Annotated in this window: 119 protein-coding genes, 2 tRNA genes and 1 pseudogene (2 of these 122 cut by a window edge); 67 read left to right on the top strand and 55 right to left on the bottom strand. The window is 65.7% G+C overall.

From position 1 onward, the window contains the following. Positions 1-140, top strand: the end of a protein-coding gene (locus PRN20_RS22525) for an esterase-like activity of phytase family protein (protein ID WP_273959915.1). The gene continues 892 nt to the left of window position 1, outside the view; 140 of the gene's 1,032 nt are visible here — the last part of the coding sequence; its start codon lies off the left edge, out of view; it ends in the stop codon at positions 138-140. Between the two features lie 8 nt (positions 141-148). Then, complete coding sequence (locus tag PRN20_RS22520) at positions 149-520, top strand: YybH family protein (protein ID WP_273959914.1); 372 nt, start codon at positions 149-151, stop codon at positions 518-520. On the opposite strand, the gene PRN20_RS22515 is transcribed toward PRN20_RS22520, so the two are convergent. Further along, on the bottom strand, positions 517-1,203 hold the full coding sequence (locus PRN20_RS22515) for a queuosine precursor transporter (protein ID WP_273959913.1): 687 nt from the start codon (positions 1,201-1,203) through the stop codon (positions 517-519). The genes PRN20_RS22520 and PRN20_RS22515 overlap by 4 nt on opposite strands. A 165-nt stretch (positions 1,204-1,368) precedes the next feature. Further along, positions 1,369-1,656: a 50S ribosomal protein L28 gene (rpmB, locus tag PRN20_RS22510; RefSeq protein ID WP_273959912.1), complete on the bottom strand. Its 288-nt coding sequence runs from the start codon at positions 1,654-1,656 to the stop codon at positions 1,369-1,371. Between the two features lie 217 nt (positions 1,657-1,873). On the opposite strand from rpmB, the gene PRN20_RS22505 reads away from it, so the two are divergent. The 8 genes from PRN20_RS22505 to PRN20_RS22470 all read left to right on the top strand — a co-directional run bounded on the left by PRN20_RS22505 (position 1,874) and on the right by PRN20_RS22470 (position 10,584). Next, positions 1,874-2,668 (top strand): DUF3108 domain-containing protein, encoded by a 795-nt coding sequence (locus PRN20_RS22505; protein ID WP_273959911.1) that lies wholly within the window; start codon positions 1,874-1,876, stop codon positions 2,666-2,668. A 109-nt stretch (positions 2,669-2,777) separates the two neighbouring features. After that, positions 2,778-3,182, top strand: coding sequence for a hypothetical protein (locus PRN20_RS22500; RefSeq protein WP_273959910.1), 405 nt, complete (start codon positions 2,778-2,780; stop codon positions 3,180-3,182). 546 nt (positions 3,183-3,728) lie between these two features. Next, entirely contained in the window at positions 3,729-6,758 is a 3,030-nt protein-coding gene (locus tag PRN20_RS22495; RefSeq protein ID WP_273959909.1) for a helicase-related protein, read from the top strand. Positions 6,759-6,764: 6 nt separating this feature from the next. Continuing rightward, positions 6,765-7,151: an RNA-binding S4 domain-containing protein gene (locus PRN20_RS22490; protein WP_443112606.1), complete on the top strand. Its 387-nt coding sequence runs from the start codon at positions 6,765-6,767 to the stop codon at positions 7,149-7,151. A 1,082-nt stretch (positions 7,152-8,233) separates the two neighbouring features. Beyond that, positions 8,234-8,572 (top strand): ferredoxin FdxA, encoded by a 339-nt coding sequence (gene fdxA, locus PRN20_RS22485; protein WP_273959908.1) that lies wholly within the window; start codon positions 8,234-8,236, stop codon positions 8,570-8,572. Between the two features lie 330 nt (positions 8,573-8,902). Further along, positions 8,903-9,466, top strand: a complete 564-nt coding sequence (locus PRN20_RS22480; RefSeq protein ID WP_273959907.1) for a CarD family transcriptional regulator — start codon at positions 8,903-8,905, stop codon at positions 9,464-9,466. Between the two features lie 138 nt (positions 9,467-9,604). Next, positions 9,605-10,402 carry a class I SAM-dependent methyltransferase gene (locus PRN20_RS22475; RefSeq protein ID WP_273959906.1) on the top strand — a complete coding sequence of 266 codons (798 nt, stop codon included), beginning with the start codon at positions 9,605-9,607 and terminating at the stop codon, positions 10,400-10,402. A gap of 59 nt (positions 10,403-10,461) precedes the next feature. Beyond that, positions 10,462-10,584, top strand: a complete 123-nt coding sequence (locus PRN20_RS22470; RefSeq protein ID WP_273959905.1) for a hypothetical protein — start codon at positions 10,462-10,464, stop codon at positions 10,582-10,584. A gap of 3 nt (positions 10,585-10,587) precedes the next feature. Here the strand turns inward: PRN20_RS22470 and PRN20_RS22465 are convergent, their stop codons facing one another. Next, positions 10,588-12,060, bottom strand: coding sequence for a M48 family metalloprotease (locus tag PRN20_RS22465; RefSeq protein WP_273959904.1), 1,473 nt, complete (start codon positions 12,058-12,060; stop codon positions 10,588-10,590). Beyond that, positions 12,057-12,863, bottom strand: a complete 807-nt coding sequence (locus PRN20_RS22460; RefSeq protein WP_273959903.1) for a thermonuclease family protein — start codon at positions 12,861-12,863, stop codon at positions 12,057-12,059. The genes PRN20_RS22465 and PRN20_RS22460 overlap by 4 nt, the downstream gene beginning before the upstream one ends. Positions 12,864-13,009: 146 nt before the next feature. Here PRN20_RS22460 and PRN20_RS22455 point away from each other — a divergent pair, with 146 nt between their 5' ends. Next, the gene (locus tag PRN20_RS22455; protein ID WP_273959902.1) at positions 13,010-13,726 is read left to right on the top strand and encodes a hypothetical protein; all 717 of its coding nucleotides are present in this window, start codon (positions 13,010-13,012) and stop codon (positions 13,724-13,726) included. A 164-nt stretch (positions 13,727-13,890) separates the two neighbouring features. Here the strand turns inward: PRN20_RS22455 and PRN20_RS22450 are convergent, their stop codons facing one another. Next, positions 13,891-14,316 (bottom strand): OsmC family protein, encoded by a 426-nt coding sequence (locus PRN20_RS22450; protein ID WP_273959901.1) that lies wholly within the window; start codon positions 14,314-14,316, stop codon positions 13,891-13,893. A gap of 208 nt (positions 14,317-14,524) precedes the next feature. Here PRN20_RS22450 and PRN20_RS22445 point away from each other — a divergent pair, with 208 nt between their 5' ends. From PRN20_RS22445 to PRN20_RS22425, 5 genes are read left to right on the top strand one after another with little or no spacing between them, the layout of a single operon-like run. Then, the gene (locus PRN20_RS22445; protein ID WP_273959900.1) at positions 14,525-15,568 is read left to right on the top strand and encodes an iron chelate uptake ABC transporter family permease subunit; all 1,044 of its coding nucleotides are present in this window, start codon (positions 14,525-14,527) and stop codon (positions 15,566-15,568) included. Beyond that, on the top strand, positions 15,565-16,629 hold the full coding sequence (locus PRN20_RS22440) for a FecCD family ABC transporter permease (protein WP_273959899.1): 1,065 nt from the start codon (positions 15,565-15,567) through the stop codon (positions 16,627-16,629). Before PRN20_RS22445 ends, PRN20_RS22440 begins: the two co-directional genes overlap by 4 nt. 10 nt (positions 16,630-16,639) lie before the next feature. Next, entirely contained in the window at positions 16,640-17,479 is an 840-nt protein-coding gene (locus PRN20_RS22435; RefSeq protein ID WP_273959898.1) for an ABC transporter ATP-binding protein, read from the top strand. 55 nt (positions 17,480-17,534) lie between these two features. Beyond that, positions 17,535-18,512: an iron-siderophore ABC transporter substrate-binding protein gene (locus PRN20_RS22430; protein WP_273959897.1), complete on the top strand. Its 978-nt coding sequence runs from the start codon at positions 17,535-17,537 to the stop codon at positions 18,510-18,512. A gap of 39 nt (positions 18,513-18,551) precedes the next feature. Next, positions 18,552-20,285 carry an ABC transporter ATP-binding protein gene (locus PRN20_RS22425; protein WP_273959896.1) on the top strand — a complete coding sequence of 578 codons (1,734 nt, stop codon included), beginning with the start codon at positions 18,552-18,554 and terminating at the stop codon, positions 20,283-20,285. A gap of 13 nt (positions 20,286-20,298) precedes the next feature. Here the strand turns inward: PRN20_RS22425 and PRN20_RS22420 are convergent, their stop codons facing one another. Next, complete coding sequence (locus tag PRN20_RS22420; RefSeq protein WP_273959895.1) at positions 20,299-20,568, bottom strand: glutaredoxin family protein; 270 nt, start codon at positions 20,566-20,568, stop codon at positions 20,299-20,301. A 105-nt stretch (positions 20,569-20,673) separates the two neighbouring features. Between PRN20_RS22420 and PRN20_RS22415 the strand changes: the two genes are divergently transcribed. From PRN20_RS22415 to PRN20_RS22405, 3 genes are all read left to right on the top strand, one after another. Further along, positions 20,674-20,781, top strand: a complete 108-nt coding sequence (locus PRN20_RS22415; RefSeq protein WP_273959963.1) for a multicopper oxidase domain-containing protein — start codon at positions 20,674-20,676, stop codon at positions 20,779-20,781. Then, a complete protein-coding gene (locus PRN20_RS22410) occupies positions 20,778-21,395 on the top strand; it encodes an MFS transporter (RefSeq protein ID WP_273959962.1) in 618 nt (205 codons plus the stop codon). The genes PRN20_RS22415 and PRN20_RS22410 overlap by 4 nt, the downstream gene beginning before the upstream one ends. A gap of 606 nt (positions 21,396-22,001) precedes the next feature. After that, positions 22,002-22,136, top strand: coding sequence for a hypothetical protein (locus PRN20_RS22405; RefSeq protein WP_273959967.1), 135 nt, complete (start codon positions 22,002-22,004; stop codon positions 22,134-22,136). Between the two features lie 12 nt (positions 22,137-22,148). On the opposite strand, the gene PRN20_RS22400 is transcribed toward PRN20_RS22405, so the two are convergent. Together PRN20_RS22400 and PRN20_RS22395 are read right to left on the bottom strand one after the other, a co-directional pair. Continuing rightward, positions 22,149-22,274, bottom strand: a complete 126-nt coding sequence (locus PRN20_RS22400; RefSeq protein ID WP_273959966.1) for a c-type cytochrome — start codon at positions 22,272-22,274, stop codon at positions 22,149-22,151. Positions 22,275-22,372: 98 nt separating this feature from the next. Further along, positions 22,373-22,579 (bottom strand): annotated as a pseudogene (locus PRN20_RS22395) (c-type cytochrome); the annotation flags it as partial. A gap of 235 nt (positions 22,580-22,814) precedes the next feature. Between PRN20_RS22395 and PRN20_RS22390 the strand changes: the two are divergent. From PRN20_RS22390 to PRN20_RS22380, 3 genes are all read left to right on the top strand, one after another. Continuing rightward, a tRNA-Arg gene (locus PRN20_RS22390) sits at positions 22,815-22,891 on the top strand. A 52-nt stretch (positions 22,892-22,943) separates the two neighbouring features. After that, complete coding sequence (locus tag PRN20_RS22385) at positions 22,944-23,411, top strand: CAP domain-containing protein (RefSeq protein ID WP_273959894.1); 468 nt, start codon at positions 22,944-22,946, stop codon at positions 23,409-23,411. After that, positions 23,401-23,631, top strand: a complete 231-nt coding sequence (locus PRN20_RS22380; protein ID WP_273959893.1) for a sulfurtransferase TusA family protein — start codon at positions 23,401-23,403, stop codon at positions 23,629-23,631. The genes PRN20_RS22385 and PRN20_RS22380 overlap by 11 nt, the downstream gene beginning before the upstream one ends. Positions 23,632-23,643: 12 nt before the next feature. Here PRN20_RS22380 and PRN20_RS22375 read toward each other — a convergent pair whose 3' ends face one another. Beyond that, positions 23,644-24,720 (bottom strand): D-alanyl-D-alanine carboxypeptidase family protein, encoded by a 1,077-nt coding sequence (locus PRN20_RS22375; protein WP_273959892.1) that lies wholly within the window; start codon positions 24,718-24,720, stop codon positions 23,644-23,646. A gap of 112 nt (positions 24,721-24,832) precedes the next feature. Then, positions 24,833-25,525 carry a helix-turn-helix transcriptional regulator gene (locus PRN20_RS22370; RefSeq protein WP_273959891.1) on the bottom strand — a complete coding sequence of 231 codons (693 nt, stop codon included), beginning with the start codon at positions 25,523-25,525 and terminating at the stop codon, positions 24,833-24,835. Between the two features lie 77 nt (positions 25,526-25,602). On the opposite strand from PRN20_RS22370, the gene PRN20_RS22365 reads away from it, so the two are divergent. Then, the gene (locus tag PRN20_RS22365) at positions 25,603-26,175 is read left to right on the top strand and encodes a DJ-1/PfpI family protein (protein ID WP_273959890.1); all 573 of its coding nucleotides are present in this window, start codon (positions 25,603-25,605) and stop codon (positions 26,173-26,175) included. 6 nt (positions 26,176-26,181) lie between these two features. On the opposite strand, the gene PRN20_RS22360 is transcribed toward PRN20_RS22365, so the two are convergent. Beyond that, positions 26,182-28,641 carry a beta-glucosidase family protein gene (locus PRN20_RS22360; protein WP_273959889.1) on the bottom strand — a complete coding sequence of 820 codons (2,460 nt, stop codon included), beginning with the start codon at positions 28,639-28,641 and terminating at the stop codon, positions 26,182-26,184. A gap of 110 nt (positions 28,642-28,751) precedes the next feature. Here PRN20_RS22360 and PRN20_RS22355 point away from each other — a divergent pair, with 110 nt between their 5' ends. Next, positions 28,752-29,171, top strand: a complete 420-nt coding sequence (locus tag PRN20_RS22355; protein ID WP_273959888.1) for a winged helix-turn-helix transcriptional regulator — start codon at positions 28,752-28,754, stop codon at positions 29,169-29,171. Positions 29,172-29,174: 3 nt separating this feature from the next. Beyond that, positions 29,175-29,972 (top strand): aminoglycoside 3-N-acetyltransferase, encoded by a 798-nt coding sequence (aac(3), locus tag PRN20_RS22350; RefSeq protein ID WP_273959887.1) that lies wholly within the window; start codon positions 29,175-29,177, stop codon positions 29,970-29,972. Here aac(3) and PRN20_RS22345 read toward each other — a convergent pair. Further along, the gene (locus PRN20_RS22345) at positions 29,969-31,321 is read right to left on the bottom strand and encodes an MATE family efflux transporter (protein WP_273959886.1); all 1,353 of its coding nucleotides are present in this window, start codon (positions 31,319-31,321) and stop codon (positions 29,969-29,971) included. The genes aac(3) and PRN20_RS22345 overlap by 4 nt on opposite strands. 284 nt (positions 31,322-31,605) lie before the next feature. Between PRN20_RS22345 and PRN20_RS22340 the strand changes: the two genes are divergently transcribed. From PRN20_RS22340 to PRN20_RS22310, 7 genes are all read left to right on the top strand, one after another. Beyond that, positions 31,606-32,325 carry an AzlC family ABC transporter permease gene (locus PRN20_RS22340; RefSeq protein WP_273959885.1) on the top strand — a complete coding sequence of 240 codons (720 nt, stop codon included), beginning with the start codon at positions 31,606-31,608 and terminating at the stop codon, positions 32,323-32,325. Next, entirely contained in the window at positions 32,315-32,617 is a 303-nt protein-coding gene (locus tag PRN20_RS22335) for an AzlD family protein (RefSeq protein WP_273959884.1), read from the top strand. Before PRN20_RS22340 ends, PRN20_RS22335 begins: the two co-directional genes overlap by 11 nt. A gap of 52 nt (positions 32,618-32,669) precedes the next feature. Then, positions 32,670-33,257 carry a hypothetical protein gene (locus PRN20_RS22330; RefSeq protein ID WP_273959883.1) on the top strand — a complete coding sequence of 196 codons (588 nt, stop codon included), beginning with the start codon at positions 32,670-32,672 and terminating at the stop codon, positions 33,255-33,257. A gap of 56 nt (positions 33,258-33,313) precedes the next feature. After that, positions 33,314-33,398: transfer RNA gene (locus PRN20_RS22325), tRNA-Leu, on the top strand. Between the two features lie 140 nt (positions 33,399-33,538). Continuing rightward, complete coding sequence (locus tag PRN20_RS22320; protein ID WP_273959882.1) at positions 33,539-33,970, top strand: hypothetical protein; 432 nt, start codon at positions 33,539-33,541, stop codon at positions 33,968-33,970. Then, a complete protein-coding gene (locus PRN20_RS22315) occupies positions 33,963-34,409 on the top strand; it encodes a hypothetical protein (RefSeq protein WP_273959881.1) in 447 nt (148 codons plus the stop codon). Before PRN20_RS22320 ends, PRN20_RS22315 begins: the two co-directional genes overlap by 8 nt. Further along, positions 34,369-34,698 (top strand): hypothetical protein, encoded by a 330-nt coding sequence (locus tag PRN20_RS22310; RefSeq protein ID WP_273959880.1) that lies wholly within the window; start codon positions 34,369-34,371, stop codon positions 34,696-34,698. Before PRN20_RS22315 ends, PRN20_RS22310 begins: the two co-directional genes overlap by 41 nt. A gap of 20 nt (positions 34,699-34,718) precedes the next feature. On the opposite strand, the gene PRN20_RS22305 is transcribed toward PRN20_RS22310, so the two are convergent. Continuing rightward, a complete protein-coding gene (locus PRN20_RS22305; RefSeq protein ID WP_273959879.1) occupies positions 34,719-35,633 on the bottom strand; it encodes a DUF6625 family protein in 915 nt (304 codons plus the stop codon). 235 nt (positions 35,634-35,868) lie between these two features. On the opposite strand from PRN20_RS22305, the gene PRN20_RS22300 reads away from it, so the two are divergent. Further along, positions 35,869-36,315, top strand: coding sequence for a hypothetical protein (locus tag PRN20_RS22300; RefSeq protein ID WP_273959878.1), 447 nt, complete (start codon positions 35,869-35,871; stop codon positions 36,313-36,315). 12 nt (positions 36,316-36,327) lie between these two features. Continuing rightward, complete coding sequence (locus PRN20_RS22295; RefSeq protein WP_273959877.1) at positions 36,328-37,563, top strand: HlyD family secretion protein; 1,236 nt, start codon at positions 36,328-36,330, stop codon at positions 37,561-37,563. Positions 37,564-37,676: 113 nt separating this feature from the next. Here the strand turns inward: PRN20_RS22295 and PRN20_RS22290 are convergent, their stop codons facing one another. Then, positions 37,677-39,302 (bottom strand): bifunctional aspartate transaminase/aspartate 4-decarboxylase, encoded by a 1,626-nt coding sequence (locus tag PRN20_RS22290; protein ID WP_273959876.1) that lies wholly within the window; start codon positions 39,300-39,302, stop codon positions 37,677-37,679. 118 nt (positions 39,303-39,420) lie between these two features. Continuing rightward, positions 39,421-40,617: a porin gene (locus tag PRN20_RS22285; protein WP_273959875.1), complete on the bottom strand. Its 1,197-nt coding sequence runs from the start codon at positions 40,615-40,617 to the stop codon at positions 39,421-39,423. A gap of 364 nt (positions 40,618-40,981) precedes the next feature. On the opposite strand from PRN20_RS22285, the gene aspT reads away from it, so the two are divergent. The 4 genes from aspT to glsA all read left to right on the top strand — a co-directional run bounded on the left by aspT (position 40,982) and on the right by glsA (position 47,772). Further along, positions 40,982-42,673: an aspartate-alanine antiporter gene (gene aspT, locus PRN20_RS22280; protein ID WP_273959874.1), complete on the top strand. Its 1,692-nt coding sequence runs from the start codon at positions 40,982-40,984 to the stop codon at positions 42,671-42,673. Positions 42,674-42,746: 73 nt separating this feature from the next. Further along, on the top strand, positions 42,747-45,611 hold the full coding sequence (locus PRN20_RS22275; protein ID WP_273959873.1) for a decarboxylase: 2,865 nt from the start codon (positions 42,747-42,749) through the stop codon (positions 45,609-45,611). Positions 45,612-45,664: 53 nt separating this feature from the next. Further along, positions 45,665-46,759: a calcium/proton exchanger gene (gene cax / locus PRN20_RS22270; RefSeq protein ID WP_273959872.1), complete on the top strand. Its 1,095-nt coding sequence runs from the start codon at positions 45,665-45,667 to the stop codon at positions 46,757-46,759. Between the two features lie 20 nt (positions 46,760-46,779). Beyond that, on the top strand, positions 46,780-47,772 hold the full coding sequence (gene glsA / locus PRN20_RS22265; RefSeq protein ID WP_273959871.1) for a glutaminase A: 993 nt from the start codon (positions 46,780-46,782) through the stop codon (positions 47,770-47,772). Here the strand turns inward: glsA and PRN20_RS22260 are convergent. From PRN20_RS22260 to PRN20_RS22245, 4 genes are all read right to left on the bottom strand, one after another. Then, entirely contained in the window at positions 47,749-48,198 is a 450-nt protein-coding gene (locus PRN20_RS22260) for a potassium channel family protein (protein WP_273959870.1), read from the bottom strand. The genes glsA and PRN20_RS22260 overlap by 24 nt on opposite strands. Before the next feature lie 42 nt (positions 48,199-48,240). Then, positions 48,241-48,804: a hypothetical protein gene (locus tag PRN20_RS22255; protein ID WP_273959869.1), complete on the bottom strand. Its 564-nt coding sequence runs from the start codon at positions 48,802-48,804 to the stop codon at positions 48,241-48,243. Further along, positions 48,801-49,643 (bottom strand): DUF2092 domain-containing protein, encoded by an 843-nt coding sequence (locus PRN20_RS22250; RefSeq protein ID WP_273959868.1) that lies wholly within the window; start codon positions 49,641-49,643, stop codon positions 48,801-48,803. The genes PRN20_RS22255 and PRN20_RS22250 overlap by 4 nt, the downstream gene beginning before the upstream one ends. A gap of 183 nt (positions 49,644-49,826) precedes the next feature. Continuing rightward, complete coding sequence (locus PRN20_RS22245) at positions 49,827-50,159, bottom strand: hypothetical protein (RefSeq protein ID WP_273959867.1); 333 nt, start codon at positions 50,157-50,159, stop codon at positions 49,827-49,829. A 612-nt stretch (positions 50,160-50,771) separates the two neighbouring features. Between PRN20_RS22245 and PRN20_RS22240 the strand changes: the two genes are divergently transcribed. From PRN20_RS22240 to PRN20_RS22230, 3 genes are all read left to right on the top strand, one after another. Beyond that, a complete protein-coding gene (locus tag PRN20_RS22240) occupies positions 50,772-50,924 on the top strand; it encodes a hypothetical protein (RefSeq protein WP_273959866.1) in 153 nt (50 codons plus the stop codon). A 127-nt stretch (positions 50,925-51,051) separates the two neighbouring features. Continuing rightward, positions 51,052-51,921: a DUF72 domain-containing protein gene (locus PRN20_RS22235; protein WP_273959865.1), complete on the top strand. Its 870-nt coding sequence runs from the start codon at positions 51,052-51,054 to the stop codon at positions 51,919-51,921. Between the two features lie 78 nt (positions 51,922-51,999). Further along, positions 52,000-52,503 (top strand): disulfide bond formation protein B, encoded by a 504-nt coding sequence (locus tag PRN20_RS22230; RefSeq protein ID WP_273959864.1) that lies wholly within the window; start codon positions 52,000-52,002, stop codon positions 52,501-52,503. On the opposite strand, the gene PRN20_RS22225 is transcribed toward PRN20_RS22230, so the two are convergent. The 3 genes from PRN20_RS22225 to PRN20_RS22215 all read right to left on the bottom strand — a co-directional run bounded on the left by PRN20_RS22225 (position 52,500) and on the right by PRN20_RS22215 (position 54,441). After that, complete coding sequence (locus PRN20_RS22225; protein WP_273959863.1) at positions 52,500-53,057, bottom strand: HNH endonuclease; 558 nt, start codon at positions 53,055-53,057, stop codon at positions 52,500-52,502. The genes PRN20_RS22230 and PRN20_RS22225 overlap by 4 nt on opposite strands. 95 nt (positions 53,058-53,152) lie before the next feature. Further along, positions 53,153-53,797: an alpha/beta hydrolase gene (locus PRN20_RS22220; protein WP_273959862.1), complete on the bottom strand. Its 645-nt coding sequence runs from the start codon at positions 53,795-53,797 to the stop codon at positions 53,153-53,155. Continuing rightward, positions 53,797-54,441 (bottom strand): DNA-3-methyladenine glycosylase family protein, encoded by a 645-nt coding sequence (locus tag PRN20_RS22215; protein ID WP_273959861.1) that lies wholly within the window; start codon positions 54,439-54,441, stop codon positions 53,797-53,799. Before PRN20_RS22215 ends, PRN20_RS22220 begins: the two co-directional genes overlap by 1 nt. Positions 54,442-54,474: 33 nt before the next feature. Here PRN20_RS22215 and gluQRS point away from each other — a divergent pair, with 33 nt between their 5' ends. Next, positions 54,475-55,320, top strand: coding sequence for a tRNA glutamyl-Q(34) synthetase GluQRS (gluQRS, locus tag PRN20_RS22210; protein WP_273959860.1), 846 nt, complete (start codon positions 54,475-54,477; stop codon positions 55,318-55,320). Here the strand turns inward: gluQRS and PRN20_RS22205 are convergent. Next, positions 55,317-56,267, bottom strand: a complete 951-nt coding sequence (locus PRN20_RS22205; protein ID WP_273959858.1) for an NAD-dependent epimerase/dehydratase family protein — start codon at positions 56,265-56,267, stop codon at positions 55,317-55,319. The genes gluQRS and PRN20_RS22205 overlap by 4 nt on opposite strands. A 107-nt stretch (positions 56,268-56,374) precedes the next feature. Between PRN20_RS22205 and PRN20_RS22200 the strand changes: the two genes are divergently transcribed. The 7 genes from PRN20_RS22200 (at position 56,375) to PRN20_RS22170 (ending at position 60,033) form a co-directional block, all read left to right on the top strand. Next, the gene (locus PRN20_RS22200; RefSeq protein WP_273959857.1) at positions 56,375-57,271 is read left to right on the top strand and encodes a LysR family transcriptional regulator; all 897 of its coding nucleotides are present in this window, start codon (positions 56,375-56,377) and stop codon (positions 57,269-57,271) included. Further along, positions 57,268-57,459 carry a twin transmembrane helix small protein gene (locus PRN20_RS22195; protein WP_273959856.1) on the top strand — a complete coding sequence of 64 codons (192 nt, stop codon included), beginning with the start codon at positions 57,268-57,270 and terminating at the stop codon, positions 57,457-57,459. The genes PRN20_RS22200 and PRN20_RS22195 overlap by 4 nt, the downstream gene beginning before the upstream one ends. Before the next feature lie 57 nt (positions 57,460-57,516). Further along, on the top strand, positions 57,517-58,101 hold the full coding sequence (locus PRN20_RS22190; protein ID WP_273959855.1) for a cob(I)yrinic acid a,c-diamide adenosyltransferase: 585 nt from the start codon (positions 57,517-57,519) through the stop codon (positions 58,099-58,101). Then, positions 58,101-58,790 (top strand): rhomboid family intramembrane serine protease, encoded by a 690-nt coding sequence (locus PRN20_RS22185; protein WP_273959854.1) that lies wholly within the window; start codon positions 58,101-58,103, stop codon positions 58,788-58,790. The genes PRN20_RS22190 and PRN20_RS22185 overlap by 1 nt, the downstream gene beginning before the upstream one ends. A gap of 60 nt (positions 58,791-58,850) precedes the next feature. Further along, the gene (locus tag PRN20_RS22180; protein ID WP_273959853.1) at positions 58,851-59,033 is read left to right on the top strand and encodes a hypothetical protein; all 183 of its coding nucleotides are present in this window, start codon (positions 58,851-58,853) and stop codon (positions 59,031-59,033) included. 13 nt (positions 59,034-59,046) lie between these two features. Next, positions 59,047-59,274, top strand: a complete 228-nt coding sequence (locus PRN20_RS22175; protein ID WP_273959852.1) for a hypothetical protein — start codon at positions 59,047-59,049, stop codon at positions 59,272-59,274. Between the two features lie 138 nt (positions 59,275-59,412). Further along, on the top strand, positions 59,413-60,033 hold the full coding sequence (locus tag PRN20_RS22170; RefSeq protein WP_273959851.1) for a sugar O-acetyltransferase: 621 nt from the start codon (positions 59,413-59,415) through the stop codon (positions 60,031-60,033). Between the two features lie 4 nt (positions 60,034-60,037). Here the strand turns inward: PRN20_RS22170 and PRN20_RS22165 are convergent, their stop codons facing one another. Beyond that, positions 60,038-60,925, bottom strand: a complete 888-nt coding sequence (locus tag PRN20_RS22165; RefSeq protein ID WP_273959850.1) for a PfkB family carbohydrate kinase — start codon at positions 60,923-60,925, stop codon at positions 60,038-60,040. Positions 60,926-60,927: 2 nt separating this feature from the next. Then, the gene (locus PRN20_RS22160; protein ID WP_273959849.1) at positions 60,928-61,581 is read right to left on the bottom strand and encodes a TlpA disulfide reductase family protein; all 654 of its coding nucleotides are present in this window, start codon (positions 61,579-61,581) and stop codon (positions 60,928-60,930) included. Between the two features lie 21 nt (positions 61,582-61,602). Here PRN20_RS22160 and argH point away from each other — a divergent pair, with 21 nt between their 5' ends. The 4 genes from argH (at position 61,603) to PRN20_RS22140 (ending at position 66,446) form a co-directional block, all read left to right on the top strand. After that, complete coding sequence (gene argH / locus PRN20_RS22155) at positions 61,603-63,045, top strand: argininosuccinate lyase (RefSeq protein WP_273959848.1); 1,443 nt, start codon at positions 61,603-61,605, stop codon at positions 63,043-63,045. A gap of 147 nt (positions 63,046-63,192) precedes the next feature. After that, positions 63,193-63,921 carry a gamma-glutamylcyclotransferase gene (locus PRN20_RS22150; protein ID WP_273959847.1) on the top strand — a complete coding sequence of 243 codons (729 nt, stop codon included), beginning with the start codon at positions 63,193-63,195 and terminating at the stop codon, positions 63,919-63,921. 86 nt (positions 63,922-64,007) lie between these two features. Then, positions 64,008-65,264, top strand: a complete 1,257-nt coding sequence (gene lysA, locus PRN20_RS22145; protein ID WP_273959961.1) for a diaminopimelate decarboxylase — start codon at positions 64,008-64,010, stop codon at positions 65,262-65,264. A 75-nt stretch (positions 65,265-65,339) separates the two neighbouring features. Next, positions 65,340-66,446 (top strand): winged helix DNA-binding domain-containing protein, encoded by a 1,107-nt coding sequence (locus tag PRN20_RS22140; RefSeq protein WP_273959845.1) that lies wholly within the window; start codon positions 65,340-65,342, stop codon positions 66,444-66,446. Here the strand turns inward: PRN20_RS22140 and PRN20_RS22135 are convergent. Further along, entirely contained in the window at positions 66,443-66,853 is a 411-nt protein-coding gene (locus PRN20_RS22135; protein WP_273959844.1) for a response regulator, read from the bottom strand. The genes PRN20_RS22140 and PRN20_RS22135 overlap by 4 nt on opposite strands. Further along, positions 66,853-67,803, bottom strand: a complete 951-nt coding sequence (locus PRN20_RS22130) for a zinc-ribbon domain-containing protein (protein WP_273959843.1) — start codon at positions 67,801-67,803, stop codon at positions 66,853-66,855. Before PRN20_RS22130 ends, PRN20_RS22135 begins: the two co-directional genes overlap by 1 nt. A 161-nt stretch (positions 67,804-67,964) precedes the next feature. On the opposite strand from PRN20_RS22130, the gene ftsE reads away from it, so the two are divergent. From ftsE to PRN20_RS22110, 4 genes are all read left to right on the top strand, one after another. Next, positions 67,965-68,624, top strand: a complete 660-nt coding sequence (gene ftsE / locus PRN20_RS22125; protein ID WP_273959842.1) for a cell division ATP-binding protein FtsE — start codon at positions 67,965-67,967, stop codon at positions 68,622-68,624. Further along, positions 68,617-69,555: a cell division protein FtsX gene (locus tag PRN20_RS22120; RefSeq protein WP_273959841.1), complete on the top strand. Its 939-nt coding sequence runs from the start codon at positions 68,617-68,619 to the stop codon at positions 69,553-69,555. Before ftsE ends, PRN20_RS22120 begins: the two co-directional genes overlap by 8 nt. Before the next feature lie 62 nt (positions 69,556-69,617). Continuing rightward, complete coding sequence (locus tag PRN20_RS22115) at positions 69,618-70,442, top strand: lysophospholipid acyltransferase family protein (RefSeq protein ID WP_273959840.1); 825 nt, start codon at positions 69,618-69,620, stop codon at positions 70,440-70,442. A 115-nt stretch (positions 70,443-70,557) separates the two neighbouring features. Further along, on the top strand, positions 70,558-70,902 hold the full coding sequence (locus PRN20_RS22110) for a hypothetical protein (RefSeq protein WP_273959839.1): 345 nt from the start codon (positions 70,558-70,560) through the stop codon (positions 70,900-70,902). Here the strand turns inward: PRN20_RS22110 and PRN20_RS22105 are convergent. Beyond that, on the bottom strand, positions 70,899-71,450 hold the full coding sequence (locus tag PRN20_RS22105; protein ID WP_273959838.1) for a gamma-glutamylcyclotransferase: 552 nt from the start codon (positions 71,448-71,450) through the stop codon (positions 70,899-70,901). The genes PRN20_RS22110 and PRN20_RS22105 overlap by 4 nt on opposite strands. 86 nt (positions 71,451-71,536) lie before the next feature. Between PRN20_RS22105 and PRN20_RS22100 the strand changes: the two genes are divergently transcribed. Further along, positions 71,537-72,544, top strand: a complete 1,008-nt coding sequence (locus PRN20_RS22100; RefSeq protein WP_273959837.1) for a DUF2125 domain-containing protein — start codon at positions 71,537-71,539, stop codon at positions 72,542-72,544. Here PRN20_RS22100 and PRN20_RS22095 read toward each other — a convergent pair. Both PRN20_RS22095 and hisC read right to left on the bottom strand, forming a co-directional pair. Then, positions 72,541-73,524, bottom strand: a complete 984-nt coding sequence (locus tag PRN20_RS22095; protein WP_273959836.1) for a prephenate/arogenate dehydrogenase family protein — start codon at positions 73,522-73,524, stop codon at positions 72,541-72,543. The genes PRN20_RS22100 and PRN20_RS22095 overlap by 4 nt on opposite strands. Further along, positions 73,525-74,628, bottom strand: coding sequence for a histidinol-phosphate transaminase (hisC, locus tag PRN20_RS22090; RefSeq protein ID WP_273959835.1), 1,104 nt, complete (start codon positions 74,626-74,628; stop codon positions 73,525-73,527). Positions 74,629-74,760: 132 nt separating this feature from the next. Here hisC and PRN20_RS22085 point away from each other — a divergent pair, with 132 nt between their 5' ends. After that, entirely contained in the window at positions 74,761-75,087 is a 327-nt protein-coding gene (locus tag PRN20_RS22085) for a putative quinol monooxygenase (protein ID WP_273959834.1), read from the top strand. Position 75,088: 1 nt separating this feature from the next. Here the strand turns inward: PRN20_RS22085 and PRN20_RS22080 are convergent, their stop codons facing one another. Continuing rightward, a complete protein-coding gene (locus PRN20_RS22080) occupies positions 75,089-75,829 on the bottom strand; it encodes a class I SAM-dependent methyltransferase (RefSeq protein ID WP_273959833.1) in 741 nt (246 codons plus the stop codon). An 83-nt stretch (positions 75,830-75,912) separates the two neighbouring features. Here PRN20_RS22080 and gloB point away from each other — a divergent pair, with 83 nt between their 5' ends. Continuing rightward, the gene (gloB, locus tag PRN20_RS22075) at positions 75,913-76,689 is read left to right on the top strand and encodes a hydroxyacylglutathione hydrolase (protein ID WP_273959960.1); all 777 of its coding nucleotides are present in this window, start codon (positions 75,913-75,915) and stop codon (positions 76,687-76,689) included. Between the two features lie 154 nt (positions 76,690-76,843). Next, complete coding sequence (locus PRN20_RS22070) at positions 76,844-77,113, top strand: hypothetical protein (protein ID WP_273959832.1); 270 nt, start codon at positions 76,844-76,846, stop codon at positions 77,111-77,113. An 88-nt stretch (positions 77,114-77,201) separates the two neighbouring features. Here PRN20_RS22070 and PRN20_RS22065 read toward each other — a convergent pair whose 3' ends face one another. From PRN20_RS22065 to rpmF, 3 genes are all read right to left on the bottom strand, one after another. After that, positions 77,202-77,654 carry a hypothetical protein gene (locus PRN20_RS22065; RefSeq protein WP_273959831.1) on the bottom strand — a complete coding sequence of 151 codons (453 nt, stop codon included), beginning with the start codon at positions 77,652-77,654 and terminating at the stop codon, positions 77,202-77,204. A gap of 103 nt (positions 77,655-77,757) precedes the next feature. Further along, entirely contained in the window at positions 77,758-79,152 is a 1,395-nt protein-coding gene (gene fumC, locus PRN20_RS22060; protein WP_273959829.1) for a class II fumarate hydratase, read from the bottom strand. Between the two features lie 105 nt (positions 79,153-79,257). Beyond that, a complete protein-coding gene (gene rpmF / locus PRN20_RS22055; protein WP_055886755.1) occupies positions 79,258-79,440 on the bottom strand; it encodes a 50S ribosomal protein L32 in 183 nt (60 codons plus the stop codon). 203 nt (positions 79,441-79,643) lie between these two features. On the opposite strand from rpmF, the gene PRN20_RS22050 reads away from it, so the two are divergent. Further along, positions 79,644-80,549, top strand: coding sequence for a polyprenyl synthetase family protein (locus tag PRN20_RS22050; RefSeq protein ID WP_273959828.1), 906 nt, complete (start codon positions 79,644-79,646; stop codon positions 80,547-80,549). Positions 80,550-80,576: 27 nt separating this feature from the next. Beyond that, positions 80,577-81,050 carry a YbaK/EbsC family protein gene (locus tag PRN20_RS22045; RefSeq protein WP_273959827.1) on the top strand — a complete coding sequence of 158 codons (474 nt, stop codon included), beginning with the start codon at positions 80,577-80,579 and terminating at the stop codon, positions 81,048-81,050. Here PRN20_RS22045 and PRN20_RS22040 read toward each other — a convergent pair. Both PRN20_RS22040 and ispG read right to left on the bottom strand, forming a co-directional pair. Further along, positions 81,037-81,159 (bottom strand): hypothetical protein, encoded by a 123-nt coding sequence (locus PRN20_RS22040; RefSeq protein ID WP_273959826.1) that lies wholly within the window; start codon positions 81,157-81,159, stop codon positions 81,037-81,039. The genes PRN20_RS22045 and PRN20_RS22040 overlap by 14 nt on opposite strands. Beyond that, on the bottom strand, positions 81,156-82,394 hold the full coding sequence (gene ispG, locus PRN20_RS22035; RefSeq protein WP_273959825.1) for a flavodoxin-dependent (E)-4-hydroxy-3-methylbut-2-enyl-diphosphate synthase: 1,239 nt from the start codon (positions 82,392-82,394) through the stop codon (positions 81,156-81,158). The genes PRN20_RS22040 and ispG overlap by 4 nt, the downstream gene beginning before the upstream one ends. Before the next feature lie 88 nt (positions 82,395-82,482). Between ispG and PRN20_RS22030 the strand changes: the two genes are divergently transcribed. After that, a complete protein-coding gene (locus PRN20_RS22030; RefSeq protein ID WP_273959824.1) occupies positions 82,483-82,692 on the top strand; it encodes a DUF4287 domain-containing protein in 210 nt (69 codons plus the stop codon). Positions 82,693-82,737: 45 nt separating this feature from the next. Further along, positions 82,738-83,040 carry a YkvA family protein gene (locus tag PRN20_RS22025; protein WP_273959823.1) on the top strand — a complete coding sequence of 101 codons (303 nt, stop codon included), beginning with the start codon at positions 82,738-82,740 and terminating at the stop codon, positions 83,038-83,040. A 110-nt stretch (positions 83,041-83,150) separates the two neighbouring features. On the opposite strand, the gene pyc is transcribed toward PRN20_RS22025, so the two are convergent. The 3 genes from pyc to PRN20_RS22010 form a co-directional block, all read right to left on the bottom strand. Then, positions 83,151-86,591 (bottom strand): pyruvate carboxylase, encoded by a 3,441-nt coding sequence (gene pyc, locus PRN20_RS22020; protein WP_273959822.1) that lies wholly within the window; start codon positions 86,589-86,591, stop codon positions 83,151-83,153. Positions 86,592-86,691: 100 nt separating this feature from the next. Then, positions 86,692-87,102, bottom strand: coding sequence for a TIGR01244 family sulfur transferase (locus PRN20_RS22015; protein WP_273959821.1), 411 nt, complete (start codon positions 87,100-87,102; stop codon positions 86,692-86,694). A gap of 216 nt (positions 87,103-87,318) precedes the next feature. Continuing rightward, the gene (locus tag PRN20_RS22010) at positions 87,319-88,389 is read right to left on the bottom strand and encodes a glycine betaine ABC transporter substrate-binding protein (protein WP_273959820.1); all 1,071 of its coding nucleotides are present in this window, start codon (positions 88,387-88,389) and stop codon (positions 87,319-87,321) included. Between the two features lie 230 nt (positions 88,390-88,619). Between PRN20_RS22010 and PRN20_RS22005 the strand changes: the two genes are divergently transcribed. Next, on the top strand, positions 88,620-89,828 hold the full coding sequence (locus PRN20_RS22005; protein ID WP_273959819.1) for an ABC transporter substrate-binding protein: 1,209 nt from the start codon (positions 88,620-88,622) through the stop codon (positions 89,826-89,828). Positions 89,829-89,894: 66 nt separating this feature from the next. On the opposite strand, the gene PRN20_RS22000 is transcribed toward PRN20_RS22005, so the two are convergent. From PRN20_RS22000 to PRN20_RS21965, 8 genes are all read right to left on the bottom strand, one after another. Continuing rightward, a complete protein-coding gene (locus PRN20_RS22000) occupies positions 89,895-90,548 on the bottom strand; it encodes an RES family NAD+ phosphorylase (RefSeq protein ID WP_273959959.1) in 654 nt (217 codons plus the stop codon). Further along, the gene (locus tag PRN20_RS21995) at positions 90,545-91,081 is read right to left on the bottom strand and encodes an MbcA/ParS/Xre antitoxin family protein (protein ID WP_273959818.1); all 537 of its coding nucleotides are present in this window, start codon (positions 91,079-91,081) and stop codon (positions 90,545-90,547) included. Before PRN20_RS21995 ends, PRN20_RS22000 begins: the two co-directional genes overlap by 4 nt. A 75-nt stretch (positions 91,082-91,156) precedes the next feature. Then, the gene (locus PRN20_RS21990; protein ID WP_273959817.1) at positions 91,157-92,449 is read right to left on the bottom strand and encodes a branched-chain amino acid ABC transporter permease; all 1,293 of its coding nucleotides are present in this window, start codon (positions 92,447-92,449) and stop codon (positions 91,157-91,159) included. Next, positions 92,446-93,447, bottom strand: coding sequence for a branched-chain amino acid ABC transporter permease (locus PRN20_RS21985; protein WP_273959816.1), 1,002 nt, complete (start codon positions 93,445-93,447; stop codon positions 92,446-92,448). Before PRN20_RS21985 ends, PRN20_RS21990 begins: the two co-directional genes overlap by 4 nt. A gap of 7 nt (positions 93,448-93,454) precedes the next feature. Beyond that, positions 93,455-94,159 (bottom strand): ABC transporter ATP-binding protein, encoded by a 705-nt coding sequence (locus PRN20_RS21980; RefSeq protein WP_273959815.1) that lies wholly within the window; start codon positions 94,157-94,159, stop codon positions 93,455-93,457. Beyond that, positions 94,159-94,941: an ABC transporter ATP-binding protein gene (locus PRN20_RS21975; RefSeq protein WP_273959813.1), complete on the bottom strand. Its 783-nt coding sequence runs from the start codon at positions 94,939-94,941 to the stop codon at positions 94,159-94,161. The genes PRN20_RS21980 and PRN20_RS21975 overlap by 1 nt, the downstream gene beginning before the upstream one ends. Before the next feature lie 141 nt (positions 94,942-95,082). Further along, positions 95,083-95,445, bottom strand: coding sequence for a methylglyoxal synthase (locus PRN20_RS21970; RefSeq protein WP_273959812.1), 363 nt, complete (start codon positions 95,443-95,445; stop codon positions 95,083-95,085). 81 nt (positions 95,446-95,526) lie between these two features. Then, complete coding sequence (locus tag PRN20_RS21965; protein WP_273959810.1) at positions 95,527-95,901, bottom strand: hypothetical protein; 375 nt, start codon at positions 95,899-95,901, stop codon at positions 95,527-95,529. Positions 95,902-96,012: 111 nt separating this feature from the next. Here PRN20_RS21965 and PRN20_RS21960 point away from each other — a divergent pair, with 111 nt between their 5' ends. Next, positions 96,013-96,891 (top strand): LysR family transcriptional regulator, encoded by an 879-nt coding sequence (locus PRN20_RS21960; RefSeq protein WP_273959809.1) that lies wholly within the window; start codon positions 96,013-96,015, stop codon positions 96,889-96,891. Here the strand turns inward: PRN20_RS21960 and PRN20_RS21955 are convergent. The 8 genes from PRN20_RS21955 to PRN20_RS21920 all read right to left on the bottom strand — a co-directional run. Continuing rightward, positions 96,881-97,228, bottom strand: a complete 348-nt coding sequence (locus PRN20_RS21955) for a DUF1801 domain-containing protein (protein WP_273959808.1) — start codon at positions 97,226-97,228, stop codon at positions 96,881-96,883. The two genes, PRN20_RS21960 and PRN20_RS21955, sit on opposite strands and share 11 nt — an antisense overlap. Before the next feature lies 1 nt (position 97,229). Next, positions 97,230-97,529, bottom strand: a complete 300-nt coding sequence (locus PRN20_RS21950; protein ID WP_273959807.1) for an antibiotic biosynthesis monooxygenase family protein — start codon at positions 97,527-97,529, stop codon at positions 97,230-97,232. Between the two features lie 83 nt (positions 97,530-97,612). Beyond that, positions 97,613-100,039 (bottom strand): methyl-accepting chemotaxis protein, encoded by a 2,427-nt coding sequence (locus PRN20_RS21945; protein WP_273959805.1) that lies wholly within the window; start codon positions 100,037-100,039, stop codon positions 97,613-97,615. A gap of 151 nt (positions 100,040-100,190) precedes the next feature. Then, positions 100,191-103,091 (bottom strand): methyl-accepting chemotaxis protein, encoded by a 2,901-nt coding sequence (locus PRN20_RS21940; protein ID WP_273959804.1) that lies wholly within the window; start codon positions 103,089-103,091, stop codon positions 100,191-100,193. A 57-nt stretch (positions 103,092-103,148) separates the two neighbouring features. Beyond that, positions 103,149-105,674, bottom strand: coding sequence for a methyl-accepting chemotaxis protein (locus tag PRN20_RS21935; RefSeq protein WP_273959803.1), 2,526 nt, complete (start codon positions 105,672-105,674; stop codon positions 103,149-103,151). A gap of 254 nt (positions 105,675-105,928) precedes the next feature. Next, entirely contained in the window at positions 105,929-108,427 is a 2,499-nt protein-coding gene (locus tag PRN20_RS21930; RefSeq protein WP_273959802.1) for a methyl-accepting chemotaxis protein, read from the bottom strand. Positions 108,428-108,703: 276 nt separating this feature from the next. Beyond that, positions 108,704-109,093, bottom strand: coding sequence for a response regulator (locus PRN20_RS21925; protein ID WP_273959801.1), 390 nt, complete (start codon positions 109,091-109,093; stop codon positions 108,704-108,706). Between the two features lie 98 nt (positions 109,094-109,191). After that, on the bottom strand, positions 109,192-110,000 hold the 3' portion of the coding sequence (locus PRN20_RS21920; protein ID WP_273959800.1) for a protein-glutamate methylesterase/protein-glutamine glutaminase. It continues 238 nt past the right edge of the window; 809 of the gene's 1,047 nt are visible here — the last part of the coding sequence; the start codon falls outside the window, past its right edge; the stop codon is at positions 109,192-109,194.

The following is a 110,000-nucleotide window of genomic DNA, read 5'->3' as shown; positions in this document are numbered from 1 at the left end:
CCGGTGGCGACATCGACAACATGGAAGCCCTCGCCGTCCACACGGCGCCCGACGGCTCGACCCGCATCACGATCGTATCGGACAACAACTTCAACGACTGGGAGCGCAACCTGCTCCTCGAGTTCAGCCTGCCGGAGTGAGCTGCGCGATGTCGGCGAGGGACGTGCTTCAGGCCTACACCGACCGCATCAACCGGCAGGACTTCGACCTCCTGACCGACCTCATCGCCCCCGATGCGACGTTCTGGTTCACGAGCGGGACACATCGCGGCATCGACGCCATCCGCGCGGCGTTCGAGGCGACGTGGCAGACGATGGGGCCCAGCGAGCGCTACTGGCTCGACCAGCTCGAATGGATCGCCGAGGGCGACAGCGCCGCCGCCTGCATTTACCGCTTCAACTGGGAGGCCGTTGCCGACGGCAAGCCGATCTCGGGCTCGGGCCGCGGCACCACAGTACTGAGGCGCGTGGACGACCGCTGGTGGATCGTCCACGAACACCTGAGCCGGCTGCCTGGCTAGGCGGCGGCCTTGAGCGGCGGCAGCGGCATGATCCTGCCCATCAGCATCCGGTAGGGCGCGAGCAGCAGCAGCGCCGCAAGGAACTTCACGAGGAAATCGCCGGCCGCCAGCGAGAACCACAGCGGCACCTCGGGCCCGAGGCTGAGGAAGGGCGCCGGGAAGCCGAGCGAACCATCCTCGCGGCCATAGATGCCGTCGACAAAGGCGAAGGCCGGCGCGAAGGCGATCGAAAAGAAGATCGCGGTATCGAGGAGCGAGCCCGCCAGCGACCCGACCAGCGGCGGCAGGAACCAGTTCTTGCTGGCCCTGAGCCGCGAGAACACCGAGATATCGAGCAACTGCCCGATGAGGAATGCCGTCACCGAGGCCGTGGCAATACGCGCCGTCGTGGCCGGTGCCCCACCAACGTTCCACGGCAGCGGATTGAAGCTCAGGTAGAACGAGAGAGCGACCGCCGCGACGAAGCCGACCACCACCACCTGCCGGGCGCGCGCCGCGCCGTCATAGCGGTTGGTGAGATCGGTGACGAGGAAGGCGAAGGGGTAGGTGAAGGCACCCCAGGTCAGAAGGTCCGCCAGGTTGATCGGGCCGAGCGTGGCCTGAACCGGGTAGAGCACGAGAATGTTGGACGCGGTGACGACCACGACCATGGCCGCGATGGCCGCGGCAAAGCGAGCGAGCATATCCTGCACCTCTATCTAGCCCGCTGGCCGGCATCAGACCGGGGCGGAACGCGGAGCATCTGCTCCGATGGGGTCTTCTAGCCTTGATGCGGACGGCCAGCAACCGCCCCAAAGCAAACCGCGCGCCCCTTGCGGAACGCGCGGTCGAAACTATGCGGAAGTGGCTCAGGCAGTCGCGAGCGACGCGCGCACTTCCTTCTTCACGGCGAGCGCGACGGGCGACAGCTCGGCGTCGTCTGCCTTGAGCAGGAACGCATCGAGGCCACCGCGGTGCTCGACGGTGCGCAGCGCGTTCGCCGAGATGCGCAGCTTGACCGTACGGCCGAGCGTATCGGACAGAAGCGAAACGTTGAGGAGGTTCGGGAGGAAGCGGCGACGGGTACGGTTGAGCGCGTGGCTCACCTTGTTACCGGTCATGACGCCCTTACCGGTGAGTTCGCAGCGGCGAGCCATGTCAAATCCTGTCAAAAGTCCCTGGGCGCAGGACGATCCCGCGCAACGGGCTGTAGTCTGTTCTTGATTGTGGGCGGGTCCATAGAGAAAGAAGCCCTCCTCGTCAAGCTTGTGAACGCCGTTTGCCTTGCCAGCAAGGCCTCCCGGCGGCAACTTGGCCACACATACTGATTCGCCGTTTCCCGCGTCCGAGGACGCCGCCAGAGGTTCCACTTTCGTGTCGAGCGCCGGTTTCCGCCAAGCCTTTCGCGTCGCGGCCCTCGCCCTGGCGTTGGTCGGCCTGCCTGCCATGGCGCAGGAAACCCGCACCCGCGCGGAATACACCGTGACCATGGGCGGCACCCATATCGCCAACGTCACCATCACTCTCACCGACAATTCCCGCCAGTATGCGCTGGCGCTCGATGCCAAGATCGCCGGGCTCGCCCAGCTCGTCGCCCACGGCAGCGCCCGGGCCAACTCGACCGGGATATCCGCCGCCGACGGCCTCCGCTCGGCGAAGTTCGATCTCCTGACGCGCGCCCAGGGCGAGGAGTTCACCTCCAGCATCACCTATGCGGACGGCAGCGTCGCGACGTTCCAGGTCGCGCCGCCCATCGTCAACAACATCGACCGGGTGGCGATCGAGCGGAAGCACCTCGCGAGCGCCACCGACATGATGGCGCCGTTCGTGCTCAAGGGCGCCGCCCTCGACCGCAGCCTGTGCGACAAGCAGATGCCCATCTTCACCGGTGTCGAGCGCTTCAACCTGTCGCTCAAGTACGTCAAGGACGACACGGCGACGAGCAAGCGCACCGGCTACCAGGGGCCGCTGGTCCTGTGCAGCGTGCACTACACGCCGATCTCGGGCCATTACCTGAACAACGAGATCACCAGCTACCTCGCCCGCAACGAGCGCATCCTCGTCTGGTTCGCGCCGCTCAAGAAGCCCGGCTATTTCATCCCCTATCGCTCGCTCATCACCACCGAGGCGGGCGACCTGTCGGTCGTGCTCACCGAACTCACCGAGTAGCCACTCGCGGCCTCGGGGCCGATGAACGCCGGCTAAATCCTTGCCTCAGCACGCGTTCAAGCGGTGCGACGCATCTTCCTGCCAATGGCTTGCGCCAAAGGAGGAAGACATGACGATCACGAAAGCCGCACTCGCCGCTCTCGCCACCACCGTCGCGCTCGTCGGCGCGGCCACTGCCCTCGAGCTCAAGGCCGGCAACTCCGGCAAGCTCGTCCCCACCAAGATCCAGCTCGGCATCGTCTCACCCCAGGACAATGCCTGTCCCGGCAACGGCAAGCTGACGGCCTGGGTCCAGACCAACAAGCCCGGCAAGCTCGACATCATGCTGGTGCGCAAGGGCGGCAACGTCGCCGGCCCCTACCAGGTCACCACTACCAAGGGCGCCAACGGCGTGATCATGGGCAGCTACACCCAGAACCTGATGGTCGCCCAGCCGATCGACGCCGAGTACCGCGTCGTCGTTGCCGGCACGCCCGTCGTCAGCAACTGGGCCCCGCTCGTCGCCGAGTGCTGAAGCCTTGCGCCGCCGCCCCGGACCGCCGGCAACAGACTGGCGGCCCCTCGTGCCGGCAGACCTCCAAAAGGGGGCTGCCCGCCGGGCGGCGGAAAATTATGGTTAACGAAGTCCTACCAAAAACGCTGTCCCGTTCCGGGACGGTCAATGGCTTTATTGCCAACGCCGCGGCCGGAAAGGCCCGCGTTGCGGCACTGCCTCTGTCAATGCCGAAAGAATCTTCACGGGCACGTGCTTTACCTCCCGTTCACACTTCGCTGATTCCGGTTCGAAATCAGCCGAAATCAACCACTTGGCAACCTTGCTGAACGCCGCGGACGATGAAATCCCGCCGCCGTCGTACCATTGCCGTCTGCTTGGGGCAGTATCGAAAACCGACCACAACATGCAGTGGTGAACAAACCCGGATTCCCGAGTCGCAGCCGATTCCTTTCCGGTTTGTTCCTGCTTCGTACCAGTGGTTAATTTCGGTCATGGAAAGCAGTGCCGATATGTTCCGCAACGAGACACTCGTTTGTTGGCCGGCGATCACCTAAATAGGGGCCAATGACTGGTTACGCCTCCTCGCTCAAGGCGATTCTTGGGCCCACCAACACCGGTAAGACGTTCTTCGCCATCGAGCGCATGCTGGCGCATCGCTCGGGCATGATCGGCCTTCCGTTGCGCCTGCTGGCCCGCGAGGTCTACCACAAGGTGGTCGACCGCATCGGGGCCCAGCATGTCGCCCTCGTCACCGGCGAGGAGCGGATCGTCCCGGCCAAGCCGCGCTACTGGGTCTGCACCGTCGAGGCCATGCCGCTCGACGTGCCGGTCGAATGTCTCGCCGTCGACGAGATCCAGGTCGCGACCGATTTCGACCGCGGTCACATCTTCACCAACCGGCTGCTCCACGCCCGCGGGCTCAGTGAAACACTGCTGCTCGGCTCGGCCACCATGGCCCCGATCATCCGCAACCTGCTGCCCGATGCCGAGATCATCCACCGGCCGCGCTTCTCCGAGTTGCTCTACGCCGGCTCCAAGAAGATCTCGCGCCAGCCCAAGCGCTCGGCCATCGTCGCCTTCTCGGCCACGCAGGTCTATGCCATCGCCGAGCTGATCCGGCGCGAGCGCGGTGGCGCCGCCGTGGTGATGGGGGCCCTGTCGCCCCGCACCCGCAATGCCCAGGTCGACATGTACCAGAACGGCGACGTCGACTTCCTCGTCGCCACCGATGCCATCGGCATGGGGCTCAACCTCGACGTCCACCATGTCGCCTTCGCCGACGACCACAAGTTCGACGGCCACCAGACGCGCCCGCTGACGCCGGCCGAGTTCGGCCAGATCGCCGGCCGTGCCGGGCGCCACATGCACAACGGCACGTTCGGCGTCACCGGCAACGCGCCCGAGTTCGACGAGGAGCTGATCAAGCAGCTCGAGACCCACGATTTCGAGCCCGTCCGCGTCATCCAGTGGCGCAACCACGAGCTCGACTTCCGCTCGATCGCCGACCTCAGGGCCAGCCTCGACCGCACACCGCCGGTCCGCGCCCTCACCCGCGTGCCCGTCGCCACCGATCAGTATGCGCTCGAGTTCACAGCACGGAACGAAGCGGGAGCGCTGGCGAGCAACGAGGCGGCTGTCCGCCTGCTCTGGGAGTGCTGCGGCATCCCCGACTACCGCGACATCTCGCCGGCCCAGCACGGCGAGATCATCACCCGCATCTATTTCGACCTGCGCCGCCACGGCCATGTCGACGCCGACTGGATTGCCGAGCAGGTGCGCTTCTGCGACAATGCGACAGGCGACATTGATACTCTGAGCAACCGGATCAAGCAGATCCGTACTTGGACGTTCGTCGCCAATCGCAAGAACTGGCTTGAAGACCCGGCATATTGGCGCGAAAAGACCCGCGACATCGAAGATCGCCTGAGCGACGCCCTGCACGAGCGTCTCACCCAGCGTTTCGTCGACCGTCGCACCTCGGTGCTTATGCGCCATCTGAGAGACAAGCATATGGTATCGCCTGAAATTAACGACCTCGGCGAAGTGAGCCTCGAAGGCCACCTGATCGGCTCCATCGAAGGGTTCCGCTTCACACTGGCACGGTCCGAAGGCGGCGATGCCAAGGGCGTAGCGACCGCCGCCGCGCAGGTCGTGGCCCCCGAGATCGCCCGCCGCGCCGAGCGTGTCGCCGGTGCGCCGAACGAAGAGTTCGTGCTCGCGACCGACGGCTACGTGCGCTGGCGCGGCCAGGTCATCGCCAATCTCGCCGAGGGCGAGCAGCTCTTCACGCCGCGGCTCATCATCCTCGCCGACGAGAACCTTACCGGCCCCGATCTCGAGCGCGTCCAGGACCGGCTGAACCTCTGGCTTCGCCACCTCGTCAACACCCAGCTCGAGACCGTGCTCGCCCTCGAGGCGCCGGCCGATATCGAAGGCGCCGCCCGCGGCCTTGCCTACCGGCTCTACGAGAACCTGGGCATCCTGCCGCGCAGTGCTGTTGCCGAGGAGGTCAAGGCCCTCGACCAGGACGTCCGCGGCAAGCTCAGGAAGCTCGGGATCAAGTTCGGCGCCTACCACATCTACGTGCCCGCGAGCCTCAAGCCCGCGCCGCGCGAGCTGGCGCTGATCCTCTACGCGCTGAAGAACGGCGGCATTCGCCAGCCGGGCATTTCCGAACTGCCGCAGATCGTGCTCTCCGGCCGCACCAGCTTCCTCATCGATCCCGAGGTCAACACCAAGCTTTACGAGCTGGCCGGGTTCAAGGTTGCCGGCAAGCGCGCCGTGCGCGTCGACATCCTCGAGCGCCTCGCGGACATCATCCGTCCGCTGATCGCGCTCGATGCCCGCAACCACCAGGGCGAACTGCCGGCCGGCGCCGCCGAGGCCAACGGCTTCCGCGTCACGGTCGAGATGACCTCGCTGCTCGGGACTGCCGGCGAGGACTTCGCCTCGATCCTCAGCTCGCTCGGCTATCGTGTCCGCCGTACGCCCAAGGCTGTGGCTGCTCCGGCGACCGAGGCAGACGCAACCGAAGCCACGGCTGAGGCCCCTGCCCCCGCTCCCGAGGCTGCCGAAGCGATCGTGAACGCCGAAGCGACGCAGGCCGTCGAAGGCGCTGTCGCCGTCGAGGCGACCGCGGTCGAGGAAGCCGTCGCGATCGAAACCGCTACGGCCGATCTTGGTGCTTCGGCTCCCGGCGACGCGGACAAGCCCGCCGAGCCCGAGTTCGACGAGGTCTGGTTCCCGGCTGGCCGCCGTCCCGACAATGCGCGCCACGGCGGCAACCGCAACCGCGGCAACCGCCCCGAAGGTGCGGCAGCGGAGGCTGGTGAAGGCGAAGCCGCCAAGCGAAACTTCCGCCGCCCCGACCGCGAAGCCGGCGACGGCAAGCCGGCCGGACGCCCGCGCCAGGACGATCGCCGCAACGGCAAGCCGTTCGAAGGCAAGGGCGGCAAGCCCGCTGGCAAGCGCTTCGACAAGCCCCGCGAGGACTGGAAGGAGCACCGGCCGCGCGAAGACCGCAAGCCCGCCCCGCTCGATCCCAACTCGCCCTGGGCCGCGCTCGCCGCGCTCCGGAACCCCAAGAGCGAGTAGCTGCGCTTGGAGAAGCAACGGCTCGACAAGTGGCTGTTCTTCTCGCGCGCCGTCAAATCGCGCACGCTGGCGCAGAAGCTGATCGAAACCGGCGCCATCCGGGTCAACTCCGAACGCACCGACAGGTCCGACCACAAGGTCGGTCCTGGCGACGTGCTGACCATGACGGTCCACGAGCGCCTGCTCGTCTGGCGCATCCTCGACCCGGGCAGCCGGCGCGGCCCGGCGCCCGAGGCAGCCACGCTCTACGAGGACCTCTCCCCGCCGCCAGTGCCGCGTGAGGATAAGCCCGCGCCGCACGCCGCACGCGATCCCGGCGCCGGCCGCCCCACCAAGCGCGACCGCCGCGAAATCGACCGGCTGCGCCTTGAGGAAGGTGACGGCGAGGACTAGCGGCAGGCGCCACCAGCGCCCCATCCTCCGTCGCACCCCTCCATTCCCCGTCGCACCCCTCCCATCCCCGTCGCACCCCTCCCATCCCCGTCATCCCCGGGCTTGACCCGGGGACCCATCTCTCCCCCGCCCCGGACGCGCGACAAGCACCGCCCGCGCCCCACGCCCCCTTCACCWCCCCCTCGACGGGGGAGGCCGGGAGGGGGTGCGCCCCACGCTCACACCTCGCGGCAATCACGCCCACGAACCGACTTATCCCCACGCCTCGCCACCCGTGCGACTCTTCCCCCCGTCCGCCGTACCGAAGCGAGATCATGACGAGTGGTTGGTGCAGGGGAGACCGGGTGGTGGTGGAGTCGTTCGCCATCAGGCCGAAAGCACGACGGCATGAACCGGTTCGCCGGGGACGCCGCTAGCACGCGGGAGCCATCCGAATGCAGGCTGGTTCAGGGGACAAGGCTGCCACGCATGAGGCAGCCGCAAAGGCGGGGCGGTTCGGTGGATTCCGGCCGTCTGTCAGCCGGCACGTTCCTCGCGATGCGGCACGGGATGCGCCCGGGCCATCGTGCCATACGCCCAAAACCCCGGCCGGCCGGCGAGGCGCGAGCCTCGTTTCATCTGCGGACTACCCGCGTGAGGCCAGCGCCTCGCCGGCCCCGCTTCATCTCCCACGCGGGAGATGCGCTCTTTGAGAACTCCGAAGCCAGAGGGCTGTCGGATGCATCGGCATGCCCACGGTACTACCACCCCACCGGCTGTCATCCCTGCGCAAGCAGGGACCCAACGCGCAGCCGGCGCCGGCGGCGAGATGGGTCCCTGCCTTCGCAGGGATGACATCGAGGGTGTCGCACCGCCCTCGCCCCACCACCCACCGTCATCCCCGGGCTTGACCCGGGGACCCATGCGATGGTGCGGCTACACGGCATTCGAAAACAACACGGTAGGCTGACGGCCGGCCTCGCGCCGTTTCCCTTGCGATGGCTGAGAAAAAGGGCTAGCACCGCCCGAGGTGCTGCACCTCCTGCATGCGCCTGGCCAAGACCCAGCGGCACGACAACCCTGAGCAGGAAACGCTCGCGAATATGACCTACATCGTCACGGACAACTGCATTAAGTGCAAGTACATGGACTGCGTCGAGGTTTGCCCCGTCGACTGCTTCTATGAAGGCGAGAACATGCTCGTCATCCATCCCGACGAGTGCATCGACTGCGGCGTGTGCGAGCCCGAATGTCCGGCCGAGGCCATCAAGCCCGATACCGAGGGCGGTCTCGACAAATGGCTGGAGATCAACAGCAAATACGCCTCCGCCTGGCCCAACATTACCGAGAAGCGTGACGCTCCGGCTGACGCCAAGGAGTGGGACGGCGTGGAGGGCAAGTTCGAGAAGTATTTCTCCGAGGCCCCCGGCGAAGGCGACTGACGTCGTCCCTCGGCTGTCTCGCCGCGAAAATGAATGGCCTCCTGACCGCCGGATACGTGGTTTCCGGTGGTCATTGATTCGCGGCTTTTGATTTTGCTGAAATTTTGTGCTAGGCTCCCTATATCGAATGGAGCTTGCCCGTCATCCAGCGTGCCGCAAGGCACTTTTTTTATGACACCAGCAGATATTGGGGGCGCAGTTCAAGGGTCACGCGGACCCTTGGGTGCGTGTTGGGCTCTGCTTACATTCGGGCAGGCCAATGAGCAACAACAAAGGACAGCCTTTCCGCGGAGAGCTGTCCGGCGGCGGCGTTAATAGGAGTATCCCTTTATGGTCACCAAGAAGCCTCAGCAGCGGCTTGGATTCAAGACGGGCGAGTACATCGTCTATCCGGCACACGGCGTTGGCCTGATCACCTCGATCGAGGAGCAGGAAGTCGCAGGCCTGACCCTTGAGCTTTTCGTGATCTCGTTCGAGCAGGACAAGCTCACGCTTCGCGTGCCCGTTGCCAAGATCAAGTCCGTCGGCATGCGCAAGCTGGCCGAAGAGGACGAGGTCAACAAGGCGCTTGAAACCGTTACCGGCCGGGCTCGCGTCAAGCGCACCATGTGGTCGCGCCGCGCCCAGGAATACGAGGCCAAGATCAATTCGGGCGACCTCATCGCCATCTCCGAAGTCGTGCGTGACCTCTACCGCTCGGACGACCAGCCGGAGCAGTCCTACTCCGAGCGCCAGCTCTTCGAGCAGGCCATGGACCGCATGAGCCGTGAAGTCGCCGCGGTCAACAAGCTCACCCTCACCGAGGCCGTGCAGCTGATCGAGAAGAACCTGCAGAAGTCCCCGCGTCGCGGCCCCAAGTCGGATGCCGCGGACGCCGAGGAAGCCGCAGCGTAAGCTCGGGCAACAATAATTCTGGAAGGGCCGGCGGCAACGCCGGCCTTTTTCATTTGGAGAGTATGCAGCAACCCGCCCGACTTGTCTTAACCCCACGCGCTGATAGTGTCCGCGCGCAATCATCTTGGGAGATCGGGAATGTCGGGCGCTGCGGACACAAATAATGCCAAGCAGTACGGGGACAGCCGCAAGCTCGCAGCGCGAGCGCGACTGAACCAGGAGTACACGATTACCGAGACGCCGTGGTTCGAGTGGGTTGCCGGACAGCTGCCGTTCAAGGCCAATAGTTCCGTTCTCGACATCGGCTGCGGCCCCGGCTGGTTCTGGGCCACCATTGCCGGCGCCTTGCCGCAGGGCATCGACCTCACCCTCGCCGACCTCTCGCCGGGCATGGTGAAGGAGGCGACCGAGCGTTGCCAGGCTCTCCCCTTCGCCTCGGTCCGCGGCGTGGAAACCAACGCCACCGAGCTGCCCTTCGCCGACAAGAGCTTCGATCTCGTGATCGCCATGCACATGCTCTACCACGTGCGCGACCAGGAAAAGGCGATCGCCGAGATGCACCGCGTACTGAAGCCCGGCGGCACGCTCGCCGTCACCACCAACGGCATGGGCGACACCAAAGCGCTCTACGAGCTGAGCACCGCCTTCGGTGGCACGCCCTACAACATCGTCGCCACCTACTTCGGCTACGACCACGCCGAGGAGAAGCTGCGCGCCCGCTTCGGCAATGTCACCATGGCGGAGCATCCCGCCCGGATGCGCATCACCGATCCCGAGGACGTCTTCCTCGCCCTCACTTCCTATCCCCCGGGCGACGCTGCCGGCGAACCTGAGCTGGCCCTGTTCCGGACAAGGATCGACGAAGCCTTCGCGGCTGGCGGCGGCGTTCTCGAGACGCAAAAGCAAAGCGGCCTGTTCGTCAGCAAGAAGACCTGAGGGCGTGACCGGGGACACCCGATGCCCGACCGCCCTACCTCCTGCGCCATGACGGCGACGTGGCGCCCCAGGCCGAGATCGAGGAAATCCGCTGGGTCGACGCGGCCGAGCCCGGCGATATCGAGCTCGCCGCGCTGACCGGCGAGCTCATCTTCCCGGCCTATCGCCTGATGCTGGCCTGAACCTTACTCGACCGTGACGATCTTGTAGCGCTCGCCGGCGACCAGCGTGTCGCCCGGATAGAGGTTGTTGAGGATGTAGAACAGGTCCGTGCCGCGGCTGAGCCCGCTCATGCGACGCGCCAGCGAATCCGCCGTGTCGACGGACCCGGCCGTCACCGTGCGCACCACCAGCTTCTTGACGAGGCCGAGGTCCTTGGCCGTCGCCGCGCGGAAACTCTTCAGCGTCGCGTCCGCCGCCTTGGCGAAGGCCGCGCTGTCGAACTTGGCGGCAAAGATGAAGCGATAGACCCGGCCCTCGTGGCGCACCACGGCGACACGGAAGCTCCAGTCCTGCGTCATGGCAACGCCAGTCGCCATCTCGTAGCCGTTGGCGCTCTCGCGCTTGACCGTCTGCGGCTGCAGCCCGGCGATCCAGCCGGACTTGAGATAGGCCTCGAGCCCCATCGAAGCGGGCACCTCGGCGCTGTCGAAACGCACGGCCTCGCCTTCACCGGCAACGCCGACTACAGCGCCCTTCGAGATCTGGAGGGTGTAGTTCGACGGCACCTCGAAGGTGAACTTGAGCGCCGGATTGACGTAGCGCCGCCCCGAGATCGCACCCTGCGCCGGGCTATCGCCGAAGGACAGCCCTTCGATGCCGGCCATGTAGCCGGCGCGATCCGTCTCGCCGAGCCCAGGTGCACCGAAGAAGGCGCGCGCCGTCTCGACCGCCTTCTGGATGCGGTCGGGCGTCGAGGGGTGCGAGGACAGGAAGTCATCATCCTGGCCGGCGTCGCCGGCGGAGAAATGCGCGAAGCGGCCCATGGCCCCGAGGAAGCGCGCTGCCGCATGGGGATCGAACCCCGCCTGGCCGGCAGTGAGGATGCCCTCCTTGTCGGCCGCCAGTTCCTGCTGCTGGCTGAAGGCCGCCAGCGACATCTTGGAGCGGTTGGACGCCTGATCCGTCGCCGTATCGGCCCCAAACACGCCCGACACCACCTTGTCGACGATCTCGTTGGTGCGCGCCCGGTTGGTACGGGCCCGCGCATGCTTGAGCGTCACGTGGGCGATCTCGTGCGCGAGCACGGCCGCGATCTCCGAGGTGTCCGAGGCGAGCGCGAGGATCCCGCGCGTCACGTAGACATAGCCGCCCGGCAGCGCGAAGGCATTGACCTCGGCCGTATCGAGGATGGTGACGGTGAACTTCTGGTTGGGCTGGTCGGCGGCCGCGAGCAGGCGGCCCACGATCCTCGCGATCATGATCTCGGCCTGGCGGTCCGAGTAGATGCCGCCATAGGAAGCAACGATGCGCGGATGCTCGCGCGCGCCGATCGCATCTTCCTCAGGATCGTCCGAGGGGGCGGTGATGGGCGGCACGTTCTGGCCCCCGGTCCGGCTGGGGGTAACGCCGGGCAGGCTGGTGCATCCGGCCAGCAGGACAAGCAGTCCCGCGCCGAGCGTCTTTCCGAACGCCTTGCTCATCGGCTTGGTGCTCATGGAGCGCGCAAAACCTCTATCTGCTCGGGATGGGTGATCTCAACGCGCGGTCCGTCGTTCTCATCCACCCAGCCTCTGATCCGTACCAACGCGCCATCGAGCCTCAGCGGATCAAGTCCGCCCCGCGAAAACAGTTGCAACGCCGCCTTGTCGATCACGGCGGTGAAATCCTCTTTCCACGATCGGCCAAAGTTGAGGTAGACGCGCCCCTGTGCCTCATCGGCCATGAGCACCCGACCTTCAACCAGCTCGTAGCGGCCCGCACGCCCGGCGAAATCTGCCGGCCGGCCCGCCCGCCGCACGAAATAGTAGGGATCGGCCCAGATGCCAAGTTTCATCAGCCGTGCCTGTGTCTCTACTGCCAGCAACTGTGGCACGCACGCACGGTTATCCGGGAAGGAATAGACCCGCGCCCAGCCGTCGGCGACCATCTGCTGCTGCACCCACGTCTCGACCGGAGCGGTGATGAAGAGCTGGCCCAGCGTGCGCCCGTGCCGGTCCACCCGCTCGCCGCCATGGCGCACGACGACCTGCTTGCCGAGAACGAGCCGCTCCAGCGCTACCCGCGATTCCTCGGCCTTGGGCCAGGTCTCGAAGTCCTCGCGGCCCAGCGGCAGCTTGGGTGCCTGCGTCCCGATAAGCCGCACGACGATGTCCGAATCGAGCACGACGGTATCGCCGTCAGTCACCGACGCGACGCGGCCCCTGGGTCCGTCGACCAGGCCGTCGCAGGCGGCGACAGTCATCGGCATGGCAGCCAGCGCCACCGCCGCGGCAATTGTAAGCACTTCGCGAACAAGCAAAGACCGACCCCTAACGACGCGTGCCGTAACCTGCACGAAATTGCGGCGAAATTCCTCCCCGACCCGCCTCGGACCATGTCGATTCTTGCGCCCCGGGCCCGACCTCGTAGGATCACGGCGATTCTCTTGCCGGGCTGCAACACACGATGCTCGCCGAACTGTCCGTCCATGCCGCGAGCTACCGCGCGACGCCTCCGGCGTTCCGCCCGCACCTGCGTGATGCAGTGCGCTACTGGTCCCTCGGCCAGCGCCAGGGCCGGGCCTGGGCTCCGCACATGGCCCATGCCCGCAGCCTCATCGACACCACGATCGACGACTTCGCAGTCCGGCGAGCGATCGTCGTGCTGGGGTCGGGGCCGCTCTACGATATTCCGCTCGAGTCGCTGGCCCGCACCTTCCGGCGCGTAATCCTCGTCGACCGCGCGCATCTCTCCACCATCACGCCACGCCTCGCGCGCTATGGGAACATCGAACTGCAGTGGCGCGACCTCGGCCATGCCGGCTGCCCGGCCCCGCTCGGCTTCCTCGCCGAGATCCCCGATCTCGACTGGGTCATCTCGGCCAATGTGGTCAGCGCGCTTGCCACGCAAGCGGGAAGCGACGGGGCACGGATCGTGTCGGGCCATCTCGAGCAGCTGGCCGCCCTGCCCTGTCCGGTGACACTCGTCACCGATCTCGACTACCGCGTGTTCAACCGCCATGGCGTCGTGCTCGACAGCGCTGACCTGCTGCATGGCTGGCGCGTGCCGAGATCGGGCCTGCGCTGGAAATGGGAGGTGGCCCCATTCGGCGAATTCGCCCGTCACACGCGCCGCGTCCACTACGTGGCGGCCTGGCCGGACTGGCGGCAAGCACAGATCTGAACTGTCGGGGAATGCGCTGGGCCAGAAACAACAGCGGGAGGGCTGGCTTTCGCCGGTCCTCCCGCCGCTTTGCAATCTGAGACTTCCCTTTCGAGTAGCATCTGATCACTTCCAGTAAACGCCGTCGCGAAGGGATGGTTCCGTGCGATCGCGTTTTTTCTTGATCAGACGAGGCGGGCGTCGAGCGTGACGTTGATGGCGCCCAGCGCCTTCGAAACCGGGCAGTTCGCCTTGGCCTTCTCGGCAAGCTCGGTGAATTTGGCCGCGTCGATGCCGGGAACCTTCCCCTCGAGAGTGAGCGCGCTGCCGGTGATGCCGGTGCCCGGGATGAGTTCGACCGCTGCCGTCACCTTCAGGTTCTCCGCCGGCGTCCCGTTCTCGGCGAGATAGGCGCTGAGCTGCATGGCAAAGCAGCCGGAATGGGCTGCAGCGATCAGCTCCTCGGGATTGGTGCCCGAACGGCCCTCCTCGTCCTCGAAGCGCCCCTTGAAGGTATAGGGTAGTCCGCGGATGGCCCCGCTCTGTGACTCGAGGGTGCCGCCGCCCTCTTTCAGGGTGCCGCCCCAGTTCGCCGTGGCCGTGCGCTTCATGCTGCCTCTCCGTTGGCTCGAGTGAATGGCGCCGACCATAGCAACGAGCTTGCACCGGCAACAACAGGCCGGCTGCACCGTATCGCTCACAAGAAAGTTGACTGCCGATATCCAAATTTGTAGCGCTACGCCGATCGGAATGGCCTGGAGAGGTCACACCCTTGCGCGCGCAAGCATCCCAGCAGCGGAACGGCCTGGAGGACGGACGGTGAGCACTGCCGCGTCAGGTGCCGAGCGGCGTCCCGGCCTCGCCGAGACCAATGCCGGCCGCATGTCCTGGCTGCTCGTGGCGCTGGGACTGCTCGTGCTTGTCCTCCTCGCCAGCATCGCGGTCGGATCCAAGGACATTCCACTGCCGACGGTCATCGAGGCTTTATTTGCCTACAATGACAGCGACGACCACGCGATCATCATGGCCCTGCGCCTGCCGCGTACCGTGCTCGGGCTCCTAGTGGGCATGGCGCTCGGGCTCGCCGGCGCCCTGATCCAGGCGCTGACACGCAACCCGCTGGCCGATCCCGGCATCCTCGGCGTCAATGCCGGCGCCGCCTTCGCCGTCTCGGTGGGCGTGGGCCTGTTCGGCATCTCCACGATCCACCAGTACATCTGGTTCGCCTTCCTCGGGGCCATCGCTGCGACGGTTCTGGTCTATGCCATCGGCTCGGTCGGGCGCGGCGCGGCGACGCCGATCCGACTGACGCTTGCCGGCATCGCGATCGGCGCCGTGCTGGGCGGCATTACCTCCGGCCTCGCCCTCCTCGCCCCCGAAACCTTCGACCGGATGCGGTTCTGGAATGCCGGTTCGCTCGCCGTCGCAGGCATGGACACCGTCTATGTCATCGCCCCCTTCATCCTCTTCGGCATCGGCCTTGCCGCAGTCGTCGCCCGCCCCCTCAACGCCGTGGCGCTGGGCGACGACCTCGCCGCCGCGCTGGGCGCCAACATCGCCCGGATCCGGGCCGTGGTCATCGTTGCGGTGACGCTGCTCGCCGGTGCGGCGACCGCCGCGGCCGGGCCGATCGGCTTCGTCGGCCTGATGGTGCCGCATGTCGCCCGCTGGATCGTCGGGCCGGACCAGCGCTGGATCACCGCCTACACGATCGTCCTGGCGCCGATCCTGGTGCTCTCGGCCGACATCATTGGCCGCATCGTCATGCGCCCGGGCGAGTTGCAGGTCGGCATCGTGACCGCCTTCATCGGCGCTCCCGTCCTGATCCTCCTCGCCCGCCGACGGAAAGTGAGCGGGCTATGAGCGACACGCCGACGACCGGCATCGCCTTCGGGCGTCCGACGGGCATCGTGCGCCTGTTCGGCGAGCGCTTCTCGCAGCGGCTCGACCTCCGCACCCTCACCATTTGTGGTGTCCTCCTGGTACTCGCCGTCGCCGTCGCTGTGCTGACGCTCGCGAGCGGCGAGTACCAGATCCCGGTCGATCAGGTCATCGGCGCACTGTTTGGCCAGGCCTCGGCCAAGCTTCACATGGTGGTGGTCGAGTGGCGCCTGCCGCGCACCCTGCTGGCGCTGATCATGGGCGCAGCACTTGGCGTCTCGGGCGCGATCTTCCAGTCGCTGACGCGCAACCCGCTGGGGAGCCCCGACGTGATCGGCTTCAATGCCGGTGCCTATACGGGCGCCCTGGTCATCATCACCATGACCGGCGGTGGCTTCGTTGCCGTGGCTGGTGGAGCGCTCGCCGGCGGCATCCTCACCGCCCTTGCCGTCTACCTGCTCGCCTGGCGCGGCGGCGTGCAGGGCTTCCGGCTGATCATCGTCGGCATCGGCGTCAGCGCCATGCTGACCTCGCTCAACACCTGGATGCTGATGCGCGCCCAACTGGAGGTCGCGATGGCGGCCGCTACCTGGGGCGCAGGCTCGCTCAACGGGCTCGGCCTTGATCGGCTGCTGCAGGTCTCGGTGATCCTCGCCCTTCTCCTGCCATGTGCGCTGATCCTGTCGCGCCCGATGCATCAGCTCGAGATGGGCGACGACGCGGCACGGGCCCTCGGCGTCAACGCCGAAGGAACGCGGCTCGGCCTAACCGTCGTGGGCGTCGCACTCACCGCGACCGTTACGGCCGCTGCCGGTCCGATCATGTTCGTCGCGCTGTCGGCGCCGCAGATTGCGCGGCGCCTCAGCGGTTCGGCGGGGGTCGCGCTGCTGCCGTCTGCGTGCATGGGGGCACTGCTGCTGGCCGCAGCCGACTTCCTCGCCCAACGGGCTTTTGCTCCCACCCAACTGCCCGTCGGCATCGTCACCGTATGCATCGGCGGGCTCTACTTCGCCTGCCTCCTGATGCGCGAGGCCCGCCGCTGAGATGGCCGAGATGAATGAGCACGACCCCGAACGCACTACGACGAGCCGGCTCAGCGCCCGCGACATCACCATCGGCTACGACCGGCGGATAATCGCCGAGCACCTCAACGTCGCGATCCCCGACCAGTCCTTCACCGTGATCGTCGGGCCCAATGCCTGCGGCAAGTCCACCCTGCTTCGCGCACTCGCCCGGCTGCTCAAGCCAACCGCCGGCGAAGTGCTGCTCGACGGCAAGACCATCCACGGCCACCCGGCCCGTGAGGTGGCCCGCACGCTCGGTCTGCTGCCCCAGACCTCGATCGCACCCGACGGCATCACCGTCGCCGACCTCGTTGCTCGCGGCCGCTACCCGCACCAGAAGCTGATCCGCCAGTGGTCCAGGGAAGATGAGGCTGCTGTCATCGAGGCCATGGCCGCAACCAAGGTGACGGGGTTTTCGCATCGGCTCGTGGACGAGCTCTCGGGCGGCCAGCGTCAGCGCGTCTGGGTCGCCATGGTGCTGGCGCAGCAGACCCCGATCCTCCTGCTCGACGAGCCCACCACCTTCCTCGACATCGCCCACCAGATCGAACTGCTCGAGTTGCTGCGCGAGCTCAACCGCGGCAAGGGCCAGACGGTGGTTGCGGTGCTGCACGATCTCAACCATGCCTGCCGCTATGCCAGCCACCTCATCGCCATGCGCGACGGGGCGGTCCTCGCCGAGGGTCGGCCGGCCGACATCGTAACCGCCGAACTGGTCGAGCAGGTCTTCGGCATCGCCTGCCTCGTCATCGAGGACCCCGTATCCCACACGCCGCTGATCGTTCCCAAGGGCGGCAACCTCCATCCCTTCGAGGAGCAGTTCAAATGAAGCTCACGCACCGCGCAGGCCTCGACGCCTTCGTCGCACAATACGGAGCCAGCTGATGCCGACCCTCACCCGCCGCGCCCTCGGCGTCCTCGCGCTTGCCTTCGCGCTGACGGGAGCACTCCCGGCTGCGGCGCAGGACGCCTTCCCGGTGACCCTCACCCATGTCTACGGAGAGACCACCATTCCGGCGCCCCCCCAGCGCATCGTGACCATCGGCTGGATGACGCAGGACGCCGTGCTGGCGCTGGGTCAGGTTCCCGTTGCCATCCCCGAGCAGAAATGGGGCGGTGACGAGAAGGGCGTCCTTCCCTGGGTGCGCAAGGCCATCGACAGGCTCGGCGGCCCCGAGCCCAAGATCATCAACTTCGACTCCGACATCCCCTATGAGGACGTGCTCGCGACCCAGCCCGAGCTGATCCTCGCCCCCTATAGCGGCGTCACCCAGGAACAGTACGACCGGCTCTCGGCCATTGCGCCCACCGTCGCCTATGCCAGCGCCGCCTGGGCCGCCTCGTGGCAGGATGTGACGCTGATCGCCGGCAAGGCCCTGGGCAAATCGGCCGAGGCACAGGCGCTGATCGACGCAACGAGCGCAAAGCTCGCCGAGGCCGCCAGCGCGCATCCCGAGTTCGCCGGCAAGACCTTCACCTTCGGCTCGCTCTGGGTCGGGGAAGCGGGGATGAACGTCTATTCCAAGACCGATCCGCGCGTGTACCTGCTCGAAGAGCTCGGCCTAAAGGCCTCGGCGGGCGTCGAGGAACTGTCCAAGCAGCCCGGCTACTATTTCACGGTGAGCTACGAGAACCTCGCGACCCTCGATGCCGACGTGGCCATCACCCTCGATGAGGGCGATGCGGCCTCCGACGCGCTCTACCAGAGCCCGCTGGTCCAGCGCTTCAAGCCCATCGCTGACGGCCGCCACGTGCGCATGACCGACAAGAGCTTCGTCATGGCGACCTCTGCGCCCAGTGCATTGTCGATCCCGTGGATGCTCGATCGCTTCATCCCCGAGCTTGCATCCAGGCTCAAGTAAGTTGACCCGAGGGCGGGTGCCCTCTATCGGGGGCACCCCATGCTGCGCGATTTCTTCCGATACTACCGCCCCTACAAGGGCTTGCTGATTCTCGATTTCGGCGCCGCCGTTGTTCTCGGCCTGCTCGAGCTCGCCTTCCCCTCGGCGGTGAAGACCTTCGTCGATCAGCTGCTGCCCAGCGCAAACTGGCCGATCATCTTCCTCGCGGCGGGCGGACTGCTGGCCGTCTACATCTTCAACACCATGCTGATGGGCGTGGTGAACTACTTCGGCCACGTGCTCGGCATCAGCATCGAGACCGACCTGCGCCGCCTCGCCTTCGCGCACCTCACCAAGCTCAGCTTCAGCTTTTACGACGTGAAGCAGACCGGCGAGCTCATCACCCACGTCACCAAGGACCTCGAGCAGATCGGCGAGGTGGCTCACCACGGGCCCGAGGACGTGCTGGTCGCCGTGATGACCTTCATCGGCGCGCTGATCCTGATGCTGACGCTCCACTGGCAGCTGGCGCTCATCACCTGCGCAATCGTGCCGGTCGTCACCTGGCTCGCCGCCGTCTACGGCTCGAAGCTGACGATCAACTGGCAGGAGCTCTTCGGCCGCGTCGGCAAGTTCAACACCCGTGTCTCAGAGAGCATGGGCGGCATCCGGGTCGTGAAGGCCTTCGCCAACGAGCACCACGAGCAGGCCCTGTTCGAGCGCGACAACGAGGGCTACCGCAAGACCAAACTCGACGCCTACCGCATGATGACCGCGTCGATCACGCTGAGTTACCTCTCCACGCGCCTGCTCCAGGTCGTGATCATGGTCGCCGGCACCTACTTCGTCGTCGATGGCACGCTGAGCTATGGCGGCTTTGTCGGCTTCCTGCTGCTCGTCGAGGTGTTCATGCGCCCGATCAACAAGATCACCGCCGTGCTCGAAAGCTATCCGCAAGGCTTTGCCGGCCTCAAGCGCTTCAATGACCTGATGGCCACCGCGCCCGATGTCGATGACCGGCCCGGCGCCGTGACGGTCGACACGTTCAAGGGCGACATCGTCTACCGCGATGCCGACTTCGCCTATTCGAACGGCGCGCGCGTCATCGAAAATCTCAACCTCACCATCCGCGCCGGCGAGACCATCGCGCTGGTCGGCCCGTCCGGCGCCGGCAAGACCACCATCTGTGCGCTGCTGCCGCGCTTCTATGAACTCACCGGCGGCTCCATCAGCATCGACGGCGTCGATATCCGCGACATGACGCAGGCCTCGCTCCGCGCCCAGATCGGCGTGGTGCAGCAGGACGTATTCCTGTTCGGCGGCACCGTGCGCGACAACATCGCCTACGGCCGGCTTGATGCCAGCGACGACGAGATCATGGACGCGGCCCGCCGGGCCCAACGCGAGAGCGTGATCGAAGGCCTGCCCGCCGGGCTCGACACTATCGTGGGCGAACGTGGCGTCAGGCTCTCGGGCGGGCAGAAGCAGCGCCTCGCCATCGCCCGCATGTTCCTCAAGAACCCGCCCATCCTGATCCTCGACGAGGCGACCTCGGCGCTCGACACGGCAACCGAGCAGCTGATCCAGGCCTCGCTGAGCGAACTCGCGAGGGGTCGCACCACGCTGATCATCGCCCACCGCCTCGCCACCATCCGCAATGCCGATCGCATCCTCGTCATCGACAAGGGCGGCGTCGTCGAGGAAGGGACCCACGCTCAGCTGCTCGACCGCGACGGCATCTATGCCGATCTGCAGCGCAGCCAGGAGTTCTACTCGACCGTCACCGCTGGCTGAGCCGGCGGCACTCTCAGGCCGTCCGCCCGAGCCCGAGCAGCACCTCGAGCTGAGGCCGCTGGGTCGCGAAGGTACCGTAGAGGACCACATCTCCCGCAATCGTGATCGGCGCGACGCGCACGCCCGTCCGTGCCTTGGCCTCCGCAACCACATCCAGAGCGGTCAGGACGCGTTCGGTGAATGCGATACCGCGTTCGTGCAGCCACGCCTTCAGCGCCCGGCAATCGGGGCAGGTCGGCGTGGAGTAGACGAGGAGGTCGGCGGGTGCAGCGGGAGAGGCCATTTCGAGGCTCCGGGGTTTCACTGCAGGTCCAGAGGCTCCAACGGTGGCAGGGTCAAGGGTGGCTTGAGCCGGGGGTGCCTTCCCACAGTTGGAAGAAGCAGCCCGATGGCCACGGTCGAGTTCGACGCCGACAACCCGGGGCGCTGGCTCTATCACTGCCAGAAGCTCTACCACATGATGACCGGCATGATGTCGGAGCTGATCCACGTCTGACAAAACGAAAGGGGCGCCGCGGCGCCCCTTCTTTCGGCGCGGCGTGGATCCCGCTGTGGTTCTACCTCAACCTATACCTGCAGCAGACTTTGCAGCTGTCGGCCCTCGCCAGCGGCCTGGCCCTGTTGGCGATGACCGTGACCATAATGGTGATCATGGTAGGCCTCTCCGGCAGGCTGATCGGCCGCTTCGGCATCAAGGCCAGCATGGTCGTGGGTCTCCTCGCCATGGGCGGCGCACTCGTCCTCCTCACGCGGCTTCCCGCCCACGGGAGCTACGCTGCGAACGTGCTGCCCGCCTCCCTGCTCGCAGCGCTCGGTATGGCGCTGGCTTACATCCCCGCGACCATGGCGGCGATGTCCTCCGCCGGGCCGGAAGAGACCGGCCTCGCCTCGGGCCTCGTGAACACGACCTACCAGGTCGGCTCGGCGGTGGGCCTGGCCGCCATGGTGGCGCTGGCCGCGGCGGCCGGGGCCGAAGGAGCGGACGGAGCGCATTTGACAGGCTTCCACGCCGCCTTCTCCGGGGCGGCCTGGGTCGCCTTCGCCGCCGCCGCACTGACCCTCATCCTCCTGCGCGGCACCCCTGCCGCCCGGGACGTTCCAATGGGCTGACCAAAGCACGAGGTTTGGGGGCGCCCGAGCGCTCCAAACCGGCCATCATCTGCAGGCCCCTTGACCTTACAACAATGGGAACCTCTAGACCCCTCCGGTGGGGGGATACATGGAACACCAGCCGACCATGGGGTCGACGCGAAGCTCGGTCCGCATTCGGACGCAGCTCGCCCAGGCCGCCCTTGCGACCCGGGAAGAGCGTGTGCGCCTGGGCCGGGCGACCGACGCGGTCCTTCGCAAGTCGGCGAACTGGCGCGTCGCCGGGCTGCCCCTCGTGGAGACACCACATTTCGCCCGCTACCGGACGGATCAGCATCGGCCCCGCTATGAACGCGCGCTGGATGCCCTGGGTAGCGGCCGTGCGTCGGCGACCGAGCTTGAGCTGGTTCGGGCGCTCAGTGCGGAGATCGCCTCATCCCGGTTCATTATCAGGGCGGACCAGATGCTGCTGTCAGGCGACATCAGGGAGGACCTCCTCCTCGATCGGGCGGAGTCCTTCGTGTGGGTCACGGTGCACCCGCTATCGGCGGTGGAGAGCGCGGAGCAGCGGCTTCCCCGAGCCATTCCCAGTCGCCGATTGTCTACCAGTTCCGGCTGGATCAGCCGATGCCGGCGCTTGTCGGTCGGGCGGGACGGCACGGGAAGTGGGACCTGCTGCTCCCCCGCAGGCTCCGCGTCACCGTCACCGCGACGCACCAGTATCGCCGGCTGACCGTCAGGGAAGCGGTGATCGGCACCTGACGGGCCCGACTATCATGACGGATCCGCCCGGGAGCGATCGGCCTGATACGCCTGCGCCGGTTCCGGCCAGGTGCTCCTGATGTAGTCGAGCACGGCGCTGATCTCGGCGTCGGTGAGCACACCCTCGTAGGCAGGCATGTCGCTCTCGTAGCCGGGTGACAGCGCTGCCGGCCCGAACTTGACGAGTGCGAACAGCTGGCGTCCGAATGGTGCCAGGTGTGGCCGGTCTCATCGTGCGGCGGCGCCGGCAGGCGGCCTGACGGCAAGCGCACCTTCCAGTCGGGCTGCCCCTCGAGGTTCACCCCGTGACAGCTGGCGCAGTTGTCGGCGTAAAGCGCGCGCCCGGCCTCCACGGTGCCGGAGCTTGTCGCGAAGAAATAGCCGAAACCTGAGGCCACTGCCGCAATCGCTACCGCCAGCGCGCCCACGAGGATCGGCTTCATTGTTCGAACCCTGTCAGAAAAACCGTCAAGCGCCCGACGTCGGCAGTGCGCGCATGCCACCACCCCGGTCCGACACGGCCCCTATCGGCCTCAACCGGGCCTCCAGCGCAAGCGACACGCCGTCACATGCACGCGCACGGGCCGCCGCATCGACGCCTTGGAAGGCCTGTCGGCAGCACCGCACCCCAACGGATGGTTTGCACCGGGCCCCGCTTTTGCTATGTGGCGTTGGAGTGGCCCCGTAGCTCAGCAGGATAGAGCACAGGATTCCTAATCCTGGGGTCGTGGGTTCGAATCCCGCCGGGGTCACCAACTGCATGTCAGGCCGCGCCGGCCCAAGCCGGCCATGCAAGGAGTTTGCGCCATGCCCATCGCCACCGTCACTCGTGTCGCAGTTGCGGCCACCCTCGCCGCCGTGCTCGGCGCCTGCTCGGTGGGCGGGGGCAAGACACTCTCCCCGGGCCTGACGACGCCGATGAACCAGCCCGGCGCGCAGCTCAATCGCGTCGAGGCCCTGTTCCTCCTCAACGATTTCCGCCGAAACCAGGGTGCCGTCGACGTCCGCGGCGACACACTGCTGGACAGCACCGCACAGTCGCTGGCGACCAACTACGCCAAGACCGGCGCCCAGCCCATCCTCCCACCCGGCGCAGTGGCGATGCGGCTCAGCGCCGGCTACACCACGTTTGCCGAGGTCTTCTCGGGCTGGCGCAACGTGCCCACCGACGCCTCGGCGCTCGCGGACCCGACCGCCAAGCGTGCTGGCCTCGGCGTCTCCTACGACCCCAACTCGACGCACGGCGTCTACTGGGTGCTCGTGCTTGACGACTGACGCCGAAATCCTCGATTGCCGCGGGCTCAAGTGCCCGCTGCCTGTGCTGAAGATGGAAAAGCGCTTGGGCCAGCTGTCGCCCGGCGCCAGTATCGTCGTGCTCGCGACCGACCCCATGGCCAAGGTCGATATCCCGCTCTACTGCCGGCAGAACGGGCATGACTGCGAGACCGGCGGCGAAGACGGGCTGCTGCGCTTTTCGATCGTCAAGGCCCGCTAGCGGCGGGTACCCTCAACTCCGATCGGCGGATGCAACCACCGCCGGAGCCCAGCTCGGCCGCGGCCGTGGCAGGGGAATGTCGACGATGATGCCGAGATCAGTCGCGGTGTAGACCTTGCCCTCGAGCTTGTCGGTCAGGTAGCTCGGCTGCCCATCGAGGCCCATCGGGAACTCCGCCTCACGCTCCGCCACATATTCCTTGGCTTCCTTGCCGCAGATGCGGGTTCGCATGTTGACCGGCGGCGCATTGACGTTGGCCAGTTGCACCACGTTCTGGCCGGTCCCATTCACGGCGCCGGAGAAGCCGCGCAGGAACAGCTCGGCCGCCATCTCGTTGCGCTCGCGCGCCGACGAGCCGCCGAGGACGACGGCAAGCATCGAGCGGCCGCCGCGGTCGACCGTAGCAACGATGTTGAGGCCCGACGCACAGACGTAACCCGTCTTCATGCCGGTGGTGCCAGGGAAATGCAGCAGCAGCCCATTGTTGGACTCGAGCTTGGCATTGCCCAGCCGGACCGCTTCCGTGTCGAACAGGTCGGAATACTCGGGAAAGTCGCGGCGGATGATCAGCGCCAGGATGGCGAGATCGCGGGCCGAGGTCACCTGTGCATCAGCATGCAGGCCATGCGGATTGACGAAGTGGGTGGCGCTCATCCCCATGGCCGCCGCCATCTGGTTCATCTCCAGCACGAACTCGGGCGCCGAGCCGGAGATCGCCTCGGCGATGGCTATCGCGATGTCATTGGCCGATTTCACCACGAGGATGTAGAGCGCGTCGCGCAGCGTGATGGAGGAGCCGACCTTGAGGCCGGACTTCGATGGCGCCTGGTTCCAGGCGTTCTTGGAGATCTTGATCGGGTCATCGAGCGAGATGCGGCCGGCCTTGATCGCGGCGAAAGCCACATAGGCCGTCATCAGCTTGGTCAGCGAGGCTGGATGCCACGGCTGCCCGGCCTCCTCGGCATAAAGCACTTCATAGGTCTGCGCATCGACCAGCAGCACCGGATTGGCCCAGGCCGGGCCGATGCTGACCAGCGTGAAGACGATCGTGAGGCAGGCGGCTACACGCCGGCGGAGCAAGGCGAGCAAGACGCCTCCCATCACTAGTATTGTCGGAGCCCGCTCGGGTTCTAGCAACGCGCCCTGCGTCGCTCAACCGCTGTGGAAGGCTGTCAAAGGGTTTTGAACTGGCAGTGGACTTCTAGGTCAAATCCGGCAGATTTCGGGCGCTCGCCCAGCGGTGGAAAAGCGTGCGCCGCGGCTCCGGCAATCGCGCCTCGAGCATTTCGAGCGAAGCGATGCCGTCGACGCGGAAACTGCGGAAGTCCTGACGCAGCGTGCACCAGGCGGCGAGCGTCTGGTGGCCCTCGAAATAACCGAGCGCCAGGGGGTAGATCGTGCGCTCGGTGGTGGCGCCCGATTTGTCGCGATAGCCCATCCAGAGCTGCCGTTCGAGCCGCAGGGCACGGCGTATCTGCCCCAGCGGATTGTCGCCGTCCACTTCGCGCGGCGGGATGACGAACAGCCCGATCGACTGCATCTCGTCGCGCCGCGGCTTCGGCAGCACGGCCTCGATCTTGGCGCTGGCGTCGCGGGCCGTGAGAGCCATCTCGCTGTCCGGCCCGTAGATGAGGCCGCGCAGCCCGAGGACCAGCGCCTCGAGTTCCTCGTCGGTGAACATGAGCGGGGGCAGGAAATGCTCGGCCCTGAGCTGGAAGCCGACGCCCGCTTCACCGTCGATGGCCGCCCCCATCGACTTCAGCGTCTCGATATCGCGATAGACAGAGCGCAGCGACACGCCCATCTCGTCGGCCAGCACCTGCCCGGCGATCGGACGCCGACGACGACGCAGGGCCTGCAGCAGGTTGAGCAGTCGTTCCGAGCGCTTGGCCATGCCGTCACACCCCTGCTGACAGAATCGGGTGCCACCCGGCGCTAGGCTCCAGCCACACCAAACGCAGGAGAGACGAAATGACGACCATCGTGACCATCCTCACCGAAGGCTTCGCCGACTGGGAAACCGCGCTGCTCAACGCCGCGGCCCATGCCTTCTACAAGGTGGAGACCCGCTTCGCGACCCCCGGCGGCAAGCCGGTGACCTCATCGGGCGGGATGACTGTGGCCGGCACGCTGGCGCTCGAGGACCTGAATGTCGCCGACTATGACGCCATCATCGTCAATGGCGGCACGATCTGGCAGTCGCCGGAAGCACCCGACCTGACCGCGCTGCTGACTGCTGCCAAGGCACAGGGCAAACTGATCGGGCTCATCTGCGACGGCACCGTGGCCGGCGCGCAGGCCGGGGTGCTCGACGGCATCCGCCACACGAGCAACGGCGCTGGCTATCTGGACTTCACCGGCTATGGCGGCGCATCGCTCTATCGCGACACGCCGGCAGCGGTGAGCGACGGCGGTGTCGTCACAGCCGCCGGCACCTCGCCAGTGAGCTTCATGGCTGCAGTGATGGAGGGCCTCGGCCTTGCCGACGACAACCTCAGCTTCTACGTCGGCATGCACGCCGCCCAGTTCGGCAAGGCGGCGTAGCCCTGCTCACACCGGCAGCATGAGCCGGGTTTGCCGCGAAACCTCCGCGACGAGCCCGGCATCGCCCGCATGGCGGGAGGCACGGATCACGAATGTGCCCGGCTCGACGATCCAGTGCTTGGCTTCCACGCGGTAGAAGGCGAAGGCGCGCGCGTCGAGTTCCAGCGTTATCCGCATCCGCTCGCCCGGCCCGAGGAACACCTTCTCGAAGCCCTTTAGCTCCTTGTCCGGGCGCGGCACCGAGGCCTCGCGGTCGGAGACATAGACCTGCACCACCTCGGAGCCGGGCCGTTGCCCGGTATTGGCGACAGTCACGGAGACAGCCACCCGCCCGTCGCTCTCGAAGGCGCTGTCGTCGATGGAGATGTCCGAGATTTCGAAGCTCGTGTAGCCAAGCCCGAAGCCGAAGGGGAACAGCGGCGCAACGCCGTGGCTGTCGTAGTGGCGATAGCCGATGAACACGCCCTCCTCGTAGCGGACCTTGCCGTCCATCCCCGGATAGACTTCGCGGTCCTGCGAGTTGGTCGGATTGTCGGCCCATTTGACCGGAAAGGTCTGCGGCAGGCGGCCGCCGGGCTCCGCCGCGCCGGTCAGCACATCGGCGATGGAATTGCCCGCTTCCTGGCCCGGATACCAGGCCTCGACCACCGCCGCGACTTCGCCGATCCACGGCATCTCCACCGGGCCGCCGGTCTGGAGCACCACTACCGTCCGCGGGTTCACAGCCGCGACGGCGCGCACCAGTTCGTCCTGCCGTCCGGGGAGGATAATCGAGGCGAGGTCGCTGCCTTCCGTATCCCATTCACCGTTGCGGCCGACGAAGACGAGCGCCGTCCCGGCCTCGCGCGCTACGGCCACCGCTTCGGCGATCTCGGCGTCACCAAGAGGCCTGCCGATACCGACATGGAGCGCTGAGAAACCGAGGATACGCGGCGGCTTGCGCACGAACTCGACCACGACCTCGTACTCGCGCCCGGCCTCCAGGTCGACCTGGCCGACGACCTCGTCGCAGCCTTCCTCGAAATAGGTCCGCCCCGGCTCCCACGCCCCGGCCGAGGCGTCGGCGACGAGCACGCCTTCGACCAGAACGCGGGCATAGCCGGCCGCATAGACACCGATATTGTGCATGCCGGTAGCCGTCGGCGTGAACGTGCCGCGCAGCCGGGCCGAAAAGTTCGTGAGGTCGACCACGCCTCCCGGCGGAGCGAACCACATCACCTCGCCGCCACCCAGCCGCTCGGTGAAGACCGGCGTACCGCTGAAGTCGGGATTGTTGAAGTACTCGACCTCGAGTCCACCCTCGAGCGCCGGCTCGAACCGGTTGTTGCGGGTGCCTTCGGCAAAGCTCAGCCGATCCTCGCCGAGGGCGGCGACAAGCCCGTCCCACGGCGAGATCCGGTAGTGCGGGTTGAGCTGGGCGGAGCCGCCACCCATGATCTGCGCCACCTTGGCGTTGGGCCCGATGACGGCGACCTTGCCGTTGCCCGTCAGCGGCAGCAGACTGCCCTCGTTCTTGAGCAGCACGGCCCCTTCGGCGCCGGCGCGTCGGATCAGTGCGCGGTGCTCGGCGCGATCGTCCGCCCGCTCCTCGAACGCGCTGTGATCGTCGAGCGCCCCTGTTCGCTCCATGAGCCTCAGGATGTTGAGGGCGCGTGTGCGCACCGTATCGCGCGAAACCTCGCCCGCCTCGACAGCCGCAACAAGCTTGTCGCCGCGATCCCGGGTCGGGCCCGGCATCTCGAGGTCGAGCCCGGCATTCACGGTCGGCGCGGTGGAGTGCGAACCGAACCAGTCCGACATCACCACGCCGTCATAGTGCCACTCGCGCCGCAGAACGTCGTCGAGCAGCCACGGGTTCTCGCTGGTATAGGTGCCGTTGAGCTTGTTGTACGAACTCATGATGGCCCAGGTGCCGGCCTTCTTCACCGCCCATTCGAAGGGCATGAGATAGAGTTCGCGCAGCGCCCGCTCATCGACCTCGGAGCTGATCGTGGTGCGCTCGATCTCGGACTCGTTGCCGACAAAGTGCTTGATCGTCGCCGAGACGCGCTGGCTCTGCAGCCCCTCGATATAGGCGACGGCGAGGCTGGCGGTGAGGAACGGATCCTCTGAATAGCACTCGAAATTGCGCCCGTTGCTGACCGTGCGGTGGAGGTTCACCGTGGGCGCAAGACTCACATGTGCGCCCTTCGACTTCACCTCCTCGGCAAGTGCCACACCCACCTCGTGGAGGAGCCTCACGTTCCAGCTCGCCCCCAGCGCGATGCCCACCGGGAAGGCCGCCGACTTGACCCCGCCGATCAGCGAGCCGCCACCGCGCGCCCCATTGGGACCGTCGGTGACGCGCAGCTTGCCGATGCCCAGTCGCGCGATCGCGGGAAGCGACCAGAAATCCTCTCCCGAAAGCAGGCTCACCTGCTCCGCGAGCGTCATCTGGTCCACAAGCTCTTCGATGCGCGATGTCATGGTCTCGTCTCTCCCCGCAGCCCGACGGCCACATCCGGATGCACCCCTAGGCACAAACGGTAACTGCGTCTATATTCGTAACCAACGAATTCCTTCGGAAAGGTACTCCAATGGCACTCGGTTCCCCGGCAAAAGTCGAGACCTGCAACGCCATGGGCGACATTCTCAACCGCATCGGCGACAAGTGGAGCGTGATGATCGTGGGTTATCTTACCCGCAAGACCATGCGCTTCAACGAGTTGCGCAACGAGATCGGCGGCATTTCGCAGCGCATGCTCACCCTCACGCTGCGCAATCTCGAGCGCGACGGACTGGTGACGCGCACGGTGTTCCCCGAGATCCCCCCGCGCGTCGAATATCAACTGACCGATCTCGGCCGCACGCTGACCCAGCCGCTGAATGCGCTGTGGGACTGGGCGTCCGAGCACCAGCATGATGTCGCCAATGCCCGCCGGCGCTACGACGATCAGCACGGCAGCGCCGCCGAGGGGCTTACGCCAGAGCGTCGTTACGCTGGCGCCGTACGGTGACCCATGCGGGCGACGCGGACCAGCCTCGCCCGTGATCTGACCGCCATCGGCCTTACCGACGGCGATGCCGTGCTCGTTCACGCGGCGCTGCGCAGGGTTGGCCCGATCGTCGGCGGGCCGGACATGATCGTTGACGCCATGCGCGACGTCATCGGCTCGGCCGGGACGATCCTCGGCTATTGCGACTGGCAGCTCGAGGATGAGGACCGCGACGACCTCACGCTTCGCAAGCACATCCCGCCCTTCGATCCCGCGCGGTCACGAGCGGCGCGCGACAACGGGTACTGGCCGGAACTCCTCCGCACCACACCCGGCGCGCGGCGCAGCGCCAACCCCGGCGCCTCGATGGCGGCACTCGGCGGCGAAGCCGAGTGGTTCACTGCAGACCATGCGCTGGACTATGGCTACGGCCCGCAATCGCCGCTCGGCAAGCTGGTGGAAGCACAGGGCAAAGTGCTGATGCTGGGCGCTCCGCTCGACGCGATGACACTGCTGCACCACGCCGAGCATCTCGCCGATTTCCCGGAGAAGCGCATCAAGCGCTACGAGACCCCGATCATCGTCGATGGCGCGACCGTCTGGCGCTGGTTCGAGGAGTTCGACACCTCGGACCCACCCGGCGGCCTGCCCGACGACTATTTCGCCACCATCGTCACCGAGTTCCTCGCCACCGGCCGCGGCAGGCGCGGCCGGATCGGCGAGGCGGAGTCGGTGCTCGTGCCCGCGAGCGAGATCGTGGCGTTCGCGGTGGACTGGCTGGAGCGCTGGGGCGCGACCCGCTACGCGGGACGGGCTGGCTAGACCAGCGCCTTGATCTCCTTCTTCCGCCACCAGCCGAAATAGTAGGTGGCCTGGAAAGTGAGCAGCGCCGTAAAGCTGAGGCAGTAGGCGATCCACACGCCGTCGAGCCCCATGGTCTGGCTGAGGATCAGCGCCGCCGGCACTTCGACGAGAATGATCGCCGCCAGCGACAGCAGCATCGGGATCCACACATCGCCCGAGGCGCGCATCACCGCAGAGAAGATCGAACCCCAGCCAAAGAACAGGCAGCTCCACAAGACGATGTGCAGCAGGCGCTCGGTGAGTTCGACCACCTGTTGCTCGGTGATGAACAGCCGCACGATGTGCTCGGAGAAGAGGTACGCCAGCACCACCAGCGCGCCGGTGAACACCAGGTTGATCACCGCCGCGGTGCGCGTCACGTGCTCGACCTCGTCGAAGCGCCGCGCCCCGATGGCCTGGGCCGCGAAGATCGCCGAGGCGATGCCGATCGACATGGCCGGGAACTGCACATAGCTCAGCACCTGGTTCACCGCCCCGAAAGCCGCCGTGGCGTCCGAGCCGAAGCGGTTGATGATGCCGACGATGACGATGGCCGAAATCGACGACACGACCATGGCGACGCCCGCCGGGATGCCGAGCTTGAGGATGAGCCCGAGCAGCTTCACGTCCACCTTGAGATTGCGGATCAGCTCGGCATCGGGCGCCATCGGGCTCTTGCGTGCATTGAGGTAGAAATAGAGGAAAATCAGGACGACGACGAAGCCGGCGATGAAGGCCACTGCGGCCGACAGTACGCCGATCTGCGGCAGCCCGAACCAGCCCTGGATCAGCGCCGGCGTCACGACGAGCCCCACCCCGATCGAGAAGAACAGCGTCAGCAGCGGCGTGATCGTGTCACCCACGCCACGCAGCATCGAGGTGACGAGCAGGAAGATGAAGAAGCCCGGCATGCCGATGAGGACGATGCGGCCATAGGCCGTCGCATCCGCGACGATGTCGGCGGGTGCGCCGAGCAGCTCCATCAGGTTGCGGGCGAAGATGCCGCCCAGCACGGCTACGACGAGGCCCATGAGGAAGCCGACGGTGAGCGTCGTCCCGGTCACCTGCTTGATCTTCTGGAGGTTTTTTGCCCCCCAGGCCTGTCCGATCAGGATCGAGGCGCCCGAGGCAAGCCCGATCACGAACGAGATGAGAAAGATCATGATCGGGAAAAAGACTGACACTGCGGCCAGCGCGTCCACGCCGATCATCTGGCCGATATAGATATTGTTGATGGTCCCCGACAGCGACTGCAGGATGTTGCTCAACATCAGCGGCAGCAGGAAGACGAGGAAGCGCCGCCACAGCGGCTTGGTAGGATCGATCATCCGGAACTCCGAAACCCGTAAAATATGCCTGGGCGTTGGCCCCAATGGCCAGTCGACCGGTCGATGACCGGTTCGGCGGGCGGGCCTCTTCACATCTTGGGAAAGATGCAGGCGGGTCGGAGCACGGTGGGGAAACGCACGTAGGCTGTTTACCGCCGCGCCGCTGCGCCGGTCAACCACGCTGAGCCGCTTGAAAACATAGGCGCTTCCAATCATTGCCGATGATCGGACCCATCACCAAGTCTCATCGCCGAATCCCGCCACGATGGGCTAGTGTCCCGGCCATGCATGCCCCCGCCCCCTACGACGCCCGGGCCCAGTTCTGGCTCGGCATCCGCCTGTTCTTCCCCGTCGCGATCTCCATTGCCGCCTATGGCGTGGTCTGGGGCGTGCTCGCCGGCCAGGCCGGGCTGAGCGTGCTCGAGGTCGCACTGATGAGCGGGCTCGTCTTCGCCGGCGCCAGCCAGTTCGTCGCCCTCGACATGTGGACGCCGGGCAGCCTGCCGGTCCTTTCCATCATCATCGCCACCGCTATCGTCAACCTGCGCATGGTGCTGATGTCGGCGACGCTCCGCCCCCTCGTCGGCCACCTGCCGCTGCCGCGGGCACTGGGCACCATGTTCTTCGTCTCCGACGAGCAATGGGCCATGACCATGGCGGAGGTCCGCAAGGGCAATGCCAGTGTCGCCTTCTTCCTCGGCACCGGTGTCCTCAGCTGGTTCGCCTGGATGGCCTCGACCCTCGTCGGCCGTGTTCTGGGCGCCTTCATCGACGACCCTGCGCGCTACGGGCTCGATTTCGCCTTCACCGCCACCTTCCTCGCCCTGCTCTTCGGCATGTGGCGCGGTCGCGGCGACCTCATTCCATGGCTGGTCGCGGCACTCGCTGCCATCGTCAGCTCGCGCCTCATCGAGGGCAACTGGTACATCATCGTCGGCGGCCTCGTCGGAAGTTTCGCCGGCGCCCTGATCGAGACGGCAAAGGAGCGCCGCCATGTCGCTTGAGGCGCTGATCACCATCCTCGGCATGGCCGCCGTGACCTATGCCATCCGTGCCGGCGGCCTGCTGCTGGCCAACCGCCTGCCCACGACCGGGTTCGTTGCCAGCTGGCTGAAGCATGTGCCTGGCGCCGTCCTCGCCTCGTTGGTGGCCCCGGCGGTGCTGACCGGCGGACCGGCGGAAGCCATCGCCGCCGCGGCGACGGCGCTGATCTACTTCGTCACCCGCAACCTCTTCGCCACCATGGCCGGCGGCGTCCTCGCCGTCTATCTCGCCCGGTTGGCGCTAGGCGGCTGACGGGAACGGCGGCGCCGGCTTGCTCGTTGAGGTGACGAGCAAGGAGGTCACCATGCAGACCATCTCCGGACTGTTCGACACCTACGAGCACGCCACGGCGGCCGTGCACGCGTTGCACGATGCCGGGATCGCCCATGCCGATATCAACTTCGTCGCCAATACGCCGGCCGACTTCCAGTCCGACAATGTCGGCGAAGGCGCAACCACCGGCGCTGAGGTCGGCGCGGGTCTCGGCGCCGCCGGCGGACTCCTCGCCGGCCTCGGCGTCCTCGCTATACCCGGCGTTGGCCCCGTCATTGCCAGCGGCTGGCTCTTTGCCACGGCCATAGGCGCACTGGCTGGCGCCGGGATTGGCGCGGCTACAGGCGGACTTGTCGGCGCGCTGACACACGCCGGCGTCACCGAGGCTGATGCGCAATTGCTGGCCGAAGGGGTGAGGCGCGGCGGCGCCATCGTCACCGCGCGCGTCGACGAAGCCCATGCCGGCCCCGCCATCGCCATCCTGCGTCACGCCGAGGGAATCGACACCGCTGCGCATCCGCCCCGCCCCAATGACGAGGAGGAGCTCATCGAGCAGGTGGAGGAGATGTCGAGGCCCGAGAAGGTGGACACCACTCCCTACGTGCCGCCCATCCTCTGACCCGACCTGCGCCAGGGTTGCGCCTCACAAGCCGGAATGCTACGGCCTTGCCCGTCGCCCCTGTGGTGGAATTGGTAGACGCAGCGGACTCAAAATCCGCCGCCGCGAGGCATGTCGGTTCGAGTCCGACCGGGGGCACCACCACCTCTATACAGAGTATCCTGCACCTGCATGCGCCCGATCGAAGCGTAGCGGTGAAAAACAGGTGCCCAAAAGGGCCATGACATTTCCTCAGGCATCCCCATATCTACACTCGGGGCGAACATTGCCGAGGGGTTGCCGTGTTCAACAGCATCCAGACTATCGTCCAGCTCTCCCGTATCGTTGAGGGGGAAATGGAAGCCGCGCGCCTGCCGCCGTGGCTCTACAAGTCGGTCCAGCATTCCCAGATTCTGCTTGCCATCGCCTATGCGCAGCAGAAGGACCGCCCACTACATCTTCAACAGGCCTACAAACTTCTCGAAGACAATCTCGGGGTCGTCTCCGAAAAGGCCGCCAAGCGCTATATCCGCCAGCTGCTGGGCAAGGGCTACATTGTGGCCACGACCAGCAACCGCAGCCGTGCGGCCAAGGCACTGACAATTGCGGACTGGCTCCAGCCGGTGCTTGAGCAGGCGCTCTATCGCACCCTGATCAAGTACAAGGCCTGCCTCGACAGCATCGTGGTCCTGGCCCTTCCGTCCGACATCGAGGAGGAACCCGAAAATGCGTAACATCCTGCTGGGCGCCGGATTGGCCCTGCTCCTTGCCGGCCCGGCATCGGCTTCGGGCTGGCTGATGCCGTCCCCCGCGCCGACCGCGGGGTCGCCGGCCGCGGCACTCTGGTGGAACGCAAGTGCAGCCGGAGAGATGCTCTCCGGCGCTACTGCCGGCCACCCCGACTTTCAGTACGACTCGGGGATCGACCTGGGCGGCAGTCAACCGGAGTCATACGTCTTCAACGTGGGCGGCATTGATGATTTCTGGCGTGATCTGGATAAGATCACTGCAACACCTCCCAAAAAGATCGGACCAAAAGGTCTGACCCTGCCAGAGGTTATTACACCCAAGAAGCTCGATCAGATTACCTCCATGAAATCCGCCCAGAACGGGTGGATCGGGGTACTGACCGATGAAGCGTATTACCAGCCTGCCGTCGTCGTCGTTTACTAAGGGCGTCGCGGCCGCCCTGCTCTTCTCCGCAGCCTCGATCGTGGCGGTCAGCACCGCCGCGGTCACCCCCGCCAAGGCCGATGGCTGGGTAAACACCCAGTGCGTGGTGTTCCTCTCCAACCAGGGCCAGATCGCCGTGGTCAATGCCCGCACCTTCGAGGCCTGCCAGTCGGCCGGCAAGAAATGCGCCCAGGACGTCGGCATCTCCTGGACCAACATCACCTTCTACACCAACTGGGCGGCCGTGGCCTCGAACCCGTCCAACTACACCTGCACCCTGGCGTACTGACGAACGCCCTCGGGGCTGTGCTAACCGGCACGGCCCCGAGCGTGGCCTTCCGGCAGTTCACTCTCTGGAAACAGGCCATCCGGCGAGACCACGAATCCAGTCCTCGCGATCTCACGCCACGGCAGCCGAACGAGCTTGTCGCCGAGGACTACCCAGGGGGCATCAGTTCCATCGGGGCGATACCTGTTCGAATGCCAGGGCATGACGTGCAGGTAGAGATACTCCCTGTCACCGTCCTGTGTGTTGGTAAGGCGCCCGTCCTTCCATAGCCACGTTTCCGGCCACGGCCGGTCGTTCCACCACTTGAGCTTTCCGTTGCTCCAGGTGCTGTAGCGTTCGACGAACAGACATCGCCAGACGAGGCTTTGAACCGCTCTCAAGACAAAGCTGCCGGCCCTAAACACCCGTCGGTACGGCCCCTCGTCGAGGGTGAAGTTGGCAGCGTTCGGCGCGCGTTCCCGCCATTTCGGGATCAGCCGGTAACTCCTGCGCAGCCGGGGCGTGTTGCGGAACACGGCCAGGTGTCCGCTGACAATCAGCTCGTGCGTGGAGATCACGTCGTAACGCTGGAGCACCTCGTCGGTATAGAAGTGCCGGATCCGCCCGTAGAAGACGTCGATGTCGGCGAACCCGTAGCTGGCGTAGCCGGCGATCTCGGCCTCGAATGCATGGCCGTAGGCCGGCTTCAGGTCGCACAGCTTGTAGGCTATGTCGATGTGCGACAGGTCCAGCTCCGTGGCCTCGCCGATGCGCGCCAGCACCTGGGCCAGCGTCATCTTCACAAAGCGCACGTTTGGCGGGCGGTTCTCCGGAGGCTCCTGGTCGGTCACCAGCAACCAGTCGATGTCCGGGTTCCAGCGGCATGTTTCCATGGTGAAATTGATCCAGCGCGGCCACGGACCGAACCACGTCGAAATCAGGATCAATCGCTTCAAATACTGCTCCTGTCGCCGGCGCCAGGATCGTGCGCCGCCTATCTCGAAGTGCCGCCAGCTACGCCGGCGGTCATCTGCCGGTCAAGCGTGAAGACCCGCCTGGGAGCAGACGATTTTCTGAAAAGTGGCCGGGTCTGCCTAAGGGATGGGAAGGACCGACGGGCCTAGCGTGCCGCTGTCCTCACGCGATTCCGTCGAGCTTCAGGTAACGGAGCTCCTGTTGTCGTGAGGGACCATGGAACACCAGCTCCATCCGCTCGCCATCCATCACCTCCCCTTCTTCATCACCCCGCCCGGGTCCCCTGACCTGTTGTTCAACGGGGTCGTGTTCTTTCTCGTTGGTGTCGTGGTCCTCGTCGGCGTGTTGTACCTCCACCTCCATTCCCTGCCCGAACGCATGGCCCACCACCACAGCAAGGTGCAGATGGAGGTCGTGGCGGTGTTGTGCCTGATCGCGCTCTTCACCCACCAGCACATCTTCTGGATCATCGCGCTGCTGCTGGCCATGATCCAGATTCCCGACTGGTCGACGCCGTTCGTTTCGATCGCCCAGTCGCTCGAGAGAATCTCCATGCGTCAGCGCCCGATGAAGACGGTGGAATCTCCTCCGCGGATGGTACCCTCCGTCCCGGCTGCGAACCTGCCACCTCAGCCTGCTCCCACCATGACCAAGGCCGAGTAGGGCTGGCGCAACATGCTCGAGCTTCTGCTCTGCGCCTCGATCACGGTCCTCCCCGACTACCTCTTCAGGCGATACGTGCAAGGCAAGAGGATCGGGCATGAGATCACCATCTACTCGGTCTGGTATGAGCTCCGGTACGGCATCACCACCTGCCTGATCCTGACGATCTCGCTGATCACCATGATCTTCTACTTTCACCCCTCGACCAGCAGCGCCACGGCGATCTTCCGCACCATTTCGGTCTTGCCGGAGGGCGGCGGGCGGGTGGCCGAAGTCTATGTCGATGTAAATTCCAAGGTGAAGGCCGGCGACCTGCTGTTCAGGCTCGACAGTTCCCAGCAGGAAGCGGCGGTGCTTGAGGCCAAGAAGCGGCTTGCCGAGGTTGACGCCTCGTTCGACCTGGCCAAGACCGAGCTGGCAGCTGCCGACGCCAAGGTGCGCGAGGCCGAGAGCGACCTGCAGCAGGCGGTCGACGAGTACAACACGTTCAACAAGCTCAACAAGAGCGAGGCATCGTCTGTGTCCGCGCGCGAAGTTGAACGGCGCCAGCAGGTCATGCAGGGCCGACAGGCCTCGGTTGCCGCGGCCGAGGCCGCCAAGCAATCCGTCCAGGTGAGGCTCGATCACCTGTTGCCGGCGGAGCGTGCCACGGCCGAGGCCGGCCTGGATCAGGCTGAGGTCGCTCTCACCAAGACCGAGGTCCGGGCCGGAGTCGACGGGACTCTGCAACAGTTCTCGCTACGCAAAGGCGACGTGGTGAACCCTTTGCTCCGCCCGGCCGGCATCCTCGTTCCCACCGAAGCGGGGCGAGTGGCGCTTATTGCCGGCTTCGGGCAGATCGAATCCGAGATTATCAAGGTAGGCATGATCGGCGAGGCTACCTGCATCGCGCGTCCCTTCGTCATCATTCCCCTCGTGGTCACGGACGTGCAGTCGGTGATCGCGGGCGGTCAGTTGCGCCAGACCGACCAGGTGATCGACGTGCAGAGCACCGCCACGCCCGGCTCGATCACCACGTTCATGCGACCGCTATTCGAGGGACAGTCGCTGGGCATTCCGCCGGGAGGCACCTGCATCGCGAACGTCTACAGCAACAAGCATGACGAGCTGGAGAAGGTGCCGGCGGGATCGCCCGAATGGCTCTTCTACCACGCGATCGACGCAACGGCCCTCGTCCACGCCCTCATCCTGCGCATTCAGGCAGCCATGCTGCCGGTCCAGACGCTGGTGCTCAGCGGCGGCCACTAGGTCCGCGCGGTCCCAGCAGGCGCGGAGGCCGCGGTGGCACGAACCACCGCGGCCTCTTGCTTCGGGATGGACGGAGGAACGGCGCCCGGAGATCTGCCGGGCGCCGAGACGGGCTACTTCCGACCTGTGCTTGCCTTTGAGGCATTGTAGGCCTCGATATAGCCGCGCCCGACCGCGCGGACGGCGCGACCGATGTCGTCGTAGACATCGTCGGGCAGATTGGCGAACGACACGCGCACGCTCCAGTCGGGCGCCGCGAAGCCCCCACCGTTGAGCAGAACGATCGCGTGGTCCTCGGCCAGTCGCCGCACCAGATCGAGCGGATGGACGTGCTCCTTCAGCCACTCCACCATCTCTTCGCCGGCAACCCGGCGCAGCCAGAACTCGAAGTCGATCGTGCCGTAGTAGTAGGCGAAGTTCTGGTTGGGCTGCAGGTCGAGCGGCAGGCCCATGAGCAGCGAGGCAAGACGGTCCTCGCAGATCTTCATGCAGGCCTTCTGGTACACCTTGTCGGTGTCCATCAGCTCGGCGAGCGAGAACATCGTCATCATCACCTGCTGCGGCAGCGACAGGCCGGCAGTGTGGTTCAGCGCCACGTCGCGGCTGTCGGCCACGATGCGGTCGATGAACTTGAGGTTCTCGGGCTCCAGCGTGATGGCGATGTAGCGATCGTGCAGGGCCTGGCGCTCCCGCTCCCCAAGCTTGGCGATCCTGTCGTCGATGATGTTGCGCTCGTGGATCGCGATCACGCCCAGGCGCCAGCCGGTGCAGCCAAAATACTTGGAGTACGAATAGACCCCGATCGTATTGTAAGGCAGCTCGGCCATCAGCGAGCGGAAGTTCGGCACGAACGTGCCGTAGACATCGTCGGTGAGGATGATGAGGTCCGGTCGCTTGGTCTTCACGAACTCGACGAGCTTGGCCATGGTCGCGGGATCGATCGCCATGGACGTCGGGTTGCCGGGGTTGACCACGAAGAACGCCTTGATGCTCGGATCCTCGAGCTTGCGGATCTCCTCGTCGGAGTACTGGAAGCGGTTCTCCTGCAACGCCCGGATGTTCACCACGTCGAAGGCATAATCCTCGAGATGGGCGATCTCGACATAGGGCGTGAAGATGGGGGTGCCGAGCGCGATGCGATCGCCCTTCTTGAGGATGCGGTTCGCCATCAGCGACTTGAAGATGTAGCACATGGCCGCCGTGCCGCCTTCGACGGCATAAAGGTCGAACCAGCCGCCCGGAGGCTTGTCGTTGCACATCGCCCACATCAGGTAGCGATGGGCGATCTGCTCGGCATGGAAGAGCATCCGGTCGGGCACCGGATAGTTGTCGCCGATGATCGAGTCGGTAAGTTCGTGGACGAAGGCGTCGGCGTCGAAGCCGAGGCGCACGGTGGCATAGTCCACCATCTTGCGCAGGAACTCGGCGCCGGGTTGATCCTCGTGCTGATGCAGCCAGAGCTCGAAGCGTTCGGAGATGCCCTTCATCTGCGGCATTCCGGCGAGGCCGGCCACGGGATCATCCATGCTGCGGCGACACTCGGAGAGCGCAAAGCTCCCGAACAGGAAGAAGGCCTCACGCGGCTTGGTCGCCACCCAGTTGGGGTTGCCCCGGCCGGCATTGAGCAGGGTATTGGCTGATTTCTGCGCCGAGCTCTTGGCCAGCCGTATGAGCCCGTCCTTGATCTCGAAGGGGCTCATCTTGTCGAACTTGCGATAGTCGATATCTAACGTCGCCATAGGGAACTCCCGGATGGACATTGGATCCAGCCCGCTGCCGGCGATGAGGCACGGCGGGCACTCAAGATCAGTCCACCCTGGGGGCGACGAGCCGGGCGACAGGATGCCCGGGCAGCCGTCAGAACCTTAGTCTGGCACCTGAAAGCACTGCGAAACCGTCGTCGAAAGAGGCAACATCTTCGTCATACTCGTAGAGCCGCGCGCCGAGATAGAGTTCGGTCTGCAGGTAGTCGATGTTCTGCACGAACTGGGCACCGATCGATCGGCTCTCGCTGCCAGCGGCTGCGACGTCCTCGCCGATATAGGCGTCGACCGAGACAGCGGTCATGCCCCAGTCGAAGTACTCGGTCTGGTAGCCGACCTTGCCGTAGACATAGCGTGCGTCGGCATCGGAGGCATCGTTCTCCTCGACGGCGCCGGCAAGCGTGATGCTGATCCCCGACGGCGTGTGCAGAACCGAGATGGAGCCGTCGAGCAGAACCACGTCCTCGCCCGGCACCGATACAGCCGCTGCGCCGCCGACCTTGAAGTCGCCAAGCTCCTTCTCGTAGCGCGCTGCGACGTCCCAGACCGGGATATCGGTGATGGTCGGAACGATCTGAGTGCCCACCGAACCCGACAGGCTGAACCCCTCCCATGAAGGCGTATCGTAGCGCACCCGGGCCTTGCGTCCGGCGCCGTCGAAATCGCTGAACGCATCGTCGATGGCGACATCGGAAAGCGTGCCGTCGTCGAACCGGAACAGCAGGCCGCCGGCCATGTCGTTGACGTTCGCATAGCCGATCACGGTGGTGCCGGAATAGTCGACCTCGGCCGTTCCGTCGGACGCCATGCTGCCCTGGCCGAACCAGAACTTACCGTAGGTCTCGCTGGTGAAGTAGAGTTCCGCCTTGCGCAGCAGCGACGTGTCCCAGTCGAAATCGTCGATGTTGAGCTGGTTCACGTTGCCAGTGGCATAGGGGTTCCACTCGACTTCCCAGTTGCCGCCTAGTGTCAGGTCGTCGCTGATGGTTCCGAGCGCGCGGATACCGAAACGCGTCGATGAGTTGGAGTTGTCCACGGGGAAGAAGGTCAGTTCCTCGACGCCATCGTCGTAGAACAGGATGCCCTTGTCGATCTGGCCGTAGAACTCGGCCCAGTTCTTGTCGTCGCCGATCTTGAGGTCAGGGATAAGGTGCTCGGGCGGCGCTTCGGCCTCGACCACGCCGGCCTCTTGCTCGGTTGCCGTCGTTGCCGACTGGTCTGCCGCCATCGCCACCGGAGCTGGCAATCCGGCCAGAACCAACAAGGCCCAGTGCTTTCGCCTAATCCGCATCCGCCCCTCGCAACTTGCCCCGGCGATTGCGACTCCTCGCGAATCGGCAGCCGCCACAGATACGAGAACGCGATTTGCGCAGCTCGTCAAACTATATCCCTGCCGCGTACTCGGTGCCATTTAGTACATGCTCGATTCAGTGAACTATTTAGCGCCCGCTTTGTAGTTTCCCGCATAAGCCAGACAGTAAAGTATGCATAAAATAAGCGGACCAGCCTTTGCCGATAAATCAGAAGGGACAAGTATCTAGGCTGTAACTCCGCTGCTCGGCAGGCGCCTTCACAGCCGTTGCGGTGATTGCGTTCGTGGCGCGATTAACCAGGGCCATCGCTGCCTTCCCTTGGATCTTCCCGTGGAGGCACAAGTGCTCGAGTGGTTCGCAGACACCCTGCGCAAATACCCCGAGATCGCCATCTTCCTGTCGCTGGCGATTGGCTATTACTTCGGCAAATTCACCTTCAAGGGACTGGGCCTGGGCTCGGTCACCGCGACACTGATCGCCGCCGTCATCATCGGTCAGCTTGGCATCGAAATCTCCCCGCCTCTGAAGGCGACGGTATTCCTGATGTTCCTGTTCGCGGTCGGCTACGGCGTCGGACCGCAATTCGTGCGCGGTGTCGCCAAGGACGGCCTGCCACAAGCGATCTTCGCCGCAGTGGTCTGCGTATTCTGCCTGATCGTGCCGTGGCTGGTCGCGAAGGTCGCCGGCTACGACATGGGATCGGCTGCGGGCCTCTACGCCGGATCGCAGACCATCTCCGCTTCGATGGGCCTTGCCACGGACGCCATCAACCGCCTCGAACTGCCTGCGGACGAAACCAAGCGCCTGCTCGACGCGATGCCTGTGGCCTACGCGGTCACCTACATTTTCGGCACCGTCGGTTCGGCCATCGTGCTCGCCCTGCTCGGGCCCGCCCTGCTTCGCATCGACCTCGAGAAGGAATGCAAGAACTACGAGGAGCTGCACGGCGGCAAGAAGGAGATCGGTGGAGCCGGTACGGCCTGGCACCACTTCGAACTGCGCGCCTTCAAGGTACGCGAGGACGGCCTCGTGGTCGGCAAGACGGTAGCCGAGGCGGAGACCATCCTCCCCGGACAGCGCATCTACGTCGCCCGTATCCGTCGCAACGGCGAGATTGTCGAGGCAACGTCCGACATGGTGATCGAGGCCGGTGACGTGCTTGCCGTATCCGGGCGCCGCGAAACCCTCGTCGATCTCATCGGCGAGAAGGCCGATGAGGTCGATGACGGCGAACTGCTGGCCGTGCCGATCGAAGGCGTGGACGTCCTCGTCACCTCCAAGCAGGCCGACGGCAAGACCATCGAGGAGCTCAGCAAGTGGCCTGCCGCACGCGGCGTATTCCTGCGCAAGATCGTGCGGGGTGCGACAGCGACGGACATCCCGATCCTCGCCGACACCAGGATCAACCGGGGCGACATCCTGACCGTAGTCGGACGCACCCAGGACACTAACGCCATCGCCAAGGTGCTCGGCGTCGTCGACCGGCCGAGCGATGTCGCCGACGTGGCCTTCTTCAGCGCGGCGATCGTCGTCGGTGCGCTCGTCGGCTCGCTCGTCGCCAATGTCGGCGGCATCCCGCTGACCTTGAGCACCTCGGGCGGTGCGCTCATCGCCGGCATCGTGTTCGGCTGGCTGCGCTCGGTGCGTCCCAGCTTCGGCCGCATTCCGAGCTCGACCGTTTGGTTCATGAACTCGGTCGGCCTCAACATCTTCATCGCGGTGGTTGGCATCACGGCCGGGCCCAATTTCGTGGCGGGCCTGCAGAAGCTCGGCTTCGGCCTGTTCCTGTGGGGCATCGTCGCGACGACCATCCCGCTGATCCTCGCCATGTACGTGGGCAAGTACATCTTCAAGTTCCACCCGGCGATCCTGCTCGGCGCCTGCTCCGGCGCCCGCACGACCACCGCATCCCTCGGCATGATCAACGACCGCGCCAAGAGCCAGATCCCCGGCCTCGGCTACACCGTGACCTATGCCGTGGGGAACACGCTGCTGACGGTGTGGGGCATGGTCATCATCATGCTGATGAGCTAGCGGGCGGCCCGCGCCGCCCGCCTCTTCCAACCATCGAACCACGCATCGAGTCTCAGGATTGGACGGTATTCCAATGGCATCGGATCATCGCATCGACCACTTCTTCTCTATGCCGGCAGCCCGCGCCGACCGTTGGCGCGACCTGGTCGCCACCGCCAGGTCCTGGGCAGCGGGCAAGCCTGTCGCCGGGGAAGTCGAAGCCGCGCTCGACGAGCTCGGCCCGATGGAGGACTTCCACGCCTTCCCTGGCGGCAGGCTGATGTCGGCGCTGAGGGATCGGCTGCGCGGCGGCGATGCCACCGGGTTTTCCGACCTCGCCCGGCGCCTGTCGCTCGCCATTGCCACACGCTCGTTCAAGAGCGATCCATCCGAGTGGGACACGCCCAGCGATGGTGCCGAGACGGCAGCCGAACTGTTGCCCTCGGTCCTCGGCCGCACCGCCAAGCGGCCCTACTTCGAGATGCTCCTCGTTGCCCCGGGCGATGGCACGCGCGACGCTCACCGGATCGCCGAGATGCGCCGGCTTCGCCGTCCCGAAGATCGCTTCGTCTACGAGGTGGTGCCGGTCGGCAGCTTCGAGGACGCCTTCTGCGCCGCGATCATCAATCCCGACATCAATGCCGTGACCATCGTCGAGGGCTTCGCCTATGCCTCGCGCCACCCGGCGCCGATCCTGCGCGACGTGCTCTCCAATATGGGCCTCGACGAATCCATGGCGGACGATCCCGACCTGGCGCTGGCGCTGGCCAACGCGATCAAGCACGTGCGGCCGGAGCTCGACATCTACCTGCTGTCCGACCGTCGCGTCGAAATGCTGGCCGGAGATCCTCGAGCATCGGCGCTGCGGCGCGTTCTCTACGCCGTCGAGGAGCCACTGGAGCTCCATCTCTCGATCCTCGAGGGCATAGACGATCGCTTCGTCTCGCCCTTCTTCGACAATCTCAAGAAATACGCCCAGCGGCCCATCAGCACCTTCCACGCCCTGCCCATCGCCCGCGGCAAGTCGGTGTTCAAGTCCGACTGGATCCGCGACATGGGCGAGTTCTACGGCATCAACCTGTTCCTTGCCGAAAGCAGCGCCACGACCGGCGGCCTCGACAGCCTGCTCGAGCCCACCGGCAACATCAAACGCGCCCAGGACATGGCTGCCCGCGCCTTCGGCGCCGACCGGGTGTTCTTCGTCACCAACGGCACCAGCACCTCCAACAAGATGGTGCACCAGGCGCTGATCGCGCCGGGCGACATCGTCATCCTCGACCGCAACTGCCACAAGTCGCACCACTACGGGCTCGTGCTGGCCGGCGGCCAGCCGCTCTATGTCGAGGCCTTCCCGATGACGGAGTACTCGATGTACGGCGCCGTCCCGCTGTCGACGATCAAGAAGGCGCTGCTCGCGGCGAGGGATGAAGGCCGGCTCGACCGCGTCAAGATGCTGGACCTCACTAACTGCACCTTCGACGGACATATCTACAATGTCCGCCGGGTGATGGAGGAATGCCTCGCCATCAAGCCCGACCTCGTGTTCCTCTGGGATGAGGCCTGGTTCGGCTTTGCCCGCTTCTCGCCGATCCTGCGCCCCCGCACCGCGATGGGGGCCGCACAGGCCATCGAGGACTGGATCAGGGAGCCCGGCTCGCAGGAAGCCTATGCCCGCCAGCAGATCGAGCTCGGGCCCAATCCATCGGTCGAAAAGCTGCTCGCGACCCGACTGATCCCCGATCCCTCCAAGGTGCGGATCCGCGTTTACCAGACCAACTCGACCCACAAGTCGATGTCGGCCCTGCGTCAGGGTTCGATGGTGCTGGTCAAGGACGTGGAGTTCCACACGGTCGAAGCGCAGTTCAAGGAAGCCGTTTTCACGCATGCCTCCACCAGCCCCAACCAGCAGCTCATTGCCGCACTCGATGTCGCGCGCCGGCAGATGGAACTCGAGGGCTACGGCCTCGTGCTCAATGCCATCGAGATCGCGCTCGCCATCCGTCGCGAGGTCAACGCCCATCCCGTGATCTCGAAATACTTCAAGGTCCTGGGCGCCGACGCCATGGTGCCGGCCGAGTACCGGAAGAGCGGCTTCACCGACTTCCTCGCCGACAAGACTACCTGGGCGACCCAGATCAAGAGCATGCATGAAGACGAGTTCTGCCTCGACCCGACGCGGCTGACTCTCGTCTGTGGCACGGCCGGGTTCGACGGCACCCAGTTCAAGGCGCTGCTGACCGACCGCTACAACATCCAGCTCAACAAGACGTCGCGCAACTCAGTGCTGCTGCAGTCCAACATCAACAACACGCGCAGCGACATCGCCCACCTGATCCGCGCCCTGCTCGAGATCTGCGAGGGGATCGAGGACCAGCTCGCCGAAGGCGGTGACGGGGCGCGCCAGGCGCTAGCGGCCCGCGTCAAGGCGCTGATGACCGACGTACCCGACCTGCCGAACTTCTCCCACTTCCATGCGGCCTACCGCAAGGACGCCGGCAAGCTGACGCCGGAAGGCGATATGCGCTCGGCCTTCTATGGCGCCTACGACATGGCCGGCACCGAGTACGTGCCGCTCATCGGCCCCGAATGCGATCGGCGCCTGAAGGAAGGCCCCGACATGGTCTCGGCCAACTTCGTCATCCCCTACCCGCCAGGTTTCCCCATCATGGTACCGGGCCAGGTGATCACCAAGGAAACCATCGACTTCATGCGCAAGCTCGATGTGAAGGAGATCCACGGCTACGAGAAGGCGCGCGGCCTCAAGCTCATCAAGATGGCGGGCGCCACTAGGTCCGCGACGGCCGGCAAGCCTGCGGCGACCCCCAAATCCGCGACAGCCGCCAAGCGCCCGAACGGACGCACCGAGCGCCCGGCCAAGGTGATCCCGGTCGTCGCCGCAGCCGCGACACCACGCGCCAAGGCCCGCAGGCCAGCCGCGCGTAACCGCACCACGCACTGACCGCTCTCGGGGCACGCGCGACGCGCGGGCCCCTTCCCACAAGGAGACCCCCGTTGGGCCAGGTGATCAAGGACATCATCCAGACGCCGCTGCTCTGGCTGCTCGTCTTCGTCCCCATCGTTTTCGTTGCCGAGGTGCTCTGGCCGGATCAGCACACCTGGCTGTTTATCCTGTCCGTGCTCGCCATCGTCCCGCTGGCCGCCCTGATGAGCAAGGCGACCGAGTCCGTCGCGCACAGTACGGGTGACACGGTGGGAGGGCTGCTCAACGCCTCGCTCGGCAACCTTACCGAAATGGTGATCGCGCTGACAGCGCTGGCGGCCGGCCAGTACCTCCTCGTCAAGGCGACGATCGCCGGCGCAATCGTCACCAACTCGCTGTTCATGCTGGGGGGGTCGTTCCTGATCGGCGGGCTCAGGCACCACGTGCAGGAGTTCAACAGCACCAGTGCCCGCTTCCAGGCCTCCTTGCTCTTCCTTGCCACAGTCGCGCTGATCGTCCCGTCGGCTGTCGCCAACGCCGAACGCGCGCCGCCCGGCGGCTACATCCAGGACATCAGCCTCGGCATCGCGGTCCTGCTCATGATTGCCTACGGCCTCGGCATGTTCTTTGCGCTGAAGACCCACAAGGGCTTCTTCGGCTCGCGCGACCACGGGGAGGCCGACGAGCATCCCTGGCGCCTCGGCATTGCGCTGATCATGCTCGTTGGCATCACCATCGTCGTCGCGCTCGTCAGCCACGTTTTCGTTGCGTCGCTGGAGCACGCGGCAGAGACGCTGGGCATGTCGCCGGCGTTCGTCGGCTTCATCGTCGTCGCCATCGTCGGCGCAGCGGCCGAAATCCTCTCCGCCTTCACCGCCGCCCGCAAGAACCGGCTGGATCTCAGCGTCGGCATTGCGCTGGGCAGTGCCGCCCAGATCGCGCTGTTCGTTGCGCCGGTCCTGCTGATCCTCAGCTACTTCATCGGCCCGCATCCAATGGATATGCTGTTCTGGCCGGGCGCAGTCCTGATGATGTTCCTCGCCACGCTTACGGCGATCCTCGTCAGCGGCAGCGGACGGTCCGCCTGGTATCCGGGGGTGCTCCTGCTGATGGTCTACGGCATCTTCGGGATCACCCTGTTCCTGCTCCCGCCGCCTGCTGCCTAGTCGCGACGGAGTGCGGTCAGATGATCCACGAGGCGCGCCCCTACGTTTCGACCGGCCAGTTGCCGTCGCCGGTCGATGTCCGGCAGATCGTCGAGCGAGCCCACATGCTGGTGCGCGACAACACCGAGGGTGAGCGCTCGCAGGTCTACCCTGCCCTGGCACGCGCCCAGGAGGACCTCTTCGGCATTTGTATCGCGGCCACCAACGGCGAGACCTACGGGGTCGGCGACATGAACCACGAGTTCACGCTGATGAGTATCTCCAAGCCCTTCGTCTTCGCCCTCATCTGCGAGCAGATCGGACCGACCGCGGCCCGCCAGAAGCTCGGCGTGAACGCCACCGGTTCTGCCTTCAACTCCGCCGCGCCGCTCGAGCGCAACCCAGGCGGGCACACCAATCCAATGGTCAACAGCGGCGCCATGGCGACGACCAGCCTCGCGCCGGGGGACAGTGCGGAGGACAAATGGGATTTCCTTCGCGCCGGCCTCTCCGAGTTCGCCGGGCGCGAGTTAGCACTCGACGACGAGGTATTCGCCTCGGCCTCCACCACCAACTTCCGCAACCGCGGCCTCGCCCAGATCCTCCATGGCCTCGGCGGAATCTACTGCGACCCGATGCAGGCGGTAGATCTCTACACCCGCCAGTGCTGCCTCAACGTCACCGCCCGCGACCTCGCCGTGATGGGCGCAACACTTGCCAGCGGCGGCGTCAATCCAGTGACGCGGCAACGGGTGATCGATCCCTTGGTCTGTCACTACACGCTGGCAGTGATGGCCACCGCCGGACTCTACGAGACCTCGGGAGACTGGCTGTATGAGATCGGGCTGCCCGGCAAGAGTGGCATCAGCGGCGGCATCGTCGCCGTTTCGCCGGGCAAGGGCGGGCTCGGCACGTTCGCGCCGCTGCTCGATACCGCCGGCAACAGCATCAAGGGCCAGTTGGTAGCGAAGTACCTGTCACAGCACCTCGGGCTCGACCTCTTCGTTTCGTCACCGGCGCAGACGTCCGGGTGACTGGGCCCCCAGCCACTGGTCCAGCCGACGCACCACTGTCACGAGGAACGCCACCGACCATCCAACGAGTGTGATCCCGGTCAGTCCCTCGAGGGCGGCAAACAGGCGCCACGCTCCGTCAACAGTCACGTCGCCATAGCCGATGGTGGTGAACGTCGTCGCCGAAAAGTAGAGGGCGATGTCATAGGGCGCGAGGGCCCCACCGAGCCAGAAGATCAGTGCGTAAACGCTGATCTCGGCCATGTGCAGCGCGAGAATGCCGCAGACGACCGAACCCATGAGGATCATCTGCATGATCCGGGTCCGCTTCAGCCGCTCCTTGCACAGCTCGAGCAGTCGCAGGATCAGCGCAAGCCCGACAAGGTGCAGGACGACGGTGGTCCCGACGGTCGCGAAGCCCAGGCTAAAGTGAAGGATCGTTGCCACGACGCGCGCCTAGCGAGGGCATCGTGGCAACGCCATCTTCGGTCAGCGCGGCGCCGCAACGGCGGCGTAGGCCACCTGATTGCCGTTGAACACCTTCTGGTACCAGCCGTTGGAGCAACGGATATAGCGCTGGTCATTGACCCGCACCTGCTGGCAGCTGTTGGGCAGGTTGTAGACCACGTTCAGATCATCCCAGTAGTCGTCGGAAATCTGGGCGCCCCACCAGATACCGGCCCCGGGTATCCACGGAACGTTCGGGCGGTTGGGGTGATCAGGCCGGTTCGGGCGGTCGGGGCGATTGCCGGGCGGTTTCACGATGGGTTGTTCGGGACGCGGCCGCGAACTGATGCCGCCACCGCCGACGTTGGCCGGGCGCGAGAAGCCCGAACCGCCACCACCGAAATTGCCGCTGAAATTGCCGCCTCCATGGCCGCCACTGAAGCCGCCCCCTCCGCCGAAGCCACCACCACCACCGCCGCGGCCACCGCCCCCGCCACCGCCGCCCGGTCGAGCGTCAGCCGGAACTGACAGGACGAGGCCGATGAGAATGGCAGTCACCACCGCCATGACCGGACGGGGTTTGAAGGTAAGGTTTGACGCACTCATTTGGCGGGCTCCCCGGCTTCGGCCGTCTGCATGACAAAACCGATCTCCTCGTAGTCGTCCGGGGGCGTGAACTCGAACTCCGAGCTGGCCACCTCGACATTGGGCGCCCATTCGAGGTTGGCCTCGAAGCGCGGGCGAGCCGGGATCGTGTCGTCGAGAACCACGACGCGAAGCGGGAGCGGCGTATCGCCGTCCTGAATCCAGAGCTCGAAATCCTTGCCGGCTGTGCGATAAGCCCAGTGTTTGACTGGGATGTCGTCGACCTTGGCCGAGCTGACGAGGAAGCCTTCGGTGATGATGTTCTCGGCCGCGTCTGGCGTGCCGAAATTGAACAGGTCCGACAGCGGCAGGTCGATGCCGAGATGGTAGCTGACCTGCTCGAGCATCCCCTTGATGGTCGGGGCCACCTCGGCCCTGCCGTAGACCTTGTCGGGCGGATCGACCACGGTCAGTTGCTTGCCATCATAGATGAACTCGCGCGAGCCCAGTTCGCTCTCGACTGTCGCGCGCAGGCCATCCGGACGCCGGACTTCGTAGTTCGTGGTGCCGGTAATATCGATGACCTGGTCGTTGTCGAGGGCCATCTGGGTTTCGAAATCGCTCTTGAGCGTGAAGTTCTTGAGGTCGGCGAGATAGGCTCCCATCGCCTCCAGTGCCTCGACCGACGCCGGCTCGATTTTGTCGGCCTCGGCCTTTTCCTGGAGCGGGGCAAGGGCCTTCTCAATCGGCTTTGCGGGCGCTGCCTCCTGCGCCGCTGCCGTCAGCACCGACATCAGTAGCGACGCTGCAAGCACGGGAAGGATCGGGGCCCGCACCCGTTGGTGTGTATTCAGGTACATCGGGTCACTCCGGATTGGCGCGGCCGGGAACCCCGGACAGCGCAGTCAATTTGGACCCTGCTGGTCTAGCTGGAGAGGGCTGATGAAACGGAGAATTCGCTCGGACGATTTCGAGAAGTGTTTCAATCAACTAACGGCAGCGTTCGTACGCTTGTGAACGACGCCGGGGCGACGTCGACAAGCTTACCGCCGGCCGCCTTGCACTGCGTCATAGATCTGGCCATCGGCGCGCAGCTGGTCGACTGTCTTGTCGGTGCAGGTGCCGTTGCCTTCCGTCTGGATCCTGCTCGCAGCGCCGCTCGGGGTGATCGTCGCGGCAATGTTGTCCGGCGAGAGGTAGACCGCCGTTCCATCCGGCCTGAGAGTCGATAGGTAAAAGAAGCGATCGGTCCCGGCATCCGAGCAGCTCACGATCAGCGGAAAGGCTCCAGAAGCGGTCTGCGCTAGCGCGTGTCCAGCGGCTGGCAGCGTGCCTGTGACAAGCAATGCCAAGGCAGCGTGTCGTACCATGCTCATCGAAGGAACTCCGGCTCGCGGGGGCCCCCTTAGCGAACCCCAGCTGGACGATGCCCGGCCCGGGTTAGGAAACGCAGAAGCGCGCCCGAAGAAGTCGCGGCTCTTTTTCTTCGATTTGCGGAGGCAATACTTCGCCCGGCAATCGGCAGCGCCTCAGACGGAGTATCTGCAGCAGCGCCACAATGCCAAAGACCCCAGCCTTCGGTCGCGGAAGGCCGGGGTCCTCTAGAGGTCATTCGGATCCCCACTTCGGTTTGGGGCTCGGTTGGGATCCGGCCTGGCACGGAAAGCCTCACACCGACATCTTGACAAAAACATGACGACAACTTGCCAAAATTGTTGGTACGCAAGCGCACGTCTACGACACAACCAGTTGATACGTCGATATATTGATCGATTCAAAACAATCGTACGGAATCCACCTTATTCACACTATTCAACACCACAAAAATCCGAACTTGCACCACAAAATCAACCCTGATGTTCATATCAATGTCGGCCGGAGAAGCAGACAGGGCTAGTCAAAGTGCGAAATCGCACCACGAATTAAGTACATCTGTGTAATTTCGCCCGATCTAAGTCCTTGTTGTACTTGCGTGACTGGGGGACAAGATGATTCGGGCTGCATTTGTGGTTTTGCTGGCACTGGTCGTCATACGGTGGTCAATCGACGCCGGAATGGCGGAGGGCATCCAGGAGATCGAGTGGGGCGTGAGAAGCGCCCTGATCTTCAGCCTCTTCCTGCTTCGCGCGGCCAACGCCTGACTGACAACCAGCGTGCCAACGCCTCAAGGCGTTGGCACGCCTTCCTCTTTTCGTTCAGTATATGCACCTGCGGAACCGGTTGATCCGGGCACCGAGGCTTGGGCTGATCGAGAGCGAGGAGTGACGGATGGCAGGCACGATCAGGCTGGGCACGGCCGGCTGGGTCTTCGAACCCTGGCGCAAGAACTTCTATCCCGACGGACTGAAGCAGAGAGAGGAGCTCGCCTACGCGAGCGCGCAGCTCGGCAATATCGAGATCAACGCCACCTTCTACTCGCACCAGAAGGCCACGAGCTTCGAGAACTGGGCCAGCCAGACCCCCGACGACTTCGTCTTCACGGTGAAGGGCCACCAGCTCGTAACCCACATCAAGCGGCTGAAGGATGTCGAGATCCCTCTCGCCAATTTCTTCGCCTCGGGCGTCATGGCGCTCGGCCGCAAGCTCGGGCCCTTCTGCTGGCAGCTGCCCGGCAACTCGAGCTATGACCCTGCGCGCATGGAGGACTTCCTCGCGCTGTTGCCTCAGACGCCCGACGAACTCACCACGTTGGCCGGCAAGACCGACTATGCCAAGAACCCACCCTATCTCGATGCGACCGGCATCGGCCGTGTCCGCCACGCCATCGAGGTGCGCCACAAGAGCTTTGCCGACGAGCGCTTCATCGCCCAACTCCGGCGCTACAACGTCGCGCTCGTCGTCGCCGACACCGCCGACTGGCCCCACATCGACCAGACCGCCGACTTCTCCTATGCCCGCCTCCAGGGGGCACCGGGCAGGGAGAGCTACTCGACCGATGAGCGCGACGCCCGCACCGGCTGGCTCAAGGCCTGGGCCGAAGGCTCGGCCGTCGCCGATGGTACGTACGTCACCGGTCCCGAGGCGGCTCCGCCACCCCGCGACGTCTTCGCCTTCTTTGTCTCGACCGACAAGGAACACGCGCCCGACAATGCCCGCGCAGTGATGGCGATGCTCGGCCTCAAGGGCCCGGGCGAGTGACAATCTCGTTATCGGCGGTAAGTTGACAGGGCGGACGCGCCCGAGAATATGGCCGGCGCAACGACTGGAGCGTCACCCTTGTCCATCACTGCCGATCGTCCGCGGCTCCTGACCGCGATTTCCTTCGTCCTCGGCCTCGCTACTATCGCCGGCGCCTGGGGATCGCAGTTGATCGGCGGTCTCGTGCCCTGCGAACTCTGCCTCGAGCAGCGCTTGCCTTACTACCTGGGCCTGCCGGTGCTGGCGCTCATCCTCATCTTCTGGAACCGCCTGCCGCGCATCGTGTGGTATGTCGCCATGGCGATCGCCATAGCCACCTTCGTCTGGTCGACTTGGCTGGCCGGCTACCATTCCGGCGTCGAATGGCACTGGTGGCCCGGCCCGACGGCCTGCACGGGCACGGGCGTGACGGTCAACTTCAACGACCTCAACAACATCAACGCCACGCGCGTCATCCCGTGCGACGCCGTGCAGTTCCGTTTCCTCGGCCTGTCGCTGGCCGGCTACAATGCGCTGATCTCGATTGCCATCGTGGCGATGCTGCTCGCGGCCACAGTGCTGCGCGGACGCAAGGCTGCCTAGGGCTCGAGCTCGATATCCCAGTAGAGGTAGTCGAGCCAGCTCTGGTGCAGGTGGTTGGGCGGGAACGCCCGGCCATTGTTGTGCAGGTCATTCACGCTCGGCTGGAACGGCTCCTGCATCGGATACATGTGGATCTCGCGCGGCAGCCGGTTGGCCTTCCTGAGGTTGCACGGCGCGCAGGCGGTGACGACGTTCTCCCACGTCGTACGCCCGCCCTTGGACCGCGGCAGGACGTGATCGAACGTCAGGTCGTCGCGCGCGCCACAGTACTGGCACTGGAATTTGTCGCGCAGGAAGACGTTGAAGCGGGTGAAGGCCGGATGACGCGCCGGGCGCACGTAGTCCTTCAGCGAAACCACGCTGGGCAGGAACATCTCGAAGCTGGGCGACTTGATCACCCGGTCATAATTGGAGACCACGTTCACCCGGTCGAGGAAGATTGCCTTGATGGCATCCTGCCAGGACCAAAGCGACAATGGGTAATAGCTGAGCGGACGGTAGTCGGCGTTCAGCACCAGAGCGGGGCAACTCTCAAGCGACGCATGTACTGTCACTTGTCGCCCCCGGAACGGGAATCGCGGCAAGTCATGATCGGCAATAATCTATGCCTGATGTGACGCGACTGTGAAGCGCGATTCGATAAGTCGTTTCAGTTGTTCTGAGAAACGAGGAAGGATGTCGCGAAATCGAGCCCGTCAGGCGCGATGCCGTGAGCCGTACCGTTCGAGATATGGAGCGTCACATCGTAGCCGGCGGCGAGCAGATCATCTGCCGCCTGCTTGCTGAGCCGGGGATCGACGACCTGATCGAGGTCGCCATGGATCAGCGCCACCGGCGGTTTGCTGTCGACGGGGAAGTCGTCGGCTGGAACGAACGCGCCAGAGAACGAGACGATGCCACGCAGCGCGTGGGGCAGCGCGGTGCCCACGTGGAGCGCCATCATAGCGCCCTGCGAGAAACCGATGAGATAGGTGTCAGCGGCTGTCACCCCGGTCTGCCGCCAGAGGTCCTCGAGGAACTCGACGATCACCGGGGCCGCCGCCTTGGCGCCCTCGATCCGGCCAGCAATGCGATCGACCTGCAGCGGAAACCACTCGAAGCCGAACGGGTTGCCGGCACAGGGCGTCGGCGCGTTCGGCGAGACGAACAGGGCATCGGGCAACACCTCACCCCAATGCTGTCCGAGCCCGATGAGGTCGGTGCCGTCGGCGCCATAGCCGTGGAGCAACACCACGATCTGCTTGGCGGTCCCGCCGCTCTTTGGCGGCAGCATCGGCCCGTTGAGCTTCACCATCAGATCGAGAGTCCTTCCTTGTTGCGCACCGCGCGATAGTAGCGCCACAGCAGCAGCGCCGCCGTCGAGCGATGTGGCGACCACCGTCGGGCCATGTCGATCAAGTCCTTGACCGGCGGCTTGTCGTCAAGCCCGAACGCCCATTGGGCCGCCCGCTGCAATGCCACGTCCCCGGCCGGGAAGATGTCGGGATGCGCGGCAGAGAACATGAGGTAGATCTCCGCCGTCCAGGGCCCGACGCCCTTGAGCCGCGTCATCGCGGCGATGGCCTCTTCCGCCGGCAGGTCCGCGAGCGGCGCAAAGTCGAACTGTCCGCCGACCACCGCTTCGGCGATGCCCCTGAGGGCCCGGTACTTCCCGCCCGATTGTCCCGCACCACGCACCTGCTCTTCGCTCAGTTCGAGATAGCCCGCCGGATCGAGCGCACCGGGCAGCAGCGCGAAGCGCGACCAGATCGCATCGGCGCTGGCGGTCGAGACCTGCTGGCCCGTAACGATGCGCGCCAATCCCTCGAACCCTCCCGGCGAGCGGCGAATGTCGAAGCTGCCGGCGCGCGCCGCGACGTCGCCGAGCCGCGGGTCCAGCCCGACCAGCACCTCGAGATGCCGGGCAAGCGTTTCTGGGGAATCGAGGCGGTCTGTCAAATCATGTCCCTTGCGTGTTAGCTCTCGGCGGCAATGCCCAGACCCGTCCTTCGCTTCGCCCCGAGCCCCAATGGCTACCTCCATATGGGGCATGCCTATTCCGCGCTATATACCGCGCAATGGGCCGCGGCGATGCATGGCCGGTTCCTGCTGCGCATCGAGGACACCGACCCGCAACGAAGCAAGCCGGAATTCACCGAAGCGATCTTCGAGGACCTGCGCTGGCTCGGCCTCGACTGGGAGGAGCCGGTCTGGCGACAGTCGGAGCGCTTCGACATCTATGCAGCGCATGCCGATCGGCTGAAGCAGCGCGGCCTGCTCTACCCCTGCTTCTGTTCGCGCAGCGAAGTTGCGGCCGCCGCGAGCGGCACGGATCCCGACGGCGCTCCTCTTTATGCCGGCACCTGCCGGCACCTTACCCCCGCCCAGATCGAATACCGCCTTGCCGCCGGCGAGGAGGTCCAGTGGCGCCTGCGGACCGAAGAGGCGCTGGAGCTCACAGGCCTCCTGACCTTCTCGGTCGCTGGTCCAACCCCGACCGACCGGTCGCAGATCCGCTACGCCCGCCCCCAGATCTGGGGCGACGTGGTGATCCAGCGCAAGGGCACCCCTACGAGCTACCACCTGAGCGTGGTGATCGATGACGATGCGCAGGGCGTCACCCACGTGACACGCGGCCGCGATATGGAGCCATCGACCGACATCCACGTGCTGCTCCAGATGCTGCTTGGCCTCGGCTCCCCGATCTACACCTTCCACAAACTGATCCTCGACGGCGAGGGCAAGAAGCTGTCGAAATCGAAAGGCTCCCCATCCCTGAGGAGCCTTCGCGAATCCGGCGTGACGCCGGAAGAGGTAAGGCAGAAACTGGGGTTCTAGGCCGCCTTCCGCTCTGCGGCAAAGAACGGCACCACCGTTGCCTTGATGGCCGCATCGAACGGCGTGGCGAAGCCCGGCCCGAGGATGGCGTCGAGGCGGGGATCCCTGAGCTCCATCGGATTCTCCCAGAGGTAGGCCATCTTGCCGACCTCCCGCATCATCGGATTGACCAACCCAATGGCGCCGAAGATCCAGCGCGGGAACATCGAGACCTTGAGCCGCACCGGCGCAGCGGCAACGATTGCCGTCTCCAGGTCCTCGGGTGTCACGTAGTGCCCGGCGAAATGGAAATTCTCCGAGGCACCCAGTTCCTTGCGATGCCAGGCGAGCTTCTCGAAGGCCCGCCCCAGGTCGGGGAGATAGGCCCACGCATGGCCGATTCCGCGGGCGCCCATGAGCTTCAGCTTGCCCTTCCCGGCCTCGCTCAGCATGGCGAGATCGAACCAGTCGAACGTGTTGTTGGGGCCGTAGAAGTCACCGGCGCGCAGGATGATGAGCTGGATGTCGCCACGCTGCGCCGCAGCCGAGAACACCTTCTCGACCTGCACGCGGATAGCACCGCGCGGTGTCTGCGGGTGCTGCGGCAGGTCCGGCGTCACGACACGATCTGTCGCCGCATAGTTGTAGATGTTGCCCGGGAACAGCATGGTCTTGCCGCTCTTGCCCAGTGCGGCGAGCACGCGCTCAGCCTGCGCCTCCATCCGGCCGTTATCCCACTGGTGGTAAGGCAGGTTCAGCGCGTTGACCACCACGTCGATCTCGCCGATCGCCGCGCGCAACGCCTCGACGTCGTCCGCATCGCCCTTGACGAACCGCACGCCCTCGATCGGGTGCCTGTTCGACCGGCCGTAGCCGGTAACGTCCCATCCGGCCGCGACGAAGGCCTTGGCGGCGTTGTGGCCGATATGGCCGTTGATCCCGAGGATGATGACCTGCTGCGTACTCATTTGCCGTTCTCCCGTACTCGTGAGCATAAGGTAGGCACAACGACAGCGTTTAGAAATTGGACAAACTAGAACTTATGCCATACAGAAACGTATAGAAGGAACCGGCAATGGCTCAACCCGACTGGTCTCACTGGCGCAGCTTCGGCGCCGTCGTCCAGCATGGCTCGCTGTCCGCGGCGGCCCGCGCCCTCGGGCTCAGCCAGCCCACGCTGGGCCGCCACATCGAGGCGCTCGAGCAATCGCTCGGCATGAGCCTGTTCGAGAGGACGCTTGCCGGTCTCAAGCCCACCGAGACGGCGCTCAAGCTCTACGAGCCTGTGCAAGCGGCCCAGACCTCGCTCGCCGAGGCAACCCTGCTCGCGGAAGGCGCAAGCGCCGCGCTCACCGGTTCGGTGCGCCTGACCTCGAGCACGGCCATGTGCCACTACGTGCTGCCGCCCCTGCTCTACGACCTCCGGCAGGCCTTCCCGCAGGTAGCCCTCGAACTGGTGCCCTCCGATTCCGTCGAGAACCTCCTCCTGCGCGAGGCCGATATCGCCGTGCGGATGTTCCGGCCGACCCAGCTCGACCTCGTCGCAAAAAAGCTCGGCGAGATCCCCATCGTCGCCTGCGCCCATGAGCGTTACCTGGCGCGGCGCGGCCGACCGGCCTCGCCCGAGGACTTACGCAACCATGACCTCATCGGCTTCGACCGCTCGGAGCTGTTGATCACCGCCGCGCGGCGAATGGGCTTCGAGCTGGGTAGAAACGACTTCGCCGTGCGTACCGACAGCCAGACCAACATGTGGGAGCTGGCCAAGGCAGGCATCGGCATCGGCTTCGCCCAGTCGATTCTCGTCGACGCGACGCCGGGCATGGTGCGCTTGCTGCCTGGCCTCAGCCCGCCATCCCTTGAGGTATGGCTGACCACTCACCGCGAGCTGTTCACCAGCCGCCGTATTCGTGCCATTTATGACGCGTTGAGCGAAGGCCTCGGGCGCCTGCTCGTGAAGGCCAGTAAATGAACGTCACCTCTATCATCACCATCATCGCGCTCGCCGCGGTCTCCATCATCCTTTTCATGGGCCTCTGGAACATGTTCCGGGGCGGCAACCCCAACCTGAGCCAGAAGCTGATGCGGGCGCGCGTGATCGCCCAGTTCGTGGCGGTCGTCGCGATTCTCGCCGCGCTCTACTTCTTCGGACGGGGATAGCTTCGCTCGCTGCCGTTCTTGGGCTAGCTTCCTGCAACTGACTCGCAGGCGGAACGGATGGTCAAGCTCAACAAGATTTACACCAGGACCGGCGACGACGGCACGACCGGGCTGGTGCGCGGACCACGGCGCTCCAAGGCCGACCTGCGCGTCGAAGCCTTCGGCACGGTCGACGAGGCCAACAGCTTCATCGGCATGGCCCGTCTGCACACGACCACCATGCCCAAATTCGACCGCGTGCTGGCGCGCATCCAGAACGACCTGTTCGACCTCGGCTCCGATCTTGCGACCCCTGGAGAAGACCCGGCGGGCTCGCCGCCCTCGCTTCGCATCGTGCCGGCCCAGGCCGAGTGGCTGGAGCAGCAGATCGACATCTACAACGAAGCGCTGAAGCCGCTGACCAGCTTCGTCCTCCCGGGCGGCACCCAGCTCGCGGTGGCGTTGCACCTCGCCCGCACCGTGGCGCGACGCGCCGAGCGGCTGGTCGTCGCCCTCGTCGCCGTCGAGCCCGACATCAACAAGGACGCGCTCATCTACCTCAACCGCCTGTCGGACCTGATGTTCGTCATGGCCCGCGTCGCCAACGCCAATGGCGAGAGCGACGTCCTGTGGACGCCGGGCAAGTTCCGCGGCGGCGGCTGATGCTCATCCCGCTGCACGACCGCAACCCGGTCAGGCACATCAAATTCGCCTACGTAACCTATGGCATCATCGCGCTGAACATCCTCGTCTTCCTGACCCAGCTCGCCCATGGCAGCGGGAGGAGCTTCGACGAATTCGCGCTGACCTATGCCGCAGTGCCGGCCTATTTCCTTCAGCCCACGGCACCGGATCGCCTGGCCTACCTGCCGGACGGCCTGACGCTCTTCACCTACGCCTTCTTTCATGCCGATTGGCTGCACCTGCTCAGCAACATGCTGTTCCTGTGGGTGTTTGGCGACAACATCGAGGATGCGCTGGGGCACGTGAAGTTCGCGCTCTTCTACCTCGGCTGTGCGGCGCTCTCCGGCCTCGTCTACATCGTCTCGGCGCTGGGGACCTACAACTGGCTGATCGGCGCATCCGGCGCCGTGGCGGGCGTGATGGGCGCCTACATCGTCCTCTACCCCCATGCCCGGGTCTACGTGCTGCTCGGCCTCACTATCCCCGTCCCCTTGCCGCTGCCCGCGCTCTGGATGCTCGGCGCCTGGGCGGTGGTACAGGTCTTCTATCTCGCGACCGGCGATGCGAGCCCGGTGGCGTGGACGGCCCATATCGGGGGCCTCCTTATCGGCGCCCTGCTGTGCCTGCCGCTCAAGCGCCGCGATGTGCCGCTGTTCGGTGGACGGTAGCGCCGGCATTTACCATGGGCGGCAAGGTCTCATTTACCGCCCATCGATAAACTCAAGGGGATGGACCTCGATCTGACATCGCAGCTTCTTGCCGCGCGCACCGCCGGCACGCACCATGCGATCTCCATTGCCGTGCTCAAGAAGTCGCACGAGATGGAGATGTCATTGATCCAGATGGTCGACCAGGTCGCGCGTTCCGCGCCGCCTCCAGGACAGGGGACGAAGGTCGACAAGCTGGCCTAGCGCCGGAGGGGTGATGAACCTCGACAGCTCGATCTATCGCATGGCCTTCCGCGAAGCCGACTCGCTCGGCGTAGCCCAGGTCCTCGTCGCCAAGAAGCGCGCCGATCTCGATCACCGGATGCTGGTCCAGCGGGTGAACGAGGGCAGCAAGCCCGCAGGCGCCGAACTCGAACGCGCCCTCTCCGACATGGAGCGCCGCTCCGACGATATCATCGGCCGCATCGTCGATCGCCGTGTTTAGGCCCCGTCTCTGAACCCCTTCTGAACAGAACGGTCGAGTCAGCATACCTTTTGCTGATTCTCCTGCTTGCGCGGCGCACTGCGCGAGAGCATTCCACCCGCCGATCAGCGGGGGGAACGCTGATGAGGAGTTTGGCCCATGACGACGAAGTCGGGCTACGAAAAGATGGTGAGCGGTGAGCTCTACGAGGGTCCGGACTGGGATCTGATCGCGATGCAGGTCGAGGCCAAGAAGAAGCTCGATCGCCTCAATGCCGCCCCCAGCTGGGACATGGCCAACCGCACCGCGATGCTGCGCGACCAGCTCGGCAGCTTCGGCGAGAGCTTCGTGCTCAGCCCCATTACCTGGGAATACGGCAAGCACATCCACATCGGCGATGGCGTGTTCATCAACTTCGAATGCGTCTTCCTCGATGGCGCCGACGTGCGCATCGGTGACGGCACCGCCATTGCCCCGCGTGTGATGTTCCTGACCGCCGGCCACCCGGTCGATCCGGTCGAGCGCCAGCGCCATGACCCGGTGACCGGCACGCTCAACGGCGCCATGTGCATCAACAAGCCCATCACCATCGGCAAGAACTGCTGGATCGGTGCGGGCACCATGATCGTAGGCGGCGTCACCATCGGCGACGGCACGACGATCGGCGCCGGCAGTGTCGTGACCCGCGACATCCCGCCCGGCGTCCTCGCCGCCGGCAACCCCTGCCGCGTCATCCGCCCGGCCAGCGCCAAGACGACACTCGCCGCCAACGCGGCGTAGAGCGCTACCTGACCAGAAACGCCTCAACCTCGGCGCGCGATGGCGCGCCGAGCCGCCCGCCGAACCGCGTGCACTTGATCGCCGCAGCTGCGGAAGCAAACGCGATCACATTGCGCATCGGCCAGCCTTCCAGCAGCCCCACCGCGAAGCCGGCGTGGAAGACATCCCCCGCCGCCAGCGTGTCGATCGCCTCGACCTTCGGCGCCGGCGAGTGGCGGATGCCGCCGCCTTCCGTCCACCAGCAGCCGTCTGCTCCTGCGGTGACAGCAACGAAGCCGCCATGGCTGGTTGCGAGCCGTCCCGCCGCAACATCCGGCGTGTCTGCCCCCGTCACCAGCTTGGCTGCACTCTCGGAGGCGACCACGTGCGTCGCCAGCGGCAGCAGCCCGTCCAGCACCTCGCGCGCCGCCATGTCAGCATCGAGGATCGCCGGAATGCCGGCGGCTTTCGCTGCAGCCAGCGCCAGCGCCGCCGCGCCCGGCCAGCGCACGTCGGTCATCACCGCGTCGATGTTGCCGAGACCCGGAGCCGCCTCCGGCGGCGCCATCAGCGTCGGATCGTAGCGCGGCACGATCATCGTCGAGCCGGTGCGATCCATGAAGATCGACGAGAAGCCCGAACGCGACCCGGCGACGCGTCGCACCCTCGAGCAATCGACGCCCTCGCCGGAGATCTGCTTTACCAGCCGGTCGCCGGTGGCGTCATCCCCTGCCGAAGCCCAGAGTGCGGCCTCACCGCCCAACCGGACAATGCTCGCTGCTTGCGCCGCCGCCATGCCTTCGGCCACCTCGACCGCATCGAGCGGAATGACCTTCCCCGGCCCTTCCGGCAGTCGGTCCAGCCGGAAGATGGTGTCCATGGTCAGGGCACCGACGCAGAGTATCCGGCCCATGCTCAGGCCCCGATCAGCGTGTCGATGACGGCCTTGCCATCGGACGAGTCCCAGGCGGCCGGACCCTGCAGTACGGCGAGCTCGCACCCCTTCTCGTCGAGCAGCAGCGTCGCCGGCAGCCCGATCGCCACCGCGTTCCGCTTCAGTCGGTCGAACGCGGAGAAATTTCTGTCCCAATAGAGCGGCAGGTTCTTGAGCTGCTCCTCGGTCATGAACTTGCTGGCCTTGGCGAGGTCGGTCTCGCCGGTATTGATGGTCAGCACCATGAACTCATCCGAGTTGTACTCGGTGGCGATGTTGTCCAGCGCCGGCATCTCCTCGCGGCACGGCACGCACCACGTCGCCCAGAAGTTGACGAGCAACTTCTTGCCCGCGAAGTCCGCGATCGTCTTGGGCTGGCCCGCCTCGTCCTGGAACGCCATGTCGGCATAGCCACGGCCCTCGCCGGTGCCGGTGAGCGCCGCCAGCAGGCCCGTCGCCGCCGCATCGATCTTCTGCCCCTTCACCACCTGCGCCTCGCATTGGTGCGCCTGGGCCGGCATGAAGTTGCCAATGGCGAGGGTAAGGACTAGTGCTAGCCCCGCGCTGGCCAGGGCAATCAGCAGCACCCGCTTGGGCTGCAATCTGCGGGTCGGTGCGGGGCTTTGGTCGGTCATAGGTCTACCGTTGGAGTTGAGATGAGCAATCGCATGTGGGGCGGCCGTTTTGCGACCGGGCCCGACGCCATCATGGAAGAGATCAACGCCTCCATCGGCTTCGATCAGCGGCTCTACAAGCAGGACATCGCAGGTTCTATCGCACACGCCACGATGCTCGCGGAAGTGGGCATCCTGACCCATGCGGATCGCGACGCGATCATTGCCGGCCTAAACAGCGTGCTCGAGGAAATCGAGACAAACAAATTCACGTTCTCGCGTTCGCTCGAGGACATCCACATGAACGTCGAGAGCCGGCTCAAGGAGATCATCGGCGACGCCGCCGGGCGCCTCCACACCGCCCGCTCGCGCAACGACCAGGTCGCGACCGATTTCCGCCTCTATGTCCGCGACGCCATCGACACTCTGCTGGCGCAGGTGAAAACCCTGCAGCTCGCGCTGGTGAAGCGCGCAGAGGAAGAAGTCGCGACCATCATGCCCGGCTTCACTCACCTGCAGAACGCGCAGCCGGTGACCTTCGGCCATCACCTCCTCGCCTATGTCGAGATGCTCGGCCGCGACTACGGTCGCTTCGAGGATGCCCGCAAGCGCCTCAACGAGAGCCCCCTCGGCTCGGCCGCCCTTGCCGGCACCCCCTACCCGATCGACCGCGACATGACCGCGAAGGCCCTCGGTTTCGACCGGCCGACTGCCAACTCGCTGGACGCCGTTTCCGACCGCGACTTCATCTTGGAAACGCTGAGCGCCGCAAGCCTCTGCGCCATGCACCTGTCGCGCTTCGCCGAGGAACTGGTGATCTGGTCCTCGTCGCAGTTCGGCTTCGTCAAGCTCAGCGACAAGTTCACCACCGGCAGTTCGATCATGCCGCAGAAGCGCAACCCCGACGCCGCCGAGTTGATCCGCGCCAAGGTCGGCCGCATCATGGGCGCGCTGACCTCGTTGCTGATCGTCATGAAGGGCCTGCCGCTCGCCTATTCCAAGGACATGCAGGAAGACAAGGAAGTCGCCTTCGACGCGCTGGATAGCCTGTCGCTGTCGCTCGCCGCGATGACCGGCATGGTCGAGGATCTGAAGGCCAATCGCGAGAAGATGCGCGCCTCGGCCAATGCCGGCTTCTCCACCGCCACCGATATCGCCGACTGGCTGGTGAAGCAGGCCAACATCCCGTTCCGCGAGGCCCACCACATCACCGGCCAGATCGTCGCCCTGGCCGAGCAGAAGGGCATGACGCTCGATGGCCTCACCATCGAGGACTTCAAGTTCATCGACCACCGCATCGACAGCCGTATCCACAAGGTGCTGAGCGTCGAAAGCTCGGTCGCCGCGAGGAAGAGCTACGGCGGCACGGCGCCGGAGAACGTCGCCTTGCAGGCGGCACGTTGGAAGGAAATCCTCACCGGCGTGAAGTCGGACCCGGTCAGCGTGAAGAAATCGGGGGCTCACGGCGACGGCGGAGTAGAGTAACGTTCACCGGCCTCTCCTGACGGGGGAGGGTGACCGCCGAAGGCGGTAGAGGGGCACCTACACGCACCGAGTCCAGCCTCGCCCCCTCCACCAGCTTCGCTGGTCCCCCTCCCCCGCTGCGCAGGGGAGGATCAACAGGAGAGTTCAGTGCCCGCTCGTCCTCGCACCCTCCACCTCACCGCCGACCACGTCGCCCGCATCCCGGTGATCGAGGATCCGGGCCAGCCGACCTACCCGGGTATTCGCCCGGCGACCGAAGCCGACTACGATGCGGAAGTCGCGCGCATCATCGACACTGCGCCGGAAGGCGAGTTCTGGATCTTCGCGCTGAGTTCGTTGATCTGGAACCCAGCCACCGAGTTCGACCAGCAGCGCATCGCCGTCGCCAGCGGCTGGCACCGCAGCTTCTGCCTGTTCGACCAGCGCTGGCGCGGCAATCCCAAACAGCCGGGCCTGATGATGTGCCTAGATCGAGGCGGCAGCTGCCGCAGCGTTGCCTACCGCATCCCGGCCGGGACCATCAAGGCCAACATGGACAAGCTGGTCCGCCGCGAAATGAGCATGGTGCCGAACGCCTTCCCCGGCCGCTGGATCAAGGTAACGACTGCCGAGGGACCGCTCACCGCGCTGGCGTTTGCTATCAACCGCAACAGCACGCGCTATGTCGGCGGCCTTACCCTGGCGGAGCGAGCCGACCGGCTGGCACAGGCCCATGGCTGGAAAGGCTCGATGGCCGAGTATGTGCTATCGACTGTGCAGAAGCTTGAGGAATACGGCATCCACGACCGCAACCTCTGGGCCCTGCAGCGGCTGATCGCCGAACGCATTGACCACCACTGGCCGGCACCCGCCGGCGCACCCCATCGCCCTTCTTGATCGGCACCATCGAGAAGTCTGACTTCCGTTTTGTCGCCCTTTCGCCTAGAGCTTCCGCCCGGATTTCGTAGGGGCCCAGGACCTTGGTGCATCATTTCCAGTATCGCGGCGACCGGCTGTTTGCCGAGGATGTCGACCTGACCGAACTCGCCGGCAAGGTGGGCACGCCCTTCTACGTCTACTCTGCCGCGACGCTGCGCCGCCACGTGCAGATGATGCGCGACGCCTTCAAGGGCATCGACACGCTGGTCGCCTACGCCATGAAGGCCAACTCCAACCAGGCGGTGATCAAGCTCATCGCCAGCGAAGGCGCCGGCGCCGACGTGGTTTCAGGTGGCGAGCTCGAACGCGCTATCGCGGCGGGCGTCCCCGCCAACCGCATCGTCTTTTCCGGTGTCGGCAAGACCTTCGCCGAGATGCGCCGCGCCCTCGAAGTCGGCATCAAGTGCTTCAACCTCGAGAGCGAGCCCGAGCTCGAGCGGCTGAGCGATGTCGCTGTGTCGATGGGGATGACCGCGCCGGTGTCGGTGCGCATCAACCCGGATGTCGATGCCGGCACGCACAAGAAGATCTCGACCGGCAAGGCCGAGAACAAGTTCGGCATCCCGTTCGCCCGCGCCCGCGAGGTCTATGCCCGCATCGCGTCGCTCCCCGGCGTCCGCGCCGTCGGCGTCGACATGCATATCGGCAGCCAGATCACCGATATGACGCCGTTCGACAATGCCTTCGCGCTGCTCGCCGAACTGGTGCGTGACCTCAAGGCCGCCGGGCACGATATCCGCCATGCCGATGTCGGCGGCGGCCTCGGCATCCCCTACCACCACGATGAAGACGCCCCGCCCGCACCACCCGCCTACGCCGAGATCGTCCGCAAGCACATCGGCCCGCTGGGCGTCTCGCTGGTGCTGGAGCCCGGCCGGCTGATCGTCGGCAATGCCGGCATCCTCGTCACCAAGGTCGAGTACGTGAAGGAAGGTGGCAAGACCTTCGTCATCGTCGATGCGGCGATGAACGACCTGATCCGCCCCACCCTCTACGAGGCGCACCACGACATCCAGCCGGTGGTGCACTCCAACCTGCCGCAGATCGTCGCCGACGTAGTCGGCCCGGTCTGCGAGACGGGCGACTTCATCGCCCAGGACCGCCGCATGGAAGGCGTCAAGGAAGGCGATCTCCTGGCCGTGATGTCCGCCGGCGCCTATGGCGCAGTCATGGCCTCGACCTACAACTCGCGTCCGCTGGTGCCCGAGGTGCTGGTGGACGGCAGGAAGTGGCACGTCATCCGCCCGCGCAAGTCGATCGAGGAACTGATCGCGCTCGACAGCGTCCCCGACTGGGTCTGATCGCCTTTGCACTGCTGACAAACCCTGTCAGCGTCAGCGCTCTAGTCTTGGCCAGTGCCACGACGGAGTCGCGCCATGCCCGAGACCCTGACCGACCGCCAGCTCAACCGCGCGACGCTGGCCCGCCAGATGCTGCTCGAGCGGAGCGACAAGGACATCGTCGCGACGGTGGAATGGCTGCTCGGCCTCCAGGCGCAGCAGACCCATGACCCCTATATCGGCCTCTGGTCGCGCCTCGCCGGTTTCACCCATGAGGCACTGACTGCGCTGATCGTCGATCGCACCCTCGCCCGCGCCACGACGATGCGCGGCACGCTCCACCTTCATACCGCCGACGATCTGATCGGCATCCGCGAACAGATGCAGCCGTTCCTGCGCTCCTTCTGGCTCAGCAATTTCAGGAAGCGATTCGGCGGCAATGACGAAGCGGCCGTGCTGGCGCTGGCGCGTGAACTGCTCGACGTCGGGCCGATGACCGCCGGGCAACTCGGCAAGCGCCTCTCCGAGCGCTTCCCCGAGGGCGAGCCATTGGCCATGACCATGCTGCTGCAGTCTACCGACACGCTGATCCAGATCCCGCCGACCCGCATCTGGGGCTCCGGCCATTCGCCAGTGATCACCCGCATCGGCAACTGGCTACCCGCCCCCTACGAGCGCCCGATCGCCCGCGAAACCCTGGCCCGCCGCTATCTCGCCGCCTACGGGCCAGCCAGTGTCGCCGACATGCAGACTTGGTCGCGGCTTTCGAGACTCGGCGAGGCGCTCGAGGCGCTGCGTACCGAGCTCGTCACCTTCACCGCCCCCGACGGCCGCGAGCACTTCGATCTGCCAGACGCACCGCGGCCGGATGCCGACACCCCGGCCCCTGTCCGCTTCCTGCCGCTCTACGACAATGTCTATCTCGGCTACGACAACCGCCGCCGCATGCTCGCCAAGGACGACGAGACGCGCATCAACCTGTTCGCCGACTTCAGGCCGGCCGTACTCGTCGACGGCGTCATCGCCGCCGGGTGGAGCATCGACAGGAAAAAGGGCGCGGCAATCCTCGCGGTCGAGCCCTACCACCGCCTGCGCAAGGCCGATATCGCCGACATCGAGCGTGAAGGCGCACTCTTCCTCCGTTTCATGGAGGAAGCTGCGGAGAGCTACGATGTACGAGTGCTGGACGTGCGGTCCGACTAGCCGGCCATCGCCTGCCGGGCCAGCGAGACGATTTCGGCCGGGCGACCATTGAGCGCGTCATCGACCTTTTCAAGCACCTGCTGCAGCGAGAAGGGCTTGGGGATCACGTCGTAGATCAGCTGGTCGAGGCCATGAGCCCGCTCGCGCTGGTCGGCAAAGCCGGTCATCAGCACGATCGTAAGGTTCGGCCATCCCGCCGCGACGTTGAGCGCGAGCGCAATGCCGTCCATCACGGGCATCTTGATGTCGGACAGCAGCAGGTCGAAGCGGCCGTCCTCCTCAGTCATGATCTCGGAGGCGAGACCGCCGTCTTCGGCCTCCACCACCTCGTGCCCCACATGCTGGAGCGCGCGGGAAACAAAGGCGCGCACGCCGTCATCATCTTCGGCAAGCAGGATCCTGGCCATCAGTGATCGCTCTTCTGAATAGGTTCGTGTTCGGGCAATGGTGTTGCGGCCGCCGTGTTGGCGGCCTGCGTGCGGACCGCGCTGTCGGCAAAGCCGAGCCGCAGTTGGGTCGCTGCAGCGGGCAGCGAGGCGAGTTCGGCGGTGAAGTCGAGCGCTTCGCCCGGCGCAACATCGCCGGCAGCAGGCATCACGCTCCACTGGTAAACCTGTGCACCGCGATCATCGAGCAAAGTCACGACAACGGGGGGCACGACGACTCGGCGGGCTTCAACCGGCCGTATCTTGGCTATGACGCTCAACACGCTGTCCTCGCCACGTCGGGTGACGACGGTAGACACGTCGCTGAACTCTAGGCCGACGACGTTCACACCGAGGCCGAGCGCCGAGTAAACGCCAGCCATGTCAGGAATGAGGCGCACGATCTCGGTACGGAACACATATCCGGCACCGAGCACACTCACGAGCAGCACCACCGAGGCCAGCCGAACGGCGCGGATGAGTCGTGCTGCCGGGAGGGCAGCGCCGACGGCGCGCTGGCGCTTCTCGATCCGGCCCCTGGCTGCCTTGTCGGAAACAGGTTCAGGCGCTTCGGTCTCGGGCTCCATGGCCGCTCGCGGCGCGATCGCCGCCCGGATTTCGGCAATGGACTTGACCACTTCGGGTGGTGGCGGCGCTTCCTGCGATGTCAACTGCTGCAGTGGATCCGGCACCCCGGCCAGCCCTGCCCGCTGCTGGAGCGCGGTGAACTCGCGATCGAGCACCTCTTCCTCGCCAGGCGTGAACAGCCGATCCTCTGGGGGCGGGGTTTGCGCCTCGGCGAGCCACGACTGGCCGCAATGCGCGCAGCTCACCTTGCGCCCGCTCGCCCCTAGCGTATCGGGCGGCAGCTGATAGCGCGTGCCGCAATGCGGGCAGGCGATGACAACTGTTTTTTGCTGAGGCGAACGCATGATTCGAACCTAGGCGGAGGGCGTTAAGTTTCCTCAAACCGGCGCCATCATATTCCGCTGCCCGCGACCAAGATTTGGGCTGAATTGTCGGTGAGAACGCCCGTTGACGCGGGGGACCGCTGTTATGATGCCCTGCAATTGATTCGGAGCGGATAGGCCCGGTGATCGAGTTCTCCAATGTTGGCCTGCGCTATGGGCAGGGCCCAGAGATCCTGCGCGATCTCAACTTCCGCATCGAACCCGGCACCTTCCACTTCCTTACCGGTCCCTCCGGGTCCGGAAAGACGTCGCTGCTCAAGCTCCTGCTGCTCTCGCTCCGGCCCACACGCGGCCGCGTGACCCTGTTCGGCAAGGATACCTCGGCACTCGACCAGGATGCCCTGCTCCAGATGCGGCGCCACATCGGCATCGTGTTCCAGGAGTTCCGTCTGCTCGACCACCTGACGACCTTCGAGAACGTGGCGCTGCCGCTACGCGTCCTGGGCGAGCCGGAATCGAGCTACCGCGCCAATGTCACCGAGCTGCTCGAATGGGTCGGCCTCGGCTCCCGGCTCGATGCGCACCCGGCGGTTCTCTCGGGCGGTGAGAAGCAGCGCGCCGCCATTGCCCGTGCCGTCATCGGCCGGCCCGACATCCTTCTCGCCGACGAGCCCACCGGCAACGTCGACCCCGAGCTGTCGCTGCGCCTCGTGCGGCTCTTCGCCGAGCTCAACAAGATGGGAACGACCATCATCCTCGCGACGCACGAGTTGCCCCTGCTCGACAACTTCCCCTTCCCGCGCATGAACCTCCACGAGGGCCAGGTGGTGTTCAGTGATTGAGCTCAGGCTCCCCCGTTTTGCCGGCCTCGATAGCCGCGAGCGCGCCGCCCCGATCGTCCCCGAGCGCTCGGTCGCCGGACGCACCCTGGTGCTGCTCATCGCCATCATGACCTTCCTCTCCGGCGTGACCCTTGGTGGGGTGGTGCTGGTGCAGAAATCCGCCATTGCCTGGTCGTCCGACGTCGGCCGCGAGATGACCATCCAGATCCGCCCCATGGAGGGCGAGGTGATGGACTCGAACCTGCGCACGGCGGTAGCGCTGGCCGAAGCAACGCCCGGCGTCGCCTCCGCGCAGGCCCTGACGCTCGAAGAGAGCCAGAAACTGCTCGAGCCCTGGCTCGGCGCCGGGCTCGACCTGTCGGCAATCGACATCCCCCGCCTCGTCGTCGTGCAACTGGCTGATCCCGGTGAGGCGGACATCGCCAAGCTGGAGCGTGACCTGCAGTCGGTGAAGGGCGCCAGCCTGGATACCCATGCCGCATGGCGTCAGCAGCTCAACGTCATGGCCGGCACCATCGTCGCCTCGGGCCTTCTCGTACTGGCCCTGATCGTCGTTGCGACGGTGCTCGCCATCATCTTCGCGACGCGCGGCACCATGTCCTCCAACCGCGAAATCGTCGACGTGCTGCATTTCATCGGCGCCTCCAACAGCTTCATCGCCGGCGAGTTCCAGGGCCGCTTCCTCACCATCGGCTTCCGGGGCGGCATCATCGGAGGCCTTGGCGCGCTGCTCTTCTTCTTCCTCGTCGGCCTTGCCGCCGGATCGATGGTGCCGCAGGAGGCCGGTCAGCAGCTTGGCATCCTCTTCGGCCGTTTCGCCCTCGGCATCGACGGCATGTTCGGCATCCTCGCCGTCATCCCCGTGATCGCCGCTATGACCGCTATCACTTCGCGCATGACTGTGCGACGCTTCCTGCAGAAGACGTCCTGACGGGCCTATTGTCCCCGGCGCCGCAAGCAGGCACGGTGCCGGCCGGAAGGGGAGGACTTCAATTGATCGGCCAGGCGATCCGCTCGCTGCTTTTCTATGCCTTTTTCTACCTGCAGACGGTGCCGCTGGCGATCATCGTGGGCCTGAGCGCCGTGCTGCGCGGGCGGACGAAGTTCGGCTGGGCCATCGCACTCTACTGGATCCATTCGAACCTCTTCGCGCTGCGCTGGCTCGCCGGCATCAGAACCGACGTTGCGGGCGAAGAGAACATTCCGGCCGACCCCTGCATCATTGCTTCCAAGCACATGAGCGACTGGGACATCTTCGCCCTGCTGCCGGGGGCTGAGCGGCCGGCCTTCATCGCCAAGAAGGAGCTGATGGACATTCCCTTCTTCGGCAAGGCGGCGATGGCTTTCGATACCATCCGCGTCGACCGTTCGCGCGGTGGCGATGCCATTCCCATGATGCTCGAGGATGCCCGAAAGGCCGCCGCCGGTGGCGCCCGCATCATCATCTTCCCCGAGGGGACGCGGAAAGCCCCGCTCGAACCGCATGACTACCGCTACGGCGTTGTCCGTCTATACGAGGCGCTGAACGTGCCGGTCGTGCCGGTGGCGCTGAACTCCGGTCTCTTCTGGGGGCGCAACAGCCTGCTGCTGTGGCGCGGTACGGCCCGGGCCCGCTTCCTGCCGGCAATTCCGCCCGGTCTGCCGACGGAAGAGTTCCGCGCCCGGCTCATCACGGCGATCGAGGGCGAAACCAACCGGCTGATCCTCTCGGCGTATGAGGAAGGGCTCAAACGCCCGATCGACCCCGCCCTGCGCGAAAAGCTCGATAAGTTGGCACAGGGGATAGCCCCCGCGGCGGTCAAGCCCACTATATCTTGACGGGGCAGGCGACGCAGCCCATAGCTGTAGTTGTCAGCCTTGGCGGGGCTTGACATTTGTCTCAAGTTTGTTCTACTTTTGTTCCCTTCGACTGGGGAACCGAGGGAGCCGGGGCATGGTGCCGACACTTGATCGTACGCTGCTGCAACATGCGATGGCGCATCCGGTGAACTGGCGCGGCCGCTCTGGCCGCTACTACGCGCTTGAGCCGCTGCGGCTCGAGGACTTCCGCTTCGCCGGCGACGAACTTTACCTCATCGCGCTTGGTCCGCACGTGCTGTGGGCCGGTGGCGCCGCCGACCTCGTCGAGGATGCCGTGAGCCGCGCCCGCTTCCGCCTCGCCATGGATTGCGCCGACCGTGTCTTCCACGTCGAAACCAGCACGGACGCCATCGAGCGCCTGACCGTGGTGTGGGACCTCGAGGGGGCCGAGCCGATTCTGGGATTGAGCGCGGCCTAGGCCGAAGCCACCACCGGGATGTCGACGCCGTGTAGCGCCGTTACCACCTCGTCGAGATAGCGGTCGCGGATGCCCAGTTCTGCCAGCCTGCGGGCGGTTTCCAGCACGTATTCGGGATTGGGGCCGGATTCGCCGACCCCTGACCTCACGAGCCGGACCTGCTCGGCAATGGCGAGCTTGCCGGCATACTGGACATGGCGGGTATCGGCGACGAAGGCGAGGCCCGAGACGACTTGGCCGTCGACCAGCATGGGGCGGAAGGCCTCTTTGTAGACACCGTGGTCCATCTCACGCTCGCTGAGATAGGCGTGAACCTCGTCCCAGCGCTTGCTTTCCACCTCGAAGGCCACGCCCCGGCATGAGCCCCCCGGCATGAGTCCGAAGACGAGACCCGGCTGTGCTGCCGTACCGCGATGGCGCTGCGAGTAGACGCACAGGCGACGATGAACGCCCCGTAGCATCGCCGGCACCTGGCGGACGAAGGCGAAACCCGGCCGCCAGATCAGCGAGCCGTAGCCGAACACCCAATGCGTTGATATCTGCGCCACTTCAGCCGTTCCGCCTTGCCCCCGTCATGTTCGTACCGATACGGTCCGCCGCGCGCAACGCCTGCGCCGGCATAGGAGACGTGACTTTGCGGAAGTTCCTCTGGCTCGCGATCGCGGTGATCGTGGTCGTGGCGGCCTGGACCGCGGGCTGGTTCTGGGCCGCGGGGGAGATCCGCGGCCAGGTCGAGAGGCTGGCGGCCAATGATGGCGACAGCGCTCCCAAGTTCTCCTGCGCGACGTTCAACGTCACCGGCTTCCCCTTCCGCTTCGACCTCGACTGTGCCGAGGGCACGTTGGTCGAGCAGGACCTGACCGTGACCTTCGCCGGGCTCCGGGCGTCGGTGTTGGTCTACAACCCCACGCACGCGATCTTTTCGGCCAAGGGCCCGTTCGCCTATGCCGATGCCTTCTCCGGCAGCCAGCGCCGGCTCGACTTCACCGGCCTCGATGGCAGCCTGCGCCTTGTTTCAGCCGATCCGGTCAAGGGGCTGAGCGGCGAAGGCTGGCGCCTGGGTCGTTTCTCCATCGAAGCTGACGACCTTGCCGTCACCGACACCGTGGCCGGGGACGTCCGCGAAGCGGCCGCCAAGCATGTCGAGGCCCATCTGGTGGACAACCCCGCCGGCCTCGACAAGACCGCGGGCACCTCCGCCGTCGCCAACTATGTCACGGTGTCCGACCTCGACCTGCCCGGCCTGCAGATCGCGGGCGGCAACGCGACGCTCGAGGCCCAGTTGAGCGGCCTTCCCGCCGACCTCCACGACTTCGGGGCGCCAGACGCCATCCGTCGCTGGCAGGCGGCCGGAGGCGAACTCGACATCGTCCGCTTCTCGGGCAGCCAGCCCAACCCCGAAGAACGCTTCGACGTGGCCGGCAAGCTGCGTCTCAATGCTGCCGGTTATCCCGAAGGCGAGATCAACTACACCACCAAAGGCGTCCTCGAGCGCTTCGCCGACTACGTGCCGGCGGTGCAACTCGCCATCCTGCGCGGCGCACCGCAGGGCGAGGGCAACTTCAGCAATACGCTGACCATCACCGACGGTCAGGTGAAACTGCTGACCGTGGTGTTTGCCCAGCTGCTGCCGCTGTTCTAGGCGTCCTCGCCGCCGCCATGCTCGCGGACGGCGAACGGCGTCACGTCCTCGGGCTGGACGATCGCATTGCCCGTGGTGCCGTGCGGACGGCCGAAATCGGGCGCCGCCGTTTCCTGGCCCGCCGTGATGATCGAGCGGCGGATGGCGCGGGTGCGGGTGAAGAGCTCCTGCATCGCCGGCCCGTCGCCCACGCGCACGGCGCGCTGCAACCGGCTCAGGTCTTCGAGGAACCGGCCCAGCATCTCGAGCACGGCGTCGCGATTGGTAAGGAACACGTCGCGCCACATGATCGGATCGCTGGCCGCGATGCGCGTGAAATCACGGAAACCCGAGGCCGAGAACTTGATCACCTCGGACTGCGTGTCGGCCTCGAGGTCGGAGACCGTGCCCACGATATTGTAGGCAATGAGGTGCGGCACGTGGCTGGTGATGGCGAGCGTCAGGTCGTGATGGTTGGCATCCATGCACTCGACATTGGAACCGAGCGCCCCCCAGAACGAGGTGAGGCGGTCGACTGCCACCGGGTCGGCCGACTTTTCCGGGGTGAGGATGCACCAGCGGCCGACGAACAGATCGGCGAAGCCGGCGGACGGACCGGAATGCTCGGTGCCGGCGATCGGATGGCCGGGAATCAGGTGCACGCCCTCAGCCACATAGGGCTTCATAACCTTGAGGACGAAGCCCTTGACCGAGCCCACGTCGGAGAGGATGGCACCCGGAGCCAGCGCGCCACCGATCTGCTTCATCACCTCTTCATAGGCGCCGACCGGCGTGCAGAGGATGACGAGATCGGCCCCGGCCACCGCCTCGGCGGCGTCTAGCGTGTAAATGTCGCCCAGCCCGAGCGCCCGCGCTTCCTCCAGCGTCTCGGACTTGCGGGTCGTGATCGCGATCGTCTTGGCCAGGTCCTTGAGCTTCACCGCGCGGGCGATGGACGAACCGATGAGGCCGATGCCGATGAGGGTGATCTTGTCGAACATCTAGTTAGCCCCCGGAGCGCCGAACGCCTTCAAAACTTCGACCACGGCACGCATGTGCTCCTCGAGGCCGATGGAAATCCTGAGCCCTTCCGGGATGCCGTAGCCGTGCATCTCGCGCACGATCAGGCCCTTGTCGCGCAGCGCCCCGAAGGCGGCCTTCGACGTCTCGACATTTTCGAACAGTGCGAGGACGAAGTTGCCCTGGCTGGGCGGCACGCGGATGGCATTGCCCGAAAGCGCGAGCGTAAGCCACTCGCGCCACCGCGCATTGTGGTCGCGCAGCCGCGCCGTGAACTCGACGTCGCGCGCAGCAGCAGCAGCGGCAGCCTGCCCCGAGAGCGAGACGTTGAACGGACCGCGGATGCGGTTGACCGCATCGACGATATGGGGCGGGCCATACATCCAGCCCACGCGCTCGCCGGCAATGCCCATCTTGGAGAAGGTGCGCACCATCACGACGTTCTCGGACTTGTCGACGAGGTCGATGCCCACCGAATAGTCGGACGCCGTGACATACTCGGCATAGGCGCTGTCGAGGACGAACAGGATGTCGGGCCTCAGCCCCGCATGGAGCCGCTCGACCTCGGCCGCTGGCAGGTAGGTGCCGGTCGGGTTGTTGGGGTTGGCGAGGAAGACAACCTTGGTCCGCTCGGTCACGCTCGCCAGCATGCGATCGACATCGGCCCGGTAGTCGGTCTCCGGCACCATGACAATCTCGGCCGAAGCGCCCCGGGTGATGATCGGATAGACGTTGAAGCCATATTGGCTCATCAGCGCCTCGTCGCCTTCACCCAGGTAGACCTGTGCCAGCAGGTGCAGGATGTCGTCCGAGCCGAAACCGCACACGATCCGGTCCGGCGAGATGCCGTGGACCTCGCCGAGCGCCATCCTCAGCTCCCGCGACGAGCCCTCGGGATAGATGTGCATCCGGCCGGCCTGAGTCATCATCGCCTCCACAGCCCTGGGGCTGGCGCCGAGCGGGGACTCGTTGGCCGAGAGTTTTACCAGCTTCACGCCCTCAGGCGCGTCCGATCGGCCCGGCACATAGGGCGCGATCTTGAGGATGCCGGGCTGGGGAACGGGGCGAGTTGGTGCGTCGGTCATTTTCTTGTGGGGTAGGCGCGAAATCGGGCCGGACCATAGGGGAAGCGGCCTGCCCTTGCAAAGGAATCCCGGCCTTTCGCCGCCGCTTCTGCTACGATGGCGGCGCATGGTTGTCGAACGGAGGAGGTTCCGATGACGGCAATGAACATCGTGCACATGCGGGTCAAACCCGCCCGCGAAGAAGAATTCCTCGACATTCATCGCAAATTCGAGCGCAACGTCCCGCCGGGCCTGCGCAACTTCTGGGTCGTGAAGACGGGCGAGCGCACCTATTGCGTCGTGGGGGAATGGACCGGAATGGCCGAACTGGCAGCGGCACGCCCAGCCATGATCGCCAATCTCGACAAGCTGCGGCCGCTGCTGGAAGACCTCGGAGGAGGCCGTGGCGTGACCGAGCCGTGGTCCGGCGACGTCGCCCTGCACCTCAGGCCCGAGGTCGGAGCCGGGAGCGCCCTCTAGCCTAGCGCCCGAGATTCCGCATCGCCGCCTGCGGCGCCATCGCCGGCACGCGCACATAGCGCTCGGCCCGCCGTCGCCGCGGCACGGCCGGGAACAGCTCCTTGCGCGCCAGCACGCAATGCACGCCGGCAAAAGTAGGCCCGAACAGCCGCCCTGCGCGCTCGAAGAAGCGCGTCGACTTGAGAACGAGCGAGTGCTGCGATGGCGGCAGGTAGAGCGCGTCCTTCCACTGCTCGGGCACGAAGCTGTGGTCGCGCAGCAGCCGCTCGAGCTGACCGCGCGAGAATGGGTGGCCATCGCCGAACGGGGTATTGTCCAGCGACGACCACATGCCGCGCCGCTTGGGGACGATCACGATCAGCCGCGCATTTGGGGCCGACACCCGCCACAGCTCGCGCATCAGCTCCTCGGTGTCGCTGGCATGCTCGAACGCATGGACGGCGATCGTGAGGTCAACCGCCGCGTCGGTGAGCGGCAGTTCTAGCGGATCGCACATCACGGTGTGCGACGGCCCCTCGCGCGGCCAGGCCGAGGCGCCCTGCCGGGCCGGCATCGCCGCGATGACCCGCTCGGCCCTATCGAGGGTGAAGCGCATGTAGGGCGTGGCGAAGCCAAGCCCCAGGATGCGCCTGCCGTTCACGTTGCCGGCAAACCGCACCACCTCCTCGCGCAGCAGCGCCCGGGAGATCTTGCCCAGGGGTGACTTGTAAAAGCCGATCAGCCGCTCGACGTTGGAGGTCATGGCGTTGTCCGAAAACCTTATCTAGTTTCTGTCATGCTTTGACGCGGCCTGCCACCCTCGGCGGCCAAGTGCCTCGGAGACCCATCGTGCCCGTCCTCATCGATATCTTCCTCAGCCGCAGCGACAATTTCGGCTATCTCGTCCACGACGTGGCCACCGGGCGAACCGCGGCCATCGATGCTCCTGACGCCAAGGCGATCAAGGAAGCGCTGAATCGGCGCGGCTGGCGGCTCACTGATCTGTTCATCACCCATCACCATACCGACCATGTCGAGGGTATCCCTGCGCTCAAGCGCGAATATGGGGTGCGGGTCGTCGGGCCGGAAGCCGAGCAATCCAAGATACTGGGGCTCGACGAACTGGTTTCGGCCAGCGACACCGTTTCGCTCGGCGAGACGGATTTCCTCATCATCGAGACCCCCGGCCACACGCTCGGGCACATCGTCTACTACGAGCCGGCCGGCCGGCACCTGTTTTCCGGCGACGCGCTGTTCTCGCTGGGCGTGGGGCGGATGTTCGAGGGCAAGCCCGGCCCGATGTGGAGTGGCCTGGAGGAGCTGCGCGGCCTGCCCGACGATACCCTCGTCTATCCCGGTCACGAGTACACGGCCGCCAATGCCGCCTTCGCCCTCAGCGTCGATCCGCGCAACTCCGCGCTCAACATCCGCGCCGGCGAGGTGAAGCGGCAGGTGGAGTCGGGACGTTTCACCATTCCCGTGACGCTGGGCATGGAGAAGGCCGCCAACCCCTTCCTCCGCGCCGACCAGCCGGCCCTCGCCAAGGCCATGGGCTACGCCGCCGACTCCGCGCCCGAAAAGGTCTTCGCGGCGCTGCGCAAGGCCAAGGACGACTTCAAGTAACGCGCAGGACGCCGCGTTACGGTTAACCATTCCTTACGGAAGGGCGGGAAAATCCCGCCGATTCATTGCAACCTGCCCGGGCCGTTGCGACTTTGAATGCAGCGATCCGGTGAAGGCTGTCCCAAAACGAAACAGCCGCCCCGGATCCAAGGGATTGGCCGAGGCGATGGACGGGAACGGGACGGAGCGCAAGGTCTTCAGGTTACCGGACGGCGTCGAGCCGCCGCGGACCTACCTGCGCGTCATCACCCCTGCCCCCAACGCCGATTTCCTCAGCCAGTTGATCGCCGAACGCCAGCACCTGCCGCCCCAGCGGGAACAAAGCCGTGCGCCCGTCGACGAGGCGGTCAATGCCTATGACCGCGGCTCGCGCATCGCAGTGCGCCGCATGCCGGCCGGCTATCGCAGAACCATCGTGACCTGACTGCCGACACGGGAGAGCCAGTCAAGGCAGCTCCAGTACCGTCATCCCCGGGGACCCATCGTGCCAAGCCGGCGCGTCGCGGCTAGCCTCAGTTCATCGAAACGTCGCGACCGGCGCCGGTGATCGACACCGTGAAGCCGGCAACCACGTCGACGATCGCCATCATCATCAGGATGAAGAACACCGAGCTCGCGGCGGCCCCGACGAGCAGGAACTCGACGAGGAAGACCACGAACACCACCACCGAGAGCATGTGCTCGATCACCGAGTTGCGCCCGGTATTGGTGGACTTGATCACCTCGAAGAACAGGCAGACGAGGCCGATCACCAGCATCAGGTCGCCCGAGGTCAGCGACCACTGGACACCCGACACCATGGGGATGGTCAGGAGCTGCTGGCTCCAGCCGGCCGGATTGCCACCCATGAACAGGAAGGCGAAGAAGTTGTAGGCGACCAGCGGGACGATCAGCAGCGGCGGAATGAAGGCACCGCCCCGCACCGCACGGCGTTCCGGCGGAATGAATACGGTATTGTCGGTCATCGGGGCACTCCCACAGGGCTAAATCGCTGATCCCGACAATGCCAAACGCAACGGCGGGGAGCTAGCCCCGCCGCACGATTTCGCACTCTGTAGCGAGAGAGGGCTAGACCTTGAGCGGGCCAACCATTTGCTCGGGCTTCACTTCGGCGTCGAATTCCTCGCCGGTGAGCAGCCCCAGCTCGATCGCGCTTTCCTTGAGGGTGATGCGCCTCTTGTGCGCGTTCTTGGCGATCTTGGCCGCGTTGTCGTAGCCGATCTTCCTATTGAGCGCGGTCACCAGCATCAGCGACTGGTCGACCAGCTGCTTGATGCGGTCGCGGTCGGGCTCTATGCCGATGGCGCAGTGGTCGTTGAAGCTCTTGGCCGCATCGGCGAGCAGCCGGACCGACTGCAGGAAGTTGTAGGCAATGACCGGCTTGAAGACGTTGAGCTCGAAATTGCCCTGGCTGGCGGCGACGCCGATGGCGGTGTCGTTGCCGAACACCTGCACGCAGACCATGGTCATGGCTTCCGACTGCGTCGGGTTAACCTTGCCCGGCATGATCGAGGAGCCCGGCTCGTTCTCCGGAATGGTGATTTCGCCCAGGCCCGAGCGCGGACCCGAGGCGAGCCAGCGCACGTCGTTGGCGATCTTCATCAGCGCCACCCCAAGCTGCTTGAGCGCGCCGGACGAGCCGACAAAGGCGTCGTGCCCGGCCATCACCGCGAACTTGTTGGGCGCCGTGACGAACGGATAGCCGGTCAGCTCCGCGATCTCGGCCGCGACCATTTCGCCATACTTGGGATGGGCGTTGAGCCCGGTGCCGACAGCCGTGCCGCCAAGCGCCAGCTCATGCAGCTGCGGCAGCGTCGCACGAATGGCCTTGATCGCGAGGTCGAGCTGCGCCACCCACCCCGAGATTTCCTGGCCCAGCGTCACCGGCGTCGCATCCTGCAGGTGCGTACGACCGATCTTGACGATGTCCATGAACTCCTTGGCCTTGGCATCGAGCGTGTTGCGCAGCAGCAGGATCCGATCGATGAGGTACCCCTCGATCGCCTCGACCGCCGCAATGTGCATCGCCGTCGGGTAGGTGTCGTTGGACGACTGGCTCATGTTGACGTGATCGTTCGGGTGGATCGGCTTCTTCGACCCCATCACTCCGCCGGCCATCTCAATGGCGCGGTTGGAGATCACCTCGTTGACGTTCATGTTGGACTGGGTCCCCGACCCGGTCTGCCACACCACCAGCGGGAAATGGTCCTTGAGCTTGCCGGCGATGACCTCGTCGGCCGCCGCGACGATCAGGTCGCGCGTCTTTTCGTCCATCAGCCCCAGCCTGGTATTGGCAAGCGCGGCAGCCTTCTTCAGCACGCCGAAGGCAGTGATGATCTCGGTCGGCATCTTCTCGCCGCCGATATCGAAGTTCGCGAGCGACCGCGCGGTCTGCGCCCCATAGTACTTTTCGGACGGCACATTGATCGTGCCCATGGAATCCGATTCGACGCGCGTACCCATGCCGGAATGCCTTTCAGGAAATCATATGGGAACGGCCGGCCCCCAGTTCGGGAGCCGGCCGTCGAAATTAGTGATGCTTGCGCAAGAGAGCCTGAGCCCGAGGGCTTAGGAGCTCTTCGGCTGCAGGATCTGCCTGCCGCGATACATGCCGGTCTTGAGATCGACGTGGTGCGGACGACGCAGCTCACCCGAGTCCTTGTCTTCGACGTAGGCCGGGGTTGCCAGCGCATCGGCGGAGCGGCGGAACCCGCGCTTCATCGGCGAGGTCTTGCGCTTTGGCACTGCCATGGTTGTTACTCCTGGTTCAATAGCGTTTCGCCGAAGGCGTTCCGGCGTCTAACAGACAGGGTCTGTCGGGAATTGGGGGCGTCTATAGAGCAATGTGGCGCCAATGGGAAGGGGCGAAATCGCCCGCAATGCGGCTTTGTCGCACCCGTTCCTGTGTCGGCGCAAATCCGCTAGAAGCATCCAGACCCGCCTGGACGTCTCACGTGACCTATTCCTTCTCCGCCGAACTGAAAAGCACAGCCGCCGATATCGAGCGCGCCCTCGACAGATTCATCGCTGCAGGCCCGCTCTCCGGCCCCGGGCTACCGCCGGATCGGCTGATCGCCGCCACTCGCCACGGGACGCTCAATGGCGGCAAGCGCCTGCGGCCGCTCCTCGTGCGCCAGGCGGCCGGCGTATTCGGCGTACCACCCGAGACGACGGTGACAGCCGGGCTCGCCGTCGAGATGATCCACTGCTACTCGCTGATCCACGACGACCTCCCGGCCATGGACGACGACGACCTGCGCCGCGGCCAGCCCACCGTCCACAAGGCCTATGACGAGGCGACGGCCATCCTCGCTGGCGACGCGCTCCTCACCCACGCCTTTGGCCTCCTGGCCTCCGATGAGGCGCATACCGATCCGGTCGTGCGCATCCGCCTCGTCGCCGAGCTCGCTGCCGGCGCCGGCGCCGGCGGCATGGTCGGCGGCCAGATGCGCGACATCGAGGGCGAGACGGGCTTCCTCACCGAGCGCGCCATCGCCCAGATGCAGGCGATGAAGACGGGCGCCCTGATCCGCGCCGCCGTGCGAATGGGCGCCATCCTCGGCGGGGCCTCCGACGAACAGTTTGGCCGCCTCACCACCTATGCCGAGGCGGCCGGCCGCGCCTTCCAGCTCGCCGACGACATCCTCGACGTCACCGCCACCACCGAAGCCATGGGGAAAGCCACCGGCAAGGATGCCGACAAGGGCAAGCAGACGATCGTCGCCCGCATCGGCGTCGAAGCCGCACGCCGCGAACTGGCCGAGGTCATCCACGACGCGCTGGGCGCCCTGATTACCTTTGACACCCGCGCCGACGGCCTGCGCGAGACGGCCAAGTTCTTTGCCGAACGAATGAACTGATTGATCTGATGCTTATGGAGTTGCCTCATGTCGCTTGAAACGGTCCAGAGCGACCTCGCCGTCCGGGCCCCCGACCTGCCCGTCATCGTCACCGACGACAGCACGGCAACCGTCGACCTCGCGGCGGCCGTTCATGGCGTGGCGCCGGGGCAGATCGCGAAGACTTTGGCGATCCGCGTCGGCGATGCCGAATTCCTGCTCGTGACGCGCGGTGATGCCCGGCTCTCCAACCAGAAGGCCAAGGCCGCCTTCGGTGGTCGCCCGCGCATGCTGGGCCCCGAGGACGTGCTGCGCCTCACCAGCCATCAGGTCGGCGGCGTCTGCCCCTTCGGGCTGCCGGCGCCGCTGACCATTTATTGCGATGTGTCGCTGAATATCTACGACGAGGTCATCCCCGCCGGCGGCTCCACCCACGCCTCGGTGCGCCTGCCTCTCGGCCGGCTGGTCGAGCTCTGCGGCAGCAACTGGGCTGACGCCTGCGATGTGCCTACTGCGTCCTGAGATTGCCCGTCAGGTAGAGGACGATCAGCACCACGGCGAGCGCCCCGAGCCAGAACCAGCGCCGGCGCGCCGCCTCGCCCGTGAACAGCCAGTGGCGCAGCCGGCTCATTCGGCCGCCGTCTTCTCAGCGGTGCCGAAGCGCTTCTCGATGTAGTCGGCGACCATCACCTTGAACTGCTCGGCAACATCGGCGCCGCGCAGCGTCGCGACCTTCTGCCCGTCGATGAACACCGGCGCAGCCGGCGTCTCGCCGGTGCCGGGCAGCGAGATGCCGATATTGGCGTGCTTCGATTCCCCCGGACCGTTGACGATGCAGCCCATCACCGCGACAGAAAGGCTCTCGACGCCCGGATAGCGTTCCTTCCACTCCGGCATCGAGGAACTGAGGTGATCCTGGATTTCCTTGGCCAGCACCTGGAAGGTCTGCGACGTCGTGCGCCCGCAGCCCGGGCAGGCCGCCACAACCGGCAGGAACTGGCGGAAGCCCATGGTCTGCAGCAGCTCCTGCGCCACCCGGACTTCCTGCGTGCGGTCACCACCCGGCTCGGGCGTCAGCGATACGCGGATGGTGTCGCCGATCCCCTGCTGCAGCAGGATGCCCATGGCCGCCGACGACGCAACGATGCCCTTCGACCCCATGCCAGCCTCGGTCAACCCGAGATGCAGCGCGTAGTCGCAGCGGGCGCCGAGATCCCGGTAGACCGCGATCAGGTGCTGGACGTCCGAAACCTTGGTCGAGAGGATAATTTTGTCACGCCCCAGCCCGAGCTCTTCAGCCCGCTCCGCGGAGAGCAGTGCCGACCGGATGATCGCCTCGCGCTGCACTGCGGCGGCGCTCACCGGCACGGCCGAGGCCGAGTTCTCGTCCATCAGCCGGGTGAGCAGCTCCTCGTCGAGCGAACCCCAGTTCACTCCGATCCGCACCGGCTTGTCGTACTTCATCGCCAGTTCGATCAGCGTCGCGAACTGCGTGTCCCGCTTCGCCTTGAAGCCGACATTGCCCGGATTGATCCGGTACTTCGCCAGCGCTTCCGCAGCGGCTGGATGGTCGGTCAGCAGCTTGTGGCCGATGTAGTGGAAGTCGCCGACGATCGGCACGTCGATGCCGCGCGCCGCCAGCCGGTCGCGGATATGCGGCACAGCAGCCGCAGACTCATCCCGATCGACGGTGATGCGGACAATTTCCGAGCCGGCGCGCCACAGCTGCGCCACCTGGCGAACGGTCGCCTCGATATCGGCAGTATCCGTGTTGGTCATCGACTGCACGACGATCGGGGCGCCACCGCCCACCATCACGCCACCGACATTGACGCCGACCGAATGACGGCGGGGAGAAATGCTCATCGAAAGACCTCTATCCGCCCCAGCAAATAGGCCTTTGACGTTGTGGGCGCAATGTTACGATTGCGTGACCGATTGAAGCGAGCTGCCCATGACCTTCCAGGCCTATCTCGACAACATCCGGAAGCAGACCGGCGTCACGCCCGACGAGTTCATCAAGCTGGCAACCGCCAAGGGGTTCACGAATGCCGGCACCAAGGCAACCCAGATCACCGACTGGCTGAAGGCCGACTACCAGCTGGGCCACGGCCACGCCATGGCCATCGTCAAGCTGCTGAAGGACAGGGCTGGGCTGACGTAAGACAGAGGTCTTGAACAGAATGATGCCACGAACCACATCGGGGTCATGGCCAGATTGCTCACCCGCTTCGTCACCTTCCGCAAGGAACTCGCAACGCTGTGGCGCGCCTTCATGGCGCCCGAGACGCCGGTGCATCTTAAGGCACTGATGCTGCTCGTGCCGGCCTACCTGCTCAGCCCGATCGACATGGTCCCGGACTTCATTCCGCTGCTCGGCTGGGTCGACGACTTCGTCGTCATCCCCCTGATGGTCAGCTGGATCGTCGCCATGCTGCCGCGCAAGGCGCCCGTCTACGAGCGCACCGCTGACGGCGCCAAGGTGATCGACGGAACTTACCGGAAGCGCTGAGAACGACACCCAACACTAGAGAACGTTACAACCGCGAGAAGCCCCGGTCGTTGAAGCGTTGGCTCGCAACCTTCCTCGACGGGCTCCTCGACCGGTTGCCGGTCCTCTAGCTACTCGAACCTGACCAGCAGGTCCTTGGCGTCGATCTGATCGCCCGGCTTCACCGTCACTTCGGCGACGACCCCATCGGCGTCGGCGTGGATGGCGGTTTCCATCTTCATCGCTTCGATCGACAGCAGCACATCGCCGGCGAACACCTTGTCGCCGACCTTGACGCCGAGGCCCGAGATGACGCCCGGCATCGGCGCGCCGACCTGCTTGGAATCGCCCAGCGCGGCCTTGGCGCGAACCTTGATCTCGCCGACCTTCAGCCGGTCCGGCACGGTGATGGTGCGCGGCTGGCCGTTGAGGTCGAAGAAGACGCGCACCTCGCCCTTCTCGTTGGTCTCGGTGCGACCCTGATAGGTGAGCACGAGGGTCTTGCCCTTCTCGAGGTCGAGGAACACCTCTTCGCCTTCCACGAGACCATAGAAGTAGATCGGCGTCGGCAGCACCGCGGTCGGGCCGTACTTGTCCTGCGTCTTGACGAAGTCGGTATAGACCTTGGGGTACATCAGGTAGGAGGCGAGACGCTTGTCGTCGATCTCCTCACCCGTGTCCTTGGCGACCTTGGCACGCTCCGCCTCGAGGTCGACATCCTTGAGATAGGAGCCGGGCCGGTTGGTCAGCGGCTTCTTGCCCTTGAGCACCTTCTTCTGCAGCGCTGCGGGGAAGCCGCCCGGGGGCTGGCCCAGATCGCCGGCAAAGAAGCCGACAACGGAATCGGGGAACGCCACGTCGCGGTTCGGATCCTCGACCTCGGCGCGCGTCAGGCCGGCCGACACCATGGCCAGCGCCATGTCGCCCACGACCTTGCTGGACGGCGTCACCTTCACGATGTCGCCGAACATCTGGTTCACGTCCGCATAGGTCTGCGCCACCTCATGCCAGCGGCTCTCGAGGCCGAGAGAACGCGCCTGCTCCTTAAGGTTGGTGAACTGCCCGCCGGGCATCTCGTGGAGATAGACTTCCGAGGCGCCGCCCTTGAGGTCGCTCTCGAACGCGCGGTACTGCGTGCGCACCGCTTCCCAGTAGAACGAGATCTCGCGGATCACCTTGCCGTCGAGTTCGGGATCGCGCGGGCCGTCCTTGAGAGCGGCGACGAGCGAGCCAAGCGTCGGCTGCGAGGTCGTGCCCGAGAGCGCGTCCATCGCGGCGTCCACCGCATCGACGCCCGCCTCGACCGCAGCCATGATCGTCGCGGCAGCGGCGCCCGACGTATCGTGCGTGTGGAGGTGGATCGGCAGGTCGACTTCCTGCTTCAGCGTCTCGATGAGCTTCTTGGCGGCGGCAGGCTTCAGCAGGCCGGCCATGTCCTTTAGACCCAGCACGTGAGCGCCGGCCGCCTCAAGCTCCTTGGCGAGCCCCACATAGTACTTGAGGTCGTACTTGGCCCGATCAGGGTCGAGCAGATCGCCGGTGTAGCAGATGGCGCCTTCGGCCACCTTGCCGGCCTCGGCCACCGCGTCGATCGAGACGCGCATGTTTTCTACCCAGTTGAGGCAGTCGAACACGCGGAACACGTCGACCCCGCCCTTCGCCGCCTCGCGCACGAAGAACTTCACGACGTTGTCGGGATAGTTGGTGTAGCCGACGCCATTCGAGCCGCGCAGCAGCATCTGCGTCAGGATGTTCGGCGCGCCTTCGCGCACAGCACTCAGGCGCTCCCAGGGATCCTCGTTGAGGAAGCGCATGGCGACGTCGAAGGTCGCCCCGCCCCAGCACTCGAGCGAGAACAGGTTCGGCAGCCCGCGGCTATAGGCCTGCGCGATGCGCGTGATGTCGAACGAGCGCATGCGGGTGGCGAGCAGCGACTGGTGCGCGTCACGCATGGTGGTGTCGGTAAAGAGCACATGGGTCTGCGCCTTCATCCAGCGCGCGAGGCCCTTGGCGCCGTCGCGCTCGAGGATCTGGCGCGATCCCTCGATGATGGCGAGTGGCGCATACTCGGGCACCACCGGCTCGATGGCGTCAGCCGGCGGCCGCGGCCGGTCGCGCACTTCGGGGTGGCCGTTGACGGTGACGTCGGCGATGTAGGTGAGGAGCTTCGTCGCCCGGTCCTGCCGGCGCTTGAAGTCGAACAGCGCCGGGGTCGTGTCGATGAAGCGCGTCGTGTAGCGGTTCTCGATGAAATCCGGATGCGTGATGATATTTTCGAGGAACGCCAGGTTCGTCGCGACGCCGCGGATGCGGAACTCGCGCAGCGCGCGGTGCATGCGGGCGATGGCCTCGTCGGCCGTCGGCGCCCAGCAGGTGATCTTTTCGAGCAGCGGATCGTAGAACCGGGTGATCACTGCGCCCGCGTAAGCCGTGCCGCCATCGAGACGCACGCCGAAGCCGGTCGCCTCGCGATAGGCGGTGATGCGGCCATAATCAGGGATGAAATTCTGCTCGGGATCCTCGGTCGTGACGCGGCACTGGATGGCGTTGCCGTTGAGCCGGATGTCTTCCTGCCTGGGCACGCCGGACTCGGGCGTGCCGATCACGGCGCCCTCTAGCAGCCGAATCTGCGCCTTCACGATGTCGATGCCGGTGACCACCTCGGTCACGGTGTGCTCGACCTGGATGCGCGGGTTCACCTCGATGAAATAGAACTTGTCCGTATCGGCATCGAGCAGGAACTCGACCGTGCCGGCGCCACGATAGTTGGCGGCATTGCCGAGCCGGATCGCCGCGCCGGTAAGGTCGTTGCGCACCTGCTCGCTGAGATACGGCGCGGGAGCGCGTTCGACCACCTTCTGGTTGCGCCGCTGCACCGAGCAGTCGCGCTCGAACAGGTGCACCAGGTTCCCATGGTCGTCGCCGATCAGTTGCACCTCGACGTGGCGGGCGCGCTCGATCAGCTTTTCGAGATACATCTCGTCCTTGCCGAACGCGGCCTTGGCCTCGCGCTTGCCTTCCGAGACTTCGTGGACCAGCGACTTCTCGTCCATGATGCGGCGCATGCCGCGGCCGCCGCCGCCCCAGCTGGCCTTGAGCATCAGCGGATAGCCGATCTCGGCGGCCATGCGCCTGACTTCGTCCATGTCGTCGGGTAGTGCGTCGGTAGCCGGAACGACCGGCACGCCCGAGGCGATCGCCATGTTGCGCGCCGCGACCTTGTTGCCGAGATCGCGCATGGTCTGGGCGCGCGGGCCGATGAAGATGATCCCGGCATCGGCACAGGCATCGGCGAACTCGGGGCTTTCCGACAACAGGCCGTAGCCCGGGTGGATCGCGTCGGCGCCCGAGATACGGGCGATGCGGATATACTCGTCGATCTGCAGATACGCTTCGACCGGGCCCTTGCCCTTGCCGATCAGGTAAGCTTCGTCCGCCTTGAACCGGTGTAGCGCCAGCTTGTCCTCTTCGGCGTAGCAGGCGACCGTCTTGATGTTGAGTTCGTTGGCAGCGCGAAACACGCGGATGGCGATTTCACTGCGGTTCGCGACAAGGATTTTCTTGATCGGCATCGATGTTACCCGAGCAGAGGGGAGTGAGGCACCGCGAGGGCACCGGCAAGGAACGGTCGGGTCCGGCCCGAAGGCCACAGACCCAATGGGGCTTTTGCCCCTATTTCTGGCTCAGATGCCCCGCGAGATGGGACATGTCGTAGCCGGCATGCGCCGCCGCCGAGATGATCTCGGAGGCAGGTGCCTTGCCGGCCTGGCTCAGCGCCCACAATGTCGTCGAGCGCGTGCCCGAACGGCAGTAGCAGAACACAGGCCCGGCGCTCCCCTCGAGCACCTCCTTGGTCTGCTCGATCATGTCGGGGGTGACCCCTTCACGGCCGAGCGGAATGAAGTGATAGGACAGCCCCGCCTCATGGGCGGCCTTCTCGATCTCCGCGCCTTCCGGCTGGTCGGGCGATTCCCCATCCGGCCTGTTGTTGACGATGGCAGCAAAGCCAAGGGCTTTTATCGCCTTCACATCCTCGGGTCTGATCTGCGGGGACACGCTCACATGGTCGTTGATCCGCTTCACGTCCAAATCATTAACTCCGATAGATAGGCCCAGGTCTTCCCGCCCCTTTATAGACATCGGCACATTGGCGAGGCAAGGCGGCCGGAAACCGCCAAAGGTCTTGCGACGATGGAGTTATGCAGCCCTTGCAAGGCTACGCCGAAAAGGCGCCCAGCGCCTGCACCGGTCAGGCCTCGCGGAAGGCAAGGGCCGAGACAGCGCTTCCGGCTGCGGTCGCTACTGTGCAGGCGGCAACTCGACAGGCCTCTGCAGCGGCGGCAGGCCGACCCACGGGCGCCATATCTCGGAACGCTCGGCGACAAACCGGTCGGCCACGCTTTCCACCGTCTCGCCGTCCTGGCCCAATTGCTGCAGCATCCAGTTCATCTCGGCGAACGGCATCTTGGCGCGTCCGAAATAGGAAGCAACCTGCGGCGCATCGAGGAAAACCCACTCGGCCACGGCGATCACCACCGGGTCGGCCGCGAATCCGGTCGGCATCGGCGAGGCACAGGAGACCTTCCCCAGGCACAGGAACGCGTCACGGTCATAGGCGGCGAGCGTCACCGGCTTGAAGGCGAATTGCGCCAGCACCGCATTGGGCTGCCAGTAGTAAAAGAGGATCGGCTCGCGCCGCCCCACCGCTGCGGCGATCAGCGTGTCGAGTTCGAACCGGTTGGCCGGCTCGACGATGTCGAACATCTGGTCGAGCCCGTATGCCTTGAGCATATTGCGGTTGATGACGGCACAGCCCCAGTCCACCGGGCACGAGATGAACTTGCCGCGACCGTTCCCGTCGCCAAACTCGGCCGCATGCGCCTTGAGCCCGTCGATCGTGGTGATCTCGGGCCACTGTGCCGCCGCATAATCGGGCACGAACCAGCCCTCGAACACCGTCTCGGCATAGGGGGTGCCTGCCTGCCGGACGTTTTGGCTCTTCATCGCCGCGTTCCAGATATCGGCGACGCGCGCGATCCACATCTCGGGCGCCACGGCCGGTTGTCCGTTGGCGCCCATGGAAGAGCCCGTCTGCGCGAGGTCGCCATCCTGCACGGCGATATTGCACAGGTAGCTCGCGGTAAGCAGGCGCGAATGAATCTCCGCCAGCAGGGCTGCCGACGGCCAGCTCATCCGTGCGATCGCCAGTTGCTGGGTGCCGCAAGGCGGCGGCGGAGCCGGCGGCACGCCGACGATGGCCTCGCTGGGTGCGACCCCGGCAGGCGGCTCGAGCGTCTGCACCGAGTCCTGGGCGAGGCTCAGCGGAGCCATCGCCATGAACACAAGGACAAGGAGCAGTCGAACGAGCATCAGCATCGGACCGGGACAGGATCGGAGCCTAGTTCTACCCGCCCGAAGCGGGGCTGACAAAGGGCGCACGCGCGTTTTTACCACCTGATCAAAAGCGGATGACTCCCTTTCGCTATTTATGCAATATCGCCGCCAGTGGGGCGCGGGTTGTGCCCCCAGTCATTGTTGTTCCGTCGAAGATGTCCTCGCATGAAGGGGCAGCCGGCGGGGCGACAAACCAGAGGGACATCATGAACAAATTCAGTATCCTTGGCCTCGCAGTCGCCGCGACCACGCTCGGTCTCGCGGTCCCCGCGCTCGCCGAAGACGTCAAGCTCGGCATCCTCGGCGACCTGACCGGCCCGATCGAAAGCCTGGCGCCGCCGATCGTCGCCGGTGCGCAGCTTGCCTTCGACCAGGTCAATGCCCAGGGCGGCATCCTCGGCGGTGGCAAGATCGTCTCCGTCACCGGTGACAGCGCCTGCGATCCGTCGGTTGCCGGCCCTGCCGCCGACAAGCTGGTCAACACCGACCAGGTGACTGCGATGGTTGGTGCCTTCTGCACCGGCGCCACCATTGGTGCCGCGACCGCCGCCGGCATCCCGGGCGGCATGGTGCAGATCTCGCCGTCGGCTTCGGCCCCTGCCCTCACCACCCTTGAGGACAACGACCTCGTCTACCGCACCACCCCGTCCGACGCCTTCCAGGGCGTGAAGCTCGGTGAGCTGCTGCTCGCCAAGGGCATCAAGGACGTGGCCGTCACCTATGTGAACAACGACTACGGCAAGGGCCTCGCCGACGTGTTCGTCGCGACCTTCACCGCCGGTGGCGGCACGGTCTCGGCCAACGTTGCGCATGAGGACGGCAAGGCGGACTATCGCGCCGAGCTCGGCCAGCTGTCCTCGGGCGGCTCGCAGAACCTCGTCGTGCTCGCCTACGCTTCGGGCTCGGGCAAGACGATCCTTCAGCAGGCCATCGAAGGCGGCGAGTTCACTGCCTATGTCGGCGGCGACGGCATGGTCGACGACCAGCTCGTGGCGGGCCTCCCGGCCGACGCCGTGAACGGCAAGATCATTGCCACCCGCGCTGGCGCCTACACCGGCGAGTCGGCCGACATCTACAAGAAGCTGGCCACCGACGCCGGCCAGGATCCGGCCGCGACCTATGCGCCGCAGGCCTATGACGCCGGCTTCCTCCTGGCTCTCGCCATCGAGAAGAACGGCTCGGCCAAGCGCGAAGGCCTCGGCGCCGCGCTGCGCGAAGTCGCTTCGGCTCCGGGCGAGAAGATCCTCCCCGGCGAGTGGACCAAGGCTGTCGAGCTGATCAAGGCCGGCACCGACATCGACTATGAAGGCGCTGGCGGCCCGCTCGATTTCGACGCGGCCGGCGACGTCAACGGTGTCATCGTCGAGCTCGCCGTCGAAGACGGCAAGTTCGTCGAGAAGGGCCCCGTGCAATAAGCATCGACTCGATCCGATTGCGAAGGCCCGGGAGCAATCCCGGGCCTTTTGCTTTTGGGGCCGCGATCAGGGCAGCTGCTTCGCCTCGATCCGCTTCTCGGTCACGATGACCGACACTTCGAAGTGCTCGGCCTGGACCACGTCGAGCACCTTGCTCGGTCGGTAGGCGCAGGCATTGGTGCCACCGCGATGGCGAACGCTGTCATAGAGTATGCCATCCTCGCCGGTGGCCCGCAGGGTCTCGCCATAGGATTGACCGGCCGCATAGCTGTCGGCGGCATGCAGTTCCGGCTCGGAGCCACGGATGTCGCGATAATCGCCGTCTAGCCGCGCCATATAGCTGCGGAAGGTGCGGGAGGCCCCCTCGAGCCCGCGGGCCAGCGCCTCGCGACGCAGGTGATGGCCGACTTCGGCAATGGCGGTCACGGTCGAGGCGGCCGCATACCAGGCCCCGAGATCGGGACCGTTGAAGCGTGCTCCACCCGGCGCGGCATGCAGGAAGGCCGCCATGACGACGCTCGAGTTGGTCCGCCCGAAGACCCACTCGCTCTGCGGCAGTCGCGCCACCCGCTCCTTGACCAGCCGGTCATTCGTCCACTCGGCAAGCTCCATGACCGCCTCAAGGTCGGCGACGGTGGCCACGGTGTCGAACAACCCGATCGGCGGAAACCGCGATGGGATGAGCCGATGGGTCGGCTGTGGTGCCGGCGATCGCATCAGCGAATGACGATGTCGCTGTCTTCGTAGGGGGTGAAGGCCGCATCGAGGGCATTGGGCGGCATGTACTGCCCGCCCCGCGCCGCATCGAGGAAGCGCCGCACTGCCATCAGACCATCCTGTGTGCCCGAGGTGACCAGCGCCAGAGGCGGCTGGCCGCCGAACAGCGGCGCCATGTGCGGACCGCGCAACCAGCGCACGCCCTCAGGCTCATCGGCAAAAAGCACACCGAGGGCCTGATGGATGCCGAAGACCGCCGAAATACGTAGCAGCGCATCGAGATCGAGGGTGATCGGCTGGCCCTCGCGGGCCAGCTTGGCCCAGTTGTGATAGGTCGAGCGCGAGGGATAGCCGAGCACCAGCCGCCGCTGCTCCTCGTTGAGACCCCACCGTTCGGCGATCGTCAGGAAGGTGCGCAGCGCCGGCCCGCTGAGCCGCCGTCGGTTGGTCGCCGAGAAGCGGCCGAAATCGATGACGTCATCGGCTCCAGCCGGAACGAACGCGGCCCGTGCCCTCTCGCCAAACCCGACCTGCATCTTGCGTCTCCACGTACAATTAGAGACATAGTCCAATTCCAGACAATCCACAAGAGGTTTGTCCGGATTTGGACATCACGCCTCGCGTCGTACGACCTCCGGGATCAGCCCGCGCGGCGCATAGCGGAGCGCGATGGTGATGACCACGCCGAGCACGAACACGCGCATCTGGCTGGCCCGCGACTGGATCTCGGGAATGCCGCCCCAGCCGATGTCGGTCGACCAGCCGGAAATGGCGTTCATTACCGCCTGTGCCACCGGATCGGAGATCATCCACGTGATGTAGATGAGCAGCGCTCCGAACACGGCACCCCAGTTGTTGCCGGCGCCGCCCACGATCACCATCACCCAGATGAGGAACGTGTGGTTGATCGGCTGATACGAGCCCGGATCGTAAATCTGCTGAAAGCTGACAAGGATGGCGCCGCCAATGCCCATCAGCACCGAGCCAAGCACGAAAATCTCGAGCTGGCGGCGGGTGACGTCCTTGCCCATCGAGGCCGCGGCGATGTGATTGTCTCGGATGGCGCGCATCATCCGGCCCCAGGGCCCGCCATAGGCGCGCTGGACGAGGAAGAAGGCGATGGCGAGGATGATCAGGACGAGCGCCAGGAACCCGAGGCGGGCGTAGATGAACGAATCCGCGATGGAGACACCCTGGGCTTGCAGGTCCTGCGGCAGCGGCGTCGGCCATGGAATCGGCGAAACCGTCAGCGTGCCGCGCGTCAGCCAGTCCATGTTCTTCAGCAGCGCCCGGATGATCTCCGAAATGCCGATGGTGGCGATGGCGAGGTAGTCCGTCCTGAGGCCGAGGCAGATCTTGCCCACGACATAGGCAACGCCAGCCGCCAGCACGCCGCCGAACAACCAGCCCAGCACCGGATGGAGCCCGAGCCCGCCGACCCAGCCGCCACCGGCGCTCTCGATATAGGCCGCCGCCGGGTCGATCTGGCTGCGATAGACGATGTAGGCGACGATCCAGGCGAGGACGGTGACGAAGCTCTTCCACTTCCCCTTGATGCCGAGCCGGTCGGCACGGCGGGCGCCCCAGATGAGCAGGAACCCGGCAAGCAGCGCCATCAGTGCCTTGCCCAGCATCAGCGGCCCTTCCGAGCCCCAGAACTGGGCGTTGACCGGATAGGAGATGAAGGTCACGGCCGCGCCGCCCAGCATCAGCATGCCCATGATGCCGAAGTTGAACAGCCCGCCATAGCCCCACTGGATGTTGAGCCCGAGCGCGACGAGCGCATAGGCGAAGCTCTGGACGAGCAGCAGCGAGATATTGGCCGCGCCCAGCGCCCAGCCGACAACGACGAAGAGAACGAACAGTCCCGCAAAGAGCAGGAGGGAACGCCGCGCCACGCTCATGTCGAGGCTCCCTTGAAGATACCGGTCGGGCGCCACAGCAGGACGACCACGAGAATGACGAACGCCACGGTCAGCTTGTACTCCGTGGGCACGATCGCCACGGTCGCCGGCAGCTCGAAGGGCAGCGAGCCGGCGAAGGGCCGAGCCAGCACGGACCAGTTGAAGATGGCGGCCGTCTCGGCAAAGCCGATGAGGTAGCCGCCGGCAATGGCGCCGAAGGGCTTGCCCAGGCCGCCGACGATCGCGGCAGCGAAGATCGGCAGCACGATGTTGAAGGCGAGGTCGGGCTTGAGGTTCACGTCGAGCGCCAGCATCGTGCCGGCCATGGCGGCGAGGCCGCCGGCAATGATCCAGGTGACGCGCACCACCAGCTTGGTGTTGATGCCCGAGACCTGCGCCAGGTCGGCATTGTCGGCCATGGCGCGCATCGCCTTGCCCAGCCGCGATCGGGTGAGGAACAGGTGCAGCGCCACCACCGCGATGATCGTCGCAACGATCATCAGCAGCTGCGGCTGGGTGAAGTTGATGGTGCGGGTCACGCCCTCGAGCGGCACCGGGATGCGGATCAGCTGCTTCTGCTCGGTCTCGAAGAAGGACCAGGTGCCCGAGCCGAAGAACAGGCGGATCAGGCCCTGGATGATGAGCGTCACGCCGATCGAGGCGATGAGCAGCGTTACCGGGCGCGCGCCGCGGGCGCGAAGCGGGGCGTAAAAGCCCTTGTCGATGCCGAGCGCGATGATGGCCGTGAACACCATGGCGATGGGCAGGACGACGAAACCGGTCGGCAGGAACGGCGTCGTGAAGCCCATGGCCTGGAACGCGGTCATCAGCAGGAACGCGACGAACGCTCCCATCGTCATCATGTCGCCATGCGCGAAATGAGCAAAGCGCAGGATGCCGAAGATCAGCGTCACGCCGATGGCGCCGACCGCATAAATGGAGCCGAGCACGACTCCCGCGATCATCACGTTGTTGAAGAAGAAGATGAGTTCGTTCATGTGCCCCTCAGCCCCCGAGGAAGCTCTTGGCGACTTCAGGGTCGGCGATGAGCTCTGCGCCCGTGCCGGTGAAGCGGTTCTTGCCGGTGGCGAGGACGAAGCCGCGCGAAGCGAAGGCGAGGGCCTGCCGCGCGTTCTGTTCGACCATGAGGATGCCGACGCCGGCCTTGTTGACCTTGACGATCTGCTCGAAGATCTCGAGCACGTAGCGCGGGCTGAGCCCGGCGGAAGGCTCGTCGAGCAGCAGCAGTTTGGGCTGGCTCATCAGCGCGCGCCCCATCGCCACCATCTGGCGCTGTCCGCCCGAGAGTTCGCCCGCCGGCTGCCGCCGCTTCTCGCGCAGCACCGGGAACATCTCGTAGACCCACTCCATCGTCGGCCGGTAGTCGTCCGTCCGAGTGAAGGCGCCCATCTCGAGGTTTTCCTCGACGCTCATCGAGGTGAAGACGTTCTTCTCCTGCGGCACGAAGCTCAGCCCCTTGGGCACGAGCCGGTCCGGCAGCGCGTTCTGGATTTCCTCGCCGTTGAAGACGATCGAGCCGCCGGTGACGCGGAGAAGCCCGAAGATGGCCTTGAGCGTCGTCGACTTGCCCGCCCCGTTCGGTCCGACGATGACGCCGATATCCGACTGCTCGATGGCAATGTTGACGCCGTTCAGGATTGGCGCGCCGCCGTACCCGCCGACGACGTCCTTGAGTTCGATCACGGGCATCAGGCGGCCTCCACCGGGGCGCCGAAATAGGCCTCGATGATCTCGGGATTGGCCCTGATCTCCTCCATCGGACCCTCGGCGATCTTCTCGCCCTGCGCCATGACGATCACCGGATCGCACAGGCGCCCGATCAGGTCCATGTCGTGCTCGATGACGAAGAAGGTATAGCCAAGCTCCTGGTTCATGCGCTCGATATTGGCGGCGAGATCCTGCAGCAGCGTGCGATTGACGCCGGCCGCCACCTCGTCGAGCAGCACCACCTTGGCGTCGACCATCATGGTGCGGCCGAGCTCGAGCAGCTTCTTCTGGCCACCCGACAGGTTCCCTGCGAGCTCGTACTTGACGTGGCCGAGCTTGAGGAAATCGATGACGTCGAGCGCCTTCTGCCGGACATGGCGCTCAGCGTCCTTCACGGCGCCGGGCGCCAGCCACGTCTTGATCAGGCTCTCTCCGGTCTGGTTCGACGGAACCATCATCAGGTTCTCGAGCGCCGTCATGTTCGAGAACTCGTGCGCGATCTGGAAAGTGCGCAGCATGCCGCGATGGAAGAGTTGGTGCGGCTTCAGCCCGGTGACATCCTGCCCGTCGAAGAAGATCCTGCCCTCGTCGGGCACGATATTGCCGGCGACCAGATTGAACAGCGTCGACTTGCCAGCCCCGTTGGGCCCGATCAGACCAGTGATCGAGCCGCGCTCGACCCGAAGCGAGCAGTTGTTGACGGCTCTCAGACCACCAAAGCGTTTACTGACGTTCTGAACGTCGATGACTGCGTCGAAGGACACCCCGCCCCGTCCCCTCATGTTTTTGCCGCGGCTGTGCCGGAGTTTCAGGCATCTGCGCATATGCACAAATGTCGGTCAACCAAGCACCGCGTTTCGATTGGGCGCGGCTCATAAAGGTTTGTGGATCATTTGACCAGATGGTCAAAGCGCGGCGAGCACCGCGTCGGCTGTCTTGTGATTGGGCGCGAACAGGATGTTGTAGAGAGTTGCCAGCCGGTTCAAGGACTTGATGTCCACGTCATGCGGCATCGCCGTCAGTGGGTCCTGGAAGAAGACCAGTGCATCGAGCCGGCCTTCGGCGATCATCGCGCCCAGTTGCGCATCGCCGCCGAGCGGGCCGCTGAGCAGCCGGGTGACGCTAAGGCCCGTGCCCTCGTTGATACGGGCGCCTGTCGTACCGGTGCCCCACAGCTCATGCAGGGCGAGCTTGTCCCGATTGGTCTTGGCCCACGCGACCAGCTCGTCCTTCTTGTCGTCATGCGCCACGAGGCCGATACGCGCCATGCCCAAATCTCCGCTTCCTCATGGCATGCTTTCAGCATGGCGGAGGCTTGGAGCGCAATGCCCGCGTGGCTTCGCGCGCCGCTAGAGAACCTCGTGGCAGGACAGCACGTCGCCATTGGCGGTCTGGAACTCGAGCTTGCGCGGCTCGGACGCCGCCATGACCAAGCCGTCGTCGGCGCCCCACCCCAGCAGCGGTCCATTGGTGACCGTCACGCGGCCCGCATCCTGATGATACTCGCCGGCCATCGACTGGCCGAACCGGTTGAGGACATAGCTGTTCTCGCGCAGCGACAGGGTGCCGATCGCCTTGTCGCCGACAGTGCAGATCCAGTCGCCCGCGGCGTTGCCACCCGATTTGCGGACAGTGGCACCGGCTTCGTCGCCCAGCCCACTGGTGACGCAAAGTAGCGCTGCCAGCGCCGCCAATATCGCGACCGCGCGTCTGGGTTGTACCATCTCAACCTCCCATGCTTGGGCTGCATCCATGCAGCAGCACAAGGTTAGGCCCTTGCTGGTCATACGTCGCAGGAATAGAATTCATCATCGCCATGAACGGAGATTATGGCGGTGCATTTACCCCTCGATCTCGATCAGTTGCGAACCTTCTGTGCGATCGCCGATTGCGGCAGCTTCACCGAAGCGTCCCGGCGGGTGAACAAGACGCAACCTGCGGTGTCGGTCCAGATGAAGCGCCTCGAGCAGCGCTTGGGCGTGACGCTTTTCGTCCGCGATGGCCACGGCGCCACTCTGACTAGCGCCGGTGAGCTGATGCAGGCCCGCGCCCGCCGAATGCTCAAGCTCAATGCCGAAATCGTCGACCTGTTCGTCAGCCACCCGCCAACTGCAAGGATCAGGTTCGGCGTACCCAACGACTATGCTGCGAAGCTCCTGCCGGCCGTGCTGCCCGGCTTCAACCGGGCCTTCCCGGCGATCGCTGTGGAAGTCGAATGCTTCAGCACCCCGCTGCTCGTCTCCGCCCTTGAGCATGGCGAGCTCGATCTCATCGTCATCACGCAGGGCGTCGAGGAGCACTATGGCGAGCTCTTCCGCATCGAACCGCTGCGTTGGGTGATGGGCGAAACCGGTCGCGTGCTCGAGGAGGAAATCCTGCCGCTGGCCTGTGCCAGTCCCAGCGGCAGCAGCTGGCGACAGGATGCCGTGGGCCAGCTCAATCGCATCGGCCGGGCCTTCCGCATCGTCGTCGCCTCGTCCGATGCGGCCGCCATCGTGGGGGCGATCCGCGGCGACCTCGCGGTCGGCTACCTGCCCGATAGCGGCCTTGTTCCGGGCCTCGTGATCGTGCCCGAAAGCGAGGGCCTGCCACCCCTGATCGACGCACGGCTGGCGCTGATGCGCGCAAGCCATGCACAGGATGGCATCTACGACCTGCTGGCCCGTCATATCGTCGACAAGTTCGGAAACCTCCCGGCCGCCGTCACGCCCTGAGCGCGACAGCCTCTGCAAGGAGGATCGCGAGCTCATCCTCGGGGATCGTTGCGCCCGGCGCGAAGCGGATGAAGCGCACCTGCTTGCCGTCGCCTTCGAGTAACGGCGAGCTCAGTTGCCGGCCATGCTCGAACACCAGCGAGACGTGGTCCTCCATCGGGAAGATGGCGCACACGAACCCGGCGACGGGGTGGCGATAGTTGACCGAGCCCCAGCCCAGCCGCGCCTTGGCCTCGAGGTCGGGCCGCACGTTGAGCAGCGTCAGCGCCAGCCGGCTCGCCATTTCGGCGATGGGCTCGGGGAAGGGCCTGACAATCTGGAGGAGATCGGCGACCAATTCAGTCGACCGAGAGTCTGATGGTTCCATGGCTCATATCGAGGCCCATGGGATCGATCATGGTCATGGCCTCGCTCTGGGCCATCTCTTCCATCATTTTCGTGCTCGCCGCCAGTGCCGCGTCGTGGCTTTGCCAGAAGACGATGTCGACATAGCTGCCGTCGTCGCGCTCGGCGAGGTGGCGGGAGACGAAACCCGGCTGCCGCTTCAGCCAGTCGCTGATCGCGGCATTGGCATCGATGAACTGCTGGCCGGTGCCGCGCGCGAGACGGAACGTGACGAGCTCAAGCGTCTGGGTCATGACGAAACCCTCCCCAGTGGACGTTGGGAAGGGTCTCGCACAGTCCCCCTGACAGCTGGTGTCAGGGTTTATGAGGGGGCGGATCAGAACTCCGCCCAGTCCTTGTCGATGGCTGCGTTGCCCTGCGTCAGGTAGGCACTGGCCGCCTTCTTGACGCGCTCCTGCAGCCCCTTGATGCCGCGTGACGGCTGGGCCGGCGCCGCAGCGAACTTCACCGCAGGGGCCGAGCCCGCGATGGTGAAGACGTCGACCACCCGGTCGAGCTCGTTCACCTGGCTGTCCGTCTGCTCGATGGCGGCATTGGTTTCCTCGACCAGGGCCGCGTTGTGCTGCGTCATCTCGTCGAGCTGGCGCACCGCGGTGTTGACCTCTTCGATTGCCGAGGCCTGTTCGCGGCTGTCCTTGGCGATGCCGTCCATGAGCGCATTGCTGGAACGGGCGGCCTCGAGCATGGCGACTAGGCGGGTCGCCGCGTCGGCCACGAGCTTGGAGCCGTTCTTCACTTCCGTGCCAGACTGCTCGATCAGCGCCTTGACCTCGGACGAGGCCTCGGCTGCCGACTGCGCGAGGCGCCGCACTTCCACCGCCACCACTGCAAAGCCCTTGCCGGCCTCTCCCGCCCGGGCCGCTTCGACCGAAGCGTTGAGCGCGAGCAGGTTCGTCTGGAAGGCGATGTCGTCGATGAGCCCGATGATGTTGGAGATCTTGGCCGAAGAGGCGGTGATCCGCTCCATGGCGTGCGTCGCCTCGCCCATCACGTGGCCGCCCTCTTCGGCAGTGCGCGTGACGGTGGTGGCCACTTCGCTCGCCTCGCGGGCCCGTTCGGCATTCTGCATCACCGTGGTCGCAAGCTGCTCCATGGCCGCCGAGGTTTCCTCGATGGTTGCCGCCTGCTTGGTGGTGCGCTCGGAGAGGTCGTTCGCACCCGAAAGGATCTCGCCTGTCGCCGTCTTCAGCGAGCGCGAGGTCTCCCGGAGCTTGCCGACGATGTCGCTCAGCTTGTCGCCCACCGCGTTGGTGTCATCGCGCAGCCGGGCGAAGGAGCCCTCGTAATGGCCTTCCATGCGCTTGGTGAGGTCGGTGTTGGCGAGCGCCGCCAGCACTTCGCCCGTCTCGCCCAGCCCGCGATCGACGGTGGCGACCAGGTTGTTGATGCTGCCTGCGATGGCATTGAGCTCGGCATCGGGGAATTCGGTATCGACACGCCTCGAAAAGTCGCCGGCCACCGCGGCGTCGACCACCTGGCCGAAGGCGCGCTGCAGTTCGGACATCATCTCGGACCGTGCCTGCTGGTCGCGGACGATACGGGCGGCTTCGGCCTCGGTCATCTCGGCCACGCGCAATCCGTTCTCCCGGAAGACCTCGACCGTCTTGGACATGTCGCCGATTTCGTTCTTGTAGTGCCCGAACGGGACCTCGACCTTGTAGTCGCCATCGGCCAGCTTGCGCATGACGGCGGTCATCCGGTTAACCGGCCGAGCGATCGAGCTGCCAAGCCAGAAGAAGGCGGTGAGGCCGATCACGAAGATCACCAGCCCACCGATGAGGAGGTTGACCAGCTGCGCTTCTGACGCTGCCAGCAGCGTTGCCTGCGGCACGGCGACTACGACCGTCCAGTTCTGGTCGGTGCCCGGCAGGTCGACCTTGCGTGCGTTCATCTTCCAGGTCTGGCCAGCCGCTTCGCCGGTCGACGAGAACGTGTCGGCGGAAGCGAGCGCAGCGGTCGCTTCGAGCGCCCACGGCTCGGTGATCTCGGTGCCGACCAGCGCCGGATCGGGGTTCAGCACCCAGATGTTCTTCTGGTTGATGATGCCCTTGAAGCCGCTGCCCATCGGCGCCTCGCTGCCGATCATAGTGGCGAGATTGGCCGAGTTGAACGCCACGCCGCTCATGCCGACGGCCTTGCCGGCCGCGTCGCGGATAATGTTGGTGAAGCTCGTGTAGAGCAGGCCCTCGATGTTGTCGGGGCCGCTGATCGCCGACACACCGGCCTTGAGCGGCTCGGTGAACCAGCTGTCGAAGCCGGCGCCGCTGTCGAGCGATCCGAAGCCGACGCTGCCGTCGGCCTTGTTCTCGGCAAGGATGCCGACATGGTTGCCCGTGATGACGAAGTTCGAGCCCTGGAACGCCGGGCGGGTATGGAGCGCCGAATCCGGCGCAAACATCATGTAGACGCCGAGCGCGCCGGGCAGGCTCTGCAACTGCTTGGAGACGATTGCGCCGTAGGTCGAGGGCGTCGCTTCCTGGCCCGCCAGCAGGGCTTCGGCGGTGCGGGCAGTAGAGTCCGCGGCCACGGCGAAGGTCGTGAGGAAGGAGCGGATCGACTCCGCCTCGGTCTCGGCCAGCCCGCCCACGACCTCGTCGGCTCGAGCCAGGTCCTGTGCCCGGTTGGTGGTGACGACGTAGTAGAGCGATGAGCCGATGGCGACGGTGAAGATCGCGGCCGCAGCCAGGATAATGGAGCCCCGAAGCTTCAGCGACGGGAATCTGAGAGATAGCTTGGCGGGCATGAAGTCGCGGGTCCTTCTGGAGAATCGACTGTCGTCAGGTGCTTCTGCGTCCGATTCCGAAAGACATCATGTCATCGTTAACATCGCGTCACCGCGCTGCGGTCCCGCTATGCTACTTTGGCCGTGGGAGGGGGATGTGGAGCCGGCGCCGTCAGGCAGCGCGCCGGCCCGTTTTGTCGCCGAGGGTGAAGACGTCGGCGATGCTGTCGACCTCGCCCGCCTGGGCTTCGGTCTGCTCGATGGCGGCGTTGATCTGCTCGACCAGCGCTGCATTGTGCTGGGTCATCTCGTCGAGCTGGCGCACGGCCATGTTGACCTCGTCGATCGAACCCGCCTGGTGGCGGCTACCCTCGGCGATGGTAGCCATGAGCGCACTGGAGCGACGCGCCGCGGTCATCATCGCATCCAGCTTGCCGGCCGCCTGGGCGACCAGCCTCGTGCCGCCCTGGACCTCGGCGCCTGACTGCTCGATGAGGACCTTCACCTCGCTCGACGCCTGCGCTGCCGACTGGGCGAGGCGGCGCACTTCGACGGCGACCACGGCAAAGCCCTTGCCGGCCTCGCCGGCCCGAGCCGCCTCCACCGAGGCGTTGAGTGCAAGCAGGTTGGTCTGGAAGGCGATGTCGTCGATCATGCCGATGATATTGGAAATCTTGCCCGACGACTGGGTGATGCGCTCCATGGCATGGTTGGCCTCGAGCATCACCGCCCCGCCCTCTTCCCCCGAACGCGTGACGTCCTCGGCGACATGACGGGCGTCCTCGGCCTTCTCGGCATTGGCGCGCACCGTGTCGGCCAGCTGCATCATGGCCGCGCTGGTTTCCTCGATCGTTGCTGCCTGCCGTGTGGTGCGTTCGCTGAGGTCGTTGGCGCCCGACAGTATCTCCGCCGTCGCGGTCTTGAGCGTGCCGGAGGTATGCTTGAGCGTTGACACCATGGCGGCCAGCCGCTCGGCCACGTGATTGGTGTCGTCGCGCAGCTTGCCGAGCGCGCCGCCATACTCGCCGGTCATGCGATAGGTCAGGTCGGTGTCGGCGATGGCGGCGAGCGCAGTGCCGGCATCGGTGAAGACCGCCTCGACCGTGTCGACCAGCCGGTTCACGCTCTGCGCCAGCCGGTTGAGTTCGTCGTCGGCGAACCTCGCTTCGACCCGATGGCTGAAATCGCCTTCCGTGGCAGCGTCGACCACCTGGCCAAAACTCTGCTGCAGCGACAGCATCATCTCGGCGCGCTCGGCGCGGCGCTGTTCGAGCGCCAGCCGCTCGTCCTCAGTCAGTTCCTGCACCCTGAGCGCATTGGCGCGGAAGACCTCGACATTGCGGGCCATGTCGCCGATCTCATTACCGAGCCCGACATAGGGGATGGCGCTGTCAAGATCGCCGCTGGCGACGCGTTGCATGGCCTGCGACAGGCGCGGGATCGGTCGCGTCAGCCGCGAAGAGGCGAACACCGCGAGCGCGCCGATCACCACCACCGCCACCGCGCCGACAAGCGCCAGCATCGTCAGCCCCCGGTTGGCGACACCGTCGATCTCGGCCTTTGGCGTGCCGATATAGACCAAGCCGATGACTTCTCGCTCGAGGTTCAGCACCGGCTGATAGATGGCGTAGTACGGCACATCGAGGACGCTGGCCTGACCTTCATAGGTCCCGCCGGCGAGGACCACCGGATAGGCCGGACCGTCCTTGGCGAGCGGCGTTTCGACGAGGCGTTCGCCGGTCTCGTCGGTGAGCGTCGTGGTCTTGCCGACGAAGTCCTGTGTCTGCGGATCGAGAACGAACAGCGTGGCCGTGTCGCCCGTCACCCGCCCGATCGTATCGATCAGGTCGTGGTTGCGGAACTTCGGCATCGCCTTGGCTTCGATGCGCTCGAGCTGGCCCGACTCGGTCCAGTAGATGTCCGAGTTGGGCAGGTTCACCTCGAGGATGGCCGCCGCGATGCGCAGATCGGCCGTGAGCCGATCGTGAGCGGTCGTCCGCGTGTTGGCCTCGAGCATGAGATAGACGGCAAACAGCACTGCCGAAATGGCGATCGCTACAGCCAGAAAGACCATGGCCGAGATCGCGGTGGTCAGCTTCACGCCGCCCCTGGCGCGTAGAGAGGTGTTGGCCATTCTAGCCCCCAAGTTGCCGCGGCTCTTAGGCCCGGCTGCCCCACTCTTCCCAGCCATTGATGATAGGCGTTCTTCCTTAACCGGCAGTTGCCCACCGAGCCCGAGATAGGCCCCCGCGCCTAGCAACACGGCGAGGACAGACGCCACGGCCACGATCATCGCCGACCGCGATTGCGCCTCGGCCAGCCGCTTGTCGAGCGTTGCCTGCATGCGCGTGCCGGCCGCCTGCCCCTGCGCGAGAGCGGCGTCCTGGAACGCGTCATGCGCGGCGTCGAGACCGTCCCAGTCGAACCCCGCACGCGCCTTGGCGTCAGGCAGCGCGGCAAGGCCGGCGGCGATCCTGTCGGCGAAAACCGTGGCGGCCCCGGCATAGGCGCGAGCCTCTGCGCGCGACCCGGTAGCTTCGGTCGCAGTGCGGAACTCGGCGAGAACGTCCTCGAGCCGCTTGAGCTCGCCCGCCCCGACAGCAGTCGCGAAACGTGATGCCTGCATCAGCGCCGGCGACAGGGGCGCAGCGTTCGCCGCTTGCGGCACCTCGATCAGTTGCGCGGCGTCCTCGGTGGAGCCGGCTTCTGCAGCCAATCCCGACGCCTCGTGGATGCGCGCCACCAGCATGGCCGCGGCATGACGGGCCGCGGCTGGATGGGCACCGCCTGCAACCTCCGCCTTCAGCACGTCATATGCCTTGGAAATGGCGCCCGTGCCGAAGGCCGGATCGCCGACAACTGCGGCCTGGCGAAGCCAGGCGTTGGGCTGGACCGTCCCGTCCTTGGCAAGGCTCGCGAGCTCGGGAAGGACCTGCCCGGCATAGGCGACACCCTGCGCCTCCCGGCGCGCCAGCTCGGCGTCCGCGTTTGCGGCGAGCCAGAGATAAAGCCCGCCGAGGAGCGGCAGGGCCGCGAGGGCGAGCGAGGCGGCAATCCGATGGCTGCGGCGCATGCCGAGTCCTCCTGGACAAAGCAAGGAAAGCGGGGCGCCAACCGGCGCCCCGTGGGATCAGAACTCGGACCAGTCCTTGTCGACGGCCGCATTGCCCCGGCTGAGATAGGAGCGCGCGGCGGACCGCACCTTCTCCTGCATCGCCTTGATGCCCTTGGCCGGAGGTTCCGGAGCACGGGCCGCGGTAGCGACCTCGCCGGTACGGAACACATCGACGATGCGGTCGAGCTCGACGGCTTGCGCCTCGGTCTGCTCGATCGCCGCGTTGGTCTCCTCGACCAGCGCCGCATTGTGCTGGGTCATCTCGTCCATCTGCCGGACGGCGGCGTTGACCTCCTCGATCGCCGAAGCCTGCTCCTGGCTGGCCCGCGCGATCGAGTCCATCAGCTCGTTCGACGATCGGGCCGCGACCAGCATCGCCTCGAGCTTGGCTGCGGCCTCGGCCACGAGCTTGCTGCCGCCCTTCACCTCGGTACCGGACTGCTCGATGAGGACCTTGACCTCGCTCGACGCCTGAGCCGCCGACTGGGCGAGGCGCCGCACCTCGACGGCAACCACCGCAAAGCCCTTCCCCGCCTCGCCGGCGCGCGCCGCCTCGACCGAAGCGTTGAGCGCCAGCAGGTTCGTCTGGAAAGCAATGTCGTCGATCATGCCGATGATGTTGGAGATCTTGCCCGACGAGGTGGTGATCCGCTCCATGGCGTTGGTCGCCTGATGCATGACCTGCCCGCCCTCCTCGGCGGTCCGCGTCACCGCCGCCGCGACATTGGAGGCATCCTTGGCCCGCTCGGCATTGGCGAGCACCGTGCCCGACAGCTGCTCCATCGCAGCCGACGTCTCCTCGATCGTCGCCGCCTGCTTGGTCGTGCGCTCGCTGAGGTCGTTCGCACCCGACAGAATTTCCGACGTCGCGATCTTCAGCCCGCGCGAGGTCTCCTTGAGACCCGAGACGATCTGGCTGAGCTTTTCGGCCACCTGATTGGTGTCCGTCTTGAGCCGCAGGAACGCGCCCTCGTAGTCGCCTTCGACGCGACGGGTGAGATCGGTATGGGCGAGCGCCGCAAGAACCTCGCCGGTCTCGCTCATGCCACGATCGACCGTCTCGACCAGCTCGTTGACGCCACGGGCCAGCGCGTTGAGCTCGGGATCGGGGAACTCGGCATTGACGCGCTTGGAGAAGTCGCCTGCAATTGCCGCATCGACCACCTCGCCGAAGGCCTGCTGCAGTGCCTGCATCATGTGCGTGCGCTCGGTGCGGCGCTGGATCGAGGCGGTGCGCTCCCCTTCGGTCATCTCGTTGACCTTGAGCGCATTGACCTTGAACACCTCGACCGCCCGCGCCATGTCGCCGATCTCGTCGCTGCGCCCTGCGCCCTTCACCTCGGTCTCGAGCTTACCCTCCGCGAGCGCGTTCATCGTCGCAGTGAGGCGGCTGATCGGCTTGGTCACCGTCCGGCTGAAGACAAGGCCGAGCACGGCGGCCGCGGCCAGCAGCAGCGCGCCGACGGCCAGCATCATGTTCCTCAGTTGCGCGATCGGCGCGAAAGCCTCGTCCTCCCCGATAGTGGTGACCATGGCCCATCTGGCGCCGTTGAACTCGACCGGCTCGGCCGTCGCGATCATGCGCATGCCGCGATAGTCGCTCGTCGTGCCCTGGCTGGCCGTACCGGCAAGTGCCGCATCGACCACCGGGTTGTCGTAGGCGGTGGCGAGCGTGTCGTCGCCCTCCGAGAACAGCGAGTCCGAGCGCAGCAGCTTGTCGGCGCCGACATAGAAGCTCTCGCCCGTCGCGCCGAGATTGGCCGTGTCCTGCATCAACTTCGTGATGGGCGCGACCGGCATGCGGATGGCCATGACGCCGATCAGCTTCTTGCGCGGATCGAACACTGCCGTAGCGAGGAAGCTCGCCGGCACCCCGGCCGACGGGGCATAGGCGGAGAGATCCTCGAACGCGACCTGCCCCCGTTCGGTGAAGGCCATCGCAGTGCGATAGGCGCGGCCGAGCCCGGTATCGGCGTACTGGCCGCCCTCCGCGACATTCGCCGCGAAGTCGTCGTTCTTCATCACCGAGTAGATGACGTTGCCCGCCGTATCGATCAGGTACACGTCCTCGTAGCCACTACGCTCGGCCTGGCTGCGGAAGTTGGGGTGCACCTTGGAGTGCGCGAAGTCGTAGTTCCATTTCTTGCCGGTGGTGTCGGCCGGCGTGTCGAGCAGCTGGCGCGCACCCTCGGCATTGGGGTTCTTGTCGATGTAGTTGGCGCGCAGCGTTGCCACCGGGTCGGCAGCGGGCTTGGCCGTCCCGAACTGGCCCCAGCCGATGCCGAGGTCGCGCAGCGTGGTCTGGATGCTCTCGGTGGCAGCCGAATTGACGAGGTCGCCCTCGATGGTGCCGAGGTAGGTCTCGAACGCGTGGGCGCGGCCGGCAGCGATCGTCTGCATTTGCCGCGCGCTGAGATCGGCCACCGTGCTCGAGCCGATCAGGTAGCTGGCGATGCCGACGCCGGCACTCACCACCAGCGCCGATCCGACCATGGCCAGCGGCAGCTTCTGCGCAATCCTGAACTTCGGAAGCCAACCCATATCGCAACCCTCCCCTCGAGCAGCGGCCGGCGGGGATGAAACGGGTTAAGGCGGGCATGCACCCGCGCTCACTCCGGCCCCACCCCCTCCCGAGGCCGAAAACGATTTCATTGGAACAGTACGTGCTCTGCTCTTAATTTCTGATTACGCATCGAGACGCAGAGACCCCAGCATTTCCGGGCGTGTATTCGATTACATCGGCCGAAACGAAAAAGGCCGCCCGGAGGCGGCCTTTGAAGCTCGGTCAAGCGATCTCAGAACTCGGCCCAGTCCTTGTCGACAGCGGCGTTGCCATGGCTGAGATACGATTTCGCCGCGTCTCGAACCTTGGCCTGCAGCGCCTTGATGCCCTTCGCCGGAGCGGCCACGGGAGCCGATGCGGAGGCAGCAGCACCGCCGTCGGTGTGGAACACCTCGACGATGCGGTCGAGCTCGGCGGCCTGCGCCTCGGTCTGCTCGATCGCCGCATTGGTCTCCTCGACCAGCGCTGCATTGTGCTGGGTCATCTCGTCCATCTGGCGCACGGCCGCGTTCACTTCCTCGATCGCCGAAGCCTGCTCCTGGCTGGCGCGGGCGATCGAATCCATCAGCTCGTTCGACGAGCGCGCCGCAACCAGCATCGCCTCGAGCTTGGCCGCGGCCTCCGCCACGAGCTTGCTGCCGCCCTTCACCTCGCTGCCCGATTGCTCGATCAGCGCCTTGACCTCCGACGAAGCCTGCGCGGCGGACTGGGCGAGACGGCGCACTTCCACGGCAACCACCGCAAAGCCCTTGCCGGCATCGCCGGCCCGCGCCGCTTCCACCGATGCGTTGAGCGCAAGGAGGTTCGTCTGGAACGCGATGTCGTCGATCATGCCGATGATGTTGGAGATCTTGCCCGACGAATGGGTGATGCGCTCCATGGCATCGGTCGCCTGATGCATCACCTGGCCGCCCTCCTCGGCGGTCCGCGTCACCGATGCGGCAACGCTGGACGCATCCTTGGCCCGCTCGGCATTGGCGAGCACGGTGCTCGAGAGCTGCTCCATGGCAGCCGACGTCTCCTCGATCGTCGCCGCCTGCTTGGTCGTCCGCTCGCTCAGGTCGTTCGCACCCGAGAGAATCTCGGAGGTCGCGGTCTTCAGTCCGCGCGAGGTCTGCTTCAGCCCCCCGACGATCTCGGTCAGCTTCTCCGCCACCGCATTCGTATCTGTCTTCAGCTGCAGGAACGCGCCCCGGTAGTCGCCGGCCACCCGGCGCGTCAGGTCCGTGTCGGCAAGTGCCCCGAGCACCGATCCGGTCTCGCTGAGGCCGCGGTCGACCGTCGCCACCAGTTCGTTGACACCGTGGGCGAGCGCGTTGAGCTCTGCATCGGGGAACTCGGCACCGACGCGCTTGGAGAAATCACCGTCGATCGCCGCATCCACCACTTCGCCGAACGCCTTCTGCAGCGTCTGCATCATCTGCGTGCGTTCGTTCCGGCGCTGGATCGAGGCCGTGCGCTCGCCTTCGGTCATCTCGCTGACCTTGAGCGCGTTCTCCTTGAAGACCTGCACGGCCCGCGCCATGGCGCCGATCTCGTCGCGCCGTCCCGCTCCTGTCACCTTGGTCTCGAGCTTGCCTTCGGCGAGCGCGTTCATCGTTCCGGTGAGCCGGCTGATCGGCTTGGTGATGGTCCGCGAGAAGGCAAACCCGAGCAGCCCCGCAACTGCCAGCAGGCCGGCGCTGATCAGCAGCATCGTGTTGCGCAACACTGCGACCGAAGCGAACGCCTCTTCCTCCGAGATGGTCGTGACCATCGCCCAAGTGGTGCCGTTGAACGAAACCGGCTCGGCCGTCGCGATCATGCGCATGCCGCGATAGCTGCTGGTGACCCCGTCGGCGGCGTTGCCGGCGAGGGCGGCGTCGATGACCGGATCGTCGTAAGTGGAAACGAGGGTGTCGTCGCCCTCCGAGAACAGCGAATCGGTGCGGAACAGCTTGTCGGCTCCGACCACGAAGCTCTCGGCGGACTGGCCGAGATTGGAGTTGTCCTGCAGCATCGTGTTGATGGCGATGACCGGCATCTGGAAGGCCATGACGCCCATCAGCTTGCCGCGCTGGTCGAGTATCGGAGTGGCGAGGAAGCTCGCCGGCACGCCGCTGATCGGATAGACCGACGCATCCTCGAAGGCGACCTGGCCGCGCTCGGTGAGCTTCGCCGCAGCCTGGAAGGCACGGCCGAGCCCTGTCCCGGCCAACTCGCCCTCGGCGAAGTTCATGGCGAAGTCTTCGTTCTTCATCACCGAGTAGACGAGGTTGCCGGTGATGTCGAAGATGTAGAGATCCTGGTAGCCCCGCGCCTCGAGTTGGCGCCGGAAGGTGGCCTGCACCTTGTCATGCGTGGTGTCGTAGTTGGTGCGGCCCTTGTCGTTGACATCGAGCATCTGCCGCTGCCCCGCCGGATGCGGGTTGTTGGTGATGAACGCATCGCGCAGCACGGTGACGGGCTCTTCTGGCGGCGTCGCCTTGGCGAAGCTCTTCCACGCAATGGCGAAGTCGCGCGCCGCCGTCACTGCGCTGTCGGTGGTCGCGGTGGTGATGAGATCGGACTGGATGGTGTCGAGGTAGGTCTTGAACTTGTCGGCATGGGCCGATGCCACAGTGTGGATCTGGCGGGCGCTCATCTCGGCGACCATCGACGAGCCGACGAAATAGCTCCCCAGTCCCACGCCCGCGCTGGCGAGCAGCGCCATCCCGGCCAAGGCCAGCGGCAGCTTCTGTGCAATCTTCAAATTCGGAAACAATCCCATGCCTACCCCCTCGAGTATATCGGCCTTCGATACAGGGGGCAGAAACGCCTGGGGCAGGCTCAAGTCAGCCTGCGCGACCGTTCAACGTCGACCCCATCCCCCCAGGCCTTCGCAACGAACGGCGGAAGACTAGGCAGCGGGGCTTAATTTCTGATTACGCGACGGTCGCAACCAAGCGGGTCCGGTCGATTTCGGAGCACCAAAAGCAAAGGCCGCCCGAAGGCGGCCGGTAGCAGCTTCCGCGAGGGGTCGTTGGCGTCAGGAGAGGACGCCGATCACCGCCTCGATACGCTTCTTCATGGTCGAGGCATCGAACGGTTTGATGATGTAGTTGTTCACGCCCGACGAGATCGCTTCCTTCACCTGCTCCTTGTCGGAGCGGCCGGTCGCCATGATGAAGGGCATGGACTGGGTCTTGGGATGCTTGCGGATGACGCGCAGCAGCGTCAGCCCGTCGATGTCATCCATATTCCAGTCGGAGATGATGAGATCCACCGGGCTCTTCTCGAGCTTGCCCAGGGCGTCGCGCCCGGACTTGGCCTCGATGATGTTGGTGAACCCCAGTTGAGTGAGGATGTATTTACAGATGCCCCGCATGGACTGCTGGTCATCGACGATCATCACGCTGATAGCACTTGCCTTCGGCATTGTTACGCTACGCCTTCTAGCTGCCCGAAAAACGCCCGGGTTGCGTATCGCAAAACCCTAGGCACATTCCGTTACCAAACCATCAATCCGATGCCGTGTTATGCCGCGGATTTCAGCCGCGTCAGCGCCGCTGCCAGCCGGCCCGCGATGGCCTCGACCGGCGCCTGCTCGATCACGGCACCTTCCTCGAACGCAACGCGCGGCATGCCGTAGACCAGCGCCGAAGCCTGGCTCTGACCAACCGTGTAGGCCCCTGCATCGCGCATCAGCTTGAGGCCGCGCGCCCCGTCACGGCCCATGCCGGTGAGGATCGCCCCAACCGCCATCGGTCCGATCGTCTTGGCCACGGATTCGAACAGGACATCGACGCTCGGCCGGTGGCCCGAAGCAAGCTCGTCCTGCGCCACCCGGCACTTGAGCTGGCCCGAGCTGCGCTCGACGCGCAGGTGATAGTCGCCGCGTGCCACATAGGCATGGCCCGGCAGGAGCGGCATGCGGTCCTCGGCCTCGCGCACCTTGAGCTCGCTCAGTTCGTCGAGCCGCCCGGCGAAGCGCGACGTGAAGCCGGCGGGCATGTGCTGGGCGATGACAATCGGCGGGCAGTCGGGCGGCATCTGGCTGAGCACGACGCGGATGGCCTCGACCCCACCGGTCGATGCACCGATGGCGATCAGCGCGCCGGCCGGCGCCACGGCCGTGCGCACCGGCACATTGGCCGGCGGCGCCTTCAGGGCGCGACCCTTGACGTCGGAGTTGGCGGCAGCGCGCACCTTCTGGCGCAGGTTCTCGCCGAAGGCGTCGAGCCCGCCCGCAAGTGTTGCGTTGGGCTTGGCCACGAAATCGACCGCGCCCAGCTCCAGCGCGAGGAGCGTCTCGCTTGCGCCCTTGGTGGTCAGCGTCGAAACCA

This window comes from Devosia sp. ZB163, from assembly GCF_028613635.1.
Lineage (GTDB): Bacteria > Pseudomonadota > Alphaproteobacteria > Rhizobiales > Devosiaceae > Devosia_A.
This window is presented reverse-complemented; position numbering and strand designations above follow the sequence as displayed.

What these genes read in the sequence shown, in the direction of transcription:
- rpmF (WP_055886755.1), bottom strand. Translation starts at nt 79,440, where the DNA reads ATGGCAGTGCCAAAGCGCAAGACCTCGCCGATGAAGCGCGGGTTCCGC.
- PRN20_RS22295 (WP_273959877.1), top strand. Translation starts at nt 36,328, where the DNA reads ATGCTCGAGCTTCTGCTCTGCGCCTCGATCACGGTCCTCCCCGACTAC.
- PRN20_RS21940 (WP_273959804.1), bottom strand. Translation starts at nt 103,091, where the DNA reads ATGCGCCGCAGCCATCGGATTGCCGCCTCGCTCGCCCTCGCGGCCCTG.
- PRN20_RS22140 (WP_273959845.1), top strand. Translation starts at nt 65,340, where the DNA reads ATGCCCGAGACCCTGACCGACCGCCAGCTCAACCGCGCGACGCTGGCC.
- PRN20_RS22465 (WP_273959904.1), bottom strand. Translation starts at nt 12,060, where the DNA reads ATGAGCACCAAGCCGATGAGCAAGGCGTTCGGAAAGACGCTCGGCGCG.
- PRN20_RS21925 (WP_273959801.1), bottom strand. Translation starts at nt 109,093, where the DNA reads ATGCCGAAGGCAAGTGCTATCAGCGTGATGATCGTCGATGACCAGCAG.
- rpmB (WP_273959912.1), bottom strand. Translation starts at nt 1,656, where the DNA reads ATGGCTCGCCGCTGCGAACTCACCGGTAAGGGCGTCATGACCGGTAAC.
- glsA (WP_273959871.1), top strand. Translation starts at nt 46,780, where the DNA reads ATGATCCACGAGGCGCGCCCCTACGTTTCGACCGGCCAGTTGCCGTCG.
- PRN20_RS22290 (WP_273959876.1), bottom strand. Translation starts at nt 39,302, where the DNA reads ATGGCGACGTTAGATATCGACTATCGCAAGTTCGACAAGATGAGCCCC.
- PRN20_RS22360 (WP_273959889.1), bottom strand. Translation starts at nt 28,641, where the DNA reads ATGACATCGCGCATCGAAGAGCTTGTGGACCAGATGACGCTCGCGGAG.
- PRN20_RS22275 (WP_273959873.1), top strand. Translation starts at nt 42,747, where the DNA reads ATGGCATCGGATCATCGCATCGACCACTTCTTCTCTATGCCGGCAGCC.
- PRN20_RS22040 (WP_273959826.1), bottom strand. Translation starts at nt 81,159, where the DNA reads ATGAGCCGGCTGCGCCACTGGCTGTTCACGGGCGAGGCGGCGCGCCGG.
- PRN20_RS22330 (WP_273959883.1), top strand. Translation starts at nt 32,670, where the DNA reads ATGCAGACCATCTCCGGACTGTTCGACACCTACGAGCACGCCACGGCG.
- PRN20_RS21935 (WP_273959803.1), bottom strand. Translation starts at nt 105,674, where the DNA reads ATGGGTTGGCTTCCGAAGTTCAGGATTGCGCAGAAGCTGCCGCTGGCC.
- PRN20_RS22250 (WP_273959868.1), bottom strand. Translation starts at nt 49,643, where the DNA reads ATGTACCTGAATACACACCAACGGGTGCGGGCCCCGATCCTTCCCGTG.
- PRN20_RS22450 (WP_273959901.1), bottom strand. Translation starts at nt 14,316, where the DNA reads ATGAAGCGCACGGCCACGGCGAACTGGGGCGGCACCCTGAAAGAGGGC.
- PRN20_RS22130 (WP_273959843.1), bottom strand. Translation starts at nt 67,803, where the DNA reads ATGCGTTCGCCTCAGCAAAAAACAGTTGTCATCGCCTGCCCGCATTGC.
- PRN20_RS22345 (WP_273959886.1), bottom strand. Translation starts at nt 31,321, where the DNA reads ATGATCGATCCTACCAAGCCGCTGTGGCGGCGCTTCCTCGTCTTCCTG.
- PRN20_RS22300 (WP_273959878.1), top strand. Translation starts at nt 35,869, where the DNA reads ATGGAACACCAGCTCCATCCGCTCGCCATCCATCACCTCCCCTTCTTC.
- PRN20_RS22495 (WP_273959909.1), top strand. Translation starts at nt 3,729, where the DNA reads ATGACTGGTTACGCCTCCTCGCTCAAGGCGATTCTTGGGCCCACCAAC.
- PRN20_RS22010 (WP_273959820.1), bottom strand. Translation starts at nt 88,389, where the DNA reads ATGCTCGTTCGACTGCTCCTTGTCCTTGTGTTCATGGCGATGGCTCCG.
- PRN20_RS22385 (WP_273959894.1), top strand. Translation starts at nt 22,944, where the DNA reads ATGCCCATCGCCACCGTCACTCGTGTCGCAGTTGCGGCCACCCTCGCC.
- PRN20_RS22315 (WP_273959881.1), top strand. Translation starts at nt 33,963, where the DNA reads ATGCGTAACATCCTGCTGGGCGCCGGATTGGCCCTGCTCCTTGCCGGC.
- PRN20_RS22240 (WP_273959866.1), top strand. Translation starts at nt 50,772, where the DNA reads ATGATTCGGGCTGCATTTGTGGTTTTGCTGGCACTGGTCGTCATACGG.
- PRN20_RS22080 (WP_273959833.1), bottom strand. Translation starts at nt 75,829, where the DNA reads ATGACCTCCAACGTCGAGCGGCTGATCGGCTTTTACAAGTCACCCCTG.
- PRN20_RS22205 (WP_273959858.1), bottom strand. Translation starts at nt 56,267, where the DNA reads ATGAGTACGCAGCAGGTCATCATCCTCGGGATCAACGGCCATATCGGC.
- PRN20_RS22440 (WP_273959899.1), top strand. Translation starts at nt 15,565, where the DNA reads ATGAGCGACACGCCGACGACCGGCATCGCCTTCGGGCGTCCGACGGGC.
- PRN20_RS22255 (WP_273959869.1), bottom strand. Translation starts at nt 48,804, where the DNA reads ATGAGTGCGTCAAACCTTACCTTCAAACCCCGTCCGGTCATGGCGGTG.
- PRN20_RS21950 (WP_273959807.1), bottom strand. Translation starts at nt 97,529, where the DNA reads ATGACCCAGACGCTTGAGCTCGTCACGTTCCGTCTCGCGCGCGGCACC.
- PRN20_RS22045 (WP_273959827.1), top strand. Translation starts at nt 80,577, where the DNA reads ATGTCGCTTGAAACGGTCCAGAGCGACCTCGCCGTCCGGGCCCCCGAC.
- PRN20_RS22005 (WP_273959819.1), top strand. Translation starts at nt 88,620, where the DNA reads ATGAACAAATTCAGTATCCTTGGCCTCGCAGTCGCCGCGACCACGCTC.
- PRN20_RS22200 (WP_273959857.1), top strand. Translation starts at nt 56,375, where the DNA reads ATGGCTCAACCCGACTGGTCTCACTGGCGCAGCTTCGGCGCCGTCGTC.
- PRN20_RS22235 (WP_273959865.1), top strand. Translation starts at nt 51,052, where the DNA reads ATGGCAGGCACGATCAGGCTGGGCACGGCCGGCTGGGTCTTCGAACCC.
- PRN20_RS21985 (WP_273959816.1), bottom strand. Translation starts at nt 93,447, where the DNA reads ATGAACGAACTCATCTTCTTCTTCAACAACGTGATGATCGCGGGAGTC.
- PRN20_RS22405 (WP_273959967.1), top strand. Translation starts at nt 22,002, where the DNA reads ATGCCGGCGCTTGTCGGTCGGGCGGGACGGCACGGGAAGTGGGACCTG.
- PRN20_RS22310 (WP_273959880.1), top strand. Translation starts at nt 34,369, where the DNA reads ATGAAGCGTATTACCAGCCTGCCGTCGTCGTCGTTTACTAAGGGCGTC.
- PRN20_RS22370 (WP_273959891.1), bottom strand. Translation starts at nt 25,525, where the DNA reads ATGGCCAAGCGCTCGGAACGACTGCTCAACCTGCTGCAGGCCCTGCGT.
- PRN20_RS22435 (WP_273959898.1), top strand. Translation starts at nt 16,640, where the DNA reads ATGAATGAGCACGACCCCGAACGCACTACGACGAGCCGGCTCAGCGCC.
- PRN20_RS22110 (WP_273959839.1), top strand. Translation starts at nt 70,558, where the DNA reads ATGGTGCCGACACTTGATCGTACGCTGCTGCAACATGCGATGGCGCAT.
- PRN20_RS22185 (WP_273959854.1), top strand. Translation starts at nt 58,101, where the DNA reads ATGCTCATCCCGCTGCACGACCGCAACCCGGTCAGGCACATCAAATTC.
- PRN20_RS22135 (WP_273959844.1), bottom strand. Translation starts at nt 66,853, where the DNA reads ATGGCCAGGATCCTGCTTGCCGAAGATGATGACGGCGTGCGCGCCTTT.
- PRN20_RS22085 (WP_273959834.1), top strand. Translation starts at nt 74,761, where the DNA reads ATGACGGCAATGAACATCGTGCACATGCGGGTCAAACCCGCCCGCGAA.
- PRN20_RS22160 (WP_273959849.1), bottom strand. Translation starts at nt 61,581, where the DNA reads ATGACCGACCAAAGCCCCGCACCGACCCGCAGATTGCAGCCCAAGCGG.
- PRN20_RS22340 (WP_273959885.1), top strand. Translation starts at nt 31,606, where the DNA reads ATGCATGCCCCCGCCCCCTACGACGCCCGGGCCCAGTTCTGGCTCGGC.
- PRN20_RS22475 (WP_273959906.1), top strand. Translation starts at nt 9,605, where the DNA reads ATGTCGGGCGCTGCGGACACAAATAATGCCAAGCAGTACGGGGACAGC.
- PRN20_RS22355 (WP_273959888.1), top strand. Translation starts at nt 28,752, where the DNA reads ATGGCACTCGGTTCCCCGGCAAAAGTCGAGACCTGCAACGCCATGGGC.
- PRN20_RS22285 (WP_273959875.1), bottom strand. Translation starts at nt 40,617, where the DNA reads ATGCGGATTAGGCGAAAGCACTGGGCCTTGTTGGTTCTGGCCGGATTG.
- PRN20_RS22415 (WP_273959963.1), top strand. Translation starts at nt 20,674, where the DNA reads ATGGCCACGGTCGAGTTCGACGCCGACAACCCGGGGCGCTGGCTCTAT.
- fumC (WP_273959829.1), bottom strand. Translation starts at nt 79,152, where the DNA reads ATGGGTACGCGCGTCGAATCGGATTCCATGGGCACGATCAATGTGCCG.
- PRN20_RS22175 (WP_273959852.1), top strand. Translation starts at nt 59,047, where the DNA reads ATGAACCTCGACAGCTCGATCTATCGCATGGCCTTCCGCGAAGCCGAC.
- PRN20_RS21995 (WP_273959818.1), bottom strand. Translation starts at nt 91,081, where the DNA reads ATGCAGGTCGGGTTTGGCGAGAGGGCACGGGCCGCGTTCGTTCCGGCT.
- PRN20_RS21980 (WP_273959815.1), bottom strand. Translation starts at nt 94,159, where the DNA reads ATGCCCGTGATCGAACTCAAGGACGTCGTCGGCGGGTACGGCGGCGCG.
- PRN20_RS22170 (WP_273959851.1), top strand. Translation starts at nt 59,413, where the DNA reads ATGACGACGAAGTCGGGCTACGAAAAGATGGTGAGCGGTGAGCTCTAC.
- PRN20_RS22335 (WP_273959884.1), top strand. Translation starts at nt 32,315, where the DNA reads ATGTCGCTTGAGGCGCTGATCACCATCCTCGGCATGGCCGCCGTGACC.
- PRN20_RS22480 (WP_273959907.1), top strand. Translation starts at nt 8,903, where the DNA reads ATGGTCACCAAGAAGCCTCAGCAGCGGCTTGGATTCAAGACGGGCGAG.
- hisC (WP_273959835.1), bottom strand. Translation starts at nt 74,628, where the DNA reads ATGACCGACGCACCAACTCGCCCCGTTCCCCAGCCCGGCATCCTCAAG.
- PRN20_RS22420 (WP_273959895.1), bottom strand. Translation starts at nt 20,568, where the DNA reads ATGGCCTCTCCCGCTGCACCCGCCGACCTCCTCGTCTACTCCACGCCG.
- fdxA (WP_273959908.1), top strand. Translation starts at nt 8,234, where the DNA reads ATGACCTACATCGTCACGGACAACTGCATTAAGTGCAAGTACATGGAC.
- PRN20_RS22455 (WP_273959902.1), top strand. Translation starts at nt 13,010, where the DNA reads ATGCTCGCCGAACTGTCCGTCCATGCCGCGAGCTACCGCGCGACGCCT.
- PRN20_RS22400 (WP_273959966.1), bottom strand. Translation starts at nt 22,274, where the DNA reads ATGCCTGCCTACGAGGGTGTGCTCACCGACGCCGAGATCAGCGCCGTG.
- PRN20_RS22195 (WP_273959856.1), top strand. Translation starts at nt 57,268, where the DNA reads ATGAACGTCACCTCTATCATCACCATCATCGCGCTCGCCGCGGTCTCC.
- PRN20_RS22025 (WP_273959823.1), top strand. Translation starts at nt 82,738, where the DNA reads ATGGCCAGATTGCTCACCCGCTTCGTCACCTTCCGCAAGGAACTCGCA.
- PRN20_RS21970 (WP_273959812.1), bottom strand. Translation starts at nt 95,445, where the DNA reads ATGGCGCGTATCGGCCTCGTGGCGCATGACGACAAGAAGGACGAGCTG.
- PRN20_RS22515 (WP_273959913.1), bottom strand. Translation starts at nt 1,203, where the DNA reads ATGCTCGCTCGCTTTGCCGCGGCCATCGCGGCCATGGTCGTGGTCGTC.
- PRN20_RS22030 (WP_273959824.1), top strand. Translation starts at nt 82,483, where the DNA reads ATGACCTTCCAGGCCTATCTCGACAACATCCGGAAGCAGACCGGCGTC.
- PRN20_RS22180 (WP_273959853.1), top strand. Translation starts at nt 58,851, where the DNA reads ATGGACCTCGATCTGACATCGCAGCTTCTTGCCGCGCGCACCGCCGGC.
- pyc (WP_273959822.1), bottom strand. Translation starts at nt 86,591, where the DNA reads ATGCCGATCAAGAAAATCCTTGTCGCGAACCGCAGTGAAATCGCCATC.
- PRN20_RS22095 (WP_273959836.1), bottom strand. Translation starts at nt 73,524, where the DNA reads ATGTTCGACAAGATCACCCTCATCGGCATCGGCCTCATCGGTTCGTCC.
- PRN20_RS22190 (WP_273959855.1), top strand. Translation starts at nt 57,517, where the DNA reads ATGGTCAAGCTCAACAAGATTTACACCAGGACCGGCGACGACGGCACG.
- PRN20_RS22220 (WP_273959862.1), bottom strand. Translation starts at nt 53,797, where the DNA reads ATGGTGAAGCTCAACGGGCCGATGCTGCCGCCAAAGAGCGGCGGGACC.
- PRN20_RS21945 (WP_273959805.1), bottom strand. Translation starts at nt 100,039, where the DNA reads ATGCCCGCCAAGCTATCTCTCAGATTCCCGTCGCTGAAGCTTCGGGGC.
- gluQRS (WP_273959860.1), top strand. Translation starts at nt 54,475, where the DNA reads ATGCCCAGACCCGTCCTTCGCTTCGCCCCGAGCCCCAATGGCTACCTC.
- PRN20_RS21965 (WP_273959810.1), bottom strand. Translation starts at nt 95,901, where the DNA reads ATGGTACAACCCAGACGCGCGGTCGCGATATTGGCGGCGCTGGCAGCG.
- PRN20_RS22365 (WP_273959890.1), top strand. Translation starts at nt 25,603, where the DNA reads ATGACGACCATCGTGACCATCCTCACCGAAGGCTTCGCCGACTGGGAA.
- PRN20_RS22430 (WP_273959897.1), top strand. Translation starts at nt 17,535, where the DNA reads ATGCCGACCCTCACCCGCCGCGCCCTCGGCGTCCTCGCGCTTGCCTTC.
- PRN20_RS22065 (WP_273959831.1), bottom strand. Translation starts at nt 77,654, where the DNA reads ATGACCGACAATACCGTATTCATTCCGCCGGAACGCCGTGCGGTGCGG.
- PRN20_RS22500 (WP_273959910.1), top strand. Translation starts at nt 2,778, where the DNA reads ATGACGATCACGAAAGCCGCACTCGCCGCTCTCGCCACCACCGTCGCG.
- PRN20_RS21990 (WP_273959817.1), bottom strand. Translation starts at nt 92,449, where the DNA reads ATGAGCGTGGCGCGGCGTTCCCTCCTGCTCTTTGCGGGACTGTTCGTT.
- PRN20_RS22520 (WP_273959914.1), top strand. Translation starts at nt 149, where the DNA reads ATGTCGGCGAGGGACGTGCTTCAGGCCTACACCGACCGCATCAACCGG.
- PRN20_RS22245 (WP_273959867.1), bottom strand. Translation starts at nt 50,159, where the DNA reads ATGAGCATGGTACGACACGCTGCCTTGGCATTGCTTGTCACAGGCACG.
- ispG (WP_273959825.1), bottom strand. Translation starts at nt 82,394, where the DNA reads ATGAGCATTTCTCCCCGCCGTCATTCGGTCGGCGTCAATGTCGGTGGC.
- argH (WP_273959848.1), top strand. Translation starts at nt 61,603, where the DNA reads ATGAGCAATCGCATGTGGGGCGGCCGTTTTGCGACCGGGCCCGACGCC.
- PRN20_RS22165 (WP_273959850.1), bottom strand. Translation starts at nt 60,925, where the DNA reads ATGGGCCGGATACTCTGCGTCGGTGCCCTGACCATGGACACCATCTTC.
- PRN20_RS22425 (WP_273959896.1), top strand. Translation starts at nt 18,552, where the DNA reads ATGCTGCGCGATTTCTTCCGATACTACCGCCCCTACAAGGGCTTGCTG.